Origin of the sequence: Streptomyces spiroverticillatus, assembly GCA_014650415.1 — a bacterium.
In the GTDB taxonomy this organism is placed as follows: Bacteria; Actinomycetota; Actinomycetes; order Streptomycetales; family Streptomycetaceae; genus Streptomyces; species Streptomyces spiroverticillatus.
Genome location: BMUX01000015.1, coordinates 1 through 113,200 on the forward strand (window position 1 = coordinate 1; position 113,200 = coordinate 113,200).

Annotated in this window: 109 protein-coding genes and 1 tRNA gene (1 of these 110 cut by a window edge); 63 read left to right on the forward strand and 47 right to left on the reverse strand. The window is 71.4% G+C overall.

The annotated features are described in order from the left end of the window. Positions 1-78 precede the first annotated feature (78 nt). The 8 genes from IE269_RS31285 to IE269_RS31320 form a co-directional block, all read right to left on the reverse strand. On the reverse strand, positions 79-1,230 hold the full coding sequence (locus IE269_RS31285) for a C40 family peptidase (RefSeq protein WP_189826603.1): 1,152 nt from the start codon (positions 1,228-1,230) through the stop codon (positions 79-81). Positions 1,231-1,330: 100 nt separating this feature from the next. Next, positions 1,331-1,648 carry a hypothetical protein gene (locus IE269_RS31290; protein ID WP_189826604.1) on the reverse strand — a complete coding sequence of 106 codons (318 nt, stop codon included), beginning with the start codon at positions 1,646-1,648 and terminating at the stop codon, positions 1,331-1,333. 27 nt (positions 1,649-1,675) lie between these two features. Then, entirely contained in the window at positions 1,676-2,416 is a 741-nt protein-coding gene (locus IE269_RS31295; RefSeq protein WP_189826605.1) for a TetR/AcrR family transcriptional regulator, read from the reverse strand. Positions 2,417-2,467: 51 nt separating this feature from the next. Next, the gene (locus IE269_RS31300; RefSeq protein WP_189826606.1) at positions 2,468-3,028 is read right to left on the reverse strand and encodes a hypothetical protein; all 561 of its coding nucleotides are present in this window, start codon (positions 3,026-3,028) and stop codon (positions 2,468-2,470) included. Then, complete coding sequence (locus IE269_RS31305) at positions 3,025-4,470, reverse strand: sensor histidine kinase (RefSeq protein WP_189826607.1); 1,446 nt, start codon at positions 4,468-4,470, stop codon at positions 3,025-3,027. The genes IE269_RS31300 and IE269_RS31305 overlap by 4 nt, the downstream gene beginning before the upstream one ends. 80 nt (positions 4,471-4,550) lie before the next feature. Continuing rightward, positions 4,551-5,234: a response regulator transcription factor gene (locus IE269_RS31310; RefSeq protein WP_189826608.1), complete on the reverse strand. Its 684-nt coding sequence runs from the start codon at positions 5,232-5,234 to the stop codon at positions 4,551-4,553. A 24-nt stretch (positions 5,235-5,258) separates the two neighbouring features. Further along, positions 5,259-6,812 (reverse strand): murein biosynthesis integral membrane protein MurJ, encoded by a 1,554-nt coding sequence (gene murJ / locus IE269_RS31315; protein ID WP_229898396.1) that lies wholly within the window; start codon positions 6,810-6,812, stop codon positions 5,259-5,261. Positions 6,813-6,871: 59 nt separating this feature from the next. Continuing rightward, on the reverse strand, positions 6,872-8,065 hold the full coding sequence (locus IE269_RS31320) for a lipid II:glycine glycyltransferase FemX (RefSeq protein WP_189826610.1): 1,194 nt from the start codon (positions 8,063-8,065) through the stop codon (positions 6,872-6,874). A gap of 258 nt (positions 8,066-8,323) precedes the next feature. Here IE269_RS31320 and IE269_RS31325 point away from each other — a divergent pair, with 258 nt between their 5' ends. After that, complete coding sequence (locus IE269_RS31325) at positions 8,324-9,535, forward strand: L,D-transpeptidase (RefSeq protein WP_189826611.1); 1,212 nt, start codon at positions 8,324-8,326, stop codon at positions 9,533-9,535. A 64-nt stretch (positions 9,536-9,599) separates the two neighbouring features. Here the strand turns inward: IE269_RS31325 and IE269_RS31330 are convergent, their stop codons facing one another. Together IE269_RS31330 and IE269_RS31335 are read right to left on the reverse strand one after the other, a co-directional pair. Next, a complete protein-coding gene (locus IE269_RS31330; protein ID WP_189826612.1) occupies positions 9,600-9,872 on the reverse strand; it encodes a hypothetical protein in 273 nt (90 codons plus the stop codon). Between the two features lie 139 nt (positions 9,873-10,011). Next, entirely contained in the window at positions 10,012-10,971 is a 960-nt protein-coding gene (locus IE269_RS31335) for an AurF N-oxygenase family protein (protein WP_189826613.1), read from the reverse strand. Between the two features lie 225 nt (positions 10,972-11,196). On the opposite strand from IE269_RS31335, the gene IE269_RS31340 reads away from it, so the two are divergent. Continuing rightward, positions 11,197-12,309: a ferritin-like domain-containing protein gene (locus IE269_RS31340; protein ID WP_189826614.1), complete on the forward strand. Its 1,113-nt coding sequence runs from the start codon at positions 11,197-11,199 to the stop codon at positions 12,307-12,309. 21 nt (positions 12,310-12,330) lie between these two features. Here the strand turns inward: IE269_RS31340 and IE269_RS31345 are convergent, their stop codons facing one another. Together IE269_RS31345 and IE269_RS31350 are read right to left on the reverse strand one after the other, a co-directional pair. After that, positions 12,331-12,840 carry an ATP-binding protein gene (locus tag IE269_RS31345; protein WP_189826615.1) on the reverse strand — a complete coding sequence of 170 codons (510 nt, stop codon included), beginning with the start codon at positions 12,838-12,840 and terminating at the stop codon, positions 12,331-12,333. Between the two features lie 63 nt (positions 12,841-12,903). Next, positions 12,904-13,050, reverse strand: a complete 147-nt coding sequence (locus IE269_RS31350; RefSeq protein ID WP_189826616.1) for a hypothetical protein — start codon at positions 13,048-13,050, stop codon at positions 12,904-12,906. A 202-nt stretch (positions 13,051-13,252) separates the two neighbouring features. On the opposite strand from IE269_RS31350, the gene IE269_RS31355 reads away from it, so the two are divergent. From IE269_RS31355 to IE269_RS31370, 4 genes are all read left to right on the forward strand, one after another. Further along, positions 13,253-14,131, forward strand: a complete 879-nt coding sequence (locus IE269_RS31355) for a helix-turn-helix domain-containing protein (RefSeq protein ID WP_189826617.1) — start codon at positions 13,253-13,255, stop codon at positions 14,129-14,131. Further along, complete coding sequence (locus tag IE269_RS31360; protein WP_189826618.1) at positions 14,128-14,343, forward strand: DUF397 domain-containing protein; 216 nt, start codon at positions 14,128-14,130, stop codon at positions 14,341-14,343. The genes IE269_RS31355 and IE269_RS31360 overlap by 4 nt, the downstream gene beginning before the upstream one ends. A gap of 701 nt (positions 14,344-15,044) precedes the next feature. Next, positions 15,045-15,953 carry an ADP-ribosylglycohydrolase family protein gene (locus tag IE269_RS31365; RefSeq protein WP_189826619.1) on the forward strand — a complete coding sequence of 303 codons (909 nt, stop codon included), beginning with the start codon at positions 15,045-15,047 and terminating at the stop codon, positions 15,951-15,953. Between the two features lie 108 nt (positions 15,954-16,061). Continuing rightward, positions 16,062-16,661: a Uma2 family endonuclease gene (locus IE269_RS31370; protein WP_189826620.1), complete on the forward strand. Its 600-nt coding sequence runs from the start codon at positions 16,062-16,064 to the stop codon at positions 16,659-16,661. A 16-nt stretch (positions 16,662-16,677) separates the two neighbouring features. Here IE269_RS31370 and IE269_RS31375 read toward each other — a convergent pair whose 3' ends face one another. The 10 genes from IE269_RS31375 to IE269_RS31420 form a co-directional block, all read right to left on the reverse strand. Then, positions 16,678-17,316, reverse strand: coding sequence for a LysE family translocator (locus tag IE269_RS31375; protein ID WP_189826621.1), 639 nt, complete (start codon positions 17,314-17,316; stop codon positions 16,678-16,680). Positions 17,317-17,347: 31 nt separating this feature from the next. Beyond that, positions 17,348-17,812 (reverse strand): DUF3291 domain-containing protein, encoded by a 465-nt coding sequence (locus IE269_RS31380; protein WP_189826622.1) that lies wholly within the window; start codon positions 17,810-17,812, stop codon positions 17,348-17,350. Next, positions 17,779-18,846, reverse strand: coding sequence for an amidase family protein (locus IE269_RS31385; protein ID WP_189826623.1), 1,068 nt, complete (start codon positions 18,844-18,846; stop codon positions 17,779-17,781). Before IE269_RS31385 ends, IE269_RS31380 begins: the two co-directional genes overlap by 34 nt. A 5-nt stretch (positions 18,847-18,851) precedes the next feature. Then, positions 18,852-20,309, reverse strand: coding sequence for a penicillin-binding transpeptidase domain-containing protein (locus IE269_RS31390; RefSeq protein ID WP_189826624.1), 1,458 nt, complete (start codon positions 20,307-20,309; stop codon positions 18,852-18,854). Further along, complete coding sequence (locus IE269_RS31395; RefSeq protein WP_189826625.1) at positions 20,306-21,724, reverse strand: FtsW/RodA/SpoVE family cell cycle protein; 1,419 nt, start codon at positions 21,722-21,724, stop codon at positions 20,306-20,308. Before IE269_RS31395 ends, IE269_RS31390 begins: the two co-directional genes overlap by 4 nt. Before the next feature lie 93 nt (positions 21,725-21,817). Beyond that, positions 21,818-22,249, reverse strand: a complete 432-nt coding sequence (locus IE269_RS31400) for an SH3 domain-containing protein (protein WP_189826626.1) — start codon at positions 22,247-22,249, stop codon at positions 21,818-21,820. Between the two features lie 110 nt (positions 22,250-22,359). Beyond that, positions 22,360-23,640: a sensor histidine kinase gene (locus tag IE269_RS31405; protein ID WP_189826627.1), complete on the reverse strand. Its 1,281-nt coding sequence runs from the start codon at positions 23,638-23,640 to the stop codon at positions 22,360-22,362. Continuing rightward, positions 23,637-24,503, reverse strand: a complete 867-nt coding sequence (locus tag IE269_RS31410; RefSeq protein WP_189826628.1) for a hypothetical protein — start codon at positions 24,501-24,503, stop codon at positions 23,637-23,639. Before IE269_RS31410 ends, IE269_RS31405 begins: the two co-directional genes overlap by 4 nt. A gap of 22 nt (positions 24,504-24,525) precedes the next feature. After that, a complete protein-coding gene (locus tag IE269_RS31415) occupies positions 24,526-25,194 on the reverse strand; it encodes a class F sortase (RefSeq protein WP_229898389.1) in 669 nt (222 codons plus the stop codon). Between the two features lie 99 nt (positions 25,195-25,293). Beyond that, the gene (locus IE269_RS31420) at positions 25,294-25,599 is read right to left on the reverse strand and encodes a zinc-ribbon domain-containing protein (RefSeq protein WP_189826629.1); all 306 of its coding nucleotides are present in this window, start codon (positions 25,597-25,599) and stop codon (positions 25,294-25,296) included. 322 nt (positions 25,600-25,921) lie between these two features. On the opposite strand from IE269_RS31420, the gene IE269_RS31425 reads away from it, so the two are divergent. Beyond that, positions 25,922-26,713, forward strand: coding sequence for a nuclease-related domain-containing protein (locus IE269_RS31425; protein WP_189826630.1), 792 nt, complete (start codon positions 25,922-25,924; stop codon positions 26,711-26,713). A 505-nt stretch (positions 26,714-27,218) separates the two neighbouring features. On the opposite strand, the gene ligD is transcribed toward IE269_RS31425, so the two are convergent. Beyond that, positions 27,219-28,103, reverse strand: a complete 885-nt coding sequence (ligD, locus tag IE269_RS31430; protein WP_189826631.1) for a non-homologous end-joining DNA ligase — start codon at positions 28,101-28,103, stop codon at positions 27,219-27,221. Positions 28,104-28,136: 33 nt separating this feature from the next. On the opposite strand from ligD, the gene ku reads away from it, so the two are divergent. Next, on the forward strand, positions 28,137-29,111 hold the full coding sequence (ku, locus tag IE269_RS31435) for a non-homologous end joining protein Ku (protein WP_189826632.1): 975 nt from the start codon (positions 28,137-28,139) through the stop codon (positions 29,109-29,111). Between the two features lie 28 nt (positions 29,112-29,139). Here ku and IE269_RS31440 read toward each other — a convergent pair whose 3' ends face one another. Further along, positions 29,140-29,829 (reverse strand): VC0807 family protein, encoded by a 690-nt coding sequence (locus tag IE269_RS31440; protein ID WP_189826633.1) that lies wholly within the window; start codon positions 29,827-29,829, stop codon positions 29,140-29,142. Positions 29,830-30,072: 243 nt separating this feature from the next. Between IE269_RS31440 and IE269_RS31445 the strand changes: the two genes are divergently transcribed. The 11 genes from IE269_RS31445 to IE269_RS31495 all read left to right on the forward strand — a co-directional run bounded on the left by IE269_RS31445 (position 30,073) and on the right by IE269_RS31495 (position 44,658). After that, the gene (locus tag IE269_RS31445) at positions 30,073-31,419 is read left to right on the forward strand and encodes a salicylate synthase (RefSeq protein ID WP_189826634.1); all 1,347 of its coding nucleotides are present in this window, start codon (positions 30,073-30,075) and stop codon (positions 31,417-31,419) included. After that, entirely contained in the window at positions 31,416-32,516 is a 1,101-nt protein-coding gene (locus IE269_RS31450) for a ketoacyl-ACP synthase III family protein (RefSeq protein WP_189826635.1), read from the forward strand. The genes IE269_RS31445 and IE269_RS31450 overlap by 4 nt, the downstream gene beginning before the upstream one ends. Continuing rightward, positions 32,513-34,252 (forward strand): (2,3-dihydroxybenzoyl)adenylate synthase, encoded by a 1,740-nt coding sequence (locus tag IE269_RS31455; protein ID WP_189826636.1) that lies wholly within the window; start codon positions 32,513-32,515, stop codon positions 34,250-34,252. Before IE269_RS31450 ends, IE269_RS31455 begins: the two co-directional genes overlap by 4 nt. A gap of 6 nt (positions 34,253-34,258) precedes the next feature. Continuing rightward, positions 34,259-34,561, forward strand: coding sequence for a phosphopantetheine-binding protein (locus tag IE269_RS31460; RefSeq protein WP_189826637.1), 303 nt, complete (start codon positions 34,259-34,261; stop codon positions 34,559-34,561). Then, entirely contained in the window at positions 34,561-36,096 is a 1,536-nt protein-coding gene (locus tag IE269_RS31465; RefSeq protein WP_189826638.1) for an amidohydrolase family protein, read from the forward strand. The genes IE269_RS31460 and IE269_RS31465 overlap by 1 nt, the downstream gene beginning before the upstream one ends. Continuing rightward, positions 36,093-36,893, forward strand: coding sequence for a 2,3-dihydro-2,3-dihydroxybenzoate dehydrogenase (locus tag IE269_RS31470; protein ID WP_189826639.1), 801 nt, complete (start codon positions 36,093-36,095; stop codon positions 36,891-36,893). The genes IE269_RS31465 and IE269_RS31470 overlap by 4 nt, the downstream gene beginning before the upstream one ends. Before the next feature lie 58 nt (positions 36,894-36,951). Beyond that, positions 36,952-37,614: an isochorismatase family protein gene (locus IE269_RS31475; protein WP_189826640.1), complete on the forward strand. Its 663-nt coding sequence runs from the start codon at positions 36,952-36,954 to the stop codon at positions 37,612-37,614. Beyond that, the gene (locus IE269_RS31480; protein WP_189826641.1) at positions 37,611-39,605 is read left to right on the forward strand and encodes an anthranilate synthase family protein; all 1,995 of its coding nucleotides are present in this window, start codon (positions 37,611-37,613) and stop codon (positions 39,603-39,605) included. The genes IE269_RS31475 and IE269_RS31480 overlap by 4 nt, the downstream gene beginning before the upstream one ends. A gap of 105 nt (positions 39,606-39,710) precedes the next feature. Continuing rightward, positions 39,711-40,733, forward strand: a complete 1,023-nt coding sequence (locus IE269_RS31485) for a ketoacyl-ACP synthase III family protein (RefSeq protein ID WP_189826642.1) — start codon at positions 39,711-39,713, stop codon at positions 40,731-40,733. Between the two features lie 139 nt (positions 40,734-40,872). Continuing rightward, a complete protein-coding gene (locus IE269_RS31490; RefSeq protein WP_189826643.1) occupies positions 40,873-41,988 on the forward strand; it encodes a 3-deoxy-7-phosphoheptulonate synthase in 1,116 nt (371 codons plus the stop codon). A 321-nt stretch (positions 41,989-42,309) separates the two neighbouring features. Further along, entirely contained in the window at positions 42,310-44,658 is a 2,349-nt protein-coding gene (locus IE269_RS31495; RefSeq protein ID WP_189826644.1) for a non-ribosomal peptide synthetase, read from the forward strand. Between the two features lie 82 nt (positions 44,659-44,740). On the opposite strand, the gene IE269_RS31500 is transcribed toward IE269_RS31495, so the two are convergent. The 4 genes from IE269_RS31500 to IE269_RS31515 all read right to left on the reverse strand — a co-directional run bounded on the left by IE269_RS31500 (position 44,741) and on the right by IE269_RS31515 (position 49,022). Beyond that, a complete protein-coding gene (locus IE269_RS31500) occupies positions 44,741-45,469 on the reverse strand; it encodes an alpha/beta fold hydrolase (protein ID WP_189826645.1) in 729 nt (242 codons plus the stop codon). Between the two features lie 161 nt (positions 45,470-45,630). Further along, positions 45,631-46,209, reverse strand: coding sequence for a YdeI/OmpD-associated family protein (locus IE269_RS31505; protein ID WP_189826646.1), 579 nt, complete (start codon positions 46,207-46,209; stop codon positions 45,631-45,633). A gap of 61 nt (positions 46,210-46,270) precedes the next feature. Then, on the reverse strand, positions 46,271-47,449 hold the full coding sequence (locus IE269_RS31510) for an FAD-dependent oxidoreductase (protein ID WP_189826647.1): 1,179 nt from the start codon (positions 47,447-47,449) through the stop codon (positions 46,271-46,273). Between the two features lie 118 nt (positions 47,450-47,567). Further along, positions 47,568-49,022: an MFS transporter gene (locus IE269_RS31515; RefSeq protein ID WP_189826648.1), complete on the reverse strand. Its 1,455-nt coding sequence runs from the start codon at positions 49,020-49,022 to the stop codon at positions 47,568-47,570. A 101-nt stretch (positions 49,023-49,123) separates the two neighbouring features. Between IE269_RS31515 and IE269_RS31520 the strand changes: the two genes are divergently transcribed. After that, positions 49,124-49,741: a CGNR zinc finger domain-containing protein gene (locus IE269_RS31520; protein ID WP_189826649.1), complete on the forward strand. Its 618-nt coding sequence runs from the start codon at positions 49,124-49,126 to the stop codon at positions 49,739-49,741. Between the two features lie 33 nt (positions 49,742-49,774). Here the strand turns inward: IE269_RS31520 and IE269_RS31525 are convergent, their stop codons facing one another. The 8 genes from IE269_RS31525 to IE269_RS31560 all read right to left on the reverse strand — a co-directional run bounded on the left by IE269_RS31525 (position 49,775) and on the right by IE269_RS31560 (position 57,771). Continuing rightward, positions 49,775-50,920 (reverse strand): acyl-CoA dehydrogenase family protein, encoded by a 1,146-nt coding sequence (locus IE269_RS31525; RefSeq protein WP_189826650.1) that lies wholly within the window; start codon positions 50,918-50,920, stop codon positions 49,775-49,777. A gap of 45 nt (positions 50,921-50,965) precedes the next feature. Continuing rightward, positions 50,966-52,636 carry an AMP-binding protein gene (locus tag IE269_RS31530; RefSeq protein WP_189826651.1) on the reverse strand — a complete coding sequence of 557 codons (1,671 nt, stop codon included), beginning with the start codon at positions 52,634-52,636 and terminating at the stop codon, positions 50,966-50,968. Next, positions 52,633-53,610, reverse strand: coding sequence for a transketolase family protein (locus IE269_RS31535; protein ID WP_189826652.1), 978 nt, complete (start codon positions 53,608-53,610; stop codon positions 52,633-52,635). The genes IE269_RS31530 and IE269_RS31535 overlap by 4 nt, the downstream gene beginning before the upstream one ends. Then, the gene (locus tag IE269_RS31540; RefSeq protein WP_189826653.1) at positions 53,607-54,506 is read right to left on the reverse strand and encodes a transketolase; all 900 of its coding nucleotides are present in this window, start codon (positions 54,504-54,506) and stop codon (positions 53,607-53,609) included. Before IE269_RS31540 ends, IE269_RS31535 begins: the two co-directional genes overlap by 4 nt. 109 nt (positions 54,507-54,615) lie before the next feature. Beyond that, on the reverse strand, positions 54,616-55,641 hold the full coding sequence (gene argC / locus IE269_RS31545) for an N-acetyl-gamma-glutamyl-phosphate reductase (protein ID WP_189826654.1): 1,026 nt from the start codon (positions 55,639-55,641) through the stop codon (positions 54,616-54,618). Further along, a complete protein-coding gene (locus IE269_RS31550; RefSeq protein WP_189826655.1) occupies positions 55,638-56,501 on the reverse strand; it encodes a RimK family alpha-L-glutamate ligase in 864 nt (287 codons plus the stop codon). The genes argC and IE269_RS31550 overlap by 4 nt, the downstream gene beginning before the upstream one ends. Positions 56,502-56,540: 39 nt before the next feature. After that, positions 56,541-56,723 (reverse strand): lysine biosynthesis protein LysW, encoded by a 183-nt coding sequence (locus tag IE269_RS31555; RefSeq protein ID WP_189826656.1) that lies wholly within the window; start codon positions 56,721-56,723, stop codon positions 56,541-56,543. Between the two features lie 118 nt (positions 56,724-56,841). Next, positions 56,842-57,771 carry a LysR family transcriptional regulator gene (locus tag IE269_RS31560; RefSeq protein ID WP_189826657.1) on the reverse strand — a complete coding sequence of 310 codons (930 nt, stop codon included), beginning with the start codon at positions 57,769-57,771 and terminating at the stop codon, positions 56,842-56,844. Positions 57,772-58,112: 341 nt separating this feature from the next. On the opposite strand from IE269_RS31560, the gene IE269_RS31565 reads away from it, so the two are divergent. The 11 genes from IE269_RS31565 to IE269_RS31615 all read left to right on the forward strand — a co-directional run bounded on the left by IE269_RS31565 (position 58,113) and on the right by IE269_RS31615 (position 70,390). Next, complete coding sequence (locus IE269_RS31565) at positions 58,113-59,003, forward strand: family 3 encapsulin nanocompartment shell protein (protein ID WP_189826658.1); 891 nt, start codon at positions 58,113-58,115, stop codon at positions 59,001-59,003. An 84-nt stretch (positions 59,004-59,087) separates the two neighbouring features. Beyond that, positions 59,088-60,164, forward strand: coding sequence for a sulfotransferase (locus IE269_RS31570; RefSeq protein WP_189826659.1), 1,077 nt, complete (start codon positions 59,088-59,090; stop codon positions 60,162-60,164). Further along, positions 60,161-60,931: an SDR family NAD(P)-dependent oxidoreductase gene (locus tag IE269_RS31575; RefSeq protein WP_189826660.1), complete on the forward strand. Its 771-nt coding sequence runs from the start codon at positions 60,161-60,163 to the stop codon at positions 60,929-60,931. Before IE269_RS31570 ends, IE269_RS31575 begins: the two co-directional genes overlap by 4 nt. Positions 60,932-61,009: 78 nt before the next feature. Continuing rightward, positions 61,010-62,866 carry a M20/M25/M40 family metallo-hydrolase gene (locus IE269_RS31580; RefSeq protein ID WP_189826661.1) on the forward strand — a complete coding sequence of 619 codons (1,857 nt, stop codon included), beginning with the start codon at positions 61,010-61,012 and terminating at the stop codon, positions 62,864-62,866. Then, the gene (cysC, locus tag IE269_RS31585) at positions 62,851-63,501 is read left to right on the forward strand and encodes an adenylyl-sulfate kinase (protein WP_189826662.1); all 651 of its coding nucleotides are present in this window, start codon (positions 62,851-62,853) and stop codon (positions 63,499-63,501) included. The genes IE269_RS31580 and cysC overlap by 16 nt, the downstream gene beginning before the upstream one ends. Continuing rightward, complete coding sequence (gene cysD / locus IE269_RS31590; protein ID WP_189826663.1) at positions 63,498-64,439, forward strand: sulfate adenylyltransferase subunit CysD; 942 nt, start codon at positions 63,498-63,500, stop codon at positions 64,437-64,439. Before cysC ends, cysD begins: the two co-directional genes overlap by 4 nt. Positions 64,440-64,441: 2 nt before the next feature. Next, complete coding sequence (locus tag IE269_RS31595) at positions 64,442-65,716, forward strand: sulfate adenylyltransferase subunit 1 (RefSeq protein ID WP_189826664.1); 1,275 nt, start codon at positions 64,442-64,444, stop codon at positions 65,714-65,716. Between the two features lie 126 nt (positions 65,717-65,842). Next, a complete protein-coding gene (locus tag IE269_RS31600) occupies positions 65,843-65,992 on the forward strand; it encodes a hypothetical protein (protein ID WP_189826665.1) in 150 nt (49 codons plus the stop codon). 94 nt (positions 65,993-66,086) lie between these two features. After that, positions 66,087-68,363: a TOMM precursor leader peptide-binding protein gene (locus tag IE269_RS31605; RefSeq protein ID WP_189826666.1), complete on the forward strand. Its 2,277-nt coding sequence runs from the start codon at positions 66,087-66,089 to the stop codon at positions 68,361-68,363. Between the two features lie 2 nt (positions 68,364-68,365). Continuing rightward, positions 68,366-69,043 carry a hypothetical protein gene (locus tag IE269_RS31610; RefSeq protein WP_189826667.1) on the forward strand — a complete coding sequence of 226 codons (678 nt, stop codon included), beginning with the start codon at positions 68,366-68,368 and terminating at the stop codon, positions 69,041-69,043. A 159-nt stretch (positions 69,044-69,202) separates the two neighbouring features. Then, the gene (locus IE269_RS31615) at positions 69,203-70,390 is read left to right on the forward strand and encodes a sensor histidine kinase (RefSeq protein WP_229898388.1); all 1,188 of its coding nucleotides are present in this window, start codon (positions 69,203-69,205) and stop codon (positions 70,388-70,390) included. On the opposite strand, the gene IE269_RS31620 is transcribed toward IE269_RS31615, so the two are convergent. Together IE269_RS31620 and IE269_RS31625 are read right to left on the reverse strand one after the other, a co-directional pair. After that, positions 70,332-70,937: a response regulator transcription factor gene (locus IE269_RS31620; RefSeq protein WP_189826669.1), complete on the reverse strand. Its 606-nt coding sequence runs from the start codon at positions 70,935-70,937 to the stop codon at positions 70,332-70,334. The genes IE269_RS31615 and IE269_RS31620 overlap by 59 nt on opposite strands. Before the next feature lie 214 nt (positions 70,938-71,151). After that, a tRNA-Arg gene (locus tag IE269_RS31625) sits at positions 71,152-71,223 on the reverse strand. 122 nt (positions 71,224-71,345) lie between these two features. Between IE269_RS31625 and IE269_RS31630 the strand changes: the two genes are divergently transcribed. From IE269_RS31630 to IE269_RS31750, 25 genes are all read left to right on the forward strand, one after another. Further along, positions 71,346-71,858, forward strand: a complete 513-nt coding sequence (locus IE269_RS31630) for a response regulator (RefSeq protein WP_189826670.1) — start codon at positions 71,346-71,348, stop codon at positions 71,856-71,858. A 64-nt stretch (positions 71,859-71,922) separates the two neighbouring features. Continuing rightward, positions 71,923-72,741: an ArgS-related anticodon-binding protein NrtL gene (gene nrtL / locus IE269_RS31635; RefSeq protein ID WP_189826671.1), complete on the forward strand. Its 819-nt coding sequence runs from the start codon at positions 71,923-71,925 to the stop codon at positions 72,739-72,741. A 13-nt stretch (positions 72,742-72,754) separates the two neighbouring features. Next, the gene (gene lysA, locus IE269_RS31640) at positions 72,755-74,146 is read left to right on the forward strand and encodes a diaminopimelate decarboxylase (RefSeq protein ID WP_189826672.1); all 1,392 of its coding nucleotides are present in this window, start codon (positions 72,755-72,757) and stop codon (positions 74,144-74,146) included. A 99-nt stretch (positions 74,147-74,245) separates the two neighbouring features. Continuing rightward, on the forward strand, positions 74,246-75,535 hold the full coding sequence (locus IE269_RS31645; protein ID WP_189826792.1) for a homoserine dehydrogenase: 1,290 nt from the start codon (positions 74,246-74,248) through the stop codon (positions 75,533-75,535). A 6-nt stretch (positions 75,536-75,541) separates the two neighbouring features. After that, complete coding sequence (gene thrC / locus IE269_RS31650; RefSeq protein ID WP_189826673.1) at positions 75,542-76,612, forward strand: threonine synthase; 1,071 nt, start codon at positions 75,542-75,544, stop codon at positions 76,610-76,612. Positions 76,613-76,916: 304 nt separating this feature from the next. After that, on the forward strand, positions 76,917-77,849 hold the full coding sequence (gene thrB, locus IE269_RS31655) for a homoserine kinase (protein ID WP_189826674.1): 933 nt from the start codon (positions 76,917-76,919) through the stop codon (positions 77,847-77,849). Between the two features lie 375 nt (positions 77,850-78,224). Next, positions 78,225-80,309 (forward strand): transcription termination factor Rho, encoded by a 2,085-nt coding sequence (rho, locus tag IE269_RS31660; protein ID WP_189826675.1) that lies wholly within the window; start codon positions 78,225-78,227, stop codon positions 80,307-80,309. 532 nt (positions 80,310-80,841) lie between these two features. Then, the gene (locus IE269_RS31665; protein WP_189826676.1) at positions 80,842-81,945 is read left to right on the forward strand and encodes an LCP family protein; all 1,104 of its coding nucleotides are present in this window, start codon (positions 80,842-80,844) and stop codon (positions 81,943-81,945) included. A 207-nt stretch (positions 81,946-82,152) separates the two neighbouring features. Further along, the gene (rpmE, locus tag IE269_RS31670) at positions 82,153-82,374 is read left to right on the forward strand and encodes a 50S ribosomal protein L31 (RefSeq protein WP_189826677.1); all 222 of its coding nucleotides are present in this window, start codon (positions 82,153-82,155) and stop codon (positions 82,372-82,374) included. A 119-nt stretch (positions 82,375-82,493) separates the two neighbouring features. After that, positions 82,494-83,573 (forward strand): peptide chain release factor 1, encoded by a 1,080-nt coding sequence (gene prfA, locus IE269_RS31675; protein WP_189826678.1) that lies wholly within the window; start codon positions 82,494-82,496, stop codon positions 83,571-83,573. Positions 83,574-83,622: 49 nt separating this feature from the next. After that, a complete protein-coding gene (gene prmC / locus IE269_RS31680; protein ID WP_189826679.1) occupies positions 83,623-84,468 on the forward strand; it encodes a peptide chain release factor N(5)-glutamine methyltransferase in 846 nt (281 codons plus the stop codon). Between the two features lie 62 nt (positions 84,469-84,530). Next, positions 84,531-85,178 (forward strand): L-threonylcarbamoyladenylate synthase, encoded by a 648-nt coding sequence (locus IE269_RS31685; RefSeq protein WP_189826680.1) that lies wholly within the window; start codon positions 84,531-84,533, stop codon positions 85,176-85,178. Next, positions 85,175-85,822: an arsenate reductase/protein-tyrosine-phosphatase family protein gene (locus IE269_RS31690; protein WP_189826681.1), complete on the forward strand. Its 648-nt coding sequence runs from the start codon at positions 85,175-85,177 to the stop codon at positions 85,820-85,822. Before IE269_RS31685 ends, IE269_RS31690 begins: the two co-directional genes overlap by 4 nt. Positions 85,823-85,916: 94 nt before the next feature. Next, positions 85,917-87,212, forward strand: coding sequence for a serine hydroxymethyltransferase (locus tag IE269_RS31695; protein WP_189826682.1), 1,296 nt, complete (start codon positions 85,917-85,919; stop codon positions 87,210-87,212). 129 nt (positions 87,213-87,341) lie between these two features. Continuing rightward, positions 87,342-88,673: an MraY family glycosyltransferase gene (locus IE269_RS31700; RefSeq protein WP_229898387.1), complete on the forward strand. Its 1,332-nt coding sequence runs from the start codon at positions 87,342-87,344 to the stop codon at positions 88,671-88,673. A 279-nt stretch (positions 88,674-88,952) separates the two neighbouring features. Beyond that, a complete protein-coding gene (locus IE269_RS31705; RefSeq protein ID WP_189826793.1) occupies positions 88,953-89,390 on the forward strand; it encodes a Cg1360 family ATP-synthase-associated protein in 438 nt (145 codons plus the stop codon). A gap of 228 nt (positions 89,391-89,618) precedes the next feature. Next, positions 89,619-90,428: a F0F1 ATP synthase subunit A gene (atpB, locus tag IE269_RS31710; RefSeq protein WP_189826684.1), complete on the forward strand. Its 810-nt coding sequence runs from the start codon at positions 89,619-89,621 to the stop codon at positions 90,426-90,428. 105 nt (positions 90,429-90,533) lie between these two features. Beyond that, positions 90,534-90,791, forward strand: a complete 258-nt coding sequence (atpE, locus tag IE269_RS31715; RefSeq protein ID WP_189826685.1) for an ATP synthase F0 subunit C — start codon at positions 90,534-90,536, stop codon at positions 90,789-90,791. Positions 90,792-90,833: 42 nt separating this feature from the next. Beyond that, positions 90,834-91,376: a F0F1 ATP synthase subunit B gene (locus IE269_RS31720; protein ID WP_189826686.1), complete on the forward strand. Its 543-nt coding sequence runs from the start codon at positions 90,834-90,836 to the stop codon at positions 91,374-91,376. Then, positions 91,373-92,188: a F0F1 ATP synthase subunit delta gene (locus tag IE269_RS31725; RefSeq protein ID WP_189826687.1), complete on the forward strand. Its 816-nt coding sequence runs from the start codon at positions 91,373-91,375 to the stop codon at positions 92,186-92,188. Before IE269_RS31720 ends, IE269_RS31725 begins: the two co-directional genes overlap by 4 nt. Before the next feature lie 133 nt (positions 92,189-92,321). Then, positions 92,322-93,917, forward strand: coding sequence for a F0F1 ATP synthase subunit alpha (gene atpA, locus IE269_RS31730; RefSeq protein ID WP_189826688.1), 1,596 nt, complete (start codon positions 92,322-92,324; stop codon positions 93,915-93,917). 20 nt (positions 93,918-93,937) lie between these two features. Further along, a complete protein-coding gene (locus IE269_RS31735; RefSeq protein ID WP_189826689.1) occupies positions 93,938-94,855 on the forward strand; it encodes a F0F1 ATP synthase subunit gamma in 918 nt (305 codons plus the stop codon). Next, on the forward strand, positions 94,855-96,297 hold the full coding sequence (gene atpD, locus IE269_RS31740; protein WP_189826690.1) for a F0F1 ATP synthase subunit beta: 1,443 nt from the start codon (positions 94,855-94,857) through the stop codon (positions 96,295-96,297). Before IE269_RS31735 ends, atpD begins: the two co-directional genes overlap by 1 nt. 129 nt (positions 96,298-96,426) lie before the next feature. Continuing rightward, positions 96,427-96,801 (forward strand): F0F1 ATP synthase subunit epsilon, encoded by a 375-nt coding sequence (locus IE269_RS31745; RefSeq protein WP_189826691.1) that lies wholly within the window; start codon positions 96,427-96,429, stop codon positions 96,799-96,801. Positions 96,802-96,936: 135 nt separating this feature from the next. Continuing rightward, positions 96,937-97,383, forward strand: a complete 447-nt coding sequence (locus IE269_RS31750) for a DUF2550 domain-containing protein (protein ID WP_189826692.1) — start codon at positions 96,937-96,939, stop codon at positions 97,381-97,383. Between the two features lie 118 nt (positions 97,384-97,501). Here the strand turns inward: IE269_RS31750 and IE269_RS31755 are convergent, their stop codons facing one another. The 3 genes from IE269_RS31755 to IE269_RS31765 all read right to left on the reverse strand — a co-directional run bounded on the left by IE269_RS31755 (position 97,502) and on the right by IE269_RS31765 (position 101,495). Beyond that, positions 97,502-99,391: a glycosyl hydrolase family 18 protein gene (locus IE269_RS31755; protein ID WP_189826693.1), complete on the reverse strand. Its 1,890-nt coding sequence runs from the start codon at positions 99,389-99,391 to the stop codon at positions 97,502-97,504. 209 nt (positions 99,392-99,600) lie between these two features. Next, positions 99,601-100,278, reverse strand: coding sequence for a response regulator (locus tag IE269_RS31760; RefSeq protein ID WP_189826694.1), 678 nt, complete (start codon positions 100,276-100,278; stop codon positions 99,601-99,603). After that, positions 100,275-101,495, reverse strand: a complete 1,221-nt coding sequence (locus IE269_RS31765) for a sensor histidine kinase (RefSeq protein ID WP_308436994.1) — start codon at positions 101,493-101,495, stop codon at positions 100,275-100,277. The genes IE269_RS31760 and IE269_RS31765 overlap by 4 nt, the downstream gene beginning before the upstream one ends. A 170-nt stretch (positions 101,496-101,665) precedes the next feature. Here IE269_RS31765 and IE269_RS31770 point away from each other — a divergent pair, with 170 nt between their 5' ends. Beyond that, positions 101,666-102,244, forward strand: a complete 579-nt coding sequence (locus IE269_RS31770; protein WP_189826696.1) for a hypothetical protein — start codon at positions 101,666-101,668, stop codon at positions 102,242-102,244. A 30-nt stretch (positions 102,245-102,274) separates the two neighbouring features. On the opposite strand, the gene IE269_RS31775 is transcribed toward IE269_RS31770, so the two are convergent. From IE269_RS31775 to IE269_RS31785, 3 genes are read right to left on the reverse strand one after another with little or no spacing between them, the layout of a single operon-like run. Further along, positions 102,275-102,847, reverse strand: coding sequence for a cob(I)yrinic acid a,c-diamide adenosyltransferase (locus tag IE269_RS31775; protein WP_189826697.1), 573 nt, complete (start codon positions 102,845-102,847; stop codon positions 102,275-102,277). Between the two features lie 16 nt (positions 102,848-102,863). Next, on the reverse strand, positions 102,864-103,619 hold the full coding sequence (locus IE269_RS31780; RefSeq protein WP_189826698.1) for an ABC transporter permease: 756 nt from the start codon (positions 103,617-103,619) through the stop codon (positions 102,864-102,866). Between the two features lie 20 nt (positions 103,620-103,639). After that, entirely contained in the window at positions 103,640-104,446 is an 807-nt protein-coding gene (locus IE269_RS31785) for an ABC transporter ATP-binding protein (protein ID WP_189826699.1), read from the reverse strand. A 100-nt stretch (positions 104,447-104,546) separates the two neighbouring features. Between IE269_RS31785 and IE269_RS31790 the strand changes: the two genes are divergently transcribed. The 4 genes from IE269_RS31790 (at position 104,547) to IE269_RS31805 (ending at position 109,598) form a co-directional block, all read left to right on the forward strand. Further along, the gene (locus tag IE269_RS31790; RefSeq protein WP_189826700.1) at positions 104,547-105,188 is read left to right on the forward strand and encodes a TetR/AcrR family transcriptional regulator; all 642 of its coding nucleotides are present in this window, start codon (positions 104,547-104,549) and stop codon (positions 105,186-105,188) included. Between the two features lie 158 nt (positions 105,189-105,346). Beyond that, positions 105,347-106,195 carry a 3-hydroxyacyl-CoA dehydrogenase family protein gene (locus tag IE269_RS31795; RefSeq protein WP_189826701.1) on the forward strand — a complete coding sequence of 283 codons (849 nt, stop codon included), beginning with the start codon at positions 105,347-105,349 and terminating at the stop codon, positions 106,193-106,195. A gap of 181 nt (positions 106,196-106,376) precedes the next feature. After that, positions 106,377-106,700: an STAS domain-containing protein gene (locus IE269_RS31800; protein ID WP_189826702.1), complete on the forward strand. Its 324-nt coding sequence runs from the start codon at positions 106,377-106,379 to the stop codon at positions 106,698-106,700. A gap of 240 nt (positions 106,701-106,940) precedes the next feature. Next, complete coding sequence (locus tag IE269_RS31805) at positions 106,941-109,598, forward strand: ATP-binding protein (RefSeq protein WP_189826703.1); 2,658 nt, start codon at positions 106,941-106,943, stop codon at positions 109,596-109,598. A 141-nt stretch (positions 109,599-109,739) separates the two neighbouring features. On the opposite strand, the gene nucS is transcribed toward IE269_RS31805, so the two are convergent. After that, complete coding sequence (gene nucS / locus IE269_RS31810; protein ID WP_189826704.1) at positions 109,740-110,411, reverse strand: endonuclease NucS; 672 nt, start codon at positions 110,409-110,411, stop codon at positions 109,740-109,742. A 235-nt stretch (positions 110,412-110,646) separates the two neighbouring features. On the opposite strand from nucS, the gene IE269_RS31815 reads away from it, so the two are divergent. Then, positions 110,647-111,039 carry an SCO5389 family protein gene (locus tag IE269_RS31815; protein ID WP_189826705.1) on the forward strand — a complete coding sequence of 131 codons (393 nt, stop codon included), beginning with the start codon at positions 110,647-110,649 and terminating at the stop codon, positions 111,037-111,039. Positions 111,040-111,170: 131 nt separating this feature from the next. Here IE269_RS31815 and IE269_RS31820 read toward each other — a convergent pair whose 3' ends face one another. After that, positions 111,171-112,199, reverse strand: coding sequence for an LLM class flavin-dependent oxidoreductase (locus IE269_RS31820; protein WP_189826706.1), 1,029 nt, complete (start codon positions 112,197-112,199; stop codon positions 111,171-111,173). 214 nt (positions 112,200-112,413) lie between these two features. Here IE269_RS31820 and IE269_RS31825 point away from each other — a divergent pair, with 214 nt between their 5' ends. Next, a complete protein-coding gene (locus tag IE269_RS31825) occupies positions 112,414-112,749 on the forward strand; it encodes an ATP/GTP-binding protein (protein WP_189826707.1) in 336 nt (111 codons plus the stop codon). Between the two features lie 12 nt (positions 112,750-112,761). Here IE269_RS31825 and IE269_RS31830 read toward each other — a convergent pair whose 3' ends face one another. Further along, positions 112,762-113,200 carry the 3' portion of an ABC transporter permease subunit gene (locus IE269_RS31830; protein WP_189826708.1) on the reverse strand. The gene runs 419 nt beyond the window's last position, so the window shows 439 of its 858 coding nt (coding positions 420-858); the start codon falls outside the window, past its right edge; the stop codon is at positions 112,762-112,764.

Here is a 113,200-nt window from a genome sequence, read left to right on the forward strand (position 1 = left end):
GTTCAAGTGGACCAAGACCGCCGACCAGATCATCGACCGTATCTGCCGCTACTGCACACGCATCTCCGGACCGGCTCACTAGCCGGGAGCGCTCTCCGCCCCGTACCCCGCATCCGAATCGTTCCCCTCCACCGTGCGCCCCGTCGGCAGGTCCGGCGGGGTGTAGGAGGGGAGCGGGGCGAGCGCGGGGTCCGGGCGGACGGCCCCGAGCACCGGATTCGAGGCGAGCGGGGAGACCTTCACGTACGCACCCGGACGCGGGGCCTGCACGACCTGCCCGTTCCCGAGATAGATCGCCACATGGGTCGCCTTCGGGAAGTAGATCACCAGATCCCCCGGCCGCAACGCGGACAGCGGGATGCGCGGCAGGTACTTCCACTGCTCCTGGCTGGTGCGCGGAATGGTCCGCCCGGCCGCCGCCCACGCCTGCTGGGTCAGCCCCGAGCAGTCGAAGGTGTCCGGCCCCTCCGCCCCCCACACGTACGGCTTCCCGAGCTGGCGGGTCGCGTAGGTGAGCGCCCGGTCGCCCTCCCGGGAGGGGGCGCGGGAGGCCCGTACCCCGTGCGGACCGAAGGCCCCCGACCCGAGCAGGTCCTGGGTGGCCCTTTCGGCCGTACGGTTCTCCAATTCCGCCAACGAGGCCAGCTCGTCGGCGGTCAGGGCCGCCAGCATCGCCTCGACCTGCTTGAGCCGCGCCTGCACGGCATCCCGCTGCTTCTTCTGCTTCGCCGCGAGGGTCTGCTGCTTGTCGAGCGCGGCCCGGGCCTTCGTCGCCAGGTCGTCGGCCCGCTGCTCGGCGCCCTCCAGCCGCGCCACCTTCGCCGCCCGGGAGGCCGCCGCCCGGCGCAGGGCGTGGTTCTGGGTGAGCGCGTGCGCGGGGTCGGGGGAGGTCAGCATCCGTACGAAGGTGGAGTACGCGTACTCGCCGCGCCCCTTGTACTGCTCCCGGGCGAGCATCCCGGCGGCCCGCTTGCCGTCGGCGAGGGTGACCCGGGCGACACCCAACTCCTTTGTCACCCGCGCGAGTTCACCCCTCTGCGCCTTCAGCTTCTCCTCCGTGGCGTTGAAGGCCTCGGTGGCCTCCTCGGTCTGCTGGTAGAGCCGCTGGAGATCGGTGAGGAGCCGCCCGACACCGCCGCCGGGGTCACCGGGTGCGGCGTGCGCGCTGCCCGTCGCCGCCAGCACCGTCGCCGCCGCCGCCACTGCCACCCTGGTCGCGATCCTCGACACACCATCACCTCCGGTACGGAGCCGGGAAGTCGACCCGGCTCAGGGCGATGGTGCGCCGCCGCACACCGGTCAACCCGGCGTGTGGGCCCTGCGGCGCAGTTCAGTCACCCGTACCGGTCGAAGGCCGCTCGTCGTCGGCGTGGCGGGTGGACTCGGGGGCGGGCTTGCTCCACGGCCACTTCGGGGACCAGGGCTCGCGGCCCCCCGGAACGTACACGTACTTCCAGCCCCGCTGGAGGCCGAGCCGCTTGCTGTACCCGGCGGGCCGACGCTCGTACGCGTACACCGTGGGCGGGCCGTCCGGGGACGGCACCGGCACCTCGTACCACTTGGGCGGGTTGCCGGTCGGGCCGGTCAGGACGTCGAGGGCCTGCCCGTCCAGGGGGCCGCCGACGAAGGGGGTCTTCTCGCTTCTCACCCCACCAGTGTCACAGCTCCGTCCGTGTCACAGCAGGTGGGCGGCCTCGGAGAGCACCGGGAGGACGCGGCGGGCCAGTACGCCGGCCGCGCCGTCGGAGGTCTCCAGGGCGAGGGCGGCGCGGGTGACGTCCGCGGTCTGGGGGTCGGTGGCGGCGGTGGCGGTGAGGAGGGCGACGAAGTGGTCGACCATCCAGTCGCGCAGGTCGGGGAGGGGCGGCTGTTTGCCCTCGTCCAGCCAGATCAGCGATGCGGCCTCGACGGCGGAGATCCAGGTGCGGACCATCATGCGCAGGCGCGGGCCCGCGGTGTCGGTGACGCCCAGGTGGAGGAGGATCTGCTCGGCGGCCTCGCGGCGCACGCCGTCGACGGTGGCGGTGGTGCGGGAGGTCTCGACCACGCTGCCGCCCTGGAGGAGCGCGCTGAACCCGGTGTCGTGGGTGTCCACGAAGCCCAGGTACCGGTCGAGGGCGCTGGCCAGGCGCTGGGTGAGGGGGCCCGCCTGCGGTTCGGCGAAGCACAGCTTCAGCTCGTCGGCGGCGGAGCCGAGTGCCACCTCGTACAACTGGACCTTCCCGCCGGGGAAGTAGCGGTAGACCAGCGGCCTGGACACCCCGGCGGCCTCGGCCACGTCGTCCAGGGAGACGTCCTCGGGGGCGCGGTGGGCGAAGAGGGACAGGGCCGCGTCGATGAGCTGGAGGCGGCGCTGCTCGACGCTGAGGCGGCGGTAGGCGGGGGTGGGCCCGGCGGAGGACGCGGCGGTGGTCATGCCAGGCAGCGTAATGCGCCGTCGGGGGTACGGGCCGGGGCTCCCGTCCGGCTACTCGTCACCGGCGGGGATGGACAGCCGGCAGGTGCCGAACGCCGTCTCGCCGTCCTGGCCGACGAGCTGCACCCGCACCGAGCCGTCGCCGACCGCACTGTAGGCGGCGGTGCAGACCAGCTGCTGGGTGGCGGTCTCGGCCAGGTCCCGGACGGCGACGGGGACGCTCAGCGAGATGCCCCCCGGCTCGGCACCGGGCTTGCGCGGCAGGAGCCGGACGGTGCCGGAAGTGATCCGGGGGAGCGAGGTGGTGAGCCCAGCGCCCTTCTCGGCCTGCGAGGGGCCGCTGAACAGTGCGGCGATCACCTTCTCCGTCGACGCGGGGCGGGTCTGGTAGCTGCTGCCGAACTGCCCTTCCGTGCCGAGGGGGCGCGACACCGGGGTCAGCTCCCCGTGCGGCAACCGGTAGAAGAGCAGGGAGTCGACGCCGTTGCGGGAGAAGTGCTCCACCGTGGCCGGGCCGCCCGCCTCGATGACGTCGGTCTCCCGGATGCCGCAGCCGGCCAGCAGCAGCGCGGCCACCGGCCACGCGGCCAGGGCCCAGCGTGCCTGCCTCACTCCGTTGCCCCTTCCGTGAACAGCGGTATCTCCACGGTGAAGACGGCGCCCCCCTCCGGCCGGTTGCCCGCGCGGATCCTCCCGCCGTGCAGCCGTACGTTCTCCGCGGCGATGGCCAGCCCGAGACCGCTGCCCGCCGAGCGGGTGCGGGCGGCGTCCGCCTTGTAGAACCGGTCGAAGATGTGCGGCAGCACGTCCGGGGCGATGCCGGGACCGCTGTCGGCGACCTCGGTGATCAGCACCGGCGTCCCGTCCGAACCCGTCTCGCTGCGCAGCCGTACGGCGACGGGCGCCGCCCCGTGCCGCAGCGCGTTGCCCACGAGGTTGGCGACGACCACGTCGAAGCGGCGCGGGTCGAGCCGCACCCGTATCCCTTCGGGCAGTTCGGGAACGATCCGGCCGTCGGTCCAGTGCCGGTTGACCAGCGTCTTGCGGATGGCCTCGGCGGCGTCGAGTTCGTCGGTGTTCAGCTCGGCGGCCCGGGCGTCGAAGCGGGAGATCTCGATCAGGTCCTCGACGAGCACGGCGAGCTTGCCGGTCTCCGCGCTGATCAGCCGCACCGCGCGGGCGGTGTCGCTGTCCAGGTGGCCCGCGTCCTCGTCCAGCACCTCGGTGACCGCGAGCATCCCGGCCAGCGGGGTGCGCAGTTCGTGCGAGACGTCGGAGGCGAACCGGCGGGCCCGCGCCTCGGCCCGGCGCAGCTCCTTCACGGAATGCTCCAGGTTCGCGGCGGACTCGTTGAAGGTGTGCGCGAGGTCGGCCAGTTCGTCCTTGCCGCGCACCTCGATCCGGGTGTCGAGCTTGCCGCTGCCCATGCTGCGGGCCGCCCGGTGCAGCTCCCGCACCGGGCGCAGGACGCTGCGGGCGGCCAGCAGCCCGGGCAGCAGGGCGACGGCGAGCCCGGGCAGGGCCCCGTCGCGGGCGGCGGTCAGCAGCGCGTCGACGTTGATCTGCTCGTCGCTCATCCGCATCACCGCGTACACGACCAGGCCTAGGGGCAGCGCGCTGTGCTGACCGGCCCGGAAGACGGTGGGCATGGCGATGGTCAGGTACGGAACGCCGTCCTTGACGACCCGTTCGAAGGCGCCCCGGGGGTTGCTGAGGGCGGCCCGCCGCAGGCCGGGGGTGATGACGCCGGACACGGGGCTGGTGCCGGAGGAGGCGCGGAGGGTGCCGTACTCGGCGAAGACGATCCAGGGGCGCGGCTTGCCCTTGCGTGCGATGTCGCGCAGGTTCGCCTCCAGATTCCCCACGTCGGAGGGGAAGGTGAAGGTGTTCAGCTGGACCTGCTCGCGGAACGAGGAGACGGCCGTGTCCTGCGCGGTCTTCAGCAGGGCGGTCCGCGCCTCCCGGTAGGTCAGCGCGGCCGTCGTCCCGGCGCCGACCACCGCGACCAGCAGGAAGGCGAGGACCAGCCGGGTGCGCAGACCGAACGCCCGCACCCGCCGGTTCGTCGGCTTCGTGTTCGTACTTGTGGACTTCGCGCTTGCCCGCTTCCCGCGCCGCCGCCCGGATCTGCCGCTCACAGCGGTCCGAAGCGGTAGCCGAAGCCGCGCAGGGTCTGGACGTAGCGGGGTGCCCCGCTGTCGTCCTCGATCTTGTTGCGCAGGCGCCGCACGCACGCGTCGACCAGCCGGGCGTCGGCGTGGTAGCTGTGCTCCCACACGTGCTCCAGCAACTGCTGGCGGCTGAACACCTGGTCGGGGGCGGCCGTCAGGTGCAGCAGCAGCTTCAGTTCGGAGGGGGCCAGCGCGATCCGCTGCCCCGCCTTGGTGACGGTCAGCCCGGCCCGGTCGACGGTCAGGTCGCCGTGCGTCTCGACGGTCGGCCGGTCGGCGCCGGTGAACTCGATGCGGCGCAGTACGGCCCGGATGCGGGCCTCGATGACGTCGGGGCGGGCGGGCTTGACGATGTAGTCGTCGGCGCCCGCCTCCAGGCCCACGATCATGTCGAAGTCGTCGCCGCGCGCGGTGAGCATGATGATCGGCAGCTGGCTGTCCTCGCGGACCCGGCGGCAGACCTGCACGCCGTTCATGCCGGGCAGCATCAGGTCGAGCAGCAGCAGGTCGGGCCGGAAGTCGTCCAGGGCGGCGAGCCCGGCCTCGCCGGTGGCGGCCGACCGTACGTCGTGGCCTCGGCGGCGCAGGCCGAGTTCGACGCCCTCGCGCACGGCGGGGTCGTCCTCGATGAGCAGTACGCGGGGCATGGGCAGGTTCTCCTCGGGGATCCTTCAGCGCCGGGTGATGCGGCGACGTACACCGGAAATCAGGGCATCGAGCTCGGCCAGCCGCAGCGGCCCGGCCAGCAGCGCGAAGACGAGCGCGACGACCACCGCACCGGCCGCCGCCGCTGCCACGGCTCCCGCCCGCCCGGCCCAGGACGCGGCGACGTACGCGAGGACCGTGGCGGGCACGGCGGCCACCAGCAGCCTCGCGACCGCCCCGAGCGCGGCCGAACGCCACGGCCTGCCCATGCCCAGCCGACGGCTGAGCACCAGCCCCGTCACCACCCAGCCCCCGAACAGGGCCAGTGAGTACGCCCCCGCCAGCCCGGTGACCGCCCAGCGGGCGGGCAGCACCTGGGCGGCGGTCACCGAGAGCCCCGCGTTGAGGGCGACGATCACCAGGTTGAGCAGGAAGGGCGTACGGGTGTCGCCGAGCGCGTAGAAGGTGCGCGCCAGGACGTACTGCCCGGACATGGCGAGCAGTCCGGGCGCGAACGCCATCAGGATTCCGGCCATCGCGGCGGTGTCGCTCGCGGTGGTCGCACCGTGCCCGTAGACGACGGCCATGATCGGATGCGCGAGCGCGAGCAGCGCGCAGGAGGCCGGGACGATCATCGCGGACGTGGAGCGCAGAGCGTACGAGACGTCCTTGCGCACGGCCGCGAGGTCATGGTCGGCGGCCGCAGCGCTCATCCGGGGCAGCAGCGCCGTCAGCAGGGAGACGGTGACGATGCCGTGGGGGACGAGCCAGAGGACGTAGGCGTTGTTGTACGCGCCGTAGCCCGGCCCGCCTTCGAGGCCCGCCGTGGTGGCCAGCCGGGTCGTCACCCAGTACGCCCCCTGGTTGGCCAGCACCAGCAGCACCAGCCAGCCCGCCGACCGCAGGGGCCGGGTCAGCCCGCTGCCCTTCCAGTCGAAGCGCGGCCGCCACCGGAAGCGGGCCGCGCGCAGCGCCGGGGCGAGCGCGAGGGCCTGGACGGCGATCCCGGCGGTGGTGCCCCAGCCCAGCAGGGCCGTCTCGGACGCGCTCAGCGTGTCCCCGCCGCCCAGCGACAGCGCGAGGAACAGCCCGAACACCCCGATGACGACCACATTGTTGAGGACCGGCGCCCACATCATCGCGCCGAACCGGCCGCGCGCGTTGAGCACCTGCCCCAGCAGCGTGAACAGCCCCAGGAAGAAGATCTGCGGCAGGCAGTAGCGGGCGAAGGCGATCGTCATCGACGCCTGCGCACCGGTGTAGTCGGTGTACGCGCCGACGATCGCGGGCGCCGCCCACACCCCGGCGGCGGTGATCACCAGCAGCGCCACCACGCACACGGTGATGAGCCGGTCGGTGTACGCGGCCCCGCCGTCCTTGTGCTCCTTCGCCGCCCTGACCAGCTCGGGCACGAAGACGGCGTTCAGCGCGCCGCCGAGGAGGAGCATGTAGACGATGGTGGGCAGCGAGTTGCCGACCGCGTAGCCGTCCGGGACGGCTCCGATGGTGCCGATCGCCGCCGCGACGACGGCGGACCGTACGAAGCCGGTGGCCCGGGACACCAGGGAACCGGCGGCCATGAGGACGCTGCTGCGGGCGGCGGACGCAGCTTTCGGGGGTGCCTCCTGCACCTGGGCGCTCACCGGCGGTTCAGGTACGCCTGGAAGGCGCGGTGAAGCGTCCGGTTGGTGGTGCCGCCCAAGGCTTTCTCCCATTCCCCCAAGGTCTCGACGACCTGTCCCCCGGTGCCGAGCTTCCAGCGCAGGAGGCCGTACGTACGTTCCCCTGGATCAAGTGTGGAGGGTACCCCGCGCATGTCGTACACGTCAGCGCCCCTGGCGTGGGCGTCCAGCAGCATGTGCCACTGGAGGGCGTTGGAGGGGCGGACCTCGCGGCGGTGGTCGGCGGAGGCGCCGGTCTGGTACCAGGCCCGGCGGCCCACCGTGATCATCGTGTGGGCGGCGAGGATCTCGCCCCGGTGGCGGGCCAGGTAGAGCTTCATACGACCGGGCTCCTCGGCGTTGAGTGCCGCGAACTGGCGCTCGTAGTACGCCAGCGAGCGCCCGAGCCGGAATCCGTCCCGCTCCTCGGTAATGCGCAACAACCGGTAGAACTCGGGCAGATCGGCCGCACTGCCCACGACCACCTCCACCCCCTCCTTCCGCGCCCGCCGCACATTGCGCCGCCACTCCTGGTTGAGCCCGGACCACAGGTCGTCGGCGGTGCGCCCGGCGAGCGGCACCCGGAAGACGTGACGCGGCTGGGCGTCCCCGTCGCCGTCCCCGTTCGCGTCGTCCCCGCAGCGCTGCCAGCCGCGGGCGCGCAGCCGCTCGCCGACCGCCGTGCCGAGCGGGTCGACCTCGCTGGCGAGTACGTCGCCGAGCCGCCGGCCCGGCTGGGCGGCCGACTTCAGCAGGGCGGCGTCCCAGCTCCGGTAGGCGGGGGAGGGGCCGATGCGTACGGCGAAGGCGCCCGCCGCACGCAGGTGACCCAGCAGCGGTTCGAGCCAGCGGTCGACGTTCGGGTCGCTCCAGTCGACGACCGGCCCTTCGGGGAGGTACGCGAAGTACTTCCGTGTGCCGGGCAGTTGGCGCAGCAGCACCAGCGCCGCCCCGGTCAGCCGGCCGGCCCTCGGGTCGGGCCCCCAGCCCAGCAGCAGCGGGCGCCACCCCTCCTTGACGTCCGCCCAGGACGGGCACTGGAGGAACGCGGGGCCCAGGTCCGTGCCCTCGCGGGAGGCGAGGAAGGCGCGGTAGACCTCGGCGGTGACGGGGGTCAGGGCGCCCTGGTGGGAGGCGGCGGCGGACGAGGGCGGGACGAGCAGCGCGGTCACGGTCTGGGCCTCTCCATCTCCCCGGTCTGCGACGGGGGTTCTCCCCGGGCTGTCCGTGGGTTCGCCGCAGATGCTCACAGCCGTCCATGACCGCTCCGTACGGCGAATGTGACCGGACCATGACCGTTCCTCACCAGACGCCGTCACAAAGCCCCGGCACGGCTGACCTGCCCCTATCCAGATCTACAGTCACAACTCGGGTCGCCGTCGGCGCACTTGCCGACCCTTGCGCCCGCCTTTCCCGCCACGGAGGTCCAGTTGCCCCGCTCACGCGCCCCTCGCCGGATACGCACGGTACGAATCGCCCTCGCCGCTGCCCTGCTCGCCCCGCTCGCGGTGGCCTGCACCGCGGACCCGGTCCCGGCCACGTCGAACACGGCCAAGGGCGTACCAGCGAAGAACGGCGACCGCCCGGTCACCGTCAAGGTCACCCCCTCCGGCAAGCGGGCCGAGGCGGGACAGCCGGTGACGGTCACCGCGACCGGCGGCCGTCTCACCTCGGTGACCGTCACCGACGCCAAGGGCACGGAACTCCCCGGGAAGGTCGCCGCCGACGGCCGCACCTGGACCTCGGCCCGCAAGGCGGCACCCGGCACGACGTACGCGGTGACGGCACAGACCAAGGCGGAAGGCGGCACCTCCGCCACCGAGCGCAGTTCCTTCACCACCACCCCGGCGGACCAGGTCAACAAGGTCGACTGGCGTCCCGGCAGCGGCACCACGGTCGGTGTCGCCCAGCCCGTCTCGCTGGTCTTCGACCACCCGGTGAAGAACCGGGCCGAGGTCGAGAAGCAGCTCAAGATCACCACCTCGAACCCCACCGAGGGCTCCTGGGGCTGGATGCGCGACTACTCCGGCAAGGACCGGGTCGACTGGCGTCCCAAGGACTACTGGAAGCCGGGCACCAAGGTCACCGTCAGCGCCGAACTCAACGGCACCGCCTCCTCCGCCGGCCGCTGGTTCGTCCGCGACTACACGACGACCTTCACCATCGGCTCCCGGCAGATCGTCAAGGTCGACCTGGACACCCACCAGCTGACCCTGCTGCGCGACGGCGAGAAGGTCCGCCGCATCCCCGTCTCCGGCGGCACCCCCGGCGGCGACAAGCGCTCCTGGCGGGGGACGGCCGTCCTCATGGCCAAGGAGGGCACCATCAACATGAACTCCGAGACGGTCGGCCTCGGCAACGCCTACGACAAGGACGTCGCCTACTCGATGCGGCTGACCTGGTCGGGCATGTACGCCCACGCCGCCCCGTGGAACGCCCGCTGGTTCGGCAACTCCAACCAGAGCTCGGGCTGCATCGGCATGAGCAACGCCGACGCGTCCTGGTTCTACGCCCAGGTCCGCCCCGGCGACCCCTTCGAGATCACCGGCAAGGACACCAAGGGCGTCGTCGCCCCGAACAACGGCTTCGGCCAGTGGAACATGTCCTGGGCCGACTGGCAGGGGACGAGCGCCCTGCGCTGAGGACTGCCCCGGTGGGGGCCCTTCCTCGGGTCAGCCGCAGCCCCGGGTCGGCCGTGGCCCCGGGTCAGCCGCAGCCCCCGCACCCGCCGCAGCCGCCGCAGGAGGACGACGAGTCGCCGTCGGAGGAGTCGTTGTCATGAGCCTCGCTCTGACCGGGCCACCACGCGGTGGTGCCACCCACCACCGCACCGCCGGCGACCCAGCTGGTCGTGCTGTCCCGGTGCGTCGCGACCGGCGGGCGGCGCGGTGTCTTCCGCCTCCGCGACCTCCTGACGAGGGCGACGACGGCCACCAGCAGCGCCACCGACAAGAGCCCGGCGAACCAGCTCCACGTCACGGATCCCACCGTCCCTACGGATGCCCCCGCCGCACGGGGGCGCACCCCGACGGTCCCAGAGGGAGAGGGGCGCGTCCAGAGTCCGGCGCGCCCCCCGCCCGCCTTGAGAGGAACGTCAGCGGGCCACTCCAGAGGAACGTCAGCGGGCCAGCAGCCCCGAGCTGACCCACAGACGGCGGCCCGCGCCGCGCAGGACGCCGATGTCGTCCAGGAAGTCGGTCAGCCGGCGGGCGCCGTTCTGCATGACCTCCGTACGGTGGCCGCTCGCCTTCACCTGGGCGATCGCCTCGCGCCGGTCGAGCCCCACGTTCTCGTACACCTTCGGATTGATGAAGCACGTGGAGAAGACCCGCGCGGCCTCCCCGCAGCTCAGCCGGGTGAACTCCTGCTCCCAGCGCGGCGCGGTCACCATCTGGCGCCGCAACTCCTCACGCGCGTACCGCACATGACGCGCCTCCTCGATGACGTGGATGCGGGTCACGCCGCGCACCAGCGTCTGGATGCGCTCGTCCGGGAAGGTCAGGCGCTGCATCCAGTCGAGGATCTCCTCGCCGAGGAGGGTCGCGGCGAAGGAGCCGGGGGTCGTCGAGACGGTCTTCAGCACCCGCGCGAGGTTGTGGTAGACGCGCGGCACGGGGTAGTTGGGGGCCCCGCCCTTCTGGATCATCTTCGCGAACATCATCGAGTGGCGGCACTCGTCCGCGATCTCGGTCAGCGCGTAGCGGACGTGGTTGCTGGTGACCGACTTGTCGTAGATGTGGCGTACGAGGAGCTGCATGAGGATGATCTCGAACCAGATCCCGAGCGAGGCGATGGCCGCCGCCTCGTGCCGGGCGAGTTCCATCCGCTGTTCCTCACCCATCTTCTTCCACAACGGGGTGTCGTAGAGGGACACCAGCTCCGGCGGCCAGTACCACTTGCCCTCGTCGGCGGGGGCGTCCCAGTCGAGTTCCGTGTCCGGGTCGAAGGAGTGCTTGGCCGACGATTCGAGCAGCCGCTCGGCGACCTGCTCGCGGTCCTTGAGCCACCCGAGGGCGTCGCGGAGAGCGGTGAAGTCGGTCTCGGTCGGCTCGGTGTTCCTTGCCGGGGCGGTCGTCATGGTCGGAGCACCTCGTGGTTGGGGTTACCGGGGGTCACTTGTTATGAGACTCCTTGTCAGCAAGGGCGTCAATCCCTTGCGCACCACTTGTTGGTGCCGTGCCGACGGCTTGTTGAAGGGCTTGTTGACCGTGCGTCTGCCCACGTGTGAGCCTGCGAACTAAGCGATTGCATACGTCTGTTGGTCGTCCGGCGGCCGCCCGCCGGAGCTGCGAAGGGACCGCGCATGTCCACGCACGAGCTCTACACCAACCCCCCGTCCGAGCCGGTCTGGCAGGTGCCCGCCACCGGAAAGGCCCGCTTCTCCTGGGAGTACGACGAGGGGCGCGAGCGTCTCCTGGCCCTCTACCAGAAGGGCAAGGACAAGCAGTGGGACGGCGCCACCCGCATCGACTGGTCCCTCGAAGTCGACCCGATGGACCCCCTCGGCACCCCCGACGAGTCCATGAACCTCTACGGCACCCGCTACTGGGACCGCATGACCGACAAGGACAAGGGCGACCTGCGCCGCCACTACACGGCCTGGCAGTTCAGCCAATTTCTCCACGGCGAGCAGGGCGCCATGGTCTGCGCCGCCCGCATCGTCGAATCCGTCCCCGACCTGGACGCGAAGTTCTACTCCGCCACCCAGACCATGGACGAGGCCCGTCACGCCGAGATCTACTCCCGCTTCCTGCACGAGAAGATCGGCATGCTCTACCCCGTCAACGACAGCCTCCAGGGCCTGCTCGGCGACACCCTGCGCGACTCCCGCTGGGACATGCCCTACCTCGGCATGCAGGTCCTCATCGAGGGCCTCGCCCTCGCCGCCTTCGGCATGATCCGCGACACGACCACCAAGCCCCTCCCGAAACAGATCCTCGCGTACGTCATGCAGGACGAGGCCCGGCACGTCGCCTTCGGCCGCATGGCCCTGCGCGACTACTACAAGCAGCTCTCCGACGCCGAACGCAAGGAGCGCGAGGAGTTCGTCATCGAGGGCTGCTACCTGATGCGCGACCGCCTGCGCGGCGTCGAGGTCCTCGAAAACTTCGGCATCCCCAAGCAGGAGGCCCAGGAACTCAGCGAACAGTCCGAATTCCTGCACCTCTTCCGCAAGCTGCTCTTCTCACGCATCGTCCCGTGCGTCAAGGACATCGGCCTGTGGGGCGAACGCCTCCAGAAGGCGTACGTCGACATGGGCGTCTTCGAGCTCGGCGACTCCAACCTGGACCTCCTGATGACCCAGGACGAGGAGATCGCCGAGCAGTTGGACCGGGAGCGCTTCGCGGCGGAGGAGGCGGAGAGGGTCGCGGAGGTCCGGGATGCGATCGCGGACGGCGCGGACGGTCGGGTGTAGCCCGGGCGGCGGGTGGGGGGCTCAGCCTTCCGTACGGAATTCCGCCCAGACCGTACGCCCGCCGGGCACCCGGCGCTCGCCCCACCGGTCGGCCAGCGCCTCGGTGATGAGCAGGCCGCGGCCGTGTTCCTGCTCCGGGCCGGATTCCGTCCGTACGGAGACGAGTGCGTCGGCGTCCCGCCCTTCGTCGGTCACGCCGACGGTCAGGAGCCCGGCGGCTGCGCTCAACGCCACGACGACCTCCCAACTGTCGCCGTGTTCGAGTGCGTTGGCGGCCAGCTCGCCGGTCACCGTCTCCAGTGAGTCCACGAGGCCGGGCGGTGCGCCCCAGGCCCGGGCGGCTGTTGTCACGTGGTGCCGGGCGGCGGGGGCGGAGGCGAGGTCCGTGCCGGGAAGGGCGAGGAGGGTCAGCCGGTCCGGCGAGTTCTGGTGTGCGGTGCGGGCGGCGGCGAGGAGAGGGCTCTGCGGTTCGTCCAGCCGTAGCCGGCGGCACTCGGCGATGTGGAGGGTGTCGCGCAGGGCATCGGTCAACTGATGGGCGAGCGTGGCGTGTTCGTCGCTGCCGAGCCACTCGCCGCCGAGGGCCTCCTCCGACTACCGGAGGAGCTTGTCGGCGAGTCCGAGCTGAAGGGCTTCGATCCGGTCGGCGTGGCGGGTCGCGGGGCCGAAGCCGTCGGTGGAGAGGTGGCAGGGCTGTCCGGCCTCGCCGGTCCAGGGGAGGGGGCGGTAGGGGTGGCTCATCGGGCCTCCAGTCGCGTGCCGGATGTTCGTTGAGCAACGTCCCATTGAATTTCAATCGTCGATACCCGTACCGCTGCTATTACCCCTAAAGGGTGAACGGTTGCCAGCGTGAACGACTCCGCTCAACTGCCGCGTACCCTCGGCGTGTTGATCGCACCACTGGGCAGACCAGTGAGGGGAAGGGCGAGCGAAGGAGGAGGCCGTGACCACACGGGGTTCGGCGGGACCGGCCGGACGGATGCAGATTGCTCGCGGCCTGAAGGAACTCCGTACCCGCAGCGGACTCACGCAGTCCGAAGTGGCCAAGCGGGCGAGTATGTCGGTCGGGACCGTCAACCGGTACGAGACGTGGCAGGACCGCGCCAAGCTCAGGGTGCCCACGATCCGTGCGCTCGCGGACGCCTGTGGGGCTTCGGGGGCGGAGCGGGAGGCGCTGAGTGATCTGGTCCGCAACCTGGAGAACGGTTGGTGGATGGACCACCCGGCCGTGCCCGAGGTGATGGACCCGCTGATGTCCTTCGAGGCCGTCGCCGCGTACGAACATGTCTACGCCAATGCCCTCGTCCCGGGACTGTTGCAGACTCCGGCCTACGCGCTCGCGCTCTACCAGACCCGGGACGTGCGTGAAGAGCCCGACGTGATCGAGAGCAAGGTGGATGCGCGCGTCAAGAGGCAGGCGATCCTGGACCGTTCACCCGCTCTGCACCTGTGGGTCGTTCTGGACGAAGCGGTCCTTCGCCGGTCCGTCGGCGGGCCGGAAGTGATGGCCGAGCAGATCGACCACTTGCACAGCATGGCCCAGCGCCCCCATGTGGACGTTCAGGTACTCCAGTTCACGCTGGGCGCCCACGCTGCGGGCTCCGGCGGACACTTCGTGATCCTGGGCAGAGAGGGCGAGGGATCTCCGCTCGACAGCATGAACGTGGTCTATCTCGAACTCCACCGGCGTGGGCTCTACCTCGACGCCCCCGGCGAGGTCCAGGGCTACAAGCTCATGTTTGACTACCTGCGTTCCCAGGCGGCCGATACCGCGGCGAGTTTGAAACTGCTGGCCGCAGCACGACAGGAGTTCACCCGATGAAGAGCACCCCCACTTCGCCTGCGGGCTGGTTGAAGAGCAGCTACAGCGCCGCCGACAATGAGTGCGTCGAGGTGGCCCTCGGGGGTGACGCGGCCGGCGTTCGGGACTCCAAGTGGGGCAAGGGGCCCGAACTGGCCCTGTCCACGGCGGCCTTCTCCGACTTTCTTGCCGGAATCAAGGCGGGGAGTCTGGGCGGGGTCTCAGCACGCTGAATCCGAGCTTCGGGTGGCGTAGGGCCGGGGGTTGCTTGCCCGGATCGGGTGTTGGTGGGGCCGTCCTCTTCACCGGAGTGTGGCGCTTCCGGGGAGCCCGTCAAGGGCGCTCCTGCGTCGCGTCGGCTGCGCCGATGTCGCATGCGCTCCACCCTTGACGGGCTCCCCTCCAGCGCTGGTTTCGTTTTGCGGAGGACGGCCAAGAAATGGCCCCGGGGGAGGCCGGGAAGTGGCCGCGCGCCGTTGCCGGGCGGCGGGTTGATGGGTGGGGGCGCCGGGAAGTTGTCGGGCTCGTCCCGGGTTCCGTTGCTGGGTGGGTGGGGGTGTCGTTCGTGGTGACGGGTGCGTTCGGCCGGTCGCGTTGGCAGGGGGCGCCTACCTCAATGGGGCTGTCGGCGTGGGCTCGGCGGCCGGTCGTGCGTGATGGGTTGTGGTTCAAGCCCGTGGCCGAGGTGGTCGGGTGGAAGAGGAGGGGTGGGGCTGGAGCGCGCCGCGCGAGCGAGAAGGGTGCCTGAAAAGTGGGACACTTTCCCCGGATTTTGTCCCACTCGCGCCGGCTCATCGCCTCGGCACTGGTCTCCGGCGGGTACGGGGGTGGACGGGGCCGCTTCACCGGTCTCGCCTCGGGGTACGGATGGCGGTCTCGTTTCGGGGGCCGGAATGGTGTGCGCCTCCTTGTCGCGGCGGGCACGATGCTCTGCATGGACACATCCAGCACTCCTCCCGAGAGCCGCCGCGCCGCCCGCCGCAGCCTCGAAGCCCTCGCGCTCGGTGACGCCTTCGGGGAACGCTGGTTCCCCCTCTTCCGCTTCCGCGAGGGCCTGGTCCCGGACAAGGCGTACGAGGACGTCCGCGCCCGGCGGCTCCCGGACGGCCCCGTCTGGCACTGGACCGACGACACGGCGATGGCCCTCGCTCTGCACCTGGTGCTCACCCAGCACGGCCACGTCGACCAGGACCGCCTGGCCGCCTGCTTCGCCCTCACCTTCGACGCGGACCAGGGCCGGGGCTACGGCCACGGCATGCACGTCCTGCTCCCGGAGCTGCTGGTCCACCCGGGCGACTGGCGCACGCTCGCGCCGACGCTCTTCGAGGGCGGCAGTCTGGGCAACGGGGCGGCGATGCGGGTGGCGCCGCTGGGGGCCTGGTTCGCGTACGACCTCGAACTGGCCTCCGCCCAGGCCCAGTTGTCGGCGGAGGTCACGCATGCGCATCCGCAGGGCGTGGCCGGCGCGGTGGCGGTCGCCGTCGCGGCGGCCCTGTCGGTACGGGGTGAACTGACGCTCGCGGAGGTCGCGGCCCGGACCCCGGCGGGCCCGGTCCGCGACGGCCTGCTGAAGGCCGCCGCCCTCCCCTTCACCACCGAACCCTGGAAGGCCGCCGACCTGCTCGGCAACGGTCAGCACATCCGCGCCGACGACACGGTCCCTTTCGCGGTCTGGACGGCCGCGCGGCACCCCGCCTCGCTGGAGGACGCCCTGTGGGCCACGGCGGAGGGCTTCGGCGACGTCGACACGACCTGCGCGATCACGGGCGGAATCGTGGGGGCGCGGGTCGGGGTGGAGGGGATGCCGGGGGAGTGGCTGGAGCGGAGGGAGGGGCTGGGGTGAGGGCCGACTGTCAATGCTGAACCGCCACTCACACGTACGAGGGGCGGTTCGGCAATCACTCTGGGTACGCTTCCCGTGTCAGTGAGACTCCGCCCCATGGGAGCAATCATGAGCGCCGCACGCGAGTACGGGCTGGACGAGAGTCACGAGTGGGTCCGTCCGCCTGTCGGCGGGTGGACGGCTGACGACCTCGACCGGCTTCCGAATCTTCCTCCGCACACGGAGCTGATCGACGGGAGCCTCGTTTTCATGAGTCCGCAGACCTTCTTCCACATGGCTACTCTGCGCCTGCTGGAGAACGCCCTGTGGAGCCAGGCCCCGGAGGACTGGCGCGTCGTACGTGAAATGACCACCAAGCTGGCCAAGCGCGATCGACCGGAGCCCGATCTCATGCTGGTGCGGGAAGAGGCCCTTACCGGGCCGTCGCAAACCTGGTATGCCCCGGAGGATCTTCTCCTGGCTGTCGAGATCGTCTCCGAGGAATCCACGGAGCGCGACCGCGAAACCAAACCCCGCAAGTACGCCAAGGCGGGCATTCCCCACTTCTGGCGCGTCGAGGAGAACCACGGCCTGCCCGTCGTCTACGTCTACGAACTCGACCCGGCGACACAGGAGTACGTCGCGACAGGCATCTTCCACGACCGCCTCAAGCTCTCCGTCCCCTTCCCGATCGACATCGACCTGACGGCGGTCAACCGCCGTCGCTGAGCCGTGTCCGTGCGTGTCACTCGGAAGCGGCCAAGCGCAGGCCGAGGCCTACGATCACGGTGCCCGTGATGCGATCGAGCACTCGCCGCGCGGCGGGGCGCTGGAGTTGGCCGCGCAAGGTGCGCGCCAGTGCGATCAGCGCGGTCGACCAGACCAGTCCCAGCAGGATGTGTACGCAGGCCAGCAGCACCCCGGTGGTGAACTGCGGGGCGCCGGCCGGGATGAACTGCGGAAGGACCGCGACGTAGAAGACTCCGACCTTCGGGTTGAGGAGATTGGTGACCAGCCCCTGACGCCAGCCGGGGAACATGCCGTCCCCGACGGGCTGATCAGCGTCGGCACCCTCGGCCTGACCGCCCGAGCGGCGCAACGTGTCCCACACCATCCGCCCGCCCAGCCACACGAGATAGGCGACGCCCGCCCAGCGCAGTGCCTCGTACGCCAGCTGGGAGGCGGTCAGCAGCGCCGTGAGCCCGAGCGAGGTGAGAGCGCCCCACAGCAGCGTTCCCGTTTGGATCCCCAGGACCACGCCCCAGGCGCGCCGACGACGCCCGAGTGCCGCAGTGCGCAGGACGAGTGCGGTGTCGATGCCGGGTGTGATGGTGAGCAGCCCCACGACGAGCACGAAGGACCACAGTGCGGTACCCATTTCCATGCGGCGGTACGGTACATGGTCCTCCCTGCCCCTACCCCTCCGCCCCCGGCGCCGGGAACTCCGCCCGGAGGGTGAACGCCCGCTCCGTCGGACCCTGTTCGCGCAGCAGCGTGAGCCGCTCCTCCGCCTCGCGCACCCCCGGCCGATGGCCTTCCGGCACCCACCACAGGGCCGTCATCGCCTCCGCCACCCGCTCGAACCACTCGTTGCGCCGCTTCAGCAGGTCCCGGTGCCGGCCCGCGTATATGAACGCCTTCAGCGATTCCGCGTCCCGCCACACCGACATGTTGACGATCAACCAGTCATCCTCGAAGATTCGGATCTCCGTGGCGTCCCCGCCCTCCGACTCGAGCCGCCACACGAAGCCCTCCGCCGCGTCGGCCGTCGCGTTCACCGGCTCCAGCGCTTCCACGAAGTCCTTCAACTCCGTTGATTCCAGAGGGAATCGGAGCCGGGATATGTTCACCTGGGCGAGTTCGTACCGTTCGGAGTCCATGGCGGCACGCTAGCCGCCACCCCCGCCAGCAGCCCCTCCGTCCCGAAGTCCGAGACGAGTTGCAGGCCCACCGGGCACCCGTCCTCCGTGAAGCCCGCCGGCACGCTCACCGCCGGATGCCCGCTCACGTTGAACGCCCATGTCAGAGAGGTCGAGAAGCGCCCGCCCGGCCCCTCGTGCCCGTGCGGGCGGAAGGGTGTGGTCGGGGTCGCCAACACCCTTACACCGGTGAAGAGTTCGGCAAGGCGGGCCGCGTTCTCCCGCGCCACCACCCCCGGCGCACTCCCACCCCGTATCGCGAACCACTCCTCCTTCGGGTCGAGGAGCGCGAAGCCCGGTGGCTCCTCCAGGCGGAAGAGCCGCTCCGCCGCCGCCCGCGCGATCCCCACCACCTCCTCGTCCAGGTCGGGGCCCGCCGCGAAGCCCAGGTCCGGCGACCACACCGCCCGCCCCGGCAGCACCCCCGCAGCCTCGTACCCCTCCACCACGCACCCCAAGTACGCCTCCAGCTCCGCCGCCGACCTCCCCAGCACCCCCGCCGTCGCCAGCCCCGTGCGGTCCGGCGACGGCAGCAGTCCCCGCGTCGTCCGCAGCCCGAACACCCCGCACCAGGCCGCCGGTATCCGCACCGAACCCGCCCCGTCGCTCCCCGTGGCCAGCGGCACCATCCCGGCCGCGACCGCCACCGCCGAACCGGCCGACGAGCCGCCGGGGGTCAGGTCCCGGCGGTACGGGTTCAGGGTCCGGCCCCGCGCGCCCAGCCCCCACGTCTGCCAGTAGGTCCCCGGCCCCGGCACCGACGTCGCCCCCACCGGCACCGCCCCCGCCTCCACCAGCTTGCGCGCCGCGTAGGAACGCAGCCCCGCCCTTCCCTTCACCGCGAACGGCAGCCCGTACAAAGGGAGTTCAGAGCCGTCAGGCACAGGCGCGGCGTCCTCCCACACCTCCAGGAACGCGCACAGGCGCGGATCGGCCTCCGCGATCCGCGCCAACGACTCAGCCACTGACTCAGCCACCGACTCCGCCACATCCATGCCGCTCAGTCTCCCAGCACCGCCTCCATCACCGACCGCGCGATCGGCGCCGCCAGCCCCCCGCCCGTGATGTCCCCGCGCCGTGCCGCCGCGTCCTCCACCACCACGGCCACCGCCACCCCCGGCGTCCCCGCCCCGTCCTTCTGGGCGAAGGAGATGAACCAGGCGTACGGCACACCGGAGTTGCCCACCCCGTGCTGCGCCGTGCCCGTCTTGCCGCCGACGACCACGCCCGGGATGGCCGCGTTGCCGCCGGTGCCGTTCTCGACGACGTCGATCATCATGCGCTGGAGCTGCATGGCCGTCGCCGGGTTCATCGCCTGCTGGTACGAGCGGACGGCCGTCTGCGAGACCAGGCCGCCCTTCTTCGTGGTCGTGCTGTCCACCAGGTGGGGGCGGTTCAGGTCGCCGCCGTTCGCCACTGCCGCCGCAACCATCGCCATCTGCAGGGGAGTTGCCCGGGTGTCGAACTGGCCGATGGAGGACAGGGCCAGCTGGTCGTCGCTCATGTTCTTGTCGAAGTTGCTCGCGGCGACCGGCGACGGGATGCGGATGCCCTTGTCGTTGAAGCCGAACCGGCCCACCGTGTCCAGCATCGACGCCAGCCCCGTCTTCACCCCCAGGTTCGCCATCACCGTGTTGCACGACACCCGGATCGCGTACGCCAGCGACGCGTGCTCGCAGCCGCTCGCCTCATTGGGGAGCGGGGTGCGTGTGCCGGGCAGGATGTAGGGGTCCGGGGTGTCGGTCGGCGCGTCCACGTCGACGACCGTCCCCGCGTCCAGCGCCGCCGCCGCCGTCACGATCTTGAAGGTGGAACCCGGCGGGTACGTCTGCCGGATCGCCCGGTTCAGCATCGGCTGACTCGTCGAGGAGTTGAGGCGGGCCCAGGTGTCGGAGACCGTGCGGCCCGTCCCCGACAGCGTTCCCGGATCGTACGAAGGGCTGCTGACCAGTGCGAGGATGCGTCCGGTCGAGGGCTCGATCGCGGCGACCGCGCCGCGTCGGCCGCCCAGGCCCTCGTACGCGGCCTGCTGGGCTGCGGCCCGGATCGTCGTCGCCACGTTCCCGCCGGGCTGCTGCTTGCGGGTCAGGTCGGTCCAGAAGGGGAGCGGGGCGAGCATCGGGTCGGTGCCGGAGAGGATGTCGTCCTCGGCGGCCTCGACGAAGGCGGTGCCGTACGTCTGGGAGGCGTAGCCGGTGACGGGTGCGTACAGCGGGCCCTGGGTGTAGGTGCGTTCCCAGCGGAGTTGCTCGCCGGTGTCCTTGGAGCCGGTGACGGACTTGCCGTCGACCAGGATGTTCCCGCGCTGCTGGTCGTAACGGACGATGTTCTTGCGGCGGTTGGCCGGGTTGTCGTCGAGCGAGTCGGCCTGGAATACCTGCACGCGGGCGGCGTTGAGGAGGAGCGCGACCAGCAGGACCAGGCAGCATCCGGCCGCCCGGCGGATGTATCGGATCACGGCTGCTTCCTCTCCAACTGGTCCTGTACGTGGCTGAGTTCGGCCAGGTCGCGTTCCACCACGGCGGCGATCTGGCCGGTGTCGGCGGTCGCCGGGCGCGGGCTGCGGGCCGAGTCGCTGACCCGGATCAGCAGCGCCACGATGATCCAGTTGGTGACGACGGACGAGCCGCCCTGGGCGAGGAACGGCATGGCCATGCCGGTGAGCGGGATCAGCCCCATCACGCCGCCCGCGATGACGAAGACCTGGAGCGCGACGATCGAGGCGAGCCCGATGGCAAGGAGGCGGCCGAAGGGGTCGCGCAGGGCGAGGCCCGCCCGGTAGCCCCGGGCGACCAGGAGTGCGTACAGGAGGAAGAGTGCGGTCAGGCCGGTCAGGCCCAGTTCCTCGCCCGCCGTGGCGAGGATGAAGTCGGACTTCGCGGCGAAGCCGATGAGGATGGAGTGGCCGAGGCCCAGGCCCGTGCCGAGCATCCCTCCCGCGGCGAACGCGAAGAGGGACTGGGCCAGTTGGCCGGGGCCGTTGCCCGCCTCGATGGAGGCGAAGGGGTGCAGCCAGTCCGCGACCCGGCTGTGCACATGCGGCTCGACCGAGCCCACCGCGTACGCGCCGACGGCCGCGAGCAGCAGGCCCACCGCGATCCAGCCGGTGCGGCCGGTGGCGACGTACAGCATGATCACGAAGAGGCCGAAGAAGAGGAGCGAGGTGCCCAGGTCCCGTTCCAGGACCAGGACGCCCACGCTGAGCAGCCAGATCGCGACGATCGGCCCGAGGACGCGGCCGGTCGGGAGCTGGAGGCGTTTGAAGAGGAAGGTGCGGCCGGTGTACGCGAGGGCGTTGCGGTTCGCGGCGAGGTAGGCGGCGAAGAAGATCGCCAGGAGGATCTTCGCGAACTCGCCCGGCTGGAAGGACAGCCCCCCGAAGCGGATCCAGATCTTCGCCCCGTTGATCGCGGGGAAGAAGATCGGGACGGCCATCAGGACCAGGGCCGCCGCGCACGAGACGTACGCGTACCGGGACAGCACGCGGTGGTCGCGGAGGAGCACGACGACCGCGATGAAGAGGCCGACCCCGAGCGTGGACCAGGTGAGCTGGGTGAACGCCGCCTGGGTCTTGGGGGTTTCCAGGTCGAGGCGGTAGATCAGGACCAGCCCGATGCCGTTGAGGAGGACGGCGATGGGCAGGAGCAGCGGGTCGGCGTACGGGGCGCGGAAGCGGACCGCGAAGTGCGCGACCAGGGCGAGGACGCCGAGCCCCGCGCCGTACTTCAGGGCGTCCGGCGGGGCGGTGCCGGTCTTGCCGAGGCCCGTGGCGCAGTAGCCGAGCACCGCGATGAGGACCGCCCCGACGAGGAGGCAGAGCTCGACGCCGCGCCGCTTGGGGAGGCGGAGCTCGGGTGGGGGAGCGTCGGTCACTCCGGAAACGTAACAAGTGATTGTGCTTAATGTCCGTATATGTCATCGAGGGGGCGGGGCGTCACTCCCGTCCCCCTCGGGTGGTGGCGTACGTCAGCACCAGCGGGGGGAGTGACCGCCCTTCGGCACGATGTACTGGGCGGAGCCCCAGGCCCACGTTCCGTCGGTGAGCAGGTACCAGTGGTCGTTGCCCTCGACGTGGTCGCCGGTGGTCTTGCAGAAGATGTGCACCGTCGCGCCGTACGGCTCGGTGCGGATGATGCGGCTGCTGCGGGTGGGCTTGTCGCGCAGCTTCAGGCCGGACCTGGCGGTGACGCGGCCCTCGGTGTGCCGGGGGTGGGCGGCGGTCTGGTCGGCGGGTGCGGTGTCGGGGGCGGCCTGGTCGGCGAGGGCTGTGTCGGGGACGGCTTGCTCGGCGACGGCCGTGTCGGGGACGGCATGGTCGGCGAGGGCCGGTGTGGCGGCGAGGGTGGCGGTCAGTGCGCCGGCGGCGACGCACAGGGCGAACTTCTGGGGGGTGAGCATGTTGCCTCCTAGGGAGGAGTGGCCGCGCCCCGTTGCGGGACGCAGCCCTCAACTCGCTTGCTTCACCCTAAAATCGCCACTTATTGATCGCAAAGTGTCACTTTGTGTTGCTATGCGGGGGAATGGGGCAGTTCCTCGTGCGCGGGCAGGACGAGCCGGGCGACCGCCCCTCCGTCCGGCGCGTTGGCGAACGTCAACCGGGCCCCGATCACCTCCGCCTGGCCCACCGCGATGGTGAGACCGAGCCCGTGCCCGCCCTTGGCGCCGCCCGCCTCGGTACGGAAACGCTGCGGCCCGTGCTCCACCAGATACGCCGGATAGCCGTCCCCGTGGTCACGCACGGTGATCACCGGTCCGTCGACGGTCAGCTCCACCGGCGCCCGCCCGTGCTTGTGCGCGTTCGCCACGAGATTGCCCAGCACCCGCTCCAGCCGCCGCCGGTCCGTCTCCACGCCCACGTCCCGTACGACCCTGACCTCGGTCGGGGCGGGCACCGCGCGCACCGCCCGCTCGGCCAGCGGCCCGAGCCGGTGCAGGTCCAGCTCCACCTGCTCGCTGCCCGAGTCGAGCCGGGAGATCTCCAGCAGGTCCTCGGTCAGCCGCCGCATGGCCTCCACCCGCTCCTGCACCATCTCCGACGGCCGCCCCGGCGGCAGCAGCCCGGCGGCGGCGGTCAGGCCGGTCAGCGGGGTGCGCAGCTCGTGGGCGACGTCGGCGGTGAAGCGCTGCTCGCTCAGCAGCTTGCCCTGGAGGGTGCCGGCCATGGTGTCCAGGGCGCCGGAGACGATCGCGACCTCGTCCTTGTGGCGGTCCGGGTCCTGGTTGCGGGGGTCGTGCACCCGGGCGTCCAGGTCTCCGGCGCCGATCCGGCGGGCCACCCGGGCGGTCTGGTGCAGCCTGCGGGTGACCCGGGTGACGGCGAACGCCCCGACCAGCAGCGTCGCGCCGATGGCCAGGACGGAGGAGCCGAGGATGGCGCGGTCCAGACCCGTGATCGTATCGACGCCCGGCTGGTAGTCGAGTGCCACGGCGAGCGACCGCCGGTCGGCGGCGCGGGCCGCCCACATGCGGGGGTGGCCGTCGGGGTCGTTCGCCACGACGGTGCCCTGCTCGCCCTTGCGGTTCAGCTGCCGCAGCGATTCCGGCAGCCCCGGCAGGTCGATGCCCGCGCCCGGCGGCAGCGGCTCGCCCGCCTCGTACGCCTCGGCGGCCCGGCCCAGTTTGTCGAGGGCCTTCTCGCGGGCCTGCTCGACGGTCTGGTGGGTGACGGAGACGTGCACGAGGGCGCCCAGGAAGAAGGCGAGGAGGCAGCAGATCACGGTGAGGAAGGCGAGCGCCTTCCAGGTCAGCGAGGCGGTCCAGGCGGGGAACCGCAGGCGGGGGCGGCTCATGCGGGGGGTCCGGGGGTGGGGGAGGACTCCGCGTGGTTGTGCCTGCCTCCGCCGGAACCCGTGCCCCCGCCGGAACCCGTGCCGGGCCCCGTCCCCGGGCCGGTGCCGGTGCCCGTGCCCGGGCCGGTGCGGTGGGGCTTCGGGCCGCGCAGGATGTGCACGATCTGGTCCTGCGTGGCGAGCATCGCGTGCTGGCGGGCGTCCCAGGTCCAGGCCGTGCGGTACTCGTACCCGGCGATCCCCGCCGGCACCCGCAGCACCAGGTCGCGGCCCGCGAACGCCACGCTGGTCACCGCGTCCGAGGTGCCCATGATGCGGGTCAGCCCGCCCTTCTCGGCGAGGTAGGCACGGATGGCGAGCTGGCCCTCCGGCATCCGGATGCCGAGGATCAGCTCGTCCTTCCCGTCACCGGTGAGGTCGCGGTAGTACGGCTGGAGGACCGGGCACTGCTTGGGCTGCTCCTTGCAGCGGCCCAGCCGGGCCACCGTCTCCGCGTACAGACCGTCGGGTCCGCTGTACGTGTCCGGATGCGCGTCCACCTCCGCCTGCACGACCGCGACCGGGTCCACCTTGTGCACGTTGCCGCCCGGGACCGTGATGCCCTTGGCGGTCTCCGTCTCGGCCGCCCCGAAGTCCTCCGCAGGGGCGGTCGCGGGCGGCAGCGTGGGCCACAGCCGCACCGGGCCGACCGCCGTGGGGGCGGGGCCCGCGCTCTTCAGCTCGCCCGCCTGGACGCAGCCCGAGACCGCGGTGCAGACCGCGCCCGCGAGCAGGGCCGCCACCACGGGCGTACGGGTACGGCCGGGGAGCACCGGTCGGCCGACCGGGCTCCCGCGGCCGTCGGGGCGGCGGCGGAGGAACAAGGACTCCCCTCCCTGCCGGCCCCTACTTCACGAGGTCGGCGAAGAAGATGATGTTGTCAGAGCGGTGTCCGTCCCGGATCGGGCCCCCGCAGGTGATGAGGCGCAGTTCCGGGCCTGCGGTCTTTCCATAGACCTTATTCGTAGGGAAGTCCTTTTTGTCCACTTGCTGAATCTCGCGGATCCTGAACTTGGCGGTGCTGCCGTCCGCCCGCTTCACCTCGATGGAGTCGTTGATCTTCATCTTGGCGACGTTGCGCAGCAGGGCCGGGCCCTTGGCGGTGTCGTAGTGGGCGACCAGGATCGAGGCGCCCTTCTCGCCGGGGGTGACCGCGCCGGTGTACCAGCCGGGCTTCTCGGCGTCGTCGACGGACGGCACCTGAAGCTCCTGGTTCTCGTCCAGCCCGAGGTCGAGCATGGTGTCGGTCTTCACGCCCGCGGAGGGGATGATCAGACCGGTCGGCTTGGAGGCCTTGAGCGGCTCCGCCTTCCGGCCCTGGTCCTGAGGCTGGCCGGCGGGCTGGGCCGCAACGTTCTTGACGTTCACGTCCGGCGCGAGGGCCGCGGAGGCGCCACCGCCGCCGCAGGCGACGAGACCGCCGCCGAGGGCGACGGTGAGAGCGGACGCGGCCACGAGCCTGGCCGTGCGGGGCTGCTGCTTGCTGGGCTTGTTCGCCATAGTCGCGGTACTCATGTGATGAATCCTAAATGTCCGCTATTGCGGGGATTCATCGTTCTTGTAACAGCCGTCCGACGGCCCGCATCGCCGCAGGTCAGGGGTGTGTACGAGGGCTCATTGCTGGTACGGGTTCTGCTGCTGCGGTATTCCTCCGGCGCCCTGCGGGAAGTCCTGGCCGCCGCCCATGCCGCCCTGGGCCTGGAGCCGCTCGGCCTCCTCCCGCTCCACCCGCCGCTCGGCCCCGCAGAAGGTGCACTGCGTGGCGTACTTCGTGGAGACGGGGAACAGGGGGATGAAGAAGAGGGTGAACTTCGTGACGTGCTTGCGCAGGGTGTGCGCGGCCGGATTGCCGCAGTGGCCGCAGAGCAGGGTCAGGATCGCCAGCTGGTAGATGTAGCCCCTGGTGCCAAAGATGATCATGTCTGCCCCCGATTCGCCGCGCCCGGGGGGTCGGCCTCGGGTGCTGGTCCGCTGGTCCTGGTCTGCTGGTCTGCTGGTTGTCTGGTCGCTGGTCCGCTGTCGTACCGCCTGATGCTCCTGCAGTGTTTCAACGCACGGCGCGCGCCCGTGGTTCCCGGGACGGCGCCGGGGCTCCCGGCCGGTCGTCCGCGACCTTCCGCGACCTTCCGACAGTCCGCTCCCGGTCAACTCCCGGACAACTCGCGGTCAACTCCCGCCCTCGTGCGCACAGTTGTTGCCCCGGAGGGTTGCCTGCTGTTCCCATGGCAGGGGGTGATGCACCATGAAACCACTGCGAGTCACACCGGCCCACGGCCACGGCGGTGCCCGTCTCTACGTCACGCTCGCCACCGGTCGCACCCTCGCCTGGTACGACCGGGACACCGGCCGGGTGAGCCTGCTCGCCGAGGGGCGGCGCGAGGAGGTGCTGACCGCCCTCGCGCCGTACGTCACGGGGCCGCTCACCGTCGGGCCGCCCCCGGTGCCGTCCGCCGCCGACCTGGCCCGGCTGGCGCTCCACCCGGACGACGACCTCGCGCCGAACCGGCCCGGGGAGGCGCTGTACGCGGGGCTCGCGGAGCCCTCGGCGCTGCGGCGCTTCCGGGCCGATCCGCAGCGGGAGGCGCTGGCGGCGCTCCAGCGGATGGGGGAGGAGCTGGAGGGGCTCGAAGGGGTGGGCTGGCGGGTCCTGCACTGCGTGCCGCTGCCGGGCGGAACGCACCTCGACTTCCTCGACCACCTGCTGATCGGCCCCGCAGGGGTGCTCACGGTCCGCACCGTGCCGGCCCGCAACCGGCGCTTCACCGTGCAGGACACCCACGTACGCCGTGCGCTGCACGACGCGGAACGGGCCTCCCTGGCGCTGGCCGCGGGGGTCCGCGCCTGCCTGGCCCTCGTCGGCGCCCACCGCACCGACGCGGCGCCGCCCACCCCGGACGACCTCCCCGACCTCCACGTCCTCCACGACGGCTCGGCGGCGGCCACCCTTGCCCGCCTGGGCGGCGTCCTCAAGCCGGCCGACATCGAATCCCTCCACGCCCTCGCCCGCAACCGCCACACCTGGCTCCGCCCGTAGCCCCTTGGGCGGCGCTCCCCTCTCCGCCGCCGTTCCCTTGGACGGCGCCCCTCCCTTTCCGCCGAGCCCCCTTGGGCGGCGGGGCCGCCCCCGCCCCTTCCTCTCCCCTCGTCCCCTTGGGCGGGGCCGCCCGCCCCCCTTCCACCTCCCTCCGCCGCCTTGGGCGGCGGGGGCCGCCCCCCGGGGGGGGCGGGACGGGCGGGCAAGGGGACGGTACGCCCGATCCGGGCCCACCCCGGTTCCGGCCCCTGCCCGCACTTTCAGTGCCGGGTGCGCGCAGCCCCGGGGCCCTCGGGGCGCCTCCCCGTGCCGGGTGCGTGAAGCCCCGGCCCGCTGGGCCAAGGAGGCCCCAGCCCCGCCCCTTCACCCAAAGCGCTCGCCGCGCGGCTGGGTGGGTGGTTGCTCGCGCAGTTCCCCGCGCCCCTGAAAGGGGCACGGACAAGCGGCCCGCACAGGAAGAGCTCGCCCGCGCGGCGGAGCCGCACAGCGGCACAGCCCCGCGCCCCTAAAGGGGCGGCAGTCCCCCCGCCCGGTTCGGATTCAGGAGGGGGCCCAGCAGGTCCCCGTACTCCACCAAGCGCCCCACCACCTCCTCCATCCCGAACGACAGCCCCCGTGGCCGCGCCTCCAGCTCCTCCCACCCGACCGGCGTCGACACCGTCGCCCCCTCCCTCGCCCGCACCGTGTACGCCGCCGCCGTCGTCTTCGACGCCGCGTTCTGGCTGAAGTCGACGAACACCTTTCCGCGCCGAAGCGCCCGCGTCATGCGCGCCACCACCAGGCCGCCGAGCGACGCCTCCGCCTCCTGCGCCAGCGCCTTCGCGTACGCCGTCACCCGTTCGGACGGCGTCGGCTCCACCGGCACCAGCACGTGCAGGCCCTTCGAGCCGGAGGTCTTCACCCACGCCCCGAGCCCGTCCGCCGCCAGCCGCTCCCGCAGCCACAGGGCGACCTCGGCGCACTCCGCCGTTCCGGCCGGCGCCCCGGGGTCCAGGTCGAAGACCATCCGGTCCGCGACCCCGGGCGAGTCCACCCGCCACTGCGGCACATGGAACTCGACGACCAGGTTCGCCGCCCACATCAACGACGCGAGATCGCTCACCACCACCTGCCGCGCGGTCGTCCCCTCCGACCGGGGCACCTCCGCCGTCTTCAGCCAGGCGGGCTTGCCGGGCGGCGGGTTCTTCGTGAAGAAGGTCTCGCCCGTCACCCCGTCCGGGAAGCGCAGGAAGGACATCGGCCGGTCGTGGACGTGTGCCAGCAGCGCCCCCGCCGTCGTCGCGACGTAATGCAGCAGTTCCCCCTTCGTCGTGCCCGACGCGGGGAACAGCACCTTCTCCAGATTGCTGAGGGCCAGCCTTCGACCCTCCACCTCCGTCATGGGCGACATAACATGAGAATCCCACCGAAAGGGATCACGGGCATGAGATCAATCTGGAACGGCAACATCTCCTTCGGACTGGTCAGCATCCCCATCAAGCTCTTCAACGCGACGGAGAACCACTCCATCTCCTTCCGTCAGATCCACACCGCCGACGGCGGCCGCATCCGCTACCGCAAGGTGTGCGAGCTGGACGAGCAGGAGGTCCAGTCCGCCGACATCGGCAAGGGGTACGAGGACGCCGACGGCTCGATCATTCCGATCACGGACGACGACCTGGCCGCGCTCCCCCTGCCCACCGCCCGGACCATCGAGATCGTCGCCTTCGTGCCGCTGGCCTCCATCGACCCCCTCCAGATGGACCAGGCGTACTACCTCTCCGCCAACGGCGTTCCGGCCGCCAAGCCCTACACGCTGCTTCGCGAAGCACTGGCGCGCAGCCGCAAGGTCGCCATCGCCAAGTTCGCCCTGCGCGGGCGCGAGCGCCTCGGGATGCTGCGTGTCGTCGGCGACGTCATCGCCATGCACGGCCTGCTGTGGCCCGACGAGATCCGTCAGCCGGAGGGCATCGCCCCCGAGGGCAACGTCACCGTCCGCGACGCCGAACTCGACCTGGCCGACACCCTGATGGACACCCTCGGCGAGGTCGACCTCTCCACCCTGCACGACGACTACCGCGAGGCCGTCGAGGAGCTCATCGCCGCCAAGTCCGAGAACGGCGGGGCGATGTCACCCGCCGCGAGCGAGAAGAGCGGCGGCGACGCCCAGGTCATCGACCTGATGGCCGCCCTGGAGAACAGCGTCCGCGCCGCCAAGAGTTCCCGGGGCGAACCGGCCGACGCCGGTACGGTCACCGAGCTCAAGCCCCGCAAGAAGGCCGCCGCGAAGAAGACGGCCGGTACGGCGAAGAAGGCGGCGGCCAAGACCGCCAAGACCGCCAAGGCCGGCACCGCGAAAGCCACCGCCAAGAAGGCCCCGGCCAAGAAGGCGCCCGCCCGCAAGCGGACCCCCGCCTGACCCGGGGCCCGGGCCCCGGGACCCGGCCTCAGCCCGCCGGATCCACGGCCGGAGCCGCACTCCCGTCCGCACCGGCACCCGCACCCGCAGCGGCACCCGCCCCCGCCATCCGCGCCCGGCCCTTCTTCCCCGTACTGATCGTGTACGTCAGCAGCCCGGCCAGCACCACGAACGGCAGGATGCCGGAGACCCCCACCATCGTCTGCGTGTCCAGGACGTACGTCAGCGCGATCCGCACCCCGGCCTCCGCCAGGAAGGCCACACCCCACACCACCGTCAACTTCCGCTGGCTGGAACGGAATCCGGGGTACGCGTCCCAGAGCCCGTTCCACCGGGCGACGCCCTCCGCCGACCCGTCGGTCGCGAACTTCCGCCCGAAGTAGAACATCATCGGCCGCTCCAGGAACAAGGTCGCCAGGAACGCGAGACCCAGCAGCCCCGTGACCGCCGAGTCCTTCACGAAGACCATCTTCTCGCTGTGGAAGACGAGCGCCCCGACCGCGCCCAGCACCAGCACGCCCAGGATCATCACGCCGAACTCGTCCACCCGCCGGTGCAGCCCGTAGAAGATGCCCACCTCGGCCAACGGCCAGATGGCGATCAGGAACAGGGCCGTGACCGGCTCCACCCCGCCGTCCGTCAGCATCCCGTACGTCACCCACGGCAGCACCACGCTGAACAGCAGCGTGGGCCCCCAGTTCAGCACCACAGACTTCATTCCCCGAACTCCCCTGTCCTGGCTGCCCGTTCAGGCCCCGCGCGCAGCGTAGGGGTGCGCCCCGGCCCCGTACGGCCCGCTTTGCCGCCGCCATACCTCGGCATGATCGGACCTTGGGCGAACGTCTGTGCATCCCGTGGCTCCTCAACCCGATCAGCAGGGTTGATCGGACGGTCGTGGTCCCCGGTCTGTTACCTCCGTAACCTCATGGAAGGTAACAAGACAACGGGAGGGACTTCCCTGATGATCGCCACCGCCTCGCGCCATTACTACGAGACCCAACTGCCGCTCTCCGAAGACCCCTTGCTGATCGCCGCCCGTCTCGCCGACTCCGGACTCCACGAGTCGTACGTCGTCTACGAGAACGGGGGAAGCTGGTCCTACGCGGGCGGCGCGCGCGCCGAACTGACCCTGGACCGCGACGGAGCCCGGCTCACCCAGGAAGGGCTGCCGGAGGTCGTGCTGCCGTGGAGCGACACGCCGCTCCGGCTGGTCTCCGAACTGCTCGCCCAGGTGGAGGTCCCCTCCTGGCGGGCCTACGGATGGGCCGCCTTCGAGCTGTCGTACGTCAAGGAGGGCGGACGCCGGCACCTCGGCGACGAGCGGCTGATGCACCTGGTCGTGCCGCGCGCCGAGGTCCGCTTCGGCGAGGGCCACGCCCTGCTGCGCGCCGCCGACCAGGCCGCCCTCGACGCGCTGGTCGACACCGTCCTCGCGGACGGCCCGGCCCGTAACACACAGCCCCGGCCCCTGGACGTGTACGCCACGGACAGCGGCCCGTACCGGGCGGCGGTGCGGCAGGCCGTCGACGCGATCAACGCCGGTGAACTGCACAAGGTGATCCTCTCCCGGGTCGTCGAGGTGCCCGGCGACACCGATCTGACGGGCACGTACGTGGCGGGGCGGCGGGGCAACAACCCGGCCCGCTCCTTCATGGTCAACCTCGGCGGCACCGAGGCGATCGGCTTCAGCCCGGAGATCGTCGTGCAGGTCTCCGAGGACGGCCGGGTGGTCAGCCAGCCGCTGGCCGGCACCCGCGCCCTCACTTCTGACGCGTACGTCAACGCCTGCCTGCGCGCCGACCTCTTCGGCTCGCCCAAGGAGGTTTACGAGCACGCCATCTCGGTCAAGACCGGCGCGGACGAGCTCCTGGAGGTCTGCCTCGAAGGGACCGTCGGCGTACCGGAGTTCATGGCCGTACGCGAACGCGGCAGCGTCCAGCACCTCGCCTCCCGGGTGACCGGCAGGCTGGCCCCCGGCCAGGAGGCCTGGGACGCCTTCGGCGCCGTCTTCCCGGCCGTCACCGCGTCGGGCGTCCCCAAGGAGGCCGCGTACGAGTCCATCCGCCGCAACGAGCCCGAGACCCGGGGCCTGTACAGCGGGACGGTGCTGACCGTGGACCACTCCGGGGCCATGGACGCGGCCCTGGTGCTGCGCAGCGCCTACCGCAAGGACGGCCGCACCTGGCTGCGGGCGGGCGCGGGCATCGTCGGACACTCCACGCCCGAGCGGGAGTTCGAGGAGACCTGCGAGAAGCTCGACAGCGTCGCCCGGTACCTGGTGCCCGCGGCCACCGGGGAGCAGCGGTGAAGCTCGCCGAGGACATCCACCTCGCGGGCCTCGGCACCTGGCTGCCGCAGGCGACCAGCACCGAGGAAGCGGTGAACCGGGGCTGGTACGACACGGCCGTCCGCAAGGCCTCCGGCATGCGGGCGGTCCGGACCGCCGGAGAGGTGCCCGCCCCCGACATGGCGGTACGGGCCGCCGAGACCGCCCTGCGCCGCAGCGCCGCCACGGGGCTGGAGCCCGACGACTTCGGGGCGCTGCTGCACTGCGCCACCTACCACCAGGGACCCGACGGCTGGTCCGCCCCGCACTACGTGCTGCGCAACACCCTGGACCGTCCGGTCACCGCCGCCCAGATCGGCCCCGGCTGCCTGGGCATGCTGGCCGCGCTGGAACTCGCCGCGCACCGGCTGATCGCCGACCGGTCCAAGGACGCGGTGCTGGTCACCTCCGCCGACAACTTCTCCGCCCCCGGGGTGGACCGCTGGAACGCCTCCAAGCTGTTCCTCCTCGCGGACGGCGGCGCGGCCGCGGTGGTCTCGCGCCGGGGCGGATTCGCCCGGCTGGTGGCCGTCGGCTCGTCCTCCGCCCCGTCGATGGAGGAACTGCACAGGGCGGGCGAGCAGCTCTTCCCGCCCGGCATCACGGTCGGCCGCTCCCTGAACTTCGAGGAGCGCAGCGCCCACATGCGGGGCCGCTGGGAGCAGGGGACGGCCGCACCGCCGGTGCACCTCGGCGACCTGGTGGCCGAGACGGTCGACCGGGTGCTGGAGGAGGCCGGCAGCAGCCTGGAGAAGGTGGCCAGGATCTGCCACACCGGATACGCCGAGGGCGCGCTGCACAGCATCTACTTGGACCCGCTGGACGTCGAACCCGACCTCGGCACCTGGGAGTTCACCCGCGGCGTGGGCCATGTGGGCGCCGCCGACCCGTTCATCGGCCTGGAACGGCTGTGGAGCAGCGGCGAGGTCGTCGTGGGGGACGAGGTGCTGCTGCTCGCGGCAGGGCCGGGCCTGGAGGTCGCCTGCGCGGTCGTGCAGATCACGGCCGACTGCCCCGACGAGAGCCCCGACAGCGCAGAAGCCCCCGTGGATTCCGCTCGTAAGGAGGAGGACCGATGATGCTCGACGGCTGCACACCGTGGCCGGCGGAGACCGCCGCGCACTACCGCCGCACCGGACTGTGGCGGGGCAGCGACCTGGGCGCCCTGCCCCGCGAGTGGGCCGCCGCGTACGGCTCCGCCACGGCACTGGTGTCCGGCGACACCCGCATCAGCTACACCGAACTGGCGGACCGGGTCGACCGCAGGGCCGCCGGGTTCGTCCGCGAGGGGGTGCGGCCGGGCGACCGTATCGTGCTCCAGCTGCCGAACGTACCGGAGTTCGTGGAGGTGGCCTTCGCCCTCTTCCGGGCCGGTGCCAAACCGGTGTTCTCCCTCACCTCGCACCGGTCCCAGGAGATCCGGCACCTGTGCGAGCTGTCGGGGGCGTCCGGATACGTGGTGCCCGGGGTCTTCCGCGGCTTCGACCACGTGGCGCTCGGCCGGCAGATCGCCGCCGGACTTCCCGCGCTGCGCACGGTGTTCGTCATGGATGCGGTGGAGGAGGCCGAGGGGTCCGACGGGGGCCGCGTGGACGTCGTACCGCTTGCGCGGGTCGACGGCGATCCGCAGCCGCTGCCCGCGAACGACCCCTCCGACGTGGCCTTCTTCCTCCTCTCGGGAGGCACCACCGCACTGCCCAAGCTCATTCCGCGCACGCACGACGACTACGCGTACCAGACCCGTACGGTCGCGGAACTCCTCTCGCTCGACCCGGCGTCCGTCTACCTTGCGGTGCTTCCCGTGGAGTTCAACTTCACCTGGGGCTGCCCCGGCGTCGTCGGCACGCTGGCCTCCGGCGGAACGGTGGTGCTCGCTCCCGATCCCACCGCCGACGACTGCTTCGCGCTGATCGAGCGGGAACGCGTCACGCTGACCTCCGTGGTGCCCACCGTGGCCCGGCTCTGGCTGGAGGAACGCGAGTTCTCCGACCGGGACCTGTCCAGCCTGGAGGTCCTCCAGATCGGCGGCGCCCGCCTCGAACCGGAACTGGCCGCCCGGATCGCCCCGGAACTCGGCTGCCGCCTCCAGCAGGTGTTCGGCATGGCCGAAGGACTGCTCACCATGTCCCGCCCCGGCGACGACCCGCACTCCGTGCTGCACACCCAGGGCCGGCCCGTGTCCGAGGCCGACGAGGTGCGGATCGTCGACGAGCAGGGCGACCCCGTGCCGCCCGGCGGCGTCGGGGAACTGCTCACCCGGGGCCCCTACACCCTGCGCGGCTACTACCGGGCCCCCGAGCACAACGCGCGGGCCTTCACCGAGGACGGCTTCTACCGCACCGGCGACCTGGCCAGCATCACTCCCGAGGGCCGCCTCGTCGTCGAGGGGCGGATCAAGGACGTCGTCATCAGGGGCGGCGACAAGATCGCCGCGGGAGAGGTGGAGGCCCACCTCCTCGCCGTCTCCGGGATCGCCGCCGCGGCCGTGGTGCCGGTGCCCGACGCCTTCCTGGGGGAGCGGATCTACGCCTTCCTCGTCGGCCGGGACGACTCGGCCCAGGAGCCGCCGCTGACCGCGCTCAAAGCCGCCCTCCAGCAGCGGGGCCTGGCCGACTACAAGCTGCCGGACCGCGCCGAATACGTACCCCGTCTGCCGCTGACACCCCTGGGAAAGATCGACAAGAAGGTCCTCGCGGCGGCCGCCGCCGACCCGGCCCGCTCCCGGGACTGGGCGCGCGTACGGCAGGACCCGCAGAGCCCCCGCCGGACGGCCGGTGCCACCGCGCCCGCCGCGACCCCGACACCCGTGAGGTGAACCGCCATGACCGCACCCACCCCGCCCCGTGCCCGACCCGGCACCCGACGCCGCGAACTCCCGCTCACCGAGGCCGAGTTGAGGCAGGACGTCGCTGCGATGACCGGCCTGGCGGCCGAGACCATCACCGGTGACGCCCACCTGGTCCATCTCGGGCTCGGCTCCCTGGAAATGATGCGCCTGGTCACCCGCTGGCGCAGGCAGGGAGTGCCGGCCGACTTCGCCGCACTCGCCGCCGCACCCACCCTCGACGCCTGGCACCAGCACCTCAGTGGCGCATGGGCCTCCCGGGATGCGGAGGTGGCGTGATGAGCACCCTGCTGATCCGCGGGGGCGTGCTCTACCCGGCGGACGCCACCGACCGCGTCGTGCCCGACGGCGCCGTGCTCGCCGAGGACGGTGTGGTGGTCGCCGCCGGGCCGGTCGCCGAGGTCGAGGCGGCGATCGAGCCCCGGCACCGCGAGGACCTGCACACCATCGACGCCCGGGACCGGATGATCCTGCCCGGCTTCGTCAACGCGCACTGGCACGAGATGTTCGCGATGCGGTTCCCCTTCAAGGGGGCGCTGCGCAGCGCGAGCGACCGCGACGACAAACCCGTCTTCATGGCGCTCGGCGGTGACGTCCCGCAGGTCTCCGCGGTCTTCGACGCCTTCCACGACCACATCGACCGGCTCACCCCCGACGAGGCGCTGGCCATCGCCCGCTACTCGATGTGGACCCAGCTGCGGTCCGGCGTCACCACCCTCGGCGACGTCGGCTCCCTGAACAAGCCGCAGGCACTGGCCAGGGCCGCCCGGGACCTCGGGATGCGCTGCACCGTCTCCACCTGGGCCGCCGACACCGTCTGCGCGCCGGGCGACAGCCGCTTCAGGCGCACCCGGGACACCGACCTCGAACTCCAGCGCATCGAAGAGCTGCTGGAGGAGTGCTCGGGCGACCCCGACGGCCTCGTCCGGGCCTGGCCGACCTCGGTGTACGGCACCAACATGAGCGACGAACTCGCCGCAGGCTTCGCCGACCTGGTGGCCCGCTACGACGTCCCGTTCGCCACCCACGTGGGAGCGCTGCGCAACGAGGCCGAGGTGATGCTCGCGTACTACGGGTCCACCCCGGTGCGCAGATTCGCCGACGCGGGGCTGCTGACCGACCGGTTCATGGCGGTGCACTGCGGCTTCGCGGACCCCGGGGAGCGGGCCCTGCTGATCGGGGCGGGCGCCCACATCAGCCACGCGCCCGCCAAGTACGGCCAGGCCGGGGAGTCGACCCTCTCCGAGACCCGGATGATCCCGGAGTTCCGCAGGGCCGGCCTGGACGTCTCGGTGTCCACCGACGGCGCGGCCGTACCCCTGGGCGGCATGGCGGAGGCGATGCGGGCGGTGTGGCAGCTCTACAACGAGATGTACGCCGACCCCACCGAGGTACTGCCCACCGACGCCCTCGCGATGGCCACCAGGCTCCCCGCCCGGGGCCTGGACCAGGGCGACCGGATCGGCAGCCTGGAGCCGGGCAAGCAGGCGGACCTGCTGCTGGTGCCGGCCGACGACTGGCGCTACCTGCTCAACCCCCGCCCGCTGGAGGGCTTCCTCTCGCTGGGCGGCTCCATGGACGTACAGACGGTGATCGTCGCGGGGCAGGTCCTGATCGAGGACGGCCGCTCGACGGGACTGGACGAGGACGCGCTGGAGGCCGAGTACCTGGAGGCGCTGTCCTCCTTCACGGTCCGCTGCCTGGCGGTGGACGCCGACGCGGTCGAGGCGGCCCTGCGGCGGCGCAGCGAAGTGGTGGACCGGCGCAGGCGGGCCCGGGCCAGGCACCACACGGGATGGGGGAACGGACGATGAGCGAGGAACCGTGCACGAGCCCGAACCTGCACGGCAGGACCGCCCTGGTCACCGGGGCGGCGGGCGGAATCGGAGCGGCGGTGGCCGGTGCGCTGGCCGCCGCCGGGGCCCGGGTCGCGGTGCTGGACGCCGACCGGGCGGGCCTGGACCTGCTGGTGAAACGGATCGAGGAGGACGGCGGGACGGCGCTCGCGCTCGGCGCGGACGTCCGCGACAGCGCCGAGGTCGACGCGGCCGTGGACCTGGCGGAGCGTGCACTGGGCCCGCTGGACCACCTGGTGAACGCCGCCGGAGTGCTGCGCACCGGCGAGGTCACCGACTACAGCGACGCGGACTGGGACCTCACCTTCGCGGTGAACGCCACCGGTGTCTTCCACGTCAGCAGGGCCGTCGTCCGCCGGATGGCGGCGCGCCGCTCCGGAGCGGTGGTGACCGTCGCCTCGAACGCGGCCGGCATCCCGCGCTGGAACATGGCGGCCTACGCGGCGTCCAAGGCCGCGGCGACCAGCTTCACCCGCACCCTGGGGCTGGAGACGGCCCAGTACGGCATCCGGTGCAACGTCGTCGCCCCCGGCTCCACCGAGACACCGATGCTCACCTCGATGTACCCGCAGGGCGACGCCGCAGGCCCGTCCGTCGAAGGCTCGCCCGCCACGTACCGGCCGGGCATCCCGCTGGGCAAGATCGCCCGGCCCGAGGACATCGCCCACGCGGTCCTCTTCCTGCTCTCCGAGCAGGCCTCGCACATCACCCTGCACAACCTCGTGGTGGACGGCGGCGCGGCGCTGGGCGCCTAGGGCCGGCCTCTTCCTCTTCTTCCTTCTGCTGTTCACTCCTACCGACTCTGGAGCACCGATGGCGATCCCTCTCATCGACTCGTATCCCATGCCGACCGAGGCCGAACTCCCGCTCAACACCGCACCGTGGACGATCGATCCCGACCGCGCGGTGCTGCTCGTCCACGACCTGCAGAACTACTTCCTGCACCCGTTCGGCCACGGCGGGCCCGACGCGGGCCGTCAGCCGCTCACCGACCTGATGGACCACGCCGAGGCACTGCGGCGGCAGTTCACCGCGGTCGGCGCGCCCGTGGTCTACACCGCACAGCCCGGCGGGATGTCCGACGGGGACCGCGGGCTGCTCAAGGACATCTGGGGCGCCGGGATGAGCGCCGACGAGGAGCACCGGGCCATTCCCGACCGGATCGCCCCCGCGCCGGGCGAGCAGGTGTTCACCAAGTGGCGGCCCAGCGCCTTCTGCCGCACGGACCTGCTCGACACGCTGCGCCGCAGCGGCCGCGACCAGTTGGTGATCTGCGGGGTGTACGCCCACGTCGGCATCCTGATGACGGCGCACGAGGGCTTCTCGCACGACATCCAGACCTTCGTGGTGGGCGACGCGATCGCGGACTTCTCCGCCCGCCGCCACCAGGAGACCCTGGAGTACGTCGCCACACGCTGCTCGGTCACGCTGTCCACCCGCGCGGTGCTGGCGGCCATGGGCGGGGGGCGGCCATGACGCACACCGGCCTCACCGAACTCGCCGACCTCACCGGCCTCACCGACCCCGCCGTCCACCCGCTCCTGGCCCAGGTGCTGGGTGACGACGCCCCGCCGTTCGCCCTGCTGCACCGGCCGGGTGCCACCGGCACCGACACGGTCGACCTGCTCGTCGGCCGGGTCGGTACGTACGACCTGATCGCCGACATCCCGCTCACCGGCACCGCACCCGACCGGCACGAGGTGCTGGCCCTGCTGCCCTACCGGCAGATCCGCGAGCGCGGCTTCGCCTGCCCCGACGACGGGGCGCCACTGCTGACCCTGGCGGTGGACGAGCAGGCGGTGCTGCCCCTGGACCGGGTGCTGGCCCAGCTGCCCGACCTGCCGATCGACATGGACGAGGGCGGCTTCGACACGGACGACGAGGAGTACGCGCGCCGGGTGCGCCGGGTGCTCACGGAGGAGATCGGCACCGGCGCCGGGGCGAACTTCGTGCTCAAGCGCACCTTCTCGGCGCAGATCCACGGCTGGTCCTCGCGGACCGCGCTGTCCTTCTTCCGCCGACTGGCCGGCCGCGCCGCGGGCTGCCACTGGTCCTTCGTCGTGCACACGGGCGGGCGGACCTTCGTGGGGGCCTCCCCGGAGCGCCATGTGAGCCTGGACGCCGGGCAGGTGGTGATGAACCCCATCAGCGGCACCTACCGCTATCCGCCGGGCGGCCCGGACCGGGACGAGCTCCTCGCCTTCCTCGCGGACCCCAAGGAGGCCAACGAGCTGTACATGGTCCTCGACGAGGAACTCAAGATGATGGGCCGGATCTGCGACCTCGGCGGCCGGGTGACGGGGCCCGCCCTGAAGGAGATGGGGCGCCTCGCCCACACCGAGTACCTCGTCGAGGGACACAGCTCCCTGGACATCCGGGAGATCCTGCGCGAGACGCTGCTCGCCCCGACGGTCACCGGCGGCCCCCTGGAGAGCGCCTGCGAGGTGATCAGCCGTCACGAGCCGGAGGGGCGGGGGCACTACGCGGGCGTGGCTGCCCTGATCGGGCGGGACGCGGCGGGCCTGCGCCGCATGGACTCGGCGATCCTCATCCGTACGGCCGAGATCGACGGCGCGGGCCGGGTGCGGATCCCGGTGGGCGCCACCCTGGTGCGCGACTCCGACCCGGCGGGCGAGGCGGCCGAGACCCGGGCCAAGGCCGCCGGGCTGATCGAGGCGCTGCGGGCCCCGGTGGGGACGCCGGCCGCGCCCGCCGGGGAGGGGGCGCGCCCGCTGTCGGCCGATCCCGCCGTGCGGGCGGCGCTGGCCGCGCGCAACGTGCCGCTGTCCGGCTTCTGGTTCGAGCGGCCGGGGGAGCGGTCCAGGCCACTGGCCGGGCTGATCGGCAGACGGGTCCTGGTGATCGACGCCGAGGACACCTTCACGGCGATGGCACGGCATCTGCTCCAGGCACAGGGTCCGTACGTGGAGATCCGCAGGTACGACGAGGAGTTCCGGGTCGAGGACTACGACGTGGTCATCGTGGGGCCGGGCCCGGGAGATCCGGCGAAGACCTCCGACCCCAAGATCGCCCGGCTGCGTGCGGTGACCGCGCACCTGCTGAGCAGCGGCATTCCGTTCCTGTCCGTCTGCCTGGGCCACCAGGTGCTCAGCACGCTGCTGGGGCTTCCGCTGGTACGTCACCGGGTGCCGAGCCAGGGCATGCAGCGTACGGTCGACTGCTTCGGCCGCAGCGAACCGGTGGGCTTCTACAACACGTTCGCCGCGCGCAGCGACGCGGACCTGATCGAGTGCCCCGGCCGCGACGGCACGGTACGGGTCTTCCGGGAGCCGGACGGCGAGGTGCACGCACTGCGCGGACCGGGCTTCGCCTCGGTGCAGTTCCACCCCGCATCGGTGCTGACGCAGCGCGGCCCCGAGCTGCTCGGTGAGCTGATCGCCGATCTGCTCGGAGAGGTAACGGGCCTTTATCGGGGGGCCGTTGCCCTGGATCCGATACCTGCATAACGTTTTTGGTGGTAGCGGTCACCTGTTCGGACAGGGTGCCGTCATCGATCCGGCACCCCTCTTCTCCGGCAGCCCTGCCGTCCCGCCCAGGAAGGAACCGCCCCCATGCGCTTCGACAACATCTGGATCGCCGGCACCGGAGGTACCCTCGGCACCTTCGAGCCGGTGGCCGACGCGGTCGCCGACGGCTCCTACTCGGCCGAGGCCGCCGAGAGCACCGGAATGATCAGCTACTCCCGGTCGGACTCCGCACCGCCCGAGATGGCCGTGACCGCGGGCCGCCAGGCCGTCAAGGAAGCGCAGGAGCGGGGTGCGCGCATCGACTCCGACACCGTCCTGCTGCACAGCCACGGCCACTTCCAGGGCATCGACCTGTGGCCGGCCGCCTGCTACATAGCCGGTCAACTCCTGGGCCCCGAGCTCGACTCCATGCCGGTCACGGTCAACGCGTGGTCGAACGGATCGCTGGCCGCCCTCGACGTCGCCGCCGCCACGCTGACGGCCCGCCCCGGTGTGCCCTCCGCCCTGATCACCCTGGCCGACCGGTTCGCGCCGCCCACCAACCGCTGGTACACCTCGCCGGGCATGGTCTTCGGGGACGGGGCCGCCGCCGGGGTGGTGACCCGGGACGCCGGACGGCTGCGGCTGCGCTCGCTGGTGAGCCGTACCGACACCGTCCTGGAGGGTCTTTCCCGGGGTGCCGAGCCCTTCCGCACCGCCCCCGAGGGGCAGCCGGACATGCGCCGCAGGACCCGCGAGTTCCTCGCGTCGGGGGAGGTGTCGCTCAAGGGCGTGCACACCCGGACCGCCGACTGCACCCGGGCCGTGGTGGGCCGTGCGCTGGACGAGGCGGGCATCACGGCCGACGAGGTCGACTGGTTCCTGACGCCGTTCGTCGGCCGCACCCTCCACCGGGAGAGCTTCCTGCGCCCGCTGGGGATCACCCCGCGCAACAGCGTGCTCGAACTCGGCCTCACCATCGGCCACTTGGGTCCCTGCGACCAGATGTACGGCCTGGACCACCTGCTCCGGAACGACCTGCTGAAGTCCGGCGACCGGATCCTCGTGCTCGGCACCGGCATGGGCTTCACCTTCTCCGCGGCAGTGCTCACCGCCGACGGCGTGTGAGCGGCCGACGCCGTACGAGAGTCCCGCGCCGTACGAGAGTCCCGCGCCGTATGAGCGGCCTGCGCCCCTCGCCCGAACTCCCTCCACCCTCCCTCGCTCCGGGCCCCTGTCCCCGGACGCTCCAGAACGGATCACGCCCATGAGCCCCGTCCGCACCGCACCCGTCGCCCCTGTCGCCCCCGTCGCCCCGGCTTCCGGCACCTCCGCCGACTTCGCCCCGCTGCCCACCCCCGACGAGCTGAGGGCGCAGATACCGCTGTCCGCCCTCGCGAAGAAGACCACCGCCCTGGCCCGCCGGGACATCGCCCGGATCCTCACCGGCAAGGACGACCGCAAGGTCGTCATCGTGGGCCCCTGCTCCGTGCACGACCCCGACGCGGCCCTCGGCTACGCCGAGCGGCTGTCCGCGCTGGCCGCCGAGACCAGGGACCAACTGCTCGTCGTCATGCGGGTGTACGTGGAGAAGCCGCGTACCCGGGTCGGCTGGAAGGGGCTGCTCAGCGACCCGCGCCTGGACGGCTCGTACGACCTGCCCAGCGGCCTGGGGCTCGCACGGGGCCTGATGGCCCAGATCGCCGGCACCGGGCTGCCGGTGGCCAGCGAGTTCCTCGACCCGCTGGCACCGCACTACCTCGCGGACGCCGTCGCCTGGGGTGCGATCGGCGCCCGTACCGTACAGAGCCAGGTGCACCGGCAGATGACCAGCGGACTCGGGATGCCGATCGGGTTCAAGAACGCCACCGGCGGCGGGGTGCAGGACGCCGTGGACGCCGTCGTCTCCGCCTCGCACGCCCACGTCTACCCCGGGCTGCGGGGCGACGGCAGGGCGGCGGTCGTGGCGACCCCGGGCAACCCGGACGGCCACGTGGTGCTGCGCGGGGGCTCCAACGGGCCCAACTACGGGCCCGAGGCGGTCGCCGAGGCGCTGGCGGAACTGGCCGCCGCCGGACTGCCGCAGCACCTGATCGTCGACGTCAGCCACGGCAACAGCAACAAGGACCACGAGCGGCAGCCGCTCGTCGTCTCCGACCTGGCCCACCGGATCGCCGCCGGTGAGCAGGGCCTCGCGGGCGTCATGATCGAGAGCTTCCTCGCCCCCGGCCGGCAGGACCTCGAACTCGGGCGCACGGACCGGCTCGTGTACGGGCAGAGCGTCACCGACGCCTGCGTCGACTGGCCGACGACCGTCCGCATGCTCGAGGAACTCGCCGCCGCGGTCGACACCCACCGCTCCACCCCGACGGCGGCGAGCTGACCCCGTACTCCCCGGCCTCACCCCGCACTTCTCGTACGTCCCGCACTTCCCCTGCCTCCCGCGCCGCCCGCACGTCCCGGCCCGGCCGCACGTCTCGCACCGGCCGCACGTCTCGCACCGGCCGCACGTCTCGCACCGGCCGCACGTCTCGCACCGGCCACAGGCCCCGGCCCGGCCACACGGCCCACCCCGGCCACACGTCCCGCGCCGGTCGCGCCACCTGTACGCCCCCCGCACACCCCGTACGTCTCGTACTGCCCGCACGTCCCGTGCCACCCGCACCGTCCGCGCCTTGCCCCGAGCCCGAAAGGAATCATCACCGTGGCTGTCACCACGAGTTCTTCGCTGCCCCTCGCCCGCGTCCTGGAGGGCGCACGATCCGCCGAGCCGCGTCGGCGTACGGTCCTCGTGCCCGGGCCCGTCGCCGAACGGCCCCAGGAGTACGCGACGGCGGCGCTCGCCGCCCTGGTGCACCGCTGCACGGGCGAGACCGACCTGCTGATAGGCCGCCGCCGGCGTCCGGGCACGGTCGAGTCGCTCTCCGTGCGGGTGGAGCCGCAGAGCTCCGGCGCGGACCTGCTGCGCGGTGCGGCCGACGCCCCCGTCGTCGACGGGCCCGGCGGGGGCCGCCCGGCGCACGCCGCCGTGGACACCGCCGGACCCGCCGGGCAGGCCCTCGCCGCCCTCACCCTCACCCTCGGCGACCAGGGCTTCGAACTCGCCCTGGACAGCGAGGAGTTCGACGACGCGGCGGCCGACCAGTACGCCCGCCACCTGGAGCGGGTCCTGGCCGCGCTGGCCACCGAGCCGGACACCGCGATCTCGGACATCCCCCTGCTGTCCGACGCGGAGCTGCACCGCATCCTGGTGGACTGGAACGACACCGAGGAGGAGGTGGGCCCCCTCTTCTTCCACGAGCTGGTCGCCGAGACCGCCCGCCGCACCCCCGACGCGACGGCGGTGCTCCTGCCCGGCACGCGGCTGACGTACCGCGAACTCGACTCGCAGGCCAACCAGCTCGCCCACCGGCTGACCGCCCGCGGCGTGCGCCCCGGCGACCGGATCGGCGTCTGCTTCCCGCGCGGCGCCGAGAGCCTGATCGCCCAGCTCGCCTGCTTCAAGCTGGCCTGTGCCGCGATCCTGCTCGACAGCGACTTCCCCACCGACCGCATCCGCTACATGATCGAGGACGCCTCGGCCGCCGCCGTGCTGACCCTCGCCGCCCACGAGGCCAAGGTGACGGGCCTCGCCCCGGTGATCGCGCTCGACGCCGACGACTGGCGCACCGAACCCACCACCGAGGTCAGCGAGCCCGTCGACGCGGACGACCTGATCCACATCTGCTACACCTCCGGCTCCACGGGCGCCCCCAAGGCGGTCATGGTCCGCTTCGGGGCGGCCCGCAACCTCATCCACAGCATGGCCGAACTGTGCGACGTGACCAGCGCCTCCCAGGGCACCTGGCTGGCCGCCCCGGGCTACGGGATGATCGAGGTCGAGTGCTTCCCGGTGCTGGCCCGGGGCGGCACCGTACACATACCGGACGTGTCGGTGGTCTCCTCCGAGCACCGCCTCCAGGAGTGGTTCCTCCGCGAGGGCATCACCACCACCCTGCTGATGAAGCCGATGGCCGAGCGGCTGTGGCGCCTGGAGTGGCCCGAGGGCACGCCCCTGGAGAACATCCGGGTCTGCGGCGAGCGCATCCAGTCCTGGCCCCCGGCCGGACTGCCGTTCCGGCTGATCAACCTGTACGGCTCGGCCGAGGCCACCGTCGTCGCCAGCTGCGACATCACCGCCCTGGGCGAGCGGCTCGGCGAGGAGGGCCGGGCCCGCAGACTGCCGCCCATCGGCAGCCCCACCGCCAACGTCACCATCTACGTGCTCGACGAGGAGCTGCGCCCGCTGCCGCCGGGGCTCGTCGGGGAGATCTGCATCGCCGGGGTCAGCCTCTCGGCCGGCTACCTGGGCCGCCCGGAGGCCACCGCGGAGAAGTGGATCACCAACCCGATCGACCCCGACCGGCACCCGGTGATGTACCGCACCGGCGACCTGGCCCGCTACTGGCCGGACGGCAGCATCGAGATCGTCGGCCGCACCGACAACCAGATCAAGGTGCGCGGGAACCGGGTGCACCTCGGTGAGATCGAGGTCGTCCTCACCACCCTCCCCGGGGTGGACCAGGCGGCGGTGCTCGCCCGCCAGGACGGCCAGGGCGACGTCCAGCTGACCGCCTACATCGAGCCGGCCCCCGGCACCACCCCCTCGGTGCGCGACATCAGGCGCGGTCTGAACCAGCGGCTGCCGTCCTTCATGGTGCCGGCGGCCTATGTCGTCGGCGGGCTGCCCACCAGCACCAACGGCAAGATCGACCGGACCGCGCTGCCCGAGCCGCCGCGCTCCCGCCCCGAGCTGGACGTGCCGTACCAGGCCCCGGCGGGGGAGTTCGAGGAGGCGCTGCACGGACTGTGGGTCAAGGTCCTGGAGCTCGACGGCGTGGGGGTGCACGACAACTTCTTCGAGCTGGGCGGCGACTCGCTGCGCGCGGCCCGGCTGACCGTGCTGGCCGGTGAACTGTTCGGGGTGGACATCGAGATCGTCGACCTCTTCGACGAGCCGACCGTGGCGAAGATGGCTGTGCTGGTCGGTGAGCGGGTGCCGGCCGCGGCCTGACCGGACTTCCCCCTCGAACGCGCGGTGCCCCGCCGGTGAGAAAACCGGCGGGGCACCGCGCGTTCGGGTCGGACCTCGCACCTCACGCGGCCTGTGGCACCTCGTGGGCCAGCCAGCCGTCGAGGGCCGCCATGAACGCCCCGTGATGTCCGTACCAGGTGAGATGGCCGGCCCCCTCGACCGACCGGACCTCGATGCCCCGGGCCCGCAGGGACTCCACCGCGGCCGGCGGTACGAAGCGGCTGGGCTCGGGGCGGACGACCAGGGTCGGCAGGGGCGGCGGTACGAACTCCTGCCCGGCCACCGAGGCGAGCAGACTCACCGAGGTGGCGACGTCGAACTGCTCCGCCGCCCCGGCCTCGGCCTCCCGGTCCTCGGGCCGCCAGGCCGGTTCCTGCCGGTCGAGGGCGTCGAGCGTGCGCCGCGCCTTGGCCTTCTCGTACGAGGCGGTGAGCGACTGCGGGTCGAAGTCGGAGCGACTGGGGCCGAACGGGGTGTCCACGTACACCACCCGTTCCGGCGCGAGGTGCTCCAGGGCCGAGGCCAGGACGAAGGACCCCATCGAGTGCCCCACGGCGAGTGCCGGGGTCCCGGGCACGGACGCGAGCAGCGCGGCGACGAAGGCGTCCAGGTCGGCGGCGGGGTCCGCGGGGGAGAGGCCGTGGCCCGGCAGGTCCACCGCCACCACCCGGTAGCCCCGCGCGGCCAGTGCGGGGCCCACCTCCCACCAGCACTGCGAACTGCTCAGCATTCCGTGGACGAGTACGGCGACCCGGTCGCCGGTGCCCCATGTGCGTGTGTGAAGAGTCATGCCGGGAAGAATAGGCGCCGCTTTCGCGGGTGCCTTTTCGATACGGGAGAAGATCCGTGATGGAAACGATAAACCGCCGCCCCTTCCTGCGGGAACACAGAAAGGGGCGGCGGATTCTTGCGGCAGTGGTTTCTCGTGGCAGTGGATTCTTGCGGCAGTTCTCAGGAGGGGACTTCGGTGGTTTCCAGGTGATGCACGATCTTCTTCAGCTGGGCCTCCCGCTGCTCCTCCCCGACCGCCTTGAGCAGGGGCAGCATCAGCCCGTAGCGGGCGGTGCGGCCCAGGAGGGCGAAGCGTTCGGCGGCGAGCGGGTGCTGTTTCAGCGTCGCCTCCAGATCCGCCGGAACCTCGGTGTTGGCCTGGGACTCGTAGGCGGCTTCCCAGCGCCCGTCGGCCTGTGCGGCACGGATCTCGGCCAGGCCGGGTGCACGCATCCGGCCCGCCTCGATCAGCGCCTCGACCTTGCGGATGTTGACCATGGACCACACGCTGCGGGGGCGGCGCGGAGTGAGTTTCTGGAGGAAGAACTCATGGTCGAAGGATTTCCGCTGCCCCGGGATCCATCCGTAGCACAGCGCCACGTCGAGTGCCTGACCGGAATCCAGCGACGGAATTCCCGATCCCTTCTTGGCGATTTTCATCCACACCCCGGAGGGCTCCGTGTGGTGTTCTTCGAGCCAGACCTCCAGGGCCTCCTCGTGGGGGAAGTGGATTACCTCGGCCTCGCTGGTCGGAGCCATCGGTGTGCCGTGCCCTTTCCGTCTCACGTACTCACGTATTGCTTGCTCACGTACTGCTTGCTCACGTATTGCTGAAATCGGTGGCGCCGTGCAGCCAGGACACCGCGTCGTGCAGACCCTCGCCGGACAGCGACGCGAGCATCGCGTTGCGCCGTGCCGCGTGCTCGCCGGCCGGGTGGTACAGCTCGCTGCCCATCCAGCGGGCGGTGAGCGTGGTCCTGGCGGTGCGTTCCCGGCGGGCGCCGTTGTACTTCTCCAGGTGCTGCGGCACGTCGTCGGCGTCGCACTGCAACAGGGAGCCGAGCACCACCGCGTCCTCCAGGGCCATGCAGGCGCCCTGGGCGGCGTACTGGAGCATCGGATGCGCGGCGTCCCCGGCCAGTGCCACCCGGCCGTCGACCCAGGTCTCCACCGGGTCGCGGTCGCAGAGTACCCAGGTCCGCCACTGGCTGCCGAGCTCCAGCAAGTCCCTTGCGCCGTCGGCCAGTTCGGCGAAATCCGCCAGGACCCGGTCGCGGTCGGCGGGCACGCCGGTGAGCTCGTGGCGGGCGCCGTCGTCACGCGTGACGGCGAGGTTGAGCAGTTCGCCGCCGCCTATCGGATAGTGCACGAAGTGCAGGCCCGGACCCGCCCAGAGGGTCACCGCCCGGGTCCTGAGCCGCTCGGGGACCTCCGACATGGGGATGACGGAGCGGTGGATGGTGTGGCCCGAGATCCTGGGCGCACCGTCGCCCACCAGCTGCGCGCGCACGGCGGAGCGCAGACCGTCGGCGCCGATGAGCGCCTGGCCCCGGAAGTCGCGGCCGGCGGCGGTCGTCGCGGTCACCTCCCCGCCGGACTGCCGGTAGCCGGTCACCTGCTGCCCGCCGAGCAGTTCGACGCCCGCGCGCCGGCAGGCGTCGAGCAGCGCCCGGTGCAGATCGGCCCGGTGCACCACGGCGTACGGATTGCCGAACCGGGCCCGGTACGCGCCGCCCAGCGACATGGCCGCGATCCGCGCGCCGGTGGTCGCGTCCATGAGGCGCAGTTCGTCCATGATGTCGGCGCGCGCGGTGACGTCGTCGCGTACGCCCAGGGTGTGCAGGGCGTGGAACGCGTTGGGCGCCAACTGGATGCCGGCGCCGATCTCGGTGAATTCGGCGCGTCCCTCCAGGACGGTCACCCGGTGGCCGTTCTGCGCCTGGCCCAGTGCGACCGCCAGTCCGCCGATGCCGCCGCCTGCGACGAGTAGGTGAGTCATGGCTCGTTCCCGGTCCTTTCTGTGACGGACGGTGCGGAGGCCGGCCCTCCCAGGGGGTGTGGAGGGCCGGCCGCTGGGCGCCTCCGCAGGGGGAAAGGGAGGCGCCGTCGAAGGGGCCCTAGTTGGCCGCCGCCGCAGCTCCCTCCGGCGTACCGCCGCCGGCCGGGACCTCGGCCTTCTTCGCGGCGGGCGCCGAGGCGACCGCCGTGCCCCGCAGACCGAGGCCGGCCGCGGCGACGATGCCGACGGAGAGCGCGGCGGTGAACCAGAAGGCCGCCTGGAAGCCGCCGACGGGAATGGAGCGGACCGCACCGTGCGCCAGCCCGGCCAGCGCCACGCCGAGGGCCAGGCAGAGGCCGACGCCCAGCTGACGGCTGGAGTTGTAGAGCCCCGAGGCGAGACCCATCTGCGGCCCCGCGACCCCGCTGGTGGCGGCGACGGCAGTGGTGATCATCATGACCGTCACGCCCAGTCCGAGCAGCACCCCGCCGGGCAGGACCACCAGGAGGTACGAGCTCGCCGCCGTGACCTGGGCGAGCAGCGCCGAACCCGCGGTCAGGAGCACACCGCCGATGATCAGCGTGGTGCGTGCGCCCAGCTTCTCGGTGAGCCGGATCACCGGGACGCTCGCCAGGAAGACCACGAACGCCTGCGGGAAGAAGGCGAGTCCGGTCTTGACCGCCGAGTAGCCGAGCACCTGCTGGAGGTACAGCGTGATGAAGAAGGTCGAGACCGACATCACGCCGCCGGACAGGAAGGCGATGCCGTTGCCGGAGGACAGGCTGCGGTTGCGGAAGACCGACAGCGGCACCAGGGGCGCGGCGACGCGGGTCTGCACGATCAGGAAGGCGATCAGGAGTACGGCGCCCGCGGCCAGCGACACGATGACGGGCGTCGCGCTCCAGCCCTCGTCGGAAGCCGTGGTCAGCCCATAGCTGAGGGCGCACATGGCAGAGGTGACCAGGATCGCGCCGGGCACGTCGAGCTTGGTCGCCCGGGTGGCCTGGTGGTCGGCGACGAGCCGCTTGGCGGCCAGGGCCACCAGGACGATGCCGACCGGGAGGTTGACCAGCATCACCGCACGCCAGCTGATGTACTCGGTGAGCAGGCCGCCCGCGGCGACACCGCCGGAGAAGCCGGCCGAGGAGACCGCGCCGAAGACGCCCATGGCCTTCACCCGCTCCTTGCCCTCCGGGAACCCGGCGGCGATCAGCGCCAGCACGGCGGGGGAGACCGCCGCCGCTGCCAGCCCCTGGAGCGCACGGGCGGCGACCAGGACGAACGGCTCGGTGGCGATGCCGCCGAGCAGCGAGGCGAGGGTGAAGACCAGGAGGCCGATCACGAACAGCCGCTTGCGGCCGACGACATCGCCCGCCCGCCCGCCGAGCAGCAGGAAGCCGCCGTAGAAGAGCGCGTAGGCGCCCACGACCCACTGCAGCCCGCTGTCGGTGAAGCCGAGGTCGTGCTGCATGCCGCCGAGAGCGACATTCACGATGGCGAAGTCGAGCGCGAGCATGAACTGTGCGGCGCACAGCAGGAGAAGCGGCGGCCGTGCGCCGGTGGTGCTGGTCATGGGGTTCCTTCCGAGAGGTGAGGGGTGAAGGGACGAAGAGGGATGAGAGAAGAGGGGCAAGGGGATACCGGTCAAACCAAGTGACCGGTACGCTCTGCCGGATGACCGGAAAACCGCGGACCGTACGGCAGCCGGGCGACCGTGAAGTCGCCCCGGGCCGCCTCCGCCTCGTGCAGGCCTTCGTCAACAGCGTCAACGTCGAGTTCGGCCCCGACGACTTCGCCACCGCCGACGGGTTCGTCCGCTGGCTGGAAGGGCCCGCGGCCCAGGCCGGGTTGGGGCCGGACGGGCCCCGGCTCGTCGCGGCCGGGGTGAGCGAGGCCGACCGCAGGCGGGCCGTCGAACTCCGCGAGGCGCTCCGCGCGCTGCTCCGGGAGAACAACGGCGGGGACCCGGACCCCGGAGCCCGGTCCGCCGTCGAGCGGATCGCCGCCCACAGCCCGCTGGTCCTCGGTTTCGACGAGGCGGGACTGCCCGGTCTGCGGCCGGGCCGCGACGGGATGGCGGGCCTGCTCGGGCAGGTCGTCGGCGCCGTGGTCGAGGCGGCGGGGGACGGCACCTGGCAGCGGCTGAAGGCGTGTCACGACCACCGTTGCGAGTGGGCCTTCTACGACCGGGCGCGCAACCGCTCCGGCCGCTGGTGCTCCATGGCGGTGTGCGGCACCCGCTCCAAGATGCACGCCTACCGGCAGGGACTGAGCGCCGCCCGGACCGGCTGACCCGGGCCGGCCGGCGTCCGGCACCGGCCGCGCTCACGGCGCGTACTCCTTGCCGAGAACCAGACGCGCCACCGTGAGTTTGGTGGCGGCGGCGGTGCCGTCCGCGAGCTGGAGCCCGATGACGTCCCGCAACCGCTGGGCGACCGGCCCGTCCTCGCTCCACCCCTGGTGGCCCAGGGTCAGCAGCGCCTGGTGGGTGGCCTCCACCGCCGCCTTGGGCGCCCACCACTTGGCCATGTTCGACGGGATGCGGGGGTCCTCGCCCAGGTCGGCCCGGCACAGTGCCTCGTACGAGACCAGGCGCGCCGCGTGCAGCAGCGTGGTGTGCTCCACCAGCGGGAACGACACCGACTGGAACCGGCCGATCGGCCGGCCGAAGGCGGTGCGCCGGCCGGCGTGGGCGTACGCGGCGTCCAGTGCGGCGTTGCCGACCGCTATCGCCATGAGCGCGATGAGCGCCCGGGAGACGCCGAAGCCGCGCATCACCGCGGTGAAGCCGCCGCCCGGCTCGCCCACCAGGTCCTCGGGCCCGACCCGCAGCCCGTCGAAGAGGAGCCGCCCGCGGCCCCCCGCCTTGCAGCCCAGGTCGGACAGTTGCTCCCGCTTCACCCGCTCGCTGTCGAGGGAGGTGTAGAAGGCGCTGATGCCGCCCGCGCCCGCGCCGCCGGTGCGGGCGAAGACCAGGGCGTGCGTGGCGTACGTGGCGACCATGATCGAGGTCTTCTCGCCGGTGAGCAGCCAGCCGTCGCCGTCCGGTTCGGCCCGCAGCTGGATGCCCGCCGCGTCCGTGCCGTGGTCCGGCTCGGTCAGCGCGAGCGCGACCACGGACTCGCCGCGGGCGATCGGCGGCAGCCAGCGGTCCAGCTGCTCCGGGGAGCCGTTGTCGGCGAGCACGCCGCCCACGAGCGCGGCGTTGAGCACCGGGAAGCACACCGAGAGGTCGGCCGCCGCCAGTTGCTCCAGCGCGATACCGGCACTGACCGCGTCGAGGCCGAGTCCGCCGTACGCACGGGGCAGCCGCAGCGCGAACAGGCGGGCCGCGCCCAGGTCGGCGAACAGCCCCCGGCGGTAGGTGCCGCGCCGGTCGTGCTCGTTGCTGTACGGGGCGATCTTGTCGGCGGTGAACTCGGCCACCTGCTGGGCGAGTTCGTTCTGGGCCGGGGTGAAGGCGAAGTCCATGGAGCTGTGCCCCCTTCTTCGGGTCGTCGAGATGTGCGGGGAGGTTCAGACCCGCAACAGGTCGCGCAGGGCGAATTTCTGGATCTTTCCGGAGGGGGTACGGGGCAGCTCCGGGAGCTGTTCCACCCGTTCCGGCCAGTACGTCTTGGTCATGCCGAGCCGCGCCAGGTGCTCCCGCAGTTCGGGCAGGCCGACGGGGGAACCCGTGGTGACCAGGAAGGCGCAGGCGCGTTCACCGAGCCGCGGGTCGGGGAAGCCGACCACCGCGACGTCCTTGACGGCGGGGTGGCGCAGCAGCGCGCCCTCGACCTCGACCACCGGTATGTTCTCGGCGCCGCGCACGATCATGTCCTTGACCCGGCCGACGATCCGGATGCCGCCGTGGCCGTCGTCCCTGGCCAGGTCGCCGGTGTCGAACCAGCCGTCCCCGGTCAGCTGGGCCTCGTACACCTCCTGACGGGCGAAGTAGCCCAGGCACTGGGCCGATCCGCGCACCTGGAGCGTGCCGGTCTCCCCGGCGGCGACCGGGCGGCCGTCCTTGCCGGTGATCCGCACCTCCATCCCCGGCACCGGGGTTCCGTCGCTCTCGGCGGCCCGCAGCACCGGGTGCTCCGGCCGGGTGACGGTGACGCAGCCGTTCTCCGTCATGCCCCACAGCGCGTACACCCGGCAGCCGAGCACCGCGTCGGCGTCCTCCACGAGCAGCGGCGCTATCGGCGCGCTGCCGGTGGCGAAACTCCGCAGTGCGGACAGGTCGTGCGGCGTCCGGCGCTGGGCGTCGATCAGGTCGGAGAGGAAGGTGGGGGCGCCCATGAAGAAGCTCACCCGCTGTTCCTGGAGGATGCGCAGCATGCGCTCCGCGTCCCACCGGTCCACCTGCACGGCGGTCGCGCCGAGCAGCAGGGGCATCACGAAGTTCCAGGTGAATCCGGCCTGGTGGGTGGTGGGCGAGCCCATCGCGGTGACCTCGTCGCCGCCCAGGCCCAGGACGTCGGCCTGCGCCCGGTTCATCGAGTACAGCGTGTTGTGGCTGTGTACGACGCCCTTGGGCTCGCCGGTGGTGCCGGAGGTGAACATCACCTGGGCCGGGTCGTCGGGTCCGGCCTCCAACGCGTCGAGCCGGGCGCGCAGTTGAGGATCGGGCTCCGGTGCGTACAGGTCGGACATGAGGTCGAGCGCGTCACCGCGCTGCGCGGCGTCCCCGCCGAGCAGGACCCGGTGGCGCAGGGTCGGCACGGCCGCGGCGACCTCCGCGCTCATCGCGGCGTACGAGAAGCCCCGCACCTCGGCGGCGCCGATGTAGACCGGGCTGCCGGTGAGGCGGCACATGAACTCCACCTCGCGGCGCCGCATGGTCCCCACCACCGGACCCGGGACCGCGCCTACCCTGGCCGCGGCCAGGCAGAGCGCCACCAGCTGCCAGGAGTTGGGCAGTTGCAGGGTCACCACGTCACCGCGCCGCACCCCGAGCCGCAGCAGGCCGGCCGCGAACCGGTCCACCCGGCGGGCGAGGTCCGTGTACGTCACGGTCTCGGCCTCGTCGCCCGCGTAGCAGACCAGGGCGGGCCGGTCGGGCGTACGGGCGGCCCAGCGGCGCAGGTCGTGCAGGACGGTCTCCTCGCGCCAGTACCCGGCCGCCTTCCAGCCGTCCCGCGGGGCGGCGTCGTACCCGGGACGGGCCAGGGCCTCGGGGTCGTGCTCGTGCACCGCGGTCATGAGGTGCCTCCCTGGGGGTCGGTGAGCGTACGGCGGGCGCGATCGGCGATGGCGCGGGCGCTGACGCCGCCCCGTTCGAGCAGCTGCTGCTGGCTGCCCGCGACCGGGACGAAGGCGTCCGGCATGGCGATGCGGTGCACCTGCACGGGCCGCAGGGCGCTGAGTTCCTCGGCGACCGCCGAACCGAACCCGCCGGCGCCCCAGTGCTCCTCCACCGTGATCACCGACCGCTGGCCGTCCAGTGCGTCCAGCAGCGCGGGCGTGTCCAGCGGTTTGACGGTGTGCACGTGCAGGACGGTCGCCGAAATGCCGTCGTGGTCGAGGAGTTCGGCCGCCTCCAGCGCCGCCAGCGCCGGGTACGGTCCGCAGGCGGCGACGGTGACGTCGGTGCCGCGCCGCAGCACCTGGGCCTTGCCGATCCGCGGTGCCGACGTGGCCGGCAGGGCGGGGGTGGGTCCCCGGCCGAGCCGGAGGTAGACCGGCCCGCCCAGGGCGAGTGCCTGACGCAGGAGTTCCTCCGTCTGGCCGGGGTCGCCGGGCACCACCACCGTCATGTGGGGGAGCACCCGCAAGGTCGCCAGGTCCTCCAGGGCATGGTGGGTGGGGCCGAGGTGGCCCGCCGACACCCCGGCGTGGGTGGCCGCGATCACGACGGGCAGGTTGCCCAGCGCGATGTCGAGCTTGACGGCCTCCAGGGCACGCGAGGAGGCGAAGGCGGCCATGGTGGTGACGACCGGGACCCGGCCCTCGCGGGCGAGGCCTGCGGCGGCGCCCATCAGGGTGTGCTCGGCGATGCCCAGGTTGAGGTAGCGCTCCTCGCCGGCGGCGAAGTCGACGCCGTTGAAGAGGCCGGTGTCGCTGTCCAGGACGACGAAGCGGTCGTCGCCGGGCAGGAGCCGGGCGATCGTGTCGCGGTAGACCTCGCGGGCCGAGCGGGTGTCCTGGCCCTTCGTGGCGTCCGTGGCCGTGGTCATCGCCTGGCCCCCGCCTCGGCGCGCAACGCCTTGAGCAGTTGTGCCTCCTGCCGCCGCCCCAGCCGGGCGTAGTGGCTGCGGGCCTGGCCCTCGATCGGGGCGACCCCCTTGCCCTTGACGGTGTGGGCGATCAGCACGGTGGGCCGGTCAGGGAGGGGCGGCGCGGTGAGCGCCCGTTCGAGCATGCCGAGGCTGTGGCCGTCGGCCTCCAAGACCCGCCAGCCGAAGGCGCGCCAGCGGTCGGCGAGGGGTTCCAGCGCGCCGACCGACTCGGTGGAGCCGCTGATCTGCAAGCCGTTGCGGTCCACGATCGCGGTGAGGCGGCCGAGCTTCCTGGCGGCGGCGACGGAGGCGGCCTCCCACACCGAGCCCTCTTGGAGCTCACCGTCCCCCATGACGACGTAACAGCGCCGCCCGGACCCTTCCAGCCGGTGTGCGAGGGCGTGGCCCACGCCGACGGCAAGCCCGTGGCCCAGCGAGCCGGACGGCATCTCCACACCGGGGATCCCGGGGTGCGGATGGGCCGTGAAGTGGCTCCCGGGACGGGAGTAGTCGGCGAGGTCCCCGGGCGGGAAGTACCCGGCCTCGCAGAGGGCGGCGAACAGTCCGATGCCGCCGTGCCCCTTGCTGAGCAGGAGCACGTCCCGCTCGGGCAGACCGGGGAAGCCGGGGTCGTGGCGCAGCACCCGGAAGTAGAGGACGGTGAGGATCTCCACCAGGGACATCGAGCCGCCGATGTGGCCGCCCTCGGGACTCGCGCACATCCTCACGATGTGCTCCCTGATCCGGGTGGCGACCTCGCGGAGGTCGTCGTGCGCCTGCGGGGCCGCGAGGACGGAGCGCTCGGCTCCTGCCCCGGCGAGCGGCGGGGTGTCCAGCAGCGGTGGGCTGCTCATGCCTGGTCCTTTCAGCGGGGGAGGTGCGGGTGCGGCCGGGTGCCGAACGCGCCGGTGGCGGGGCTCAGTCGGGGTGCGGGCGGGAGGTGCCCAGTCGGGGTGGCGGTGCTCAGTTGGGGTGCAGCCCGGTGAATCCCAGGCCGCGGTCCTCCGGTTCGCCCAGGCGTACGTTCATGCACTGCACGGCGTTGCCGGCGCCGCCCTTGACGAGGTTGTCCAGGGCCGCGATCACGGTGACGGTGGAGGCGCCCCGGTCCAGGGCGAAGCCGACGTCGCAGAAGTTGGAGCCGGAGAGGATCTTGGCGTCGGGGAAGCGGTGCATGCCGCGCCGGGCGGCGACGACCCTGACGAAGGGCTCGGCCGCGTACCGGGACCGGTAGGCGGCCCGCACGGCGCGTTCGTCCACGCCGTCGGCGAGGGTGGCCCGGCACAGCAACTGCACGCCGCGCACCGCCTCGACACCGGTCGCGGTCATCCGTACGACGTGCCCGGTGGCCTGGGCGATCTCGGCCTCGTGCCGGTGCCGGGTGGGGGCGAACACCCGCAGCGCGCCGCTGCGTTCGGCGTGCAGGTTCTCCGAACCCGCCTTCGCGCCGGAGCCGCTGGACCCGGTTCTGGCGTCCACCGTGATGTCGCCCCGGACCAGTCCCGCCTCGGCGAGCGGAACCAGCGACAGGATGCCCGCCGTGGCCATGCAGCCCGGCACGGAGATCCGGTCGGCGGTGCGCAGCCGCTCCCGGTGGAGTTCGGGAATCCCGGGGGTGAAGGTGGAGAGCAGCTCGGTCGCCTCGTGCTCGACGCCGTAGTAGTCCAGGTAGGCGGCGGTGTCCTGGAGCCGGAAGTCGCCCGAGAGGTCGATGACGACGTTCGCCCGGGCGAGGAACTCGGGCATCCGCTGCATGGTCTCGCGGTGCGGTGTGGCGAGGAACAGCACGTCGCAGTGGCCGAGTTGGTCCTCGCTGGAGAACGTGAGCCGGGTGCGGCCGCGCAGGTTGGGGTGCACGCCGTCCACCGGCCGCCCGCGCAGGGTGCGCGACGTCGCGTGCACGACCTCCACCTGGGGATGGCCGATCAGCAGGCGGAGCAGTTCGCCGCCGATGTAACCGGCCGCGCCCACGACAGCTGCCCGGATCATGCCTGTGCCTCCTTCGTCAGCAGTGCGGCGATGGAGTCCGCCACATCGATGTCCGTGCCGTGGCTCTGTTGCAGGCCGCGGAATTCCACCCGGTCGTTGACCTCCAGCACGGTCAGCCGGCCGTCCGGCTCCTGGAGCAGGTCCACCCCGGCGATCAGCGCCCCGAGGGTCTCCGCCGCCCGCACCGCGAGCCCGGCGAGGTCGGCGTCGAGCGGGCAGCGCTCGCTCACCGCCCCGCGGGCCACGTTGGTGCGCCACTGGTCGCTGCGGCGGTACGTCGCCCCGACCGCCCGGCCGCCCACCACCAGGACCCTGATGTCCCGGTCGGGCTTGGGCACTTCGCGCTGTACGTAGACGATGTGCGACTGCGGGGACGGCAGGGCGGCCAGGTGCTCCAGTACGGCCGCCGCCATCGCGGCGTCCGTCACCCGGGTCACCAGCCGGCCCCAGGAGCCGACCAGGGGCTTGAGCACGGCCGGGTAGCCGAACTGCTCCAGTGCCTCCAGCGCCGCCTCGGGAGTCAGCGCCAGGACGGTCTCCGGCGTCGGCACCCCCTGGGCGACCAGCGCCGCCGAGGTCTGCCACTTGTCACCGCACAGGGAGGTGGCGGCGGCGCTGTTGAGCACCGTGACCCCCGCGGACTCCAGGGCTCCCGCCGCGTACAGCGCCCGGTAGTGGCCGATCTCGCGGTTGAGTACGGTCCGCGGGCCGGCCCAGGGCCCGCCCGCCCGGACCGAGAGGGCGCGGGGGTCGATCTGCTCGCAGACGGCGCCCCGCCTTTCCAGCGCCTCCAGAACGGCCTTCTCCTCGAAACGCACGCGCGAAGCGAGGACACCCAGCCGCAGTGCCGCGGAACTCATCCTTCAATTCCCCTTCTTCGGTGTCGGAGACGGAACTGCTTATTCGCCCCAGTCCTCTTCGACCTCGGGGGCGACAATGAGCTGCGGCGGGTCCACCGACTCGACCTCCAGCTCGATACGGCATTCCGGGCACTCGACTATCTCGCCGACCCGGGTGTCGCTCTCCCACGGGATGACGGCGTCGCATTCGAGGCATTCGGTGGCGACCAGCGTATTCGGCATGGCATTTCCCTCACTGGTAGAAGCTGCTGAATCGAATTCGACTCTATCCTCGGTATTTCCCGTGCAGCGTTCCCGGCCATGAGCGGTTCGCATGGAAACAAGTCCGATCGCTTATGCCTTATACCGGCACCGGTACGCCCGGCCCCGGCGTCCTGGGCACGGCCGGCGCCTCGGCCCCCTCGGTGATCAGGGGGTATCCCTCCAGCGCCCGCCGGAACGCCCGCTCCGCGACCCGGGGGAATTCCTCCGGGACCGCCCCGTGGGCCAGCGCCAGCGTCACCGGCAGGGTGGGCGGCTGCGGCAGCCCCGGACGTACGGTCAGCGGCAGCCCCCACAGCTCGTCGCCGTTGGCGACCAGGCAGGTCACCCCGAGACCGGCCTTGGCGGCCGACCGCAGGCCGATCAGTTCGGGCCCCTCGTAGGCGATCTGCCAGGCGATGCCCGCCCGGTCGAGCGCCTCGCCCACATGGGCGCGCACGGTGCAGGGGTCGGGGAACAGCGCGACCGGCAGCACGGCCCCCGTCGTGGGGGGACGGCCGAACCAGGCCGTCCGCATCCTGCCGAGTTCCCTGCGGTCGGTGCCGGGTTCGAGCTCACCGGCCTGGAGCAGCAGCGCGGCATCGAGCTGACCGGTGCGGCACTGCTGCTCCAGCGCCTCGCTCGCCCCGGTCCGCACCCTGAGCTGCACATGCGGCAGGCTCCGGTTCACCAGCCGCAGGAACTCCGGCAGCACCTCGGCGAGCTGGCTGGCCACGCCCACCGAGAGAAGCGCCTGGCCGGCCTCCGGCACGAAGCGGGCGACCGCCTCGTCGTTCAGCGCCACGATGCGGCGCGCGTACCTGAGCAGCTCCTCGCCCTGGGGGCTGAGCCGCATGTCCCGCCCGGTGGAGGCGAACACCGGTCCCTTGATGAAGCCGGCCAGCTGACGGATCTGCTGGCTCACCGCGGGCTGCGTGATGTGCAGTGCCTCCGCCGCCCGGCGGAACCCGCCGTGCTCCACCACGGCGACCAGCGCTCTCAGCCGATTTATTTGCAGGTCGTGGCGCAATCTCCCCACCCGTTTCTATTGCCTGTACGGCGCTTTCCTGCTGCTTCTTGTGGAATCTGCGGCAAGCCTAGGCCGGAGGGGCCGTGCGCTGCTACGGACCAGTTCACCAGGTGCGTATGAAATTTTCATGCCGGGGGCATGCAGTTTTCCTTGCGCAGGCCGGCGGGGGATCGGCGGGTATCTGCGGGGGATCGGCGGGCAATCACGGCGACTTATTCGGGCCATAAATTATGCGTGCGGGTTTGCTCTCGGCCCGGAGCGGATCCGACCTAAAGTCGACCCCAGTCAATCCGCTTACATTCCTTCCGGAGTCGTCGCCGGAATTATCGAGGGAGACCGAAATGCTGGCAGCCACCGCCTCTTCGGCAGTGACGCAGGGAGTCCAGATACAGCTCGCCGACCCGGCTCTCGCCGAGCGCAGCCCCGGCGAGGAATTCGCCTGGTCGGTGCGCGGGGCCGCGGCGGCCGAGGACCGCGTGGTGCCGTTCCGCGCCCACCTCCCGGCGGTGTTCCCGCTGTTCGCCACCCGCCCGCGTTATGCCGTACGACACCTGCTGAAGACGGCGCAGGTCGCCGACGCGCCGGTGCCGTATGTCCACGAGCCGGCCGCCCGGCTGGTGGCGTCCGGCACCTCCTACCGCACCACGCCCGAGGGCTCCTTCACCTCCCGGGTGGAGCACGCCGAGCTCACCGACCTGGTGGTGCGGGTGCCGCTGCCCGACGGGCTGCTCGACCAGCCGGCGCTGCTCGCCTCCTTCGTCGACTACCGGGTGCTGGTGCGCCTGTCGGTTGTGGAGAACCAGACTCTGCTGCACGGCAGCGAGGACAAGGCCATCACCGGGCTGCTCGACCTGCCGGGCATCCGTACGGGCCGCCTCGGCGACGACGTGTACGCCTCCATCACCGAGGCTGCGGCGGAGGTCGAGGAGACCGGCGGTTCCTGCGACGGCATCGTCGTGCACCCCTTCACCTACTGGGAGTTGGTGCGCACCGGAGTGCTCGGCCAGCTCGGCGCGGCGGGCATCACCGTCTCCCGCACCCGCATGATCCCGCGCGGCCAGGTGCTGCTCGGCGACTTCCGGGCCGCCGTGACGCTGCTGGTGCCCTCGGTCGCCTCGCTGACGCTGCTGCGCGGCCAGGGCCCGGACGGCGGCGACGTCGTGGAGGCGTCGAGCCGGATCGGACTCGCCGTCCACCTGCCGCAGCACTTCCTCCTGCTGACCAGCGACTGACCGGCGGCGACTGCCCTCAGCAGACCGAAGCAGTCCGACTCAGCCCGACTCAGCCCGACTCAGCCCGACGAAAGGGTCCCCACCGTGACCGGCCCTCCCGCCCGAGTCCTGTACATCACCGGATGGATGCGCAGCGGCAGCACGCTGCTCGGCAACGTCCTCAACGAGCTCCCCGGCGTCCTGCACATCGGCGAGCTGCACTTCCTGTGGAAGAACGGCGTCCTGGGCGCCGGCACCAACTCCACCTGCGGCTGCGGAGAACCGGTGACCGCATGCCCGCTCTGGTCCCGCGCGCTCGCCGCACTCCCGGCCGGGACCACCGAGGAGACCGCACGCCGCATGCTGGCGCTCCAGCAGCAGCTGATGCGCACCCGGCACACCCGGGCCCGGCTCGCCGAGGCGCAGCACAGGCAGCCCGTGCCCGCCGACGTCACCCGGCTCCTCGACCAGTCGGCCGCCGTCTACCGGCACCTGGCCGGGCACGGCGGCGAGCGCCTGGTGGTCGACGGCTCCAAGTGCCCGGCGGAGGCCGCGGCCCTGCTCGGCCGCGACGACCTCGACGTACGCGTGCTGCACATGGTGCGCGACCCCCGGGCCACCGCCCTGTCCTACCGGGGCGCGAAGGAGTACATCGACCCGATGTCCGCGTCCCGCAGCAGCCGCTACTGGACGGCCTTCAACCTGGCGTCCGAACTCGTCGGCAGGGCGGCCGGCGACAGGTACCTGCGGATCCGGCACGAGGACCTCTGCGCCCGCCCCCGGGAGACGGTGGCCGAGGTCATCCGCTTCGCGGGCCTCGACGACGCGTCGCCCGTCGACGCGGCGGGCAGCGTCGCACTCGGCGTCAACCACACCGTCACCGGCAACCCGGACCGGCTCCGGCACGGCGTGACCCGGATCAGGCCCGACGGTCGCTGGCACACCGCGCTCGGCCCCGCCGAAGTCAGGTCGGCGACCGTACCGGCACTGCCGTTGCTGGGACGGTACGGATATCCGCTCACGTCCGCGCCTCATCGGCCCAACAGCGGCCTTCCGCACGGCACTTCGGGCTCCTCCACCCCGGCTCCCGCGTCCGCCGCCCCCGCCCCCGGGACCGCTGCCCGCGAGGAGGGCCGGAGCGGACCGTTGCTCCGCCCGCTGTGGCCGGGTGAGGTCTGGTGAACCTGGGACTCGACGGCCGCGTCGCCCTGGTGGCCGCCTCCAGCAGCGGCATCGGACTCGCGACGGCCAAGGCGCTCGCCGCCGAGGGCTGCGACGTGTCGATCTGCGGCCGCGACCCGCAGCGCCTGGCCCGGGCCCACAAGGAGGTGGACGCCGGAGGCCCCGGCCGGGTGCTGAGCCGGACGGTGGACCTGCGCGACGAGCACGCCGCCGCCGCATGGGTGCGGGAGACCGAGCGCGAACTCGGCGCCCTGCACGTGGTGGTCACCAACTCCGGCGGCGTGCCCTTCGGCCCGGTCCAGGACTTCGAGGTCGCCGAGTACCGGGAGGCCGTCAACGACAACCTGCTGCCCCACGTCTCGCTGGCACTGGCCGCCGCACCCCTGCTGAAGCGGGCCGGCTGGGGGCGCATCGTCATGATCACCTCCGAGTCGGTGCGCCAGCCCCACCCGGGCAGCGGCCTCTCCTCGGTGGCCCGACTCGGGGTTCTCGGCTTCGCCAAGGGCCTCGTCGCGCACTTCGGGGCCTGCGGGGTGACGGTCAACGTCCTCGCCCCCGGCTTCCACCGCACCCCGATCCTCGACGAGCAGTACGGCGACCGGGTGGAGGAGCGCCTCGCCGAGGTCGCGGCCGGACTGCCGCTCGGCCGGATCGGCCGGGCCGAGGACCTGGGTGCACTGGTGTCCTTCCTCGCCAGCGAACAGGCCTCCTTCGTCACCGGCAGCGTGCTGGTGGCCGACGGCGGCAGCACCCGGGGCATCGGCTGAGCCGACCATCCCCCTTACCGCGCCACCCCTTTCACCCACCTCGTCCCGTCCCGCCCCGGCACCCGAAGGAGTTCGCACATGCCGGCACTGGAGGAAGCCGCCAGCTCACGCGAGGCCGCGCTCTACGTGGTCAAACTCGGCAGCGCCACCCTGGCGCACCGCCACGTCTACGACGAACTGCTGGCCCTGCGCCGCCGAGGCGCCCGGCTGCTCGTCGTCGCGGGCGGAGCGGCAGGCATCGCCGAGCACTACCGGCGCACCGGGCGGGAGATCCGCACCCTGGTCTCCCGCACCGGTGACGACATCCGCTACTGCCCGCCCCAGGAGATGCCGCACATCGTCGCCGCGTACGAGCAGGTCACCCTGCCGCTGATCGAGGAGGAGCTGACCGGGCGCGGCCTGTCGGTCTTCGCCGCGGTGGCCCGCACCGGCGCCCTGGTCAGGGCGACCGTCAACGGTCCCCTGCGGGTCCGGGACAACGGCCGGCTGCGCGTCGTACGCGACCACCGCGCCGGCACCGTCGCCGCGATCGACGTCCCCCGCATCAACGCCCTGCTCCGGGCCTTCGACGTGGTCTGCCTCTCCCCGCCGGTCGCCGACGCGGAAGGCGGCTCGGCGCTCAACGTCGACGCCGACGTCCTCGCAGGCGAGCTGGCGCGCGCCCTGGACGCCGACCACCTGCGCCTGGTGACCGGCACCGCCGGCCTGCTCGCCGACCCCGCGGACGCGGCCAGCACCCTGCACCACATCGGCCCCGGCGAGGGCGGCCAGTACGCCCGGGGCCGGATGCGGCAGAAGGTCAGGGCCGCCGAGATCGCCGTCCGGGGCACCTCCGACACCGCGATCACCGGCCCGCACACCCTGTCCACGGCCTCCTCGACCCGGTTCTGGGGCGCCACCCCTCCCGCACCCGACCTGAACCTGCTGTCCCGGGCGGTGCAGATCTCCTCGGTCTCCCGCGACGAACGGGAACTCGCCGAGTTCCTCGCCGCCTGGTGTTCCGACCAGGGGCTCAAGAACGAGATCGACACCGCGGGCAACCTCGTGGTGACCAAGGGAGCGGGCGACCGGCGGCTCCTGATGCTCGGTCACCTGGACACGGTGCCGCACCGCTGGCCGGTCCGCTGGGACGGCGACGTGCTCCACGGGCGCGGTTCGGTCGACGCCAAGGGCAGCCTGGTGACCTTCCTCCAGACCCTCGCCGCCTACGAGCCCCCCGAGGGCGTCGAGCTGCGGGTGGTCGGCGCCGTGGAGGAGGAGATCACCGCCGCAGGTGCCTTCCACGTACGCGACACCTGCCCGGCCGACGCGGTGATCGTGGGGGAGCCCAGCGGTGCGTCCGCGCTCACGCTCGGCTACTACGGGCTGATCAAGTTCCGGCTGCACACCCGCGAACGCGTCGGACACACCGCCGGCGAAGGCGTCAGGACGGCCGGCGACCGGCTGGTCGAAGCCCTCGCCGCAGTGCGCGCCGCGGTGGCCGACGTCGCGCCCGACGCCCTCACCGCGACGCTGGGCGCAAGCGCCCTCAACGAGGGCGACGTCCAGGCCGGGGAAGCCGTCGTGGACGTCCGGCTGCCCCCCGGGCACCAGGTGGAGACCGTCCTGGACGCCGTACGGGCCGCAGTGCGCGAACCCGTCCTGACCGAGGTGCTGCGGGCCACCCCCGGCGTCGCCACCCCCCGCACCAGCCCCCTGGTCAAGGCCTTCCAACGCGCCTTCCAGGGCGAGGAGTCGAGGCCCCGCTACCTGCTGAAGAAGGGGAGCAGCGACATGAACACCCTCGCCACCACCTGGCACGACGTTCCCATGGTCGCCTACGGCCCCGGTGACGCGAGCCTGGACCACACCCCCGACGAGCACCTGCACGCGGCCGAGTTCCGCCGGGCCCAGCGCCTGCTGACGGCCGCCGTCCGAGAATGGAGCACGATGTGACCCTCCAGACCCTTGCCCCGGCCCCCGTCCCGCGTGCCACGGCCCCGCGTGCCACCGCCCCGGCCGTGTGCCCCCCGGCCCCCGCCCCGTACTGCACCTGCTACCCCGGATCGACCGTCTGGCTGACCGGACTGCCCAGTTCCGGCAAGACCACCGTCGCCCGCGCCGCCGCCGAACTGCTGCGCGCCCGCGGCCGCCGGGTCGAAGTGCTGGACGGCGACGAGTTCCGCCGCACCCTCTCGGACGACCTGGGCTTCTCCCGCGAGGACCGGCACCGCAACGTCGTACGCATCGGACACGTCGCCCAGGTCCTCGCCCGCAACGGCGTCACCGTCCTGGTCCCCGTCATCGCCCCCTACGCCGACTCCCGTGCGGACGTGCGCTCCTCGCACGCCAGGAGCCGTACCGCCTTCCTGGAGGTCCATGTCGCCGCACCGGTGGAGGTCTGCGCCCACCGTGACGTCAAGGGCCTGTACGCCAGCCGGGCCGCGGGCGAGATCAGCGGCCTGACCGGGGTCGACGCCCCCTACGAAGCACCCCGCACCCCCGACCTGAGGATCGACTCGCACCACGAACCGGTGGAGCGCTCGGCCACCGCCCTGATCGCCCTGCTCACCGAGCGGGGGCTGGCATGACCGCGCTCACGACCGCGCCCGCCGTGCCGCTCGGCACCGACGCCTGCGCGCTCTCGCACCTCGACACCGTCGAGTCGGAGGCCATCCACATCTTCCGCGAGGTGGCGGGCGAGTTCGAACGGCCGGTGATCCTCTTCTCCGGCGGCAAGGACTCCATCGTCATGCTGCACCTGGCGCTGAAGGCCTTCGCCCCCGCCGCCCTCCCCTTCTCCCTGCTGCACGTCGACACCGGCCACAACTTCCCCGAGGTCCTCGACCACCGCGACCGCACCGTCGCCCGCCACGGCCTGCGGCTGCACGTCGCCCACGTACAGGACTTCCTCGACGACGGCCGGCTGCGCGAACGCCCCGACGGCACCCGTAACCCGCTGCAGACCGTGCCCCTGCTCGACGCCATCTCCACCGGACGGTACGACGCTGTCTTCGGCGGCGGCCGGCGCGACGAGGAGAAGGCCCGCGCCAAGGAGCGGGTGTTCTCCCTGCGCGACGAGTTCGGCGCCTGGGACCCGCGCCGCCAGCGCCCCGAACTGTGGTCCCTCTACAACGGCCGGCACGCACCCGGCGAACACGTCCGCGTCTTCCCCCTCTCCAACTGGACCGAGCTCGACGTGTGGCAGTACATCCAGCGCGAGGGCATCGACCTGCCGTCGATCTACTACTCCCACCACCGCGAGGTCTTCGCCCGCAACGGGATGTGGCTGGCCCCCGGCGACTGGGGCGGCCCCCGCGACGACGAGCACATCCAGCTCAAGCAGGTCCGCTACCGCACCGTCGGAGACATGTCCTGCACCGGCGCCGTGGAGTCGACGGCCACCAGCGTGGCGGAAGTGATCGACGAGATCACCGCCTCCCGGCTCACCGAACGCGGCGCCACCCGCGCCGACGACAAGCTCTCCGAGGCCGCCATGGAAGACCGCAAGAAGGAGGGCTACTTCTAGTCATGGACATCACCAAAACCCTGCGTTTCGCCACCGCCGGCTCGGTCGACGACGGAAAGTCCACCCTGGTGGGCCGCCTCCTGCACGACTCGAAGTCCGTACTCTCCGACCAGCTGGCGGCGGTCGAAGCGGTGTCGCTCCAACGTGGCCAGAGCACCCCCGACCTGGCACTGCTCACCGACGGACTGCGCGCCGAACGCGAACAGGGCATCACCATCGACGTGGCCTACCGCTACTTCGCCACCGCCCGCCGCCGGTTCATCCTCGCCGACACCCCCGGCCATGTGCAGTACACCCGCAACATGGTCACCGGCGCCTCCACCGCCGACCTCGCCCTGGTCCTGGTCGACGCACGGCACGGAATCGTCGAACAGACCCGCCGCCACCTCGCGGTCACCGCGCTCCTGCGCATCCCCGCGGTGACGCTCGTCGTCAACAAGATGGACCTGGTGGGCTTTTCGGAGCAGGTCTTCGCGGACATCACCGCCGAGTTCACCCGGTGCGCCCGGGCGCTCGGCGTCCCCCGAGTGACCGCCGTCCCGGTGTCCGCGCTCGACGGCGACAACGTCGTACGGCCCTCCGGCCGCATGGACTGGTACGCGGGCCCCACCGTCCTGGAGCACCTGGAGACCGTGGACAGCGGCGTCGACCCGCGCACCGAACCCGCCCGCCTGCCCGTCCAGTACGTCATCCGGCCCGGCTCCGCCGCCCACCCCGACTACCGGGGCTATGCGGGCCAGCTCACCTCCGGCCTGCTGCGGGTCGGCGACCCGGTCACCGTGCTGCCCGCCGGTCGTACGACCGTCATCGAGGCCATCGACACCCCGGCCGGCCCGGCCCCGGCCGCCTGGGCGCCGCAGTCGGTGACCGTACGCCTGGCCGACGACATCGACATCGCCCGCGGCGACCTCATCGCCCCCGCCCGGACCCCGCCCCGCACCACCCGGCAACTGCACGCCACCGTCTGCCAGTTGAGCGAACAACCGCTGCGGGCGGGCCGGCGCGTGCTCCTCAAGCACACCACCCGCACCGTACGGGCCGTGGTCCAGGAGATCGGCTCCCGGCTCGACCTGCACGACCTCACCGAACGCCCGGGCGCCGCCGCACTGGAGGCCAACGACATCGGCCGGATCGTCGTACGCACCGCCGAACCGATCGCCCTCGACGGGTACGCCGAACTCCGCCGCACCGGCTCCTTCCTGCTCATCGACCCGGACGACGGCAGCACACTCACCGCCGGCATGGCCGACGCCCCGGCCGACACCGACGGGATGTGATTCCTGCACACCGCGGCCATGACATCTTCATACGGAGCCGGTGACACCGGCACTGTCGGCCCTTTCGCCGTCGCGGAAGACTCTGGGGCAACAGAGCGCACACCGCTTCGCCTCGAAAGGGCCGACATGAACCTCACCTCCAGCACGCCCGCAACCCCCGGCGCCGAGATCCCGGCCGCGGACGGCCTGGTCATCGAGCACCTCGGCCCGCTCGCCCCCGAGCAGTACCGGTCCGCCACCTGCATCTGCTGGAGCGAGATCAGCATCGGCGAGTGACCCGCGGGCCGGCCGCCGCAGGCCGGTCACCCGCAGACCAGCGACCTTCGGCCCAGGAGCCGGCAACCGCGCACGAGGGGGACGAGGAACAGCCATGGTGAACACGGAGTGCACCACACAGGGACTGGCCTTCAAGCACCACCTGTCGGCCGAGGTCGTCCCCGGAGAAGGGGTGTTCCTGGTGTCGGAGCGCGGCGTGACCGTGCTGCGCGGCGCCGGAATCCTCGCCCTGGCCCCGCTCCTCGACGGCACCCGCACCCTGGACCGGCTTGCCGAACAGGCCCCCGCCGGACTGACCCCGGACCAGGTGCGGCAGATCGTCGGCCGGCTCCTCGACGCGGGTCTGCTCACCCACCGCCGCACGGACACCGCCGCGCGGTCCGAGGAGGCCTTCTGGGAACTGGCGGGACTCGACGGACAGCGCGCCGCCCGCCGGACCCTGGAAGCCACGGTCGCCGTCGTCGGACTCGGCGCCCGGGGCCCGCAGGCCGCCGCCGACATGGCCGCCGCACTCGCCGCAGGCGGCCTGCGCCCGTACGAGCCGGGCGGGGCCGGTGCACCTCCCGCGCTCGCCGTCGTCGTCTGCGAGGACTACCTCGACCCCCGGCTCGCGGCCCTCGACGCCGGGTACCGCGCCACCGGGACCCCCTGGCTGCTCCTGCGTCCGGGCGGCGAACAGCCCTGGATAGGACCGGTGTTCACCCCGGACGACGGCCCCTGCTGGCACTGCCTGGCCGAACCGCTGCGCCGCAACCGCCCCGCCGAGACCTACCTGGGCCAGGCCCTCGGCCGCCCCGTCACCACTCCGCCGTCGGGGCTGCCGGCCGGCCGTTCGGCGGGACTGCACCTCGCCTGTCTGGAAGCCGCCAAGTGGCTGGCGGGACAGCGCCACCCGGGCCAGTCCGCGCTGTGGACCCTGGACCCCCTCACCCTGGCGGGGCGCCACCACCCGGTGCGCCGCCGCCCGCAATGCCCCTCCTGCGGCGAACCCGACCTGATGGCCCGCCAGGTGAACGCCCCCTTCACGCTCGTCCCGCGCCCCAAGGCCGCCCTCGGCACCGGCGAACGCTCACTGACCGCCGAACAGATGCTGGAGCGCCACGGCCACCTGGTCGACGACCTGACCGGAGTGGTCAAGGAAGTCCTCCGCGACACCCGGGGCCCCGACTTCCTCAACTGCTTCCACTCCGGGCACAATCCGGCCGCCGAACCCTCCGGTCTCGCCGCCGTGCGCAGCGGACTGCGCAGCCACAGCTCCGGCAAGGGAACCACCGGCACCCAGGCGCGCGTGAGCGCCCTGTGCGAAGCGGTGGAACGGCACAGCGGCTACTTCCAGGGCGACGAACCCACCGTGCGGGCCGCCTACCGGGAGATCGCGGACCGGGCCGTCCACCCGGACACCGTCCAGCTCTTCGACCCCCGCCAGTACGCGGACCGCGAGCAGTGGAACGCCGCCCACACCCCCGCCCACCGGATATGCGAGCCCTTCGACGAGAACACACCGGTCGACTGGACCCCCATGTGGTCCCTCACCGAGGGCCGGCAGCGCCTGGTGCCCACCGCGATGCTCTACTACCGGGCCCCCGCCGCCCACGGCTTCTTCACCGCCACCTCCAACGGCTCCGCGGCGGGCAGCTCCCGCGAGGACGCCGTGGTCCAGGGCTTCCTGGAACTCGTCGAACGCGACGCGGTCGCCCTGTGGTGGTACAACCGCACCCGCCAGCCCGGGGTGGACCTCGACGCCTTCGCCGACCCCTGGGTCCAGCAGGTCCGTACGGGACACGAAGCGCTGGAGCGCCGGCTCTGGGTGCTCGACCTCACCAGCGACCTCGGCGTCCCGGTCTTCGCCGCCCTGTCCCGGCGGACCGACAAACCCGCGCAGGACATCACCCTCGGGTTCGGCGCCCACTTCGACCCCCGGGTCGCCCTGAGACGGGCGGTGGCGGAGCTGAACCAGATGCTGCCGCCGGTCGTGCAGGCCGAGGCCGACGGCACCGGCTACCACTGCGACGACGACGCCGTGCTGTCCTGGTGGCACACCGCCACCACCGACAACCAGCCCTACCTGCTGCCCGCCCCGGCAGAACCCGGCCGGGTGCCCGCGGACTTCCCGTACACCCCGCGCACCGACCTGGCCGAGGACGTGGCCGAAGCCGGCCGGCTGGCCCGCTCCCTCGGCAGCGAACTCCTCGTCCTCGACCAGACCCGCCAGGACACCGGCCTCCCGGTGGTCAAGGTGATGGTGCCGGGGCTGCGCCCCTTCTGGGCCCGCTTCGGCCCCGGCCGCCTGTACGACGTTCCCGTGCGGCTGGGCCGTCGCAGTGCCCCGGTCCGCTACGAGGACCTCAACCCGATCCCGCTCTTCCTGTGACGATGCTTCCCCTGACACGGCTTCGCGAGCCGCACCTCCTGCCGCTGTGGTCCCTGCGCGAGGACTGCGTGATCCGCCAGTCGCCCGCCGCTCCCTGCGACTGGCGGATCGACACCCCCTGGGGAGAGGCCCGGCTGGGCCCGATCGCCCCGGTGGTCCGACGGGCGCTGGAGCGGATGACGTACGGTCCGGTCCTCCTCGACAACGTGCTCCCCGGCTTCACCGACGGCGACGTGCCGACCGGGCAGCACGTCGACCACGCGGCGCTGCGGGCGGTGCTGGAGAAGGCGGGCCACGCGGTGGTGCGCACGCTCGCGTTTCCCGACGGCAGCCGGTACGTGACGGTGACGCCCGAGTGGCCCCGCGCCCGGCTCTTCTCCACCGGCCGCCCGGAGCCGGACGCGGTGCACCGCCTCTCCCGCCACGTCACCCTGCACGACGCGGCCGACGGCCGTCTCCTCCAGGCGCCGTCCTGCGCCCACCGGGCGCTCCTGCACACCCCGCGGGCCGAGCGGCTGATCGACTGCTACGCCGCACCCGCGCGACTGCGGGAGGTCTCGGCGCTGCTCGGCAGACCGGTGCCCGAAACGGCCCTGGTGGTCGGGCTCCTGGAGGCCGCCGGTCTGCTGGTGCCGGTGAGCGGCGGCGCACCGCCGCCGGAGCGCGGGACGAACGCCTGAAGTCGGCAGTGTCCGAGCGGTGCCGATGATCCCCACGTATGCTGCCCCCGAGCGAAATCGCATTCGAGTGGGGGGTTTCTCGTGCGATGGTTCGGTCCACTGACATTAGCTGTCCCGTCGCGCCAAAAAGTCGTGAACGACGAGGAGTTGGCCCCACGTGTGGCCGCCGCCATCACCACCGTCGTGATCCTCTGCTTCTTCGGAGTCGGCCTCACCCATGCCGTCGGCAGTGGCTTCGGCGCGCTGGGACTCGCCGAGTGCGGCGCCCTGATGCTGGTCCTGCTGGGCCTTCAGCTGTGCCACTCCTTCCCCTCCCGCATCCCCGGAGTGGCCGGCCGCCGGCGGATCACCCTGAGCGTCCAGGCCGTGCTCACCTTCCTCCCCTTCCTCGCCTTCGGCGCCGCCTGGCTGGGCATGCCCGGCTTCCTCGCCGCCTCCTGCCTGCTGGTGCTGAGGCCCACGCTCGCCTGGTCGGCCTTCGCCCTGGTCGTCGCGGCGACGGGCGGCGTGCAGTTCGCGGTCGGCTACGGAGTGGGCGACCTGGCCTACAACCTCGTGGCCACGATCCTCACCGGACTCGTGGTGTACGGGCTGAGCCTGCTCTCCAGCCTCATCGGCGAGGTCCAGGCGGCCCGTGACGAGCTGGTGCGGCTCACCCTCGCCCAGGAGCGGGTGCGCTTCGCCCGTGACCTGCACGACCTGCTCGGCTTCAGCCTCGCCACCATCACGCTCAAGTGCGAGCTGACGCAGCGCCTCATGAGCGACCAACCAGCGCGCGCAGAGCAGGAGTTGGCCGAGGTCGTCCAGGCTTCCCGGCAGGCGCTGAAGGAGGTCAGGTCGGTGGCCAGCAGCTATTTGCGGATGAGCCTGGAACGCGAGGTCGCGGCCGCCTCCTCCCTGCTGCGCGCGATCGGCATCCACGCCGAGATGCGGATGAACGTGAACCAGGTGCCACCGGCGGTCGACATCGTCCTGGCAGCCGTGCTGAGGGAGGGCATCACCAATGTGCTCCGCCACAGCAAGGCGCAGAAGTGCGTGGTCGAAGCCGGTACGGACGAGGGATCCGTACACCTGAAGATCGTCAACGACGGCCTCCGGCAGTCCCGGCTCGCCCACATCCCCCAGCAGTCCGGCGACACCGGGCCGGGGGGCATCGGGCTGAGCAGCCTCGCGGAGAGGGCGAGGGGACTTGGTGGCCGGCTCACCTCGGGCGAGCGCGCCGACGGCCTCTACGAGCTGATCGTCGTCCTGCCCGTGCGGGCCGGGGCGGGGGCCGAGGGGGACCCGCTCACAGCCACCCCGCCTCGCGGGCGATCCGTACGGCATCCATCCGGTTCCGGGCATTGAGCTTGGTCACCGCGGAGGTCAGGTAATTGCGCACGGTGCCCGGGGACAGGCAGAGCGTGCGGGCTATCTCCGGCGCGTCCGCACCCTGCGCGGCCAGCCGCAGCGCGTCGCTCTCCCGGGGCCCGAGCGGACTCTCCTCCGCCTGAAGGGCGCTGAGCGCCAGCTCCGGATCCACCACCTTGCCCCCGGCGGCGACCTCACGGATCGCCGCCGCCAGCCGGGCCGGCTCGGTGTCCTTGAGCAGGAACCCGGAGGCGTGTGCCGCCAGCGCCCGCCGCAGATTCCCCGGCCGGCCCAGGGTGGTCAGAATGGCCGTACGGCACTCCGGCAGCTTCAGGTGGAGCAGCGCGGCCGCCTCGATGCCGTCGATCCCCGGCATGTCGATGTCGAGGACCGCCACGTCGGGCCGGTGCTCGAGCGCCAGCGGCAGCACGTCGTCGCCGTTGCCGGTCTCGGCCACCACCTCGATGCCGGGCTCCAGCTCCAGGAGCGAGATCAGTGCGCGGCGCAGCATGAGCATGTCCTCGGCGAGCAGAACTCTGATCACTGTTACCCCCGGTGCAGTGAACGGAATCGATGTTCTCCACGTGAACTTTACGTGGAGAAGGCCGAGTTGAGACCCCATTGATCAGATTGCCGGGGCCGGATGCAGGGCATGAAACGGCACAAAAAAATCGGGTGTCCGTACCGAAGTACGGACACCCGATCTTGACACTCTCCGGACGAGAACCCGGACAAAAATCACCGTCTCGTCTTTCAAGTGCCCCCGGCAGGATTCGAACCTGCGCACCCGGCTCCGGAGGCCGATGCTCTATCCCCTGAGCTACGGGGGCATGTCGTCCGGTGTGTCGGCGACGTGGTGAACCTTACCAGCTCCCGGGCCGTGCCCGTGCACAGATATCTGCGGCATCCGCACGTCAGCCTCCCGCAAGCGCTTCCCCCGCACGGGGCCGAAGTGGGCAAAACCCGGACGCGGTACGGGAGTCCGACCTACTCTCGAAGAGTGCCAGGCGCGTCCGGCCGGGTCCTTGTCGTCGACGACAACAAGGTCATCCGCCAGCTGATCACGGTCAATCTCGAACTGGAGGGCTTCGAGGTCGTGACCGCGTCCGACGGTGCCGAGTGCCTGGAGATCGTGCACCGCACCTGCCCCGACGTGATCACCCTCGACGTCGTCATGCCCCGGCTCGACGGCATCAGCACCGCCGCCCGCCTCCGCGCCGACCCGCGCACCAGCCACCTGCCCGTCGCCATCGTCAGTGCCTGTACGCAGTACGAAGTGGAGAGCGGCCTCGCCGCCGGAGTGGACGCCTTCCTTTCCAAGCCTTTCGAGCCCGCCGAACTGGTCCGGCTCGTGCGGAGGCTGGCGGGTCAGGAGGAGCCGCCGTCGTCCGACGGCGGTCATCCGGCCCCGTGCGTCCGCCATCCGGGGGGACACCGTACGGGAGGACACCCGCCCGCCCCGTGACACGGCCGCCCGCATGCTGAAACCCGTTGGCGGGGGAGCCCCCCTCCTCGCCTAGGCTGGCCCCGTGACCCCCGCAGAGCTCTCCCGTACCGTGCTGCGCGCCGTGCGCCGCGCCGTCGAGGAGGACGCCTTGACCGCTCCGGTGCCCGAACGGGCCGCCGTCGAGCGCACCCGCCCCGGGGGCACCGGCGACTGGGCCAGCAACATCGCCCTCCGGCTCGCCAAGCAGGCCGGGAAGACGCCGTACGAGGTCGCCGAAGTGCTGAAGGAGCGGCTCGCGGGCACGCCCGGAATCGCCGCCGTCGACATCACCGGCCCCGGATTCCTCAGCTTCACCCTCGCGGGAGAGGTGCAGGACCAGGTCGTACGGGAACTGCTGGAGCAGGGTCTGGTACGCGATCCACGGCTGCCCGCCCCCGAACCCGAGGCCGCCGACGTCCTGCGGCTCGGGCGGGACGCCGCCGTGTGGGCGACCCTGCTCCCCGGCCCCGACCTCCTCGCCCAGCACGAGCGGAACCCGCTCTTCCGGGTGCGGTACGCGTACTCCCGGACCCGGGCACTCCCGAGGAACGCCTCCGACCTCGGATTTCGTGGATCGTACGAGATCCCGACAGACGCCCCCGAGCTGATCGGCCTCCTCGGCGGTTACGCCGTCGAGCTCGACGCCGCCGTACGGCTCGGCGCGCCCGAGCGGCTCGCCCGGCACCTCGTCGCCGTCGCCGACGCCTTCCTCCGCTTCCAGGACACGCACCCCGTCCTGCCGCTCGGCGACGAGAAACCCTCGGCCGCCCACCGCTCCCGGCTGGCAGTCGCCGAAGCCGCCGGGACGGTGCTGGCCGGCGGCCTGTCCCAGCTCGGCGTCAGCGCACCAGACCACCTGTGAGTGAGAGAGAACCATGAGCCGTTCCGCCCACCCCGCCGGGCCCCGCCACGCCGACGTCCTTCCCGAGGGCCACTACACCGCCCCCGCCGACGACCTCAACGCCCTCGACGAGAAGGTCTGGGCGCGCACCGTCGAGCGCGGCGAGGACGGTGTCGTACGCGTCGGGGGGATCGAAGTGACGCGTCTGGCCGAGGAGTTCGGGACTCCGGCCTACTTCCTGGACGAGGCCGACTTCCGCGCCCGCTGCCGTGCCTGGGCCGACGCCTTCGGTACCGAGGCCGACGTCTTCTACGCCGGCAAGGCCTTCCTGTCGCGCGCGATCGTGCGCTGGCTGAAGGAGGAGGGGCTCAACCTGGACGTGTGCTCCGGGGGCGAGCTGACCACCGCGCTGGACGCCGGGATGCCCGCCGAGCGCATCGCCTTCCACGGCAACAACAAGAGCGAGGGCGAGATCCGCAGGGCCGTCGAGGTCGGCGTCGGGCGGATCGTCCTCGACTCCTTCCAGGAGATCGTCCGCGTCGCGCACATCGCGCAGGAGCTGGGCAAGCGCCAGCGCGTGCAGATCCGGGTGACCGTCGGCGTCGAGGCGCACACGCACGAGTTCATCGCCACCGCCCACGAGGACCAGAAGTTCGGCATCGCGCTGGCCGGGGGACAGGCCGCCGAGGCCGTGCGCCGGGCGCTCAAGCTGGACGGCCTCGAGCTGATCGGCATCCACTCCCACATCGGCTCGCAGATCTTCGACATGGCCGGCTTCGAGGTCTCCGCGCGGCGCGTCGTGCAGCTCCTCGCGGAGGTGCGCGACGAGCACGGCGTCGAGCTGCCCGAGATCGACCTCGGCGGCGGCCTCGGCATCGCGTACACCTCCGAGGACGACCCGCGCGAGCCCCAGGACATCGCCAAGGCGCTGACCGAGATCGTCACTCGCGAATGCGAAGCAGCAAAGCTCCGCACCCCCCGGATCTCCGTCGAGCCCGGCCGCGCCATCGTCGGTCCCACCGCCTTCACGCTGTACGAGGTCGGGACCGTCAAGCCGCTGGAGGGCCTGCGGACGTACGTGAGCGTCGACGGCGGCATGTCCGACAACATCCGCACCGCGCTGTACGACGCCGAGTACACGGTGGCGCTCGTCTCGCGCCGCTCCGACGCGGAGCCGATGCTGGTACGAGTCGTCGGCAAGCACTGCGAGAGCGGCGACATCGTCGTACGGGACGCCTTCCTGCCCGCGGACACCGCACCCGGTGACCTGCTGGCGGTGCCCGCCACCGGTGCGTACTGCCGGTCCATGGCCAGCAACTACAACCACGCGCTCCGCCCGCCCGTCGTGGCGGTCAAGGACGGCGGGGCGCGCGTGATCGTACGGCGCGAGACCGAGGAAGATCTCCTGCGGCTCGATGTCGGCTGATGAAATACACGTCTCACCTGCTGGACGGGGGATAGAAACTCCCGTCCGGTGGGTGAGACTGGTCAACACCGTAAGAAGTATGAGGAGTGAGGTCGGATGATGCGTACGCGTCCGCTGAAGGTGGCGCTGCTGGGCTGTGGTGTGGTCGGCTCGGAAGTCGCGCGCATCATGACGACGCACGCCGACGACCTCACGGCCCGCATCGGCGCCCCGGTCGAGCTCGTCGGTGTCGCCGTGCGGCAGCCCTCGAAGGTGCGCGCCGGGATCGACCCCGCGCTCATCACCACCGACGCGACCGCCCTGGTCAAACGGGGTGACATCGACGTCGTGATCGAGGTCATCGGCGGCATCGAGCCCGCCCGCACCCTCATCACCACCGCCTTCGAGCACGGCGCCTCCGTCGTCTCCGCGAACAAGGCACTCCTCGCCGAGGACGGCGCGGCACTGCACGCCGCCGCCGAGGAGCACGGCCGCGACCTCTACTACGAGGCCGCCGTCGCGGGCGCGATCCCGCTCGTACGGCCGCTCCGCGAGTCCCTCGCCGGCGACAAGGTCAACCGGGTCCTGGGCATCGTCAACGGCACCACGAACTTCATCCTCGACAAGATGGACTCCTCCGGCGCCGGATACTCCGAGGCGCTCGACGAGGCCACCGCGCTGGGATACGCCGAGGCCGACCCGACCGCCGACGTCGAGGGCTTCGACGCCGCCGCCAAGGCCGCCATCCTCGCCGGGATCGCCTTCCACACCCGGGTCAAGATCGGCGACGTGCACCGCGAGGGCCTCACCGAGGTCACCGCCGCGGACATCGCATCCGCAAAGCGCATGGGCTGCACGGTCAAGCTGCTCGCCATCTGCGAGCGCGCCGCCGACGGGCAGTCCGTCACCGCCCGCGTGCACCCGGCGATGATCCCGCTGACCCACCCGCTGGCCTCCGTCCGCGAGGCGTACAACGCGGTCTTCGTGGAAGCGGAGGCCGCCGGTCAGCTCATGTTCTACGGTCCCGGGGCGGGCGGCGCGCCCACCGCGTCCGCCGTCCTCGGCGACCTCGTGGCGGTGTGCCGCAACAAGCTGGGCGGGTCCACCGGACCCGGCGAGTCCGCGTACACGCGCCTGCCCGTGAGCCCCATGGGCGAGGTCGTCACCCGGTACCACATCAGCCTCGACGTGGCCGACAAGCCGGGCGTGCTCGCCCAGGTCGCGACGGTCTTCGCCGAACACGACGTGTCGATCGACACCGTCCGCCAGTCGGGGAAGGACGGCGAGGCCTCCCTCGTCGTCGTCACCCACCGCGCGCCCGACGCCGCCCTCTCCGGGACCGTCGCGGCACTGCGCAAGCTCGACACCGTCAGAGGTGTCGCCAGCATCATGCGTGTTGAAGGGGAGTAAGGACCCATGACCATCCAGGGCACCCACCAGTGGCGCGGCATCATCGAGGAGTACCGGGACCGGCTCCCGGTGACGGCCACGACGCCGGTCGTCTCGCTCGGCGAGGGCGGCACGCCGCTCGTCCGCGCTCAGGTCCTCTCCGAGCGCACGGGCTGCGAGGTGTACCTCAAGGTCGAGGGCGCCAATCCGACCGGGTCCTTCAAGGACCGCGGCATGACCATGGCGATCACGCGGGCCAAGGAGGAGGGCGCGAAGGCCGTCATCTGCGCCTCCACCGGCAACACCTCCGCCTCGGCCGCCGCCTACGCGGTGCGCGCGGGCATGGTCTGCGCCGTGCTGGTCCCGCAGGGCAAGATCGCGCTCGGCAAGATGGGCCAGGCCCTCGTGCACGGCGCGAAGATCCTCCAGGTCGACGGAAACTTCGACGACTGCCTGACCCTGGCCCGCTCGCTCTCGGACAACTACCCGGTGGCGCTGGTCAATTCGGTCAACCCGGTACGTATCGAGGGCCAGAAGACGGCCTCCTTCGAGATCGTCGACGCGCTCGGCGACGCGCCCGACATCCACGTCCTGCCGGTCGGCAACGCGGGCAACATCACTGCGTACTGGAAGGGCTACAAGGAGTACGCGGCCGACAAGCTCGCCACGCACACCCCGCGCATGTGGGGCTACCAGGCCTCCGGCTCGGCGCCGATCGTGCGCGGCGAGATCGTCAAGGACCCGTCCACGGTCGCGACCGCGATCCGGATCGGCAACCCGGCCTCCTGGGACTTCGCGCTCGCCGCGCGGGACGAGTCGGGCGGCCACATCGACGAGGTGACGGACCGTCAAATCCTCGCCGCCTACCGCCTGTTGGCCTCCCAGGAGGGCGTCTTCGTGGAGCCCGCCTCGGCCGCATCGGTCGCCGGTCTCCTGAAGGCCGCCGAAGAGGGCAAGGTCGACAAGGGCCAGCGCATCGTCTGCACGGTCACGGGCAACGGCCTCAAGGACCCCGACTGGGCCGTCGCCGGCGCCCCCCAGCCGGTCACGGTCCCGGTCGACGCCGCCACCGCCGCCGAAAAGCTCGGCCTGGCGTAACTACGCGCCTCCCTGCACGGCCGCACCTCTCTCCGGGGTGCGGCCGTGCCCCGCAGGGGCGCGGGACACCAGGCCCGCCCCGGCGCCCTGCGCATCCGGTACGGGCAAGCAAGCCCCACCCCAGCCCCAAGCGACACGGTCGCCCTATGTCGCCAGGGAACCTTCCTTCGATAGGCTGTACCGAACCCGCCACGCCGCATATGCGCGGTGTCGTTGCCGTACAGGCCCGGGCGCCAGGTATCCCGAAGCGAAGTCCACCCAGTACCTCGCCAACACCCCTGCCACACAAGGAGATCGTCGAGCGATGGCCGGTCCCGCATTCCGAGCCGCCGCCGTGCGCGTGCGCGTCCCCGCCACCAGTGCCAACCTCGGCCCGGGCTTCGACGCGTTCGGCCTGGCAGTGGGGCTGTACGACGACGTGGTCGTGCGCGTGGCCGACTCCGGCCTGCACATCGACATCGCGGGCGAGGGCGCCGAAACCCTGCCCCGCGACGAGCGGCACCTTCTCGTTCGCGCCATGCGCACCGCCTTCGACGTCCTCGGCGGACAGCCGCGCGGCCTGGAGATCGTCTGCGCCAACCGCATCCCGCACGGCCGCGGCCTCGGCTCCTCCTCCGCCGCCATCTGCGCCGGCATCATGGCCGCCCGCGCCGTGACCATAGGCGGCGACGCCAAGCTGGACGACGCGGCCCTGCTGGAGCTGGCCACCGAGATCGAGGGCCACCCCGACAACGTCGCCGCCTGCCTCCTCGGCGGCTTCACCCTCGCCTGGATGGACGGCGGCGCGGCCCGCGCGATCAGGATGGACCCCGACGATTCCCTCGTCCCGGTGGTCTTCGTCCCCTCCACGCCGGTCCTCACCGAGGCCGCCCGCGGCCTGCTTCCCCGTACGGTCCCCCATGTGGACGCAAGCGTGAACGCGGGCCGCGCGGCCCTGCTCGTCGAGGCCCTGACCAGGCGCCCCGAGCTGTTGATGCCCGCCACCGAGGACCGTCTCCACCAGGACTACCGGACCCCCGCGATGCCCGAGAGCCTCGCGCTGGTGGCCCGTTTGCGCGCGGACGGCGTACCCGCCGTCATCTCCGGCGCCGGCCCCACGGTCATGGCGCTCACTGTGGACCATGCGGCCGACAAGGTCGTACGGATGGCGGGCGAGGGCTGGGCCGCGGCGCGGCTCGACCTCGACGCCGCAGGGGCGAGCGTGCTTCCGCTCGCACCGCAGGACGTGTCCGAATAGGACCGTGAGCGATTGCCGGTGGAAGAGAGGGGGAATGTTTGTTGGAGCCGGTAGTGTTAATCTCAAGTCTGCATCCGACGCCCTTGCGGCGCGGTGCATCGTGTCCCCTTCGGGACCATCTTCTTCCGGGAGCCTCCCCAAACTGCCTGAGCAGCCTGCCTGAGCAGTTTTGAGCACGCTCCGGAACCGGCACGACACCCCGCGTTCTTCCCAGAGGGGGCAACTGGGGACTTCGGGTCGGAACCCCACGCACGTTTATCTCTCCGCCACATCCGGCGGACCACCGCCCCGGCACGGTTCTCCATGGGACCGCCGGACAGCACAACCGGTCGCCGAGCCAGACAGGCCGACGTCCGCTCCAGGGAAGGACCCTTCGTGAGCGACACCACCGATCTGATGGGCGTGACTGCCGACAAGAATGTCGACAATGCGTCCGACGCAGGTGCTGCCACCGGCAGTGCCCCACGGCGCCGCCGCTCCGGCACCGGCCTGGACGGCATGGTCCTGGCCGAGCTGCAGCAGGTCGCGTCCGGCCTCGGGATCAAGGGCACCGCGCGCATGCGCAAGGGCCAGCTGATCGAGGTCATCAAGGAGACGCAGGCAGGCGGCGGCTCCGCCCCGGCCAAGAGCGCCCCGGCCGAGGCCGAGGCCAAGCCGAAGCGCCGCGCCACCTCCAAGGCCCGTACCGTCGAGGCCGCTCCGGAAGCCGAGCCCGTGGCGAAGGCCGAGAAGGCCGTCGCCCAGCAGCAGATCGACATCCCGGGCCAGCCCGCGAGCGACGACCAGCCCGTCGAGCGCCGCCGCCGTCGTGCCACCGCCGCGGCCGGCAGCCCCGAACAGGCCACCGCCGCAAGCGAGGTGACGGACCGCCAGAAGTCCGAGCCCAAGGGCGACGTCAAGACCGAGGTCAAGGCCGAGGCGCTGACGGACACCAAGACGGACGCCAAGGCCGACCAGGCGGTCGACAACGCCGAGGGCCGCCGTGAGCGCGGCAACCGCGGTGACCGCCAGGGCCGCGGCGACCGCCAGGACCGCCAGAGCCGCCGCGACCGTGACCGCGACCGCGGCAACAAGGGCGGCGACGAGCAGGGCGGCCAGGGCCGCCAGCAGCGCCAGGGCCAGAGCCAGGGCGGCGGCAGCCAGGGGAATCAGGGAAACCAGGGTCGCGACAACCGTGACAACGGTCCCCAGGACGACGGCTACGACGATGACGCGGGCGGCCGCCGGGGCCGTCGGGGCCGTTACCGCGACCGCCGTGGCCGTCGTGGCCGCGACGAGTTCGGCAGCGACGCGCCGCCGCAGGTGAACGACGACGACGTCCTGATCCCCGTCGCGGGCATCCTGGACATCCTCGACAACTACGCGTTCATCCGTACGTCCGGCTACCTGCCGGGCCCGAACGACGTGTACGTCTCGCTCGCCCAGGTCCGCAAGAACGGCCTGCGCAAGGGCGACCACACCACGGGTGCGGTCCGCCAGCCCAAGGACGGTGAGCGCCGCGAGAAGTTCAACGCGCTGGTGCGCCTGGACTCCGTCAACGGCATGGCGCCGGAGAGCGGCCGAGGCCGCCCCGAGTTCCAGAAGCTCACCCCGCTGTACCCGCAGGACCGGCTGCGTCTGGAGACCGACCCGGGCGTCCTGACGACCCGGATCATCGACCTCGTCGCGCCGATCGGCAAGGGCCAGCGCGGTCTGATCGTGGCCCCGCCGAAGACCGGTAAGACCATGATCATGCAGGCCATCGCCAACGCGATCACGGTCAACAACCCCGAGTGCCACCTGATGGTCGTCCTGGTCGACGAGCGTCCGGAAGAGGTCACCGACATGCAGCGGTCGGTGAAGGGCGAGGTCATCTCCTCGACCTTCGACCGCCCCGCCGAGGACCACACCACGGTCGCCGAGCTCGCCATCGAGCGCGCGAAGCGCCTCGTGGAGCTGGGCCACGACGTGGTCGTCCTCCTCGACTCGATCACCCGCCTGGGCCGCGCCTACAACCTGGCGGCCCCGGCCTCCGGGCGCATCCTCTCCGGTGGTGTCGACTCGACCGCCCTCTACCCGCCGAAGCGCTTCTTCGGCGCGGCGCGCAACATCGAGGACGGCGGCTCGCTGACCATCCTCGCCACCGCGCTGGTGGACACCGGGTCCCGCATGGACGAGGTGATCTTCGAGGAGTTCAAGGGCACCGGCAACATGGAGCTCAAGCTCGACCGGAAGCTCGCGGACAAGCGGATCTTCCCGGCGGTGGACGTGGACCCGTCCGGCACCCGCAAGGAAGAGATCCTCCTCAACTCGGAGGAACTCGCCATCGTCTGGAAGCTCCGCCGCGTCCTGCACGCGCTGGACTCCCAGCAGGCGATCGAGCTGCTTCTCGACAAGATGAAGCAGACGAAGTCGAACGCCGAGTTCCTGATGCAGATCGCCAAGACGACGCCGTCCGGCAACGGCAACGGCAACGACTAGTCCCCTCCGGGGTTGGTCGTACGAGCCCGGGTGCGGGTCACTTTCCCAGTGACCCGCACCCGGGCTCGCCGCGTTTCCGCTGGGGCGCGGGGCAGTGGGACCGGTTCCGTGCGGGTGGGTTGGTGGCTGGTCGCGCAGTTCCCCGCGCCCCTGAATGCCTGCCCTTCGGGCGGCACATCAGCCCGTCCGGCGTTTGAGGACGTCCGCCCGGTACCGGGCAACGTACAAACACGGCCCGCCCACCCCGCACAGGGAATACGCCGTGACCCTTTCGAGACATGCGCCACACCCCGCCCCGGGAACCCGCGCCGGCCGCCCCCGTCCCCGTACGGGAAAAGTCCCAGCTCAGGCCGGATAAGAAGCGCTCTTAGAGGCGTCCGGCAGCATGCCAGCCACCCCCTCCGCGAGCCAGGGCCGCACACCCCCTGTGCAACCCTTCTGGGTAATTCACCGTCTGACAAGTGTCGACAAACCGTGCCTGATCCACCACGGCAGGGGGTACGCGGATCCACCACGAGGGACTGAGGAGCGCATGACCGACCACGGCAGGAGCAGCCGAATACGGGCCACCGGCAAACGCCGGGCAGCGCGCAAGCGCGGCAAGGGCGCCACCCTGGCCTGGGTGGCCGCGGGAGTGGTGCTGGTCGGCGGCGGAGGCCTCGGCGCGGTCTACTTCAAGCTCGACGGCAACCTCAAGGGCGTCGACATCAACGGGGCTCTCGGCACCGACCGCCCCGACGAGGTCGACAACGGCTCGCAGGACATCCTCGTCCTCGGCTCCGACTCCCGCCACGGCGACAACGCCAAGTACGGGACCGACGAGGGCGGCGCCCGCTCGGACACGGCGATGATCCTGCACGTGTACGAGGGGCACAAGAAGGCGAGCATCGTCTCGATTCCGCGCGACACGCTCATATCCCGCCCGGAGTGCGTCTCCGACAAGGACGGCAAGACGACCGTCCCGGCGGCCGACCGCCAGATGTTCAACACGGCGTACGAGGTCGGCGGCCCGGCCTGCGCGGTGAAGACCGTCGAGAAGATGTCCGGCATCCGCATGGACCACTACGTCGAGGTCGACTTCACCGGCTTCAAGAAGCTCATCGACGAGCTCGGCGGCGTCCCGGTCACCACCACCAAGGCGATCAAGGACTCCAAGAGCCATCTGGACCTGCCGCCCGGCACCCACCAGCTGAACGGCGAGCAGTCCCTCGGCCTCGTCCGCACCCGCAAGAGCGTCGGCGACGGCTCGGACCTCGGCCGCATCCAGCTCCAGCAGGCGTTCATGAAGGCCCTGATCGGCCAGGTCAAGGACGTCGGGGTGTTCACCAATCCGAAGAAGCTGTACGACCTCGGGGACGCCGCCACCAAGGCCGTGACGACCGACAACGACCTGGCGTCCGTGTCGAGCCTCGTCTCCTTCGCGAACGGCCTCAAGGGCATCGGCGCCGAGGACATGAAGATGGTCACGCTGCCCGTCCAGTACGACCCCCGGGACCCCAACCGCGTCGTACCCCTGGCCAAGCAGTCCCAGGAGCTCTGGACGGCGCTCAGGGCCGACCGGCCCATCCCCGCGTCGGTCACCGAGGGCTCGGCGGGCGACAAGGGCGAGGCCGGGAAGATCGTCAGCGGCGGCTGAGAAGCGGCCGGGCGAAGGCGGCGGGGCGGCTGAAAACCGATCCGCCGCCCTGGCGCGGAATACCTCGGGGCCCGTCCCCGTTGAGACCATTGCCTTCGAATTTTGAAGCGGGGGCCAGCCCTGGCAGACTGGTCCGTCGGCCCCGGTTCACGTACCCGCAAATCCGCGGATGCGACCCGGTGCCCTCCCGAAACTCTAGGAGTCACCTTGAAGCGCGATGTTCACCCCGAGTACGTCGAGACCCAGGTCAGCTGCACCTGTGGCGCGTCGTTCACCACCCGTAGCACCCTGACCGAGGGCACCATCCGTGCCGAGGTCTGCTCCGAGTGCCACCCGTTCTACACGGGCAAGCAGAAGATCCTCGACACCGGTGGCCGTGTGGCCCGCTTCGAGGCCCGCTTCGGCAAGGCCGGCTCCGCCGCGAAGTAGCGAGTCATCGCGCCGGTCCTTTACCGCTCCGTACGGGGTGGGGGAGGACCGGCGCTTTGTCGTGACGCAGGCGCACAACTTTCACTACTGAGCGATACAGCGAACCCAGGAGCCCGAAGATGTTCGAGGCGGTCGAGGACCTGATCGGCGAGCACGCCGATCTTGAGAAGAAGCTGGCCGACCCGTCGGTCCACGCCGACCAGGCGAACGCGCGCAAGCTCAACAAGCGCTACGCCGAGCTGACCCCGATCATCGGCACCTACCGGGCCTGGAAGCAGACCGGCGAGGACATCGAGACCGCCCGCGAGCTCATGGCGGACGACCCCGACTTCGCCGCCGAGGTCAAGGACCTGGAGAAGCAGCGCGAGGAGATCACCGAGAAGCTGCGGCTCCTCCTCGTGCCCCGGGACCCCAACGACGACAAGGACGTCATCCTCGAGGTCAAGGCGGGCGCGGGCGGCGACGAGTCCGCCCTGTTCGCCGGCGACCTGCTGCGCATGTACCTGCGCTACGCCGAGCGCGTCGGCTGGAAGACCGAGATCATCGACGCCACCGAGTCCGAGCTGGGCGGCTACAAGGACGTCCAGGTCGCCGTCAAGACCAAGGGCGGCAACGGCGCCACCGAGCCCGGCCAGGGCGTGTGGGCCCGCCTCAAGTACGAGGGCGGCGTGCACCGCGTGCAGCGCGTGCCCTCCACCGAGTCGCAGGGCCGCATCCACACCTCCGCCGCCGGCGTGCTCGTCACGCCCGAGGCCGAGGAGGTCGAGGTCGAGATCAACATGAACGACCTCCGTATCGACGTGTACCGCTCGTCCGGCCCCGGCGGCCAGTCCGTCAACACCACCGACTCCGCGGTGCGCATCACGCACCTGCCGACCGGTGTCGTCGCCTCCTGCCAGAACGAGAAGAGCCAGCTCCAGAACAAGGAGCAGGCCATGCGCATCCTCCGCTCCCGCCTGCTGGCCGCCGCCCAGGAGGCCGCCGAGCGCGAAGCCTCGGACGTACGTCGCAGCCAGGTGCGCACGGTCGACCGCTCCGAGAAGATCCGTACGTACAACTTCCCGGAAAACCGGATCTCCGACCACCGCGTGAACTTCAAGGCGTACAACTTGGACCAGGTCCTCGACGGCGACCTCACCGCCGTCATCCAGGCCCTCGTCGACGCCGACTCCGCGGCCAAGCTCGCCGCCGCGCAGTAAGAGTCCGTACAGCACTCCCACGCTGTCCCTGCAAGGCCGGAGGAACCGGATGAATCTGCTGCTCGCCGAGGTGGCACAGGCCACCCAGCGGCTGGCCGACGCCGGCGTGCCCTCACCGCGCTTCGACGCGGAGGAGCTCGCCTCGTTCGTCCACGGCGTCAAGCGGGGAGAGCTGCACCGGGTCCCCGACAGCGACTTCGACGCCCGCTACTGGGAGGCCATCGCGCGCCGCGAGGCCCGCGAACCGCTCCAGCACATCACCGGACGCGCCTTCTTCCGCTACCTGGAACTCCAGGTCGGACCGGGCGTGTTCGTGCCGCGGCCGGAGACCGAGTCGGTCGTCAGCTGGGCCATAGACGCCGTGCGCGCCATGGACGTCGTCGAGCCGCTCATCATCGACCTGTGCACCGGCTCGGGCGCCATCGCGCTCGCCCTGGCCCAGGAGGTGCCGCGCTCGCGCGTGCACGCCGTGGAGCTGGACGAGGGCGCCCTGAAGTGGACCCGCAAGAACGTCGACGGGTCCCGCGTCGTCCTCCACCACGGTGACGCGCGCACCGCGCTGCCCGAGCTGGACGGCCAGGTCGACCTGGTCATCTCCAACCCGCCGTACATCCCGCTCACCGAGTGGGAGTACGTCGCCCCCGAGGCCCGCGACCACGACCCCGAGATGGCGCTGTTCTCCGGCGAGGACGGCCTCGACCTGATCCGCGGCATCGAGCGCACCGCGCACCGCCTGCTGCGCCCCGGCGGCGTCGTCGTCATCGAGCACGCCGACACCCAGGGCGGCCAGGTCCCGTGGATCTTCACCGAGGAGCGGGGCTGGGCGGACGCCGCCGATCACCCGGACCTCAACAACCGGCCGCGCTTCGCCACCGCCCGCAAGGCGATGCCGTGAGCACCCTGATTCCGTACCGCACCACGTACAGCCAGAAGTTCCTGCCCGAGGGGGTCCGTTAAATGGCACGGCGATACGACTGCAACGACGCGACCGACCGCAAGACCGGTCTGCGCGAAGCCGCCTCGGCCGTGCGCCGCGGCGAGCTGGTCGTCCTGCCCACCGACACCGTGTACGGGATCGGCGCGGACGCCTTCAGCAGCGAGGCCGTCGGCGACCTGCTGGAGGCCAAGGGCCGCGGGCGCAACATGCCCAGCCCCGTGCTGATCGGCTCCCCGAACACCCTGCACGGCCTGGTCACGGACTTCTCCGAGCAGGCCTGGGAGCTCGTCGACGCCTTCTGGCCGGGCGGGCTGACCCTGGTCGCCAAGCACCAGCCGTCCCTCCAGTGGGACCTCGGCGACACCCGCGGCACGGTCGCCATCCGGATGCCACTGCACCCCATCGCCATCGAACTGCTCACCGAGGTCGGCCCGATGGCCGTCTCCTCCGGCAACCTCACCGGCCACCCGTCGCCCGAGACCTGCGACGCCGCCCTGGACATGCTGGGCGACTCCGTCTCGGTCTACCTGGACGGCGGCCCCACCCCCGGCAACCTGCCGTCCTCCATCGTGGACGTGACCGGCCCGGTGCCGGTGCTGCTGCGCGCCGGAGTGCTCAGTGCGGAGGAGCTCCGCAAGGTCGTGCCCGATCTTGAGGTGGCGAGTTGACCGCCCTTGACGGGCGTGGCACAGCAGAAGGCATATCGGGGACCACCTTCCGTATCCTCCACGTCAGCACCGGCAACGTGTGCCGCTCGCCGATCACCGAGCGGCTGACCCGGCATGCCCTGGTCGAGCGCCTCGGCGACCCGTCGTACGGCGGTCTCGTGGTGGAGAGCGCCGGCACCTGGGGGCACGAGGGTGCGCCCATGGAGGCCAACGCCGCGGCCGTCCTCGCGGACTTCGGGGCGGACGCCTCCGGCTTCACCGGGCGCGAGCTGCTGGACGAGCACGTCATCCGGGCCGACCTCGTGCTGACCGCGACCCGGGACCACCGGGCGCAGGTCATCTCGATGGGGCACTCGGCGGGGCTGCGCACCTTCACCCTGAAGGAGTTCAACCGGCTGGTGCGGGCCATAGACCCGCTGACCCTGCCCGATCCGGTGGAGTACGGGGTCGTGGAGCGGGCCCGTGCGCTGGTGCGTGCGGCGGCCGCCCTGCGCGGCTGGCTGCTGGCCCCCAGCGAAGAGGCGGACGAGGTGTACGACCCGTACGGGGCGCCGATCACCTTCTTCCGCTCCATCGGCGAGGAGATCCAGCTCGCCCTGGACCCGGTCGTCACCGCCCTGACGGGCATTCCGGGCAAGGACTGACTCCGGCAGAACTACGCCGGGCGCCATCCGCGTACCGGGCCTACATTGGGGGACACGCCCCTCAGGTCCCCTCACCGCAGGCCCGGAGCCCGAGATGCCCGTCGTCGACGTGCCACCGACCGCCCCCTCGCACAGGGGCGCCGACTTCGACGCCCTGGAGCGGCTCGATCCGGAGATCGCCGAGGTCGTACGGGCCGAGACCCGGCGGGAGGCGGACGGGCTCCAGCTCGTGGCCGCCGAGAACTTCACCTCGCCCGCCGTGCTGGCCGCCCTCGGCTCCGTCCTCGCCAACAAGTACGCGGAGGGCTATCCCGGCGCCCGGCACCACGGCGGCTGCGAGGTCGTCGACACCGCCGAGCGCATCGCCGTGGACCGGGCGAAGGGGCTGTTCGGCGCCGCACACGCCAATGTGCAGCCCCATTCCGGGTCGGCGGCGGTTCTGGCCGCCTACGCCGCCCTGCTCAAGCCGGGGGACACCCTGCTGGCCATGGGGCTGCCGTCCGGCGGCCACCTGACGCACGGGTCGCCGGGCAACTTCTCCGGGCGGTGGTTCGACGTCGTCGGGTACGGGGTCGACGCCGAAACCGGGCTCATCGACCACGGGCAGGTGCGGGAGCTGGCGCGCAGCCACCGGCCGAGGGCGATCGTCGTCGGCTCGATCTCGTACCCCAGACATCCCGACTACGCGGCCTTCCGGGAGATCGCCGACGACGTGGGTGCCTACCTCGTGGCGGACGCGGCGCATCCGATCGGGCTGGTGGCCGGGGGAGCGGCGCCCAATCCCGTTCCGTACGCCGACGTCGTGTGTGCGACGACGCACAAGGTGCTGCGCGGGCCGCGCGGCGGAATGCTGCTGTGCGGGCAGGAGCTGGCGGAGCGGATCGACCGGGCGGTGTTCCCGTTCACCCAGGGCGGTGCGCAGATGCACACGATCGCGGCGAAGGCGGTCGCGTTCGGGGAGGCGGCGCGGCCGGCCTTCACCACGTACGCCCATCAGGTGGTTTCCAACGCACGGGTGCTGGGCGAGGGGCTGGCGGCGGAGGGCTTCGCGCTGACCACCGGCGGCACGGACACCCACCTGCTCACCGTCGACCCGGCGCCGCTGGGGCTCGACGGCCGGGAGGCCAGGGAGCGGCTGGCGGCGGCGGGGATCGTGCTCGACACGTGTGCTTTGCCACGCGGCGGAGCCGCCGAGTGTCACAGTCGGGAGGGGCGTGGGCTGCGGCTGGGCACGGCGGCCGTGACCACGCAGGGCATGGGCGAGGCGGAGATGGCGCGCGTGGCCGCGCTGTTCGCGCTCGCCCTGAGGGGGGAGCGGAATGCCGCGACAGAGGTGCGCGAGCTGGCGAGGCGGTTCCCGCCGTACCCGGATGCCCCGTATCGAGGGTGAAACCGTTCGTCCTTACCGGGGACGTACGGGCGGTCTGCAACCGTCCGAGCCACCCGAGTGTCCTCAACCCCGTGGCCGCGAAGCTAGGGTGTGGGGCTGAGATGGCCAGCGATAACTGTGGGGCAGCCCGTGCGTGAATATCTGTTGACGCTCTGCGTCACTGCCGCGGTGACCTATCTGCTGACGGGCCCGGTGCGGAAGTTCGCCATCGCGTCCGGAGCGATGCCGGAGATCCGCGCCCGTGACGTCCACCGGGAGCCGACGCCGCGGCTCGGCGGGATCGCCATGTTCGGCGGTCTGTGCGCGGGTCTGCTGGTGGCGGACCACCTGGAGAGCCTCAACGGCGTCTTCGACCTGTCCAACGAGCCACGGGCGCTGCTGTCCGGGGCCGCGGTGATCTGGCTGATCGGCGTCCTGGACGACAAGTTCGAGATCGACGCGCTGATCAAGCTGGGCGGGCAGTTCATCGCCGCCGGCGTGATGGTCATGCAGGGGCTGACCGTGCTCTACCTGCCGGTCCCCGGCGTCGGAACGGTCTCGCTGACGCCCTGGCAGGGCAATCTGCTCACCGTCGCGCTGGTCGTCATCACCATCAACGCGGTGAACTTCGTCGACGGGCTCGACGGCCTCGCGGCGGGCATGGTGTGCATCGCCGCCACCGCGTTCTTCCTGTACGCCTACCGGATGTGGTTCCGGTACGGCATCGAGGAGGCGGCCCCCGCGACGCTGTTCGCGGCGATCCTGATCGGCATGTGCGTGGGCTTCCTGCCGCACAACATGCATCCGGCGCGCATCTTCATGGGCGACTCCGGGTCGATGCTCATCGGCCTGGTGCTCGCGGCCGGCGCGATCTCGGTCACCGGGCAGGTGGACCCGGACGCGCTGAAGCTCTTCGTCGGCAGTGAGCGGGCGGCGACGCACGCGATGCTGCCGGTGTTCATCCCGCTGCTGCTGCCGCTGACGATCATCGCGATCCCGTTCGCGGACCTGATGCTGGCGATCGTGCGCCGGACCTGGCAGGGCAAGTCGCCGTTCGCGGCGGACCGGGGACACCTGCACCACCGGCTCCTGGAGATCGGGCACTCGCACAGCAGGGCGGTGCTGATCATGTACTTCTGGTCGGCGCTGATCGCGTTCGGCATGGTCGCCTACTCGGTGCACTCGGCCAGCATGTGGATCGTCCTGGTGATCGTCGGGCTCAGCGCGCTGGGTCTCGTACTGCTGCTGCTGCCGCGCTTCACCCCGCGTGCTCCGCGGTGGATGGAGGCGTTCGTACCGCCCCGCTACCGGCGCAGCAGGACCCAGGTGGTCGCGTCGTCCGCGGCGGGCTCCGCAGGGGCTCAGGAGGCCGCTGGGACGACGTACGAACAGGGCGACGAAAGCGACGAAGGGGACCGCTCGCCGGTGGCGGCGGGCGTCAACGGGGCGACCGCGGTGGGCCCCCGATCGCGTTTCAACTGAGTTTTCCGCGTTGACGATTGCCTCAGCGAAGCCCATTACCAGACAAAGCGACGGCGCACACTGCACACACGGGCGCTGTCACTCTCATGTGTGACAGCAACCACACTTTCCGGGTAAAGACTGCATCAAATAGTTTGTGATACGGTTCACGAGACCCGGCGACAGAGTCGATGGACCACGGTGCGATGGTCCAACGGCCCGAGGACCCATCTCGATCCGGGCTTACGCTCGTCCATGACGACACCCACTGCCCCCACCAAGCAAAGCGGAGCTGCCGCCATGCCGTCCAACGACGCCCGGACACTCCTTCGAACTGCCGTACCTTCCGCTGCCGTCGGCGCTGTCGCCGTCCTGGTCAGCGCGTTGGTCGGCGGCGGCGAAGGTGCGCTCGGGGCACTCGTGGGCGCTGCGGTGTCGCTCGTTTTCATGGGGGGTGGGCTGGTGGCACTCCAGCGCACCGCGAAGCGTCTTCCGCAGCTCTTCCAGGCCATGGGGCTTCTGCTCTATGTGCTCCAACTGCTGCTGCTGTTCGTCTTCCTGGCAGTGTTCAAGGGCACAGAGCTGTTCGACTTCAAGGCGTTCGGTTTCACACTGCTCGCCGTCACCCTCGTGTGGGTCGCCGCCCAGGCGCGCGCCTACATGAAGGCAAAGATCCTCTACGTCGACCCCGACTCGACCGAGGCCGAGAAGCCTCAGAAGACCGGGTCTTCGACGTGAAGGGTAGGGCCGGGATAAATGGGCGTTCGAGATGCTGCTATCGTCCGGTGCCAACTGCGGCACTGCGGGCGCGGGCATTCGAGCTGACGCCTGTCCCAGCGCGAGGCTCGATGCCGAACCGCCCCGCCCAGCTTTCCAAGACCACCAGTCCAGTGCCGACCCGCGGCTCCCTGCCGCGCCGACACAACGAGGTTGCCGTACCTATGCGCCACGCTGAAGGAGCCCGCGGTGAGTGCTGACACAACGCTTGCCTTTGATGCGAGCTGCCACATTTTCTCCGGATGCGGGTTCCCGGCTCCGGGCCTCCACACCTTCCTGTACAAGCCGATGTTCGAGGTGGCGGGCTTCGAGTTCACGAAGCCGATGCTGCTGGCGCTGCTCAGCACGCTCGTCGTCGTCGTCTTCTTCTGGGCCGCCTTCAACAAGCCGAAGCTGGTGCCCGGCAAGGTCCAGATGATCGGTGAGGCCGGGTACGACTTCGTACGCCGCGGCATCGTGTACGAGATCATCGGCAAGAAGGACGGCGAGAAGTACGTCCCGCTGATGGTGTCGCTGTTCTTCTTCATCTGGATCATGAACATCTGGTCCATCATTCCGGTGGCCCAGTTCCCGGTCCCGTCGCTGATCGCCTTCCCGGCCGGTCTCGCACTGATCGTGTACGTGCTCTGGGTCTCGCTGACCTTCAAGAAGCACGGCTGGACCGGCGGCTGGAAGAACATCACCGGTTACGACAAGTCGCTCGGCTGGGTCCTGCCGCTCGTCGTGGTCATCGAGTTCTTCTCGAACCTGCTGATCCGCCCCTTCACTCACGCGGTGCGACTGTTCGCGAACATGTTCGCCGGTCACCTGCTGATCGTGATGTTCACCCTGGCCTCCTGGTACCTCATGAACGGCATCGGCATCGCCTACGGCACCGTGTCCTTCGTGATGGTCCTGGTGATGACCGTCTTCGAGCTCTTCATCCAGGCCGTCCAGGCTTACGTCTTCGTGCTCCTGGCCTCCAGCTACGTCCAGGGCGCACTCGCCAAGGGCCACTGAGCCAGCACGACCGGGCCGGCGCGCAGCGCGGGCCCCGCCCCCAAGAACCAACAGACGTCCGGTGGCCAACCCCCACCGGTCCGTGAAAGAGAAGGAAGTAACGGCATGTCCGCTGCTCTCGAGCTTGTCAACCTCGCTGCCGGTGCCAAGGAGAACGTCGTCGGCAACGTCGCCTCCATCGGCTACGGCCTCGCTGCGATCGGCCCCGGCGTCGGCGTCGGCATCATCTTCGGTAACGGCACCCAGGCCCTCGCGCGTCAGCCCGAGGCCGCCGGCCTGATCCGCACCAACCAGATCATGGGCTTCGCCTTCTGTGAGGCTCTCGCCCTCATCGGCATCGTCATGGGCTTCGTCTACCAGTAAGCCCGGACCGACAGCCAACTACCTTTCACGGAAGGCACTGATGTGAACGCTCTGTTCCTTGCGGCGGAGGAAGCCCAAAATCCTCTGATCCCGCATCTCGACGAGCTGGTCATCGGTCTGATCGCCTTCGTCATCGTCTTCGGCATCCTCGCCAAGAAGCTCCTCCCGAACATCAACAAGGTTCTGGAAGAGCGCCGCGAGGCCATCGAAGGCGGTATCGAGAAGGCCGATGAGGCCCGGATCGAAGCCGAGAGCGTCCTGGAGCAGTACAAGGCTCAGCTCGCCGAGGCCCGCCACGAGGCCGCGCGCCTGCGCCAGGAGGCGCTGGAGCAGGGCACTGCGCTCAAGGAAGACCTGCGCGCAGAGGGTCAGCGGCAGCGCGAGGAGATCATCGCTGCCGGTCACGCCCAGATCGAGGCCGACCGCAAGCAGGCTGCTCTGACGCTGCGTCAGGACGTGGGCAAGCTCGCCACCGACCTGGCCGGCAAGCTGGTCGGCGAGTCCCTCGAGGACCACGCCCGCCAGAGCCGCACCATCGACCGTTTCCTCAACGAGCTTGAGGAGAAGGCCGAGGCCGCCCGATGAACGGCGCGAGCCGCGAGGCCCTGGGCAACGCCCGGAGCAGCCTCGACGCGCTGACGGACACGCCGTCCGTCGACGCGACGAAGCTGGCCGGCGACCTGGCCGCCGTCACCGCGCTGCTCGACCGTGAGGTCTCGCTGCGCCGGGTCCTGACCGACCCGTCGCAGTCCGGCGAGGCCAAGGCCGAGCTGGCCGGGCGACTGCTCACCGGTCAGGTGGACGGCTCGGCCGTCGACCTGGTCAAGGGCATGGTCCGGTCCCGCTGGTCGCAGTCGCGCGACCTGGTCGACACGGCGGAGGAGCTGGCGAACACCGCCGACCTCACCGCCGCCCAGCAGACCGGGAAGCTCGACAACGTCGAGGACGAACTGTTCCGCTTCGGCCGGATCGTCACCTCGAACGCCGCGCTCCGCTCCGCGCTCACCGACAAGGCGGCCACCACCGCCGCCAAGAGCTCGCTGCTCCGCAGCCTGCTCGGGGGTCGGGCCGAGCAGGTCACCGAGCGTCTGGTCGTCCGTCTTGTGACCCAGCCCCGTGGACGTAGCCTGGAAGCGGGACTCGAGTCCCTCTCCAAGCTGGCCGCGGAGCGCCGCAACCGGATGGTCGCGGAGGTCACCTCCGCGGTGCCCCTCACCGACCAGCAGAAGCAGCGCCTCGGCGCGGCCCTCGCGAAGATCTACGGTCGCGAGATGCACCTGAACCTCGACGTGGACCCCTCGGTCCTCGGCGGCATCCAGGTCCGCGTCGGCGACGAGTTCATCAACGGGACGGTCGCGGAGCGCCTCGACGAGGTCTCCCGGCGCATGGCCGGCTGACGCAGGCCGGCCCCGTATTACGTACGCAGCACCACGCATTGCCAGCGGCCCGGTTGGGCCGCAGAGGATTCCTGGGGGCCGACCCCAGACCCCTAGAAAACTTCGGGCCCAACAAGGAGAGCAGGGAACCCAGATGGCGGAGCTCACGATCCGGCCGGAGGAGATCCGGGACGCACTGGAGAACTTCGTCCAGTCGTACAAGCCGGACGCGGCCTCGCGCGAGGAGGTCGGAACTGTCAGCGTTGCCGGCGACGGCATCGCGAAGGTCGAGGGTCTTCCCTCGGCCATGGCGAACGAGCTGCTGAAGTTCGAGGACGGAACCCTCGGTCTCGCCCTCAACCTCGAAGAGCGCGAGATCGGTGCGATCGTCCTCGGCGAGTTCAGCGGAATCGAGGAGGGCCAGCCGGTGCAGCGCACCGGTGAGGTGCTCTCCGTCGGCGTCGGCGAGGGCTACCTCGGCCGCGTCGTCGACCCGCTCGGCAACCCGATCGACGGCCTCGGCGAGATCGAGACCGAGGGCCGCCGCGCCCTGGAGCTTCAGGCTCCGGGCGTCATGGTCCGCAAGTCCGTGCACGAGCCGATGCAGACCGGCTACAAGGCCGTCGACTCGATGGTGCCGATCGGCCGCGGTCAGCGTCAGCTGATCATCGGCGACCGCCAGACCGGCAAGACCGCGCTGGCCGTCGACACGATCATCAACCAGCGTGACAACTGGCGCTCGGGCGACCCGAAGAAGCAGGTCCGCTGCATCTACGTCGCCATCGGTCAGAAGGGCTCCACCATCGCCTCCGTGCGTGGTGCGCTCCAGGAGGCCGGCGCGCTGGAGTACACGACGATCGTCGCCGCCCCCGCGTCCGACCCGGCCGGCTTCAAGTACCTGGCGCCGTACACCGGTTCGGCCATCGGCCAGCACTGGATGTACGACGGCAAGCACGTCCTCATCATCTTCGACGACCTGTCGAAGCAGGCCGACGCCTACCGCGCCGTGTCGCTGCTGCTGCGCCGTCCGCCGGGCCGTGAGGCCTACCCTGGCGACGTCTTCTACCTGCACTCGCGTCTCCTTGAGCGTTGCGCGAAGCTGTCGGACGAGATGGGCGCCGGCTCGATGACGGGTCTGCCGATCGTCGAGACCAAGGCGAACGACGTGTCGGCGTTCATCCCGACCAACGTCATCTCCATCACCGACGGCCAGTGCTTCCTGGAGTCGGACCTCTTCAACGCCAACCAGCGTCCGGCGCTCAACGTCGGTATCTCGGTCTCGCGTGTCGGTGGTTCCGCCCAGCACAAGGCGATGCGTCAGGTCTCCGGCCGACTGCGTCTGGACCTCGCCCAGTACCGCGAGCTGGAGGCGTTCGCCGCCTTCGGTTCCGACCTGGACGCGGCCTCCAAGGCGTCGCTGGAGCGCGGCAAGCGCCTGGTCGAGCTGCTGAAGCAGGGCCAGTACCAGCCGATGCCCGTCGAGGAGCAGGTCGTCTCCGTCTGGGCCGGCACCACCGGCAAGATGGACGAGGTTCCGGTGGGCGACATTCGTCGCTTCGAGAGCGAGCTGCTGGACTACCTGCGCCGCGAGCGCAAGGAGCTCCTCACCTCGATCGCCGAGGGCGCGAAGATGTCCGACGACACGCTTCAGTCCATCGCCGAGGCGATCACCACGTTCAAGGGGCGGTTCGAGACTTCGGACGGCAAGTCCCTGGGCGAGGACGCACCGGCCGTCAACGTCTCCAAGTGACGACGGAAGGGACCTGACTCATGGGAGCGCAGCTCCGGGTCTACAAGCGTCGCATCCGATCCGTCACCGCGACCAAGAAGATCACCAAGGCGATGGAGATGATCGCCGCCTCTCGCATCGTCAAGGCTCAGCGCCAGGTCGCGGCTTCCACGCCGTACGCCAGCGAGCTGAACCGTGCGGTGACGGCGGTGGCGACCGGCTCCAACACCAAGCACCCGCTGACCACCGAGGCCGAGGCCCCGGCCCGCGCCGCGGTCCTGCTCATCACGAGCGACCGCGGTCTGGCCGGCGGCTACTCCTCCAACGCCATCAAGGCCGCGGAGAAGCTCACCGAGCGGCTGCGCGGCGAGGGCAAGGAGGTCGACACGTACATCGTCGGCCGCAAGGGCGTCGCCTACTACGGGTTCCGTGAGCGCAAGGTCGCGGACTCGTGGACCGGCTTCACCGACAGCCCGACCTACGCGGACGCCAAGCGTGTGGCCGGCCCCCTCATCGAGGCCGTCACCGCCGAGACGGCCGCGGGCGGTGTCGACGAACTGCACATCGTCTTCACGGAATTCGTGTCGATGATGACGCAGAACCCGGTCGACAACCGGATGCTGCCGCTCTCGCTCGACAAGGTGCAGGAGGAAGAGAGCAAGAAGGACGAGATCCTTCCGCTCTTCGACTTCGAGCCGTCGGCGGAGGACGTCCTCGACGCCCTGCTGCCGCGCTACGTCGAGAGCCGCATCTACAACGCACTGCTGCAGGCCGCCGCTTCCGAGCACGCCGCCCGCCGCCGTGCGATGAAGGCGGCGACCGACAACGCCGGGGAGCTCATCAAGAGCCTCTCCCGGCTTGCCAACGCGGCCCGCCAGGCCGAAATCACCCAGGAAATCAGCGAGATCGTCGGTGGCGCCAGCGCCCTGGCCGACGCGAACGCGGGGAGTGACAAGTAATGACGACGACAGTTGAGACGGCCGTTGCCACGGGCCGCGTCGCCCGGGTCATCGGCCCGGTCGTCGACGTGGAGTTCCCCGTCGACGCCATGCCGGAGATCTACAACGCCCTCAAGGTCCAGGTCGCAGACCCGGCCGAGGACGGCAAGCTCAAGACGCTGACCCTGGAAGTCGCCCTGCACCTGGGTGACGGCCTGGTCCGTGCGATCTCGATGCAGCCCACCGACGGCCTGGTCCGCCAGGCCCCGGTCACCGACACCGGCGAGGGCATCACCGTCCCCGTCGGCGAGATGACCAAGGGCAAGGTGTTCAACACCCTCGGCGAGATCCTGAACAAGCCGGAGGCCAACGCCGAGGTGACCGAGCGGTGGCCCATCCACCGCAAGGCCCCGTCGTTCGACCAGCTCGAGTCGAAGACCGAGATGTTCGAGACCGGCATCAAGGTCATCGACCTCCTCACCCCGTACGTCAAGGGTGGAAAGATCGGTCTGTTCGGTGGTGCCGGTGTCGGCAAGACCGTTCTGATCCAGGAAATGATCTACCGCGTGGCCAACAACCACGACGGTGTGTCGGTGTTCGCCGGTGTCGGTGAGCGCACCCGTGAGGGCAACGACCTCATCGAGGAAATGGCCGACTCGGGCGTCATCGACAAGACGGCGCTTGTCTTCGGCCAGATGGACGAGCCGCCGGGGACGCGTCTGCGCGTGGCCCTGTCCGGTCTGACCATGGCGGAGTACTTCCGCGATGTGCAGAAGCAGGACGTGCTCTTCTTCATCGACAACATCTTCCGCTACACGCAGGCGGGTTCCGAGGTCTCCACGCTCCTCGGCCGCATGCCGTCCGCGGTGGGTTACCAGCCGAACCTGGCCGACGAGATGGGTCTCCTCCAGGAGCGCATCACCTCGACCCGTGGTCACTCGATCACCTCGATGCAGGCGATCTACGTCCCCGCGGACGACCTGACCGACCCGGCGCCGGCCACCACCTTCGCCCACCTGGACGCGACGACCGTTCTGTCGCGTCCGATCTCGGAGAAGGGCATCTACCCCGCGGTGGACCCGCTCGACTCCACGTCGCGCATCCTGGACCCCCGCTACATCGCGGCGGACCACTACGCGACCGCGATGCGCGTCAAGGCGATCCTGCAGAAGTACAAGGACCTCCAGGACATCATCGCGATCCTCGGTATCGACGAGCTGGGCGAAGAGGACAAGCTGGTCGTCCACCGCGCCCGTCGTGTCGAGCGCTTCCTGTCGCAGAACACCCACGTCGCCAAGCAGTTCACCGGCGTGGACGGTTCGGACGTTCCGCTCGACGAGTCGATCACCGCGTTCAACGCGATCTGCGACGGCGACTACGACCACTTCCCCGAGCAGGCGTTCTTCCTGTGCGGTGGCATTGAGGACCTCAAGGCCAACGCCAAGGAGCTCGGCGTCAGCTGACGCCAAGCCCCCAGCAGTTCCGTACGCGTGAGAGGGGCGGGCCCGCCCCGCCCCTCTCTCCGTACACCCCCTAGACTTTGACCCAACACCCGGCGGACCTCTGCCGGGTGGTGACCCGAGGAGCCACCCTTGGCTGCTGAGCTGCACGTCGAGCTGGTCGCTGCGGACCGCAACGTCTGGTCCGGCGAGGCCACCCTGGTCGTCGCGCGCACCACGTCCGGCGACATCGGCGTCATGCCCGGTCACCAGCCGCTTCTGGGTGTGCTGGAATCGGGCCCGGTGACCATCCGTACGAGCGAGGGCGGCACCGTCGTCGCCGCCGTCCACGGTGGATTCATCTCGTTCGCCGACAACAAGCTGTCGCTGCTCGCGGAGATCGCGGAGCTGGCCGACGAGATCGACTCCGCGCGTGCGGAGCGGGCGCTGGAGCGCGCGAAGGAGGCGGACGACGCCGCCGCCGAGCGTCGCGCCGACGTCCGTCTGCGTGCGGTGGCGGGACACTGAGTCCTGCCTCACGGCGCGAGATTTGCCCTCAGCCGCGGCTCGTACTGGATACTTCCAGGACGGGTCGCGGCTGACGCGATGTGTGTGAAGTTCTTTTCCGTAGCGGTACTGGATGAGGCGAGGAGGTCGTAGGAGATGATCCTCGCTCTGCTTGTGTGCGGCTCTGTCGTCCTGCTGGTGCTGGTGGGACTGTTCGTCTTCGGGCTGCGCCGGAGGCTGATCCAGCGCTCCGGCGGCACCTTCGACTGCTCGCTGCGCTGGGACACCCCCGAGGAGACGGACACCTCCGGCAAGGGCTGGGTGTACGGCGTGGCCCGCTACAGCGGCGACCGGATCGCCTGGTTCCGGGTCTTCTCGTACGCTCCCAAGCCCCGCCGCGTCCTGGAGCGCTCGGCCATCGAGGTCGTGACGCGACGCTCGCCGGAGGGCGAGGAGGAGCTGGCGCTGCTGTCCGACGCGCACATCCTGGGCTGTGTCCACCGGGGTACGCGGCTTGAGCTGGCGATGAGCGAGGACGCGCTCACCGGCTTCCTGGCGTGGCTGGAGGCGGCACCTCCGGGGCAGCGCGTCAACGTGGCGTAGTTCCGGGACGGTCCCCCGTACGGACGAAAGCCGGGGGAGACGGGGAGCGGACCCGTCTCCCCCGGCTTTTCCCATGGGGGGAGTTCTTCGTCGTACGTCTGAGCCGTGCCCTGCGGGGCTACTTCAGGCCGGAGTCGATCGCCGAGACCAGCTCGCCGTTGGCGGTGTCACCGCTGAACTCCCAGAAGAAGGCGCCGCCCAGGCCCTGGCCCTTGGACCAGGCCATCTTGGACTGGATGGTGGCCGGGGTGTCGTAGCTCCACCAGTTGGTGCCGCAGTGCGCGTAGGCGGTGCCGGCGACGGTGCCGTTCGAGGGGCAGCTGTTCTTGAGGACCTTGTAGTCCTCGATGCCCTGCTCGTACGTTCCGGCGGCCGGACCCGTGGCGGTGCCGCCCGGCTCCTTCTGGGTGACGCCGGTCCAGCCGCGGCCGTAGAAGCCGATGCCGAGCAGCAGCTTCTTGGCGGGGACGCCCTTGGCCTTGAGCTTGGCGATGGCGTCGGCGGAGTTGAAGCCCGCCTTCGGGATGCCGGCGTACGAGGTCAGCGGGGAGTGCGGGGCGGTCGGGCCCTTCGCGTCCCAGGCGCCGAAGAAGTCGTACGTCATCACGTTGTACCAGTCGAAGGACTTGGCGGCGGTGCCGTAGTCCGCGAGGTCCAGCTTGCCGCCGTCCGAGCCGTCGGCGGAGATGGCCGCGGTGACCAGGTTGTTCGCACCGAACTTCGTGCGGAGCGCGGAGGCCAGGTTGCCGAGGGCGGCCGGGCCCGAGGAGTCGCAGGTCAGACCGCAGGCGTTCGGGTACTCCCAGTCGATGTCGATGCCGTCGAAGACATCGGCCCAGCGCGGGTCCTCGACCAGCTTGTAGCAGGAGTCGGCGAACGCGGCCGGGTTCTGCGCCGCCTGGCCGAAGCCGCCGGACCAGGTCCAGCCGCCGAACGACCAGATCACCTTGATGTGCGGGTACTTGGCCTTCAGCTTGCGGAGCTGGTTGAAGCTGCCGCGCAGGGGCTGGTCCCAGGTGTCGGCGACGCCGTCGACGGACTGGTCGGCGGTGTACGCCTTGTCGTAGTCGGCGAAGGAGTCGCCGATGGTGCACTTGCCGCCCTGGACGTTGCCGAAGGCGTAGTTGATGTGCGTGATCTTCGCGGCGGAGCCGGACGTCACCAGGTTCTTGACGTGGTAATTGCGGCCGTAGACGCCCCAGTTGGCGAAGTAGCCCAGCTTGACCTGGTCACCGGGCTGCGGGCCGGGGCCGCTGTCGCCGGTGGTCTTCACCGTGACGGAACCGCTCGCCGGTCCGGTCTGGTCGGCGGTGTCGCGGGCCTGGATCGCGTACGAGTAACTCGTGCCCTTGGTGAGGGCGTTGTCGGTGTACGTCAGGCCCGTGACGGTGGCTACCGCCTTGCCGTCGCGCAGGACGTCGTAGTTCTTGACGCCCTTGTCGTCGGTGGCCGCCGTCCAGGTCAGCTTGGCGGAGGTGTCCTTGATGTCGCTGGCGACCGGGGTGCCGGGGGCGGTCGGGGCGGTGTCCCCGGGCTGTGAACCGCCGTCGCAGGAACCGCCGTTGAGCTTGCAGCCCGACGGGTTGCCGGCGCCGGTGCCGTTGAAGCCGAAGGTCACGGAGGCGCCCGGGGAGAGCGTGCCGTTCCAGGAGAGGTTCTTGGCCGTGTAGTGGTTGCCGGAGGACGTGAGCGTGGCGTCCCAGGCGGAGCCCGCCTTGGTCCCGGTGGGGAAGTCCCACTCCACGGTCCAGGAGGACAGGGTGGTGGTGCCGGTGTTCTTGACGGTCCACGAGCCCTCGAAGCCCGTGCCCCAGTCCGACTTCTTCGTGTACGTCGCCGTGGCCGACGGGGCGGCCTCCGCGGGGGCCGCCTGTGCGGGGGAGGCCAGGGCGGTCAGTGCGGCGAGGGGGAGGGCGAGTGCGGTGAGTGTGGCCGCTATCCGTGTTCTGTAGCGGGGTCGTGTGGGGGTTGCTGTACTCAAGGGTTGCTCCCGAGAGAGGTCCGACATGACGGGGGGTGGGACCTGCGCCGCCCGGTGAGCACGCCGAGCCCCGGATGGAGAAGGGGAGGCGGAGCTTGGCGTGCTCACCACACAGTGCGGCGAGCGTGCCAAGGTCTGGACCAATCGTCAAGAGGTCTGGACCAGAGAAGGGGAACTCTCCGTTCTGGGTCCACTGCCGTGCTAAGGGAGTCCCGGCCGCTGTGTCGGAGGGTGCGCTACGGGAGCCCCAACTCCTGTGCCAGGACTGCCGCTTGGACCCGGCTGCGCAGTCCGAGCTTGCCCAGAAGTCGGCTGACATGCGTCTTGACGGTGGCCTCCGCCATGTCGAGCCGCACCGCGATCTCCGCGTTGGACAGACCCTCGCCGAGCCGCGCCAGCACCTCGCGTTCGCGCCGGGTCAGCGGGTCCAGCACGGACAGGTCGGGGGCGTCCTTCTGCCGCGCCGGGCCGGGGGCGGCGAACTCCGCGATCAGCCGGCGGGTCACGGCCGGCGCGATCAGGCCCTCGCCGCGCGCCACGGTCCGTACCGCTTCGAGCAGGTCCTTGGCCTCGGTGTTCTTCAGCAGGAAGCCCGCAGCACCGGCCCGCAGCGCCCCGAAGACGTACGCGTCGAGATCGAAGGTCGTCAGCACGAGCACGTCGGCGAAACCGCCCTCGACGACCTGCCGGGTCGCCGACACCCCGTCGAGCCGGGGCATCTGGACGTCCATCAGGACCAGGTCGGGACGGAGTTCTTCGGCCAGGCGCACCGCCTCCTCGCCGTCCGCGGCCTCGCCGACGACCTCGATGTCCGGGGCGCTGCCCAGGATGAGGACGAGCCCCGCCCGTACCGCCGACTGGTCCTCTGCGACCAATACCCGCACGGCGGTGTCCCTCTGCGGGTCCGTGTTCATTCGGGCAGCTCCTTGCTGTTGTCCTCGGCGGGCAGCTCGGCCCGCACCTGCCAGGTCTTGGTGCCGTCCGGGCGGGGGACGGGGCCCGCTTCGAGCACGCCCTCCAGAAGCGTCACCCGCTCCTCCATGCCCACCAGGCCCGCCCCGGAACCGGGCGCGCGCGGTCCCGGGCGGTCGCCGTCGTACGGGCTGGTCACGGTGACGGTCAGGGTGTCGTCCGCGTGCGCGAGCGCGACGGTGACCGGGCCCGCGGAGGCGTGCTTGAGGGCGTTGGTCAAGGACTCCTGGACGATCCGGTACGCCGCCAGCTCGACCGGCGTCGGCAGCCGCAGCCCCGGCGGGCGGGCGTCGTCGAGGGCGAAGGTCAGACCGGTGTCGACGGCGAACGCCCTCGACTGCTCGACCAGGGCGTCCAGGCCGTCCAGGGTGGGCGCGGCCGAAGGCTCCTCGCTGTCGTCGTTCTGCCGGAGCAGCCCGATCAGACGGCGCATTTCGGCCAGGCCCTGGACGCTGTTCTCGCGGATCACGGCGAGGGCGCGGGAGGAGGCCTCGGGGGTGTCTATGGAGAGCGCGGCGGTGGAGTGGATCGCGATGGCGGAGAGGTGGTTGGCGACCATGTCGTGCAACTCCCGGGCCATCCGGGAGCGTTCCGCGTGGACGGCCTGGTCGTGGTCGATCTCCGCGAGCAGGGCCGTCTGTTCGGCGTGCAGCCGGGCGGTCTCGGCGGCCTGGCGGTGGTTGCGCAGGGTGACGCCGGTCAGGGCGGGGGCGAAGCTGACCGCGCCGACGATCAGGCCGAACAGCAGGGCCTGCGGCTGCCGGAACCAGGCCAGGAAGCCGATGGTGGCCGCCAGCGTGACCATCCCCGTGACGATCGGGATGCGCCGGGCCGCGGCAGGCGTGCCGTAGACGACGGCCGCGTACGCCAGGTCCGCGAAGATCAGCACGGTGGCGAGATTGCCCTGGGTGAACTGGTCGGCGGCCACCCCCAGCGTGCCGAGGGTGAGCGCGAGCTGCGGGGAGGTCCGGCGGACCAGCTCGAGTGCGGCGAGCAGGGTCAGCGGGACCAGGGTCACCCAGCCGGGCAGCAGGAGGCGGTTGCCCTGGTTGTGCAGGCCCAGGGCCCACAGCAGCAGACCGCCCAGCCAGCTGCACACCGCGAGCAGGATGTCGTCGCGGTGCGGGCTGAAGGCGGGGAGGCGGAAGGAGCGGGGCACGTCCCCATCCAACACGGCGTGCGGGCGCGCGTCCTCCTCGCGGGGGCGGAAGGGAGGGTACATCGAAGGATGCAGTGCGGGTTCGTCACTGGTGACGATGTACAGGCGGGGGAGCGCGGGTGATCATGGGGGGTGCGCTCGGGGGAGTGCGTACGGGAGGAGTTGCGGTCGTGATCGTCGCGCTGGTCGTTGCGTGTGAAGTTGCTTTCTGGGTGCTGCTGTTGGCGGGTCTCGCACTGCGGTACCTGGCGAAGATGCCGAGGCTGGGAACGGCGGTGCTGTTGTGCGAGCCGCTGCTGGAGGTCGTGCTGCTCGTCGTCACCGTGCTCGACCTGCGCAACGGGGCCCGGCCGGACTGGAAGCACGGGCTGGCGGCGGTCTACATCGGCTTCACCGTGGTGATGGCGCACCGCACGCTCCGCTGGCTGGACGTGCGGTTCGCGCACCGGTACGCGGGTGGTCCGGCGCCGGTGAAGCCGCCGAAGTACGGGTGGGCGCGGGCCAAGCACGAGTGGCAGTCGGCGGGGCGGTGGATTCTGGCCTGCGCGATCGCGGCGGGGCTGTTGCAGGGTGCGGTGTGGATGGTGGGCGCTTCCGGCGATGTCTCCTCCCTGCGCGAGTGGCAGGTGCGGATGGGGATCGTCACGGTGATCTGCCTGATCATCGCGGCCAGCTACACGCTGTTCCCGAAGAAGGAGCCGGCGGAGGCAGTGGTGGTGGAGCGGCCGGGGGCCCTCACCGAGCGGTGATGCCCCCGGCCCCGTCCCGTGGGCCCGGTGTCAGCGTTCGCCGCCCGGGACCCACAGGACGTCGCCGACCGACTTGTTCGCCGTCCTGGCCAGGATGAAGAGGAGGTCGGAGAGGCGGTTGAGGTAGGTGGCGGTGAGGGGGTTCATCGTGTCGCCGTGGACCTCGAAGGCCGCCCAGGTGGAGCGCTCGGCGCGGCGGACCACCGTGCAGGCCTGGTGGAGGAGGGCCGCGCCCGGTGTTCCGGCCGGGAGGATGAAGGAGCGGAGCTTCTCCAGGTCTGCGAGGTAGGTGTCGCAGTCGGCTTCGAGCTTGTCGATGTAGGACTGTTCCACGCGCAGGGGCGGGTACTCCGGGTCCGGGACGACCGGGGTGGAGAGGTCGGCGCCCACGTCGAAGAGGTCGTTCTGGATGCGGGTGAGGACCTTGACCACGTCCTCGTCCAGGTTGCCCAGGGCGATCGCCGTCCCGATCACCGCGTTCGCCTCGTTGGCGTCCGCGTACGCCGAGATCCGCAGATCCGTCTTCGCGGTACGGCTCATGTCGCCCAGCGCCGTGGTGCCCTTGTCGCCGGTACGGGTGTAGATGCGCGTCAGATTGACCATGCCCCGAGGGTAGCCATCACGCGCCCGCCCGGCGGAACTCCCGGGTGCCCGCGTACACCGCCAGGCCGGTGAAGGCGACGGCGACCAGGACTCCGTACAGCATGGTCGTGTTCGCGTACTCGCCGACGTACGCCGACCGCACCGCGTCCACCAGGTAGCGGAACGGCATGAAGTGCGACAGGACGTCCAGCCAGGTCGGGGCGAGCGCCATCGGCAGCATCAGGCCCGAGAGCAGGATCGCCGGCATCGAGACCGCGTTCACCACCGGGCCGAAGCCCTGCGGCGTCGAGACCTTCATCGCCAGGAGGTACGAGAGGGACGCGAGGGCGACCGTGAGGACCGCCACGAAGGCGAAGCCGATCAGCACCCCCGCGAGCGGCGCGCGCAGGCCCATCAGGAGGGCCGCCAGGACCAGCAGGATGGCCTGGAAGACGAAGAGGACGGCGTCCCGCAGCACCCGGCCCAGGAGCAGCGCGAGGCGGCTGACGGGGGTGACCCGCATGCGTTCGACGACTCCTGTGCCCTTGTCCAGGATGAGCGCGAATCCGGCGAACGAGGCGCCGAACAGGCCGAGTTGGAGGAGCAGGCCGGGCACCAGGACCTGCCAGGAGTCGCCCTTGGGGGAGAGCGGGAGGTCGGTGAGGAGGGGGCCGAAGAAGAGGAGGTAGAGGAGGGGCATGAGGACGCCGAAGTAGATCTGGAACTTCGAGCGCATCGTCTGCCGCAGGTAGCGGCCGAGGACGAGGGAGGTGTCGGTGAGGACGGCTGACATCGGAGTGAACTCCCGGATCGCTAGACCGCTACGGGTGTGTTGTCCTTCGGCGCCGGGGCGGCGCGTCCGGTGATGGCCAGGAAGGTGTCCTGGAGGGAGGCGTCGGGCGAGCCCGCGTGGCGGACCTTGAGCGCGTGCGGGGTGTCGTCGGCGACGACCCGGCCCCGGTCGATGACCACCAGCCGGTCGGAGAGCGCGTCGGCCTCGTCGAGGTAGTGGGTGGTCAGGACGACGGTCGTCCCGTAGGTCTCGCGCAGGCGGCGGATCAGGGTCCACAGGTCACTGCGGCCGGCCGGGTCGAGGCCGGTCGTCGGCTCGTCCAGGAAGAGGACCTCCGGGCGGTGGGTGAGGCCCATCGCGAGGTCCAGACGGCGTCGCTGGCCGCCGGAGAGGGCGGAGCAGTTGCGGTCCAGGAAGGGGGTCAGCTCCAGGTCGTGGGCCAACTCCTCTGCGCGGGCGACCGCTTGGGGCTTGGTGAGGCGGTAGAGGCGGCCCTGGGTGACCAGTTCCTCGCGGACCGGGATGTGTGGGTCGACACCGCCGGACTGGGCGACGTAACCGATCTTCTGCCGTACGCCCGTGGGGTCGGCGAGCAGGTCGCAGCCCGCGACCGTGGCCGTGCCGCCGGTCGGGGCGAGGAGCGTGGTGAGCATCCGCAGGGTGGTGGTCTTGCCAGCGCCGTTGGGGCCCAGGAAGCCGAGGATCTCGCCGCGGCGGACGGTCAGGTCGATGCCGCGGACCGCTTCGACCGGGCCCGCCTTGGTGGTGAAGGTACGGCTGAGGCCCGTGGTGCTGACGATCGCCGGTGGGGCTTCGTTCGCTGTCATGGCACCAGAAAAACAGAGCCGACCCAATTTTGCAATCACTCCAAAATTTAAGCGCACGCAAGTTTTCAGTGAGGTCAAGAAGCTTGCGTACGATGACCGCATGGCTGAGGGACTGAGAGAGCGCAAGAAGCGGCAGACCAGGCAGTACATCTCCGACGTGGCCACCGGGCTGTTCCTGGAGAAGGGCTTCGACGCGGTGACGATCGCCGAGATCGCCGCCGCCAGCGACGTCTCGGTCAACACCGTCTACAACTACTTCCCGGCCAAGGAGGACCTGTTCTTCGACCGGAGCGAGGGGGTCGTCGACCGTCTCGCCCGGTACGTCCGGGGGCGGGACGGCGGCGAGTCCGCAGCCGCGGCCGTCCTGCGCGAGCTGCGCGCCGAGGTCGAGGCGGTCTCGCCGCGGCTCGGGCTCATGGAGGGGTACGACCGCTTCATGACGGTCGTGCACGGCGCCCACACCCTGCGCTCCCGGCTCTGGTACATCCAGCAGGAGTCGCAGGCGAACCTCCGGCAGGCGCTGGGCGAGGAGACGGGCGCGGAGGACGGCGACGACATGCCCGAACTGGTCGCCGGGCAGATCTGCTGGGTCCACTCGACGCTGATGGCGTGGATCGGGCGGGAGATGGTGAAGGGGCGTGCGCCGGCCGAGGTGTCGCGGGAGGCACTGGTCCTCTTGGACGACATGGAGGGGCTGTTGAGCGAGGGAGTGCTCAACTACGCCGTGCGGGGCGACGCCTGACGCTTCCGACCGCGCGAGCCGGTCCGTACCAGTGTGATGTCCGCCATGTGGGACGTGACGCGCATCTCTTCGCCGCCCCAGCGGCCCGATCCGGCGATAGCCTCCGCCTCAGGACAACGAATCAGCAGTAGCCCGCGGTGGTTAAGAGGGAGTGTGCAGTGGCCAGGAAGCTCGCCGTCATCGGTGCCGGTCTCATGGGATCGGGCATCGCCCAGGTCTCGGCCCAGGCTGGCTGGGAGGTGGTCCTGCGCGACGTGACGGACGCGGCCCTGACCCGTGGCACGGACGGCATCAAGGCCTCGTACGACAAGTTCGTCAGCAAGGGCAAGCTCTCGGCGGAGGACGCCGAGGCGGCCCTCGGGCGGATCACGACGACCACCGACCTGGACGCGGTCGCCGACGTCGACATCGTCGTCGAGGCCGTGTTCGAGAAGCTGGAGATCAAGCACGAGATCTTCCGCACGCTCGACAAGCTCGTCCGCGAGGACACCGTGCTGGCCTCCAACACCTCCGCCATCCCGATCACCAAGATCGCGGCCGTGACGGAGCGTCCGGAGCGGGTCGTCGGCGCGCACTTCTTCTCGCCGGTCCCGATGATGCAGCTCTGCGAGCTGGTGCGCGGCTACAAGACCAGCGACGAGACCCTCGCGAAGACGCGGGAGTTCGCGGAGTCGGTCGGCAAGACCTGCATCGTCGTCAACCGGGACGTGGCCGGGTTCGTGACGACCCGTCTGATCTCGGCGCTCGTCGTCGAGGCCGCCAAGCTGTACGAGTCGGGCGTCGCCAGCGCCGAGGACATCGACCTCGCCTGCAAGCTGGGCTTCGGCCACGCGATGGGCCCGCTCGCCACCGCCGACCTCACCGGCGTCGACATCCTGCTGCACGCCACCGGCAACATCTACACCGAGTCGCAGGACGAGAAGTTCGCCCCGCCGGAGCTGATGCGCCGCATGGTCGACGCCGGCGACATCGGGCGCAAGAGCGGCCAGGGCTTCTACAAGCACTGAGCCGGTGCGGGAGCGGAACCGTGCCATACCGGTCACGGTGTTCACCCCTGAGGGTGAATTCGGTATCGATTCGCTTACAGACGGCAACTTCTCTGCCCGTACAGCAGTCAGTTGATGGAAAGAAAAAAGATGACGACGTAGACGTCACGGCGTCACGGACACGCACTCTCGGGGAGCGCACATGCACATCAGGGGCGATCACGTCGAGCTGGTCGTCGGGGGCCGCCTCGACGTCCGCAGCGCGGCGGACGCCCGTACGGTCCTGCACTCGGCCGTCGACGACGGCGCCGGCGATCTCGTGCTCGACCTGACCGAGCTGGACTCCTGGGACGCCACCGGACTCGGCGTCATCATGGGCGCTCACCGCAGAGCCGGCCGGTGCGGGCGGCGGCTGGTGCTGCGCGGGGTGCCGCCGCAGATGCAGCGGCTGCTCGTGGCGACCCGGCTGCACCGGATCCTGGCGATCGAGGGCGGGCTCGCGGCGGACTCGCTGCCGCGGGTCTGAGCCGTCTCGCTCCTCGGTCGGGACGCCGCAATCCTCACAGGACTGTGACGTGCCGGGGCCCCCGAGGCCCCTGACATTCGTAGATAATGTGCGAAGGTCTAGGGTTCGGTCGCCTGCCGCTTGACGAACCCACGCAATGGATGCACCCACGTCGGCGGGCACCGGACCAGAAGCGACAGCGAGCGTGCGAAAGGCCGGGAGGGGCAGTTACGCACGCAACGCATCTGGGGGGCTTTGACCATGGACCCGATGAACCGGGGACCTGAAGAGTACGGTCAGGACAACAACCGCAACCACGACGAACGGGACACCTCGGGCGGCGCGCGCGAGCGCGACCCGATGCACCGCGACCCGGTGACCCGGGATCTTGCTCAGGGCGGGGCGCACTCGCTCGCCCGCACCATCCAGTTCACGTCCGGGGATTTCCTGCTGACCGTCAACCCGGTCGACGGGAGCGAGATCGAGCCGTGCCCGCCGGGCGAGCGGCCCGCCGTTCCCGTGCGCCGCCCGGCCGCCGACCGCGCCGAACTCGCGCGCGCGGCCATGCCGCCGGTGCCGCCGGGTCCCGCCGTGCCCGAACTGCCGCTCCTGGAGCGGCAGGAGGAGCGCGAGCGGCTGGTGGGGCTGCTGTCGCGCGGGCGTTCCGTACGGCTCGTCGGCTCGCCCGGATCCGGGCGCACCGCACTGCTCGACGCCGTCGCCGAGGAGTGCCGGGAGCTCGCGCCGGACGGTGTCGTCCGGCTGTCCGGGCACCGGCGCTCCACGGCCGAACTGCTCCAGGACCTGTTCGCCGCCGTCTTCCGGGCCCCGCTGCACCGGCCCGACCGGGACGAACTGCTCGGCCACGTCCACGAGATCGGCGCGGTCGTGGTCGTCGACGACCTGGAGCTCGGCGCCGAAGGGCTGGAGGAACTGCTGCGGGCCACGCCCGAGTGCGCGTTCCTCGTCGCCATGACGCCCGAGACCGCCACCGGGATCCCGGCCGGCTACCTCGAAGAGGTGCTGCTCGGCGGGCTCGGCCGGGGCTCCTCGCTGGAACTCCTGGAGCGCGCCGTGAACCGGCCGCTCACCGACGAGGAGGCCAACTGGGCGGGCGACCTCTGGTTCGAGTCGGAGGGGCTGCCGCTGCGCTTCGTGCAGGCCGGTGCGCTGCTGCGGCAGCGCGACATCCTGCGCGCCGACCCCGGCGCCTTCGACGAGTTCGGCTACTTCACCGAGGCGCCGCTGGACGCGCCCTTCGACGCCGAGGACGGGCACGACGTACCGCTGCCCACCCTCGCCGAGGGCATCGCCCCGGTCGCGCCGCTGGCCGCCCGGCTCAGCGAGTCCGCCCGGGCGACGCTGCGCATCGCGCTGGCGCTCGGCGGCGAGGTCCCGCACCAGGCGCACCTGCCCGCCCTCGTCGGCGACACCCACGCGGACGCCGCGCTGGGCGAGCTGCTCGCGTGCGGGCTGCTGTCGCCCTCGGGGTCCTCGTACCGGCTGGCCGCCGGGGTCGCCGTACAGCTGGAGAACGCCGGGTACGGCGAGGACGGGCACGAGCACGCGCTGACCGCCGCCCAGCACTACGCCTGGTGGGCCGGGCACCCCTCGGTGACGGCGGAGCGCATCAGCGCCGAGTCGGACGCCGTGCTGGCCGCGCTCGCCGCTCTCGTGCCGGGTACGGAGTCGGGGCACCCGAGTGCCGCCGTGCTGCTGGCCCGTACGGCGGCGCCCGCGTTCGCGGCGGGCATGCAGTGGGGCGCCTGGGAGCGCTCCCTGCGCACCGGCGCGGAGGCGTCCCGGATCGCCGGAGAGGTCGCCGAGGAGGCGTACTTCCACCACGAGCTGGGCATCCTCGCGCTCTGCTCCGGTCAACTCGACCGGGCGCGGGCCGAGTTGGAGACCTCGGTGGGGCTGCGCGGTGCGCTCTCCGACCGGCGCGGCACGGTCGCCGCCCGGCGGGCCCTGGCGCTGGTCACCGACCGCAGCGGGGGAGCGGTGCTGCCGCCGCTGGTGCTGCCGGCTCCCGGGTCGGTGTCGGCCACGGCTTCACGGTCGCCCTTCGACAGCCCGTACAACCCCTTCGAGTCCGACTACGACGGCTACGGCACCCCCTCGGCCGGCGAGGAGATGCCCGCCGCCCGGTACGAGGAGTCCGCCTCCCCGCCCGCCGGGGTCCCGGCCGCGATGGGCGCGGACGAACTCCCCGACACCCACGGGCCCGTGGTCATCCGCCGCAGCCCCTCGGCCGCGGGTTCCGCGGCGCCGAACCGGCAGTCCATGCTCAGCGGCGCCCGGCGCAACCTGGTCGCGGCTGGGGCGGGCGCGCTGCTGGTCGCGGTGCTCGGAACCGTGGTCACCCTGGGCGCCACCGGCAACAATCAGGGCCCCGGCGACCGGGTCAACCCGCAGCAGTCCGCCAACGAGGACTCCGGCCGGGGCGGCCTCGACGCCGACAAGGCCGACGGCTCCTCGGGCAGCGGCTCCAGCGGGGGCGGCGGCAACAACAAGGGCGCCGCCGACCCGGGCGTCCCGGACGCCGCCTCCACCAGCCGGGGCAAGCAGACCCCCGGCGCGACCACCGACCCGGGCAAGACCGGCACGCCGGGCGACAAGCCGGGCAAGACCACACCGCCGCCGACCAAGCCCCCGACGACCGATCCGCCGACCAAGCCGCCGACGACGGACCCGCCGACGAAGCCTCCGACGACGGACCCGCCGACCAAGCCGCCGACGACCGATCCGCCGACGAAGCCGCCGACCGATCCGCCGACCACGACGAACCCGGACCCGACGACACCCAAGCCGGACCCGGACCCGCCGACCACGCCGGACAAGCCCCCGGCGACCCCGACCGACAACAAGCCCCCGCCGGCGTCGTCCGGCGGGACCTCGCCCTCGGGCACGGTCGCCTAGGCCCAGCCTCTGGGCACGGTCGCCCAGGCCCAGTCCCTGGGCACGGTCGCCCAGGTCCTCGTACCGGCACAAAGGACTGTGGCGGCCCACCTGTTGTCAGGTGGGCCGCCACAGTCACGTACGGAAGCAGTACGGAAGGGATCAGAAGAGCCGCAGCTTGTCGTCCTCGATGCCGCGCATCGCGTCGTAGTCCAGGACCAGGCAGCGGATGCCGCGGTCGGTGGCCAGCACGCGGGCCTGCGGCTTGATCTCCTGGGCGGCGAAGACGCCGGTGACCGGGGCCAGGTGCGGGTCGCGGTTGAGGAGTTCGAGGTAGCGGGTGAGCTGCTCGACGCCGTCGATGTCGCCGCGCCGCTTCAGCTCGACGGCGACCGTCGCGCCGTCGGCGTCCCGGCACAGGATGTCGACCGGGCCGATCGCCGTCATGTACTCGCGGCGGATGAGGGTGTAGCCCTCGCCGAGGGTCTCGATGCGGTCGGCGAGCAGCTCCTGAAGGTGTGCTTCCACGCCGTCCTTGATGAGACCGGGGTCGGTGCCCAGGACGTACGACGAGTCGTGGAGGACTTCCTCCATCGTGATGATCAGTTTCTCGCCCGCTTTGTTGATCACGGTCCAGACGCCGGCGTCGTCGCCGGTGCCCTCCTTGAGCGTGCAGGGCGGGGACATCCAGTTGAGCGGCTTGTACGCCCTGTCGTCCGCGTGAATGGAGACGCTGCCGTCCGCCTTCACCAGGATCAGACGGGGGGCGGAGGGCAGATGGGCGGTGAGCCTGCCCGCGTAGTCCACGGAGCAACGGGCGATGACGAGACGCATGGGGAGCAACGCTACTCGACAACACGGGGTGGGCGCGATTCGCCCTGTAAGGCACCGTTCGCAGGGCGCGGACGCGCTTCCCCGGGTGGCCGGTTGTATGCGCAATCCCCTGTCGCGGTAAGGGTGGCGCGCTTACGGTGGAAGCAGGAGGTCGCCGTGCGTGCACGCTGCGTCGCCGCTCTCCTGCCCTGCCCGGAAGACCCCGTCTCGGTGCGGGGTCGCGAGAGGAGAACCCATGTCGCTCGACGTCTCACCGGCACTGTTGGAACAGGCCGAGCGAGGCGAGGTCGACGAAGCCGACTTCGTCGACTGCGTCCGGACCTCCCTGCCTTTCGCGTGGGAGATGATCAGCTCGCTGGTGGCCCAGCTGAAGGTCGACGGCGGCGAGTTCGCCGACAACCAGACGCCGCCCCCCAACGAGCAGGCGCGTGGCCAGCTGCTGCGCGCCCTGGCGAGTGACGCGATCCGCGGATCGCTCGAACGCCACTTCGGAGTACGTCTCGCATTCCAGAACTGCCACCGCGTCGCGGTGTTCCCGCTGGACTCCTCGGTCGACGAGCGGCTCGCCCGCTTCACGTCGATCCGCGGCCAGCTGCTCAACCAATCGCCGGAACTGCGGGACTGCTGACGTGTGAGGCTGCCGCTCCCGTGTCGCGGGAGGTGTACTGACCCAGGGGCGGCAGCCCTCCGGTTCTCCGGTACGAATCCGCTCCGCGTGCACGGCCGCCGGCGCGCCGCCGTCCCACGCGAGCGGGCCCCTCATGCGAGCAGGTCCCGCACCTCACCGCCCAGCCGCCGGATGTTCTCCTCCGTGCAGGCGAGGTCGCCGGAGCCCTCGGTCAGCAGCGCGAAACGCGTAATTCCGGTCTTTTCCGAAGTGGCCGCCAACCGGTCCGCCGCCAACTGCGGTGTCCCCACCGGGTGCAGGCCGCACAGCTTCTCGGTGTACGCCACCGGATCGCGCATCGCGCGCACCCGCCCGTCGACCGTGACATGGGCGTCGAGGCCCTGTTTCAGCCAGCCCGGCATCGACTTGGTGAGGATCTCCTGCGCGTCCGCCGTGCTGTCGGCGATCTGCGCGACGCCCGCCGAGACATGGCCGGCGAGCGCGATCTCCTCGGGGCTGCGGCCCGCCTCCCGGGCGCATCGCCGCCACAGGGCGGTCATCTCCGCCTTGTCCTCGTCCCCGCAGTGCATGCCGAGCAGCATCGGCAGTCCGCGCTCGGCGGCCAGCTTCACGCTCTTCGGCGACGTGCACGCGACGACGACCTCGGGTCCGGGCGCGCCCTCCAACTGCTCGTCCGGACGCGGTACGACGGCCACCTCCCGGAACTTGTAGCGCTCCCCGTCCGCCCCGACCCTCGGTTCGCGCAGCCAGCGCAGCACCAGGTCCAGGGCTTCCGGGAAGCCCTCCTCGTACGCCTTCAGCCCGCTGCCGAAGACCTCCAGGTCGACCCAGGGCCCGCCGCGCCCCAGACCGAGCGAGAACCGGCCGCCCGAGGTGAGGTGCAACAGGGCCGCCTGCTCCGCCACGTTGACCGGGTGCGCGGTGGGCAGCACGGTCACCGCCGTGCCGACCCGGATGCGCCGGGTGCGGCCCAGCATCAGCGCGGCCAGTGTCACGGCGGACGGGCACACCCCGTACGGAACGAAGTGGTGCTCGGCCAGCCAGACCGAGTCGAGCCCCGCCTCCTCCGCGACCTCGGCCGTCCGCACGGCCCGGTGCAGCGTCTCCCCCTGACCCTGACCCGGGAACTGGGCCGCCAGTACAAAAGCTCCAATGTGCATCGCCCTCTGCCTCCTTCAGGCTCCGAATCGGCGATCCCCCACTGGCATTAACGTCTGACAAGTGCCAAAGGCACGGGCCCGCGCAAAGTTCTTGTGATTTTCCGGCTACCTGTGCGCCGGGAGTACCGGAGTACCCACTTCAGTGGTACGCCTACCCCTGCCGATTGGGCCTAGGCTGGAGGAAACCTGCCCGTCCGGCCCCATGAGGTGCTACGTGTCCCCGCGCCGCAACCGCCCCCGAGGCGGCGAGAATCCGACCGCGAACAGCGGAGGCGCCGGTGGCTCGCCGGACCGGTACGGACTCCAGCGCACCGAGACCTGGCAGGGCGAGGAGTGGTTCGTGCGCCAGGTGGCCGGGGCAAGCGCACAGGGCAAGCGCTACCGCTGCCCCGGCTGCGACCAGGAGATCCCCTCCGGCGTCCCGCACGTGGTGGCCTGGCCCGACTACGGCGGCGTCGACGACCGCCGGCACTGGCACAAGGCCTGCTGGAACGCGAAGGACCGCCGCACCACGAAGGTGCAGCGGTCCAGGAACGCCCCCCGGCACTGAGCCGGGCCCGGGTCACACGTCGCGGCGGTCCTGCACGAAGAACGCAAGCCCCAGGAAGACCGCCGTCAGGCCGCCCATGATGCCCAGCGCCTCCCAGCCGCCGGGCGCCCCCTGCACCATCGACGTGCCGTAGAAGACGCCGAGCTGACTGGGGATCGAGTACTCCAGCAGGAAGTCCTGGAGGCCGTGCATCGGCGACGCGGCCAGGAACAGCGCCAGCACCAGCGGCAGCAGTACGAAGCCGATCATCAGCGTGATCGCGCCCGCCGAGTGCCGCAGCAGCGCGCCGACCGCGAGCGCGAAGAGGCCGATCAGGGCGACGTACGCACTGACGCCCACCGTCGCCCAGCCCCACAGCGCACCGGTGGTGCGCCCGCCGAGCGAGAACAGCAGGACGGCCGAGACGAGCGTGGTGGCCACCAGCGTGACCACGAAGGTGAGCGCCGCGAAG

Bases quoted from the DNA above. Each gene is read 5' to 3' on its own strand.
- IE269_RS31295 (WP_189826605.1), bottom strand. From the start codon at position 2,416: ATGACCACCGCCGCGTCCTCCGCCGGGCCCACCCCCGCCTACCGCCGC.
- IE269_RS31310 (WP_189826608.1), bottom strand. From the start codon at position 5,234: ATGCCCCGCGTACTGCTCATCGAGGACGACCCCGCCGTGCGCGAGGGC.
- murJ (WP_229898396.1), bottom strand. From the start codon at position 6,812: ATGGCCGCCGGTTCCCTGGTGTCCCGGGCCACCGGCTTCGTACGGTCC.
- IE269_RS31335 (WP_189826613.1), bottom strand. From the start codon at position 10,971: ATGACGACCGCCCCGGCAAGGAACACCGAGCCGACCGAGACCGACTTC.
- IE269_RS31340 (WP_189826614.1), top strand. From the start codon at position 11,197: ATGTCCACGCACGAGCTCTACACCAACCCCCCGTCCGAGCCGGTCTGG.
- IE269_RS31350 (WP_189826616.1), bottom strand. From the start codon at position 13,050: ATGAGCCACCCCTACCGCCCCCTCCCCTGGACCGGCGAGGCCGGACAG.
- IE269_RS31360 (WP_189826618.1), top strand. From the start codon at position 14,128: ATGAAGAGCACCCCCACTTCGCCTGCGGGCTGGTTGAAGAGCAGCTAC.
- IE269_RS31365 (WP_189826619.1), top strand. From the start codon at position 15,045: ATGGACACATCCAGCACTCCTCCCGAGAGCCGCCGCGCCGCCCGCCGC.
- IE269_RS31370 (WP_189826620.1), top strand. From the start codon at position 16,062: ATGAGCGCCGCACGCGAGTACGGGCTGGACGAGAGTCACGAGTGGGTC.
- IE269_RS31375 (WP_189826621.1), bottom strand. From the start codon at position 17,316: ATGGAAATGGGTACCGCACTGTGGTCCTTCGTGCTCGTCGTGGGGCTG.
- IE269_RS31380 (WP_189826622.1), bottom strand. From the start codon at position 17,812: ATGGACTCCGAACGGTACGAACTCGCCCAGGTGAACATATCCCGGCTC.
- IE269_RS31385 (WP_189826623.1), bottom strand. From the start codon at position 18,846: ATGGATGTGGCGGAGTCGGTGGCTGAGTCAGTGGCTGAGTCGTTGGCG.
- IE269_RS31400 (WP_189826626.1), bottom strand. From the start codon at position 22,249: ATGCTCACCCCCCAGAAGTTCGCCCTGTGCGTCGCCGCCGGCGCACTG.
- IE269_RS31405 (WP_189826627.1), bottom strand. From the start codon at position 23,640: ATGAGCCGCCCCCGCCTGCGGTTCCCCGCCTGGACCGCCTCGCTGACC.
- IE269_RS31415 (WP_229898389.1), bottom strand. From the start codon at position 25,194: ATGAGTACCGCGACTATGGCGAACAAGCCCAGCAAGCAGCAGCCCCGC.
- IE269_RS31420 (WP_189826629.1), bottom strand. From the start codon at position 25,599: ATGATCATCTTTGGCACCAGGGGCTACATCTACCAGCTGGCGATCCTG.
- IE269_RS31425 (WP_189826630.1), top strand. From the start codon at position 25,922: ATGAAACCACTGCGAGTCACACCGGCCCACGGCCACGGCGGTGCCCGT.
- ligD (WP_189826631.1), bottom strand. From the start codon at position 28,103: ATGTCGCCCATGACGGAGGTGGAGGGTCGAAGGCTGGCCCTCAGCAAT.
- ku (WP_189826632.1), top strand. From the start codon at position 28,137: ATGAGATCAATCTGGAACGGCAACATCTCCTTCGGACTGGTCAGCATC.
- IE269_RS31440 (WP_189826633.1), bottom strand. From the start codon at position 29,829: ATGAAGTCTGTGGTGCTGAACTGGGGGCCCACGCTGCTGTTCAGCGTG.
- IE269_RS31445 (WP_189826634.1), top strand. From the start codon at position 30,073: ATGATCGCCACCGCCTCGCGCCATTACTACGAGACCCAACTGCCGCTC.
- IE269_RS31455 (WP_189826636.1), top strand. From the start codon at position 32,513: ATGATGCTCGACGGCTGCACACCGTGGCCGGCGGAGACCGCCGCGCAC.
- IE269_RS31460 (WP_189826637.1), top strand. From the start codon at position 34,259: ATGACCGCACCCACCCCGCCCCGTGCCCGACCCGGCACCCGACGCCGC.
- IE269_RS31465 (WP_189826638.1), top strand. From the start codon at position 34,561: ATGAGCACCCTGCTGATCCGCGGGGGCGTGCTCTACCCGGCGGACGCC.
- IE269_RS31470 (WP_189826639.1), top strand. From the start codon at position 36,093: ATGAGCGAGGAACCGTGCACGAGCCCGAACCTGCACGGCAGGACCGCC.
- IE269_RS31475 (WP_189826640.1), top strand. From the start codon at position 36,952: ATGGCGATCCCTCTCATCGACTCGTATCCCATGCCGACCGAGGCCGAA.
- IE269_RS31480 (WP_189826641.1), top strand. From the start codon at position 37,611: ATGACGCACACCGGCCTCACCGAACTCGCCGACCTCACCGGCCTCACC.
- IE269_RS31485 (WP_189826642.1), top strand. From the start codon at position 39,711: ATGCGCTTCGACAACATCTGGATCGCCGGCACCGGAGGTACCCTCGGC.
- IE269_RS31490 (WP_189826643.1), top strand. From the start codon at position 40,873: ATGAGCCCCGTCCGCACCGCACCCGTCGCCCCTGTCGCCCCCGTCGCC.
- IE269_RS31500 (WP_189826645.1), bottom strand. From the start codon at position 45,469: ATGACTCTTCACACACGCACATGGGGCACCGGCGACCGGGTCGCCGTA.
- IE269_RS31505 (WP_189826646.1), bottom strand. From the start codon at position 46,209: ATGGCTCCGACCAGCGAGGCCGAGGTAATCCACTTCCCCCACGAGGAG.
- IE269_RS31510 (WP_189826647.1), bottom strand. From the start codon at position 47,449: ATGACTCACCTACTCGTCGCAGGCGGCGGCATCGGCGGACTGGCGGTC.
- IE269_RS31515 (WP_189826648.1), bottom strand. From the start codon at position 49,022: ATGACCAGCACCACCGGCGCACGGCCGCCGCTTCTCCTGCTGTGCGCC.
- IE269_RS31520 (WP_189826649.1), top strand. From the start codon at position 49,124: ATGACCGGAAAACCGCGGACCGTACGGCAGCCGGGCGACCGTGAAGTC.
- IE269_RS31525 (WP_189826650.1), bottom strand. From the start codon at position 50,920: ATGGACTTCGCCTTCACCCCGGCCCAGAACGAACTCGCCCAGCAGGTG.
- IE269_RS31530 (WP_189826651.1), bottom strand. From the start codon at position 52,636: ATGACCGCGGTGCACGAGCACGACCCCGAGGCCCTGGCCCGTCCCGGG.
- IE269_RS31535 (WP_189826652.1), bottom strand. From the start codon at position 53,610: ATGACCACGGCCACGGACGCCACGAAGGGCCAGGACACCCGCTCGGCC.
- IE269_RS31540 (WP_189826653.1), bottom strand. From the start codon at position 54,506: ATGAGCAGCCCACCGCTGCTGGACACCCCGCCGCTCGCCGGGGCAGGA.
- argC (WP_189826654.1), bottom strand. From the start codon at position 55,641: ATGATCCGGGCAGCTGTCGTGGGCGCGGCCGGTTACATCGGCGGCGAA.
- IE269_RS31550 (WP_189826655.1), bottom strand. From the start codon at position 56,501: ATGAGTTCCGCGGCACTGCGGCTGGGTGTCCTCGCTTCGCGCGTGCGT.
- IE269_RS31555 (WP_189826656.1), bottom strand. From the start codon at position 56,723: ATGCCGAATACGCTGGTCGCCACCGAATGCCTCGAATGCGACGCCGTC.
- IE269_RS31565 (WP_189826658.1), top strand. From the start codon at position 58,113: ATGCTGGCAGCCACCGCCTCTTCGGCAGTGACGCAGGGAGTCCAGATA.
- IE269_RS31580 (WP_189826661.1), top strand. From the start codon at position 61,010: ATGCCGGCACTGGAGGAAGCCGCCAGCTCACGCGAGGCCGCGCTCTAC.
- cysC (WP_189826662.1), top strand. From the start codon at position 62,851: ATGGAGCACGATGTGACCCTCCAGACCCTTGCCCCGGCCCCCGTCCCG.
- cysD (WP_189826663.1), top strand. From the start codon at position 63,498: ATGACCGCGCTCACGACCGCGCCCGCCGTGCCGCTCGGCACCGACGCC.
- IE269_RS31595 (WP_189826664.1), top strand. From the start codon at position 64,442: ATGGACATCACCAAAACCCTGCGTTTCGCCACCGCCGGCTCGGTCGAC.
- IE269_RS31600 (WP_189826665.1), top strand. From the start codon at position 65,843: ATGAACCTCACCTCCAGCACGCCCGCAACCCCCGGCGCCGAGATCCCG.
- IE269_RS31605 (WP_189826666.1), top strand. From the start codon at position 66,087: ATGGTGAACACGGAGTGCACCACACAGGGACTGGCCTTCAAGCACCAC.
- IE269_RS31610 (WP_189826667.1), top strand. From the start codon at position 68,366: ATGCTTCCCCTGACACGGCTTCGCGAGCCGCACCTCCTGCCGCTGTGG.
- lysA (WP_189826672.1), top strand. From the start codon at position 72,755: ATGAGCCGTTCCGCCCACCCCGCCGGGCCCCGCCACGCCGACGTCCTT.
- IE269_RS31645 (WP_189826792.1), top strand. From the start codon at position 74,246: ATGCGTACGCGTCCGCTGAAGGTGGCGCTGCTGGGCTGTGGTGTGGTC.
- thrC (WP_189826673.1), top strand. From the start codon at position 75,542: ATGACCATCCAGGGCACCCACCAGTGGCGCGGCATCATCGAGGAGTAC.
- thrB (WP_189826674.1), top strand. From the start codon at position 76,917: ATGGCCGGTCCCGCATTCCGAGCCGCCGCCGTGCGCGTGCGCGTCCCC.
- IE269_RS31665 (WP_189826676.1), top strand. From the start codon at position 80,842: ATGACCGACCACGGCAGGAGCAGCCGAATACGGGCCACCGGCAAACGC.
- prfA (WP_189826678.1), top strand. From the start codon at position 82,494: ATGTTCGAGGCGGTCGAGGACCTGATCGGCGAGCACGCCGATCTTGAG.
- prmC (WP_189826679.1), top strand. From the start codon at position 83,623: ATGAATCTGCTGCTCGCCGAGGTGGCACAGGCCACCCAGCGGCTGGCC.
- IE269_RS31685 (WP_189826680.1), top strand. From the start codon at position 84,531: ATGGCACGGCGATACGACTGCAACGACGCGACCGACCGCAAGACCGGT.
- IE269_RS31695 (WP_189826682.1), top strand. From the start codon at position 85,917: ATGCCCGTCGTCGACGTGCCACCGACCGCCCCCTCGCACAGGGGCGCC.
- IE269_RS31705 (WP_189826793.1), top strand. From the start codon at position 88,953: ATGCCGTCCAACGACGCCCGGACACTCCTTCGAACTGCCGTACCTTCC.
- atpE (WP_189826685.1), top strand. From the start codon at position 90,534: ATGTCCGCTGCTCTCGAGCTTGTCAACCTCGCTGCCGGTGCCAAGGAG.
- IE269_RS31725 (WP_189826687.1), top strand. From the start codon at position 91,373: ATGAACGGCGCGAGCCGCGAGGCCCTGGGCAACGCCCGGAGCAGCCTC.
- atpA (WP_189826688.1), top strand. From the start codon at position 92,322: ATGGCGGAGCTCACGATCCGGCCGGAGGAGATCCGGGACGCACTGGAG.
- IE269_RS31735 (WP_189826689.1), top strand. From the start codon at position 93,938: ATGGGAGCGCAGCTCCGGGTCTACAAGCGTCGCATCCGATCCGTCACC.
- atpD (WP_189826690.1), top strand. From the start codon at position 94,855: ATGACGACGACAGTTGAGACGGCCGTTGCCACGGGCCGCGTCGCCCGG.
- IE269_RS31750 (WP_189826692.1), top strand. From the start codon at position 96,937: ATGATCCTCGCTCTGCTTGTGTGCGGCTCTGTCGTCCTGCTGGTGCTG.
- IE269_RS31755 (WP_189826693.1), bottom strand. From the start codon at position 99,391: ATGTCGGACCTCTCTCGGGAGCAACCCTTGAGTACAGCAACCCCCACA.
- IE269_RS31760 (WP_189826694.1), bottom strand. From the start codon at position 100,278: ATGAACACGGACCCGCAGAGGGACACCGCCGTGCGGGTATTGGTCGCA.
- IE269_RS31775 (WP_189826697.1), bottom strand. From the start codon at position 102,847: ATGGTCAATCTGACGCGCATCTACACCCGTACCGGCGACAAGGGCACC.
- IE269_RS31780 (WP_189826698.1), bottom strand. From the start codon at position 103,619: ATGTCAGCCGTCCTCACCGACACCTCCCTCGTCCTCGGCCGCTACCTG.
- IE269_RS31785 (WP_189826699.1), bottom strand. From the start codon at position 104,446: ATGACAGCGAACGAAGCCCCACCGGCGATCGTCAGCACCACGGGCCTC.
- IE269_RS31790 (WP_189826700.1), top strand. From the start codon at position 104,547: ATGGCTGAGGGACTGAGAGAGCGCAAGAAGCGGCAGACCAGGCAGTAC.
- IE269_RS31800 (WP_189826702.1), top strand. From the start codon at position 106,377: ATGCACATCAGGGGCGATCACGTCGAGCTGGTCGTCGGGGGCCGCCTC.
- IE269_RS31805 (WP_189826703.1), top strand. From the start codon at position 106,941: ATGGACCCGATGAACCGGGGACCTGAAGAGTACGGTCAGGACAACAAC.
- nucS (WP_189826704.1), bottom strand. From the start codon at position 110,411: ATGCGTCTCGTCATCGCCCGTTGCTCCGTGGACTACGCGGGCAGGCTC.
- IE269_RS31815 (WP_189826705.1), top strand. From the start codon at position 110,647: ATGTCGCTCGACGTCTCACCGGCACTGTTGGAACAGGCCGAGCGAGGC.
- IE269_RS31820 (WP_189826706.1), bottom strand. From the start codon at position 112,199: ATGCACATTGGAGCTTTTGTACTGGCGGCCCAGTTCCCGGGTCAGGGT.